We start from the raw sequence: 90,726 nt of genomic DNA on the forward strand, positions 1-90,726 counted from the left end.
AGACAGAAGAGAGACAGATTTCAGCTTGTTCAGAGATTGGTTCCAATGGTTGTGGTGACGGAGAGTCAGACAAGGGTTGGAATAAAACGGAATATGCCTGGCGGCGATAGCGCGGCGGTCCCACCTGACCCCATGCCGAACTCAGCAGTGAAACGCCGTAGCGCCGATGGTAGTGTGGGGTCTCCCCATGTGAGAGTAGGACACTGCCAGGCTTTACTTTTAGTGTTGTGTTGCGATGAAACGCAGCATAAAGCACAAATAGCAGTGAGTAGGACAAATCTGTTGCAGATGGATTTGAGCGTCGCGAGGAGTGACGGTCCGAAGGGTGAATGGCAAGCAAGCTATTCGGTAAACTGCCAAAGTTGATATATAAGTTTTATATCGTATCAAGCGATATAAATCACAGAGAATTCGGTGGTGCGGTAGTTCAGTTGGTTAGAATACCGGCCTGTCACGCCGGGGGTCGCGGGTTCGAGCCCCGTCCGCACCGCCACCTTAATTTAGGGGCGTAGTTCAATTGGTAGAGCACCGGTCTCCAAAACCGGGTGTTGGGAGTTCGAGTCTCTCCGCCCCTGCCAGTTATAAGCTCAGCGGCAACTAAGATAGTTCATAGTAGTGGTTACCCATATATGCTGCTTAGATAAGATTATTGATAAGGCGCTGGCTTTTGGTCAGCGCCTTTTTCTATGAAGCTTTGTAAGAAAAACGGATTTGCTATTACACTAAAAATCCTTTTATGCGAACTTTTTCCCCAGAAATGGTATCACTTGGAGAATTCATTTCCAAATATCGTCTGGTTCGTAAAGCCAATGTTGCCATCGATTTGAATTCATTATAGATGCTGTTAAACGCTTTCAGTTGAATAGTCTTTCCTCAATATTATTCGATCTTGTAGCAATAAAACCTTTCTTTCTAATTATCTATTATCGAAGTGAATTCTTATAGGTAACCTTTTAGATTTTCTGGCAATTTCCATACTAGTAAAAGCTCTTCTGAACTAAGTGCCTGGAGGATATATGCGAAAGAATTTTATCTAATATTTTGATTACGAAGTTTTTTTCTTAAGAAAGGCTTGAATTGAAGGAAAGGATACCTAAAACGATAAGGTAGGAACACTATGTCTGATTCAAGTCATAATTTCAAACTATACGTAAGGATTATTTGGTAAATAAGGAGCTATATGTGGGAAGATAAAAAAGTAATCCCACTTTATGCTCTATCTGAAACTTCTTTCTCCCTTACTATTTTCATTCCTGTTTTCGTATAGTATTGCTATCCATAAGTTTTGCAGAACACATACTTACTGATTGAATGATTTATATGAAAACTTCTTAACCTCTTGCAGAAGTATGTATGATAGGTATTTTTAATAGCTGTTGAATGAATGCTTGCTGATCATTTTTTTGTAGCCATATAGCATATAATGGACGTTCAATTAGTTCAGTGTTTGGATAAGAAACCAGTTCTGGATGTTCATTTTGCCAGTGTATTGGTAAGAAGGCGGCTCCTCTTACGCTATTGAGTAGTTGGCGGGCTATATGTGCTGAGGTGGTTGTGATGATGGGTAGCTGCTCACTTTTTAAGATCCGTTGTTCCTGATGATGGAAATCAGCTCCCCATTCTAGTTTGATGTAATTTTTAATTTGGCATTTCAGATTTTCTTCTGTTGTTAATAATTTCAAGCAAATATTCCCTAATAATAGGCTTTGGAACTCATCCATTTTAGGTGGTTCGGTAGTGATTAACAGATCTAATTCACGAGAATGAAGTTGTTTAACAAGGGATTGTCGTGTAGAAACCCGAGATTCTAATCTTAATTCCTGATGTTTTTTATAGAAATCTTGTAACCAGGGGGTTAAATATGCTTCCCATAGTGATGCGGTGGCACCAATTGTTAATTCAGTATGTTGAGAAGCGTGCATGATCTCCTTTTTAGCCAACTGCCAAGTACTCATCAGTGATTCAGCATAGGGAACAAGGCGCTCTCCTGCCGCTGTAAGACGGATGTTATTGCGGTGCCGTGTGAAAAGATGGGTACCTAATTGATTTTCTAGCTGGCGTATGCGAAAGCTAACTGCTGATTGCGTCAGGTACAATGATTCGGCTGCTCTCCCAAAGTGACGAGTTTTACTGACTTCCAAGAAGGTTTTCAGTAATTCAGTGTCCACATATATCTCCAATAATATTTATCGTTAAGATTTAAATTTTTTGTTTTACAGAACGCCAGGCCTATCTAATACTCCGCGCCATAATTGGCATGATAGTAACAGTACTAGAATTAGGAGTGTGTCAGATGGCCGAAAGCTTCATCACGACTAATCGTTTTTTTGATAACAAAAATTACCCTCGAGGGTTCTCCCGTCATGGGGATTTCACCATTAAAGAGGCGCAATTGCTAGAGCGCCACGGTTATGCGTTCAATGAGTTAGATCTTGGTAAACGCGAGCCTCAAACAGAAATAGAAGAGCTGTTTGTTGCTGTTTGCCGGGGTGAACGGCAGCCTGTGACAATGGAAGAAAAAGTATGGACCAAATATCTTGCAAGGATTAGTCGTCCAAAACGTTTTCATACTCTTTCAGGCGGTAAGCCTCAGATCGATGCTTCTGATGACTATACCGACACTGATGATTAATATCATCACAAATTGTGAATATAGGGGCTTCGCCCCTTTTTCATTTCTAACCCGATTGTTTTTGTAATTGTATTAATAGCCTGTCCATACTGCGGTAGCTTAAGGCTTCCATGATATGTGGTTTTTCTATCTCTTTTTTTTCTTCTAAGTCGGCAAGTGTCCGGGATGTTCTCAGAATTCGGTGCCATGCTCGGATTGAAAGCCCTAATTTCATTAGCGTTTGTTCTAGAAATACAGCATCGTTAGGTTTGAGCTTACAAAATGCCTCGGTCTCTTTACTATTCAGATGAGCATTAATCTTTCCACAGCGTTTCAATTGTATTTCTCGCGCTGCCAGCACTCTTAATCTTACATCTTTACTGCTTTCGCTTGATCTAAGAGGGCTACTCAATGTTCCAATGGGTAACAGAGGAACTTCAATTGAGAGATCAAAACGATCCAAAAAAGGTCCAGAAAGTTTTGCCAGGTATCGCAGTATTTGCTGAGGATTACTTCGATTGTGAATTCCCTGATGGTAGCCTGTCGGGCTAGGATTCATTGCTGCGATCAACTGAACTTGAGCAGGAAAACAAACTTTTGCTCTGGCCCGGGAGATAATTATTTCCCCTGATTCCAGTGGTTCTCTGAGAGCATCAAGGACTCTGCGTTCAAATTCAGGTAGTTCATCTAGAAATAGCACCCCATTGTGAGCAAGTGAAATTTCACCGGGTTTTGGCAGCCCGCCACCGCCAACCAGTGCTGCCATTGAAGAGCTGTGATGAGGCGCTCTGAATGGGCGTGTATGCCATTGTTCAGGTGGAAGGTAGGTATCCACTAGGCTATTGATAGCGGCTACCTCAAGGGCTTCTTTGTTTGTTAATGGCGGTAATAAACTACATAGACGGCTTGCCAACATTGTTTTCCCTGTCCCTGGTGGGCCAAGTAGTAAAAGATTATGTCCGCCTGCTGCTGTGATTTCCAGTGCGCGTTTTGCTTGTTCCTGGCCAATAATATCCTGAAGATCTGGCTGTGATGGCTCTGTTAAGGGGCTATGTTGGATCGTTGTTGTCAGTAGTTGTTTTTCTCCCTGAAGGAAGTGGCAGATATGCAAGAGGTGTTCTGCCATTAACGTCTCATTCTGAGATAAGATTGCCAGCTCTATTGCGTTTTCTGTTGGTAGAATAAGTTGCCTTCCCGCTTCTCCTGCGCTGAGAGCGGCTGAAATTGCGCCGTTAACTTTTCGTAGACCACCGGATAGAGCGAGTTCACCAAGAAACTCATAATGATTTAGTGTATTGGTAGGTATTTGTTCTGAAGCGGCCAGAATAGCGATAGCGATCGGCAAATCATAACGACCACCTTCCTTGGGAAGATCTGCGGGAGCAAGATTGATGGTGATTCTTTTAGACGGATAGGTAAACCCACTGTTGATCAACGCACTTCTGACACGATCTCTTGCTTCTTTTACGGCTGTTTCAGGCAAACCAACCAAAGTTAATCCAGGTAAGCCATTACTAATATGCGCTTCAACAGTAACAATTGGGGCATGAATACCTATAGTCGCTCTGGTATAAATAACAGCGAGGGCCATCCTATTCTCCTTTGTAAGAAAGGGCATATGATGGACTGAAATTAGATAATAAATAGTTTTCTATTATTTTTTTGCGAAGCGGCTCTAATAAATATTTTGTGAAGCAACGCTAAAGATTTTTTTGAAATCATTATTAAATGATTTTTATTTTATTTTATTTTATTTGATTGATTTTTATGATTTTATCTTTTTTAACTTAGATTATAAAATTGATTATTTTTATATTCATATTATGAGGTTTTATTTAAGTCGTGTTTTTAGATTGGTTTTATTGAAATAGTTTATTTGAAATTAAAATTTATATATTTTTCACAGTGAATAAATTTAGCGTGTTATATCATTCTGATTTATTTTTAATGAGGAGTTTTTATCACCTGGGTGATTAATAATAAGATCTTTACTTTTGGTTATAGTTGAATGATTTGTTTTTTATGTTACCGCTTTGTGTGTTGTTTTGTTTATATCTAATCAGTTGGTTTTTATCACTTAAATTGGATTATTTAATAGATAAATAATCTAAATGACAAGTATTTAATTGAAAATAAACAGTATTTTTTCATATCGAATAATAAAACAAAATAAATGTTGTCAAGCTATGAAGAACGTGATAACTCTTAAATATAGATTAAACAAACGAATTAAACGACCAAGATTATGAACACATTTGTCCTAGTGATTAGCCTAATTATTGTCAGCGTGGTGGTGATTATTATCCCACCGTGCGGGGCAGCACTTGGACGAAGAAAGGCTTAGAAAAACAGCCAGATCTCTCGAAGACCCCCGCACCGAAAGGCGCGGGGGTTTTTTTTCGACAAGCAAAATCAGATAGAGACGGAAACATACAACAGAACAAAATCTTGTCTCACAGGGTAAACACAGGGGATATGAAAAATGAACGGGGCGCAGTGGGTTGTAAAAGCATTACGAACGCAGGGGATTGATAAGGTTTTCGGCTACCCTGGTGGTGCGATCATGCCGGTTTATGATGCTTTGTACGATGGTGGTGTGGAGCATTTGCTTTGTCGGCATGAGCAGGGTGCGGTTATGGCTGCAATCGGTTATGCGAGAGCCAGTGGTAAGCCGGGAGTTTGTATCGCTACATCGGGACCGGGAGCAACAAATTTAATCACTGGATTAGCCGATGCGTTGTTAGATTCTGTTCCTGTTGTTGCTATCACTGGTCAGGTTGGTTCTGAATTGATTGGAACTGATGCCTTTCAAGAAGTCGATGTTTTAGGTCTCTCCCTTGCTTGTACCAAACACAGTTTCTTAGTGGATTCACTGGAAAATTTACCTCAAATTATGGCGGAAGCCTTTTCTATTGCCACTAGTGGTCGACCTGGCCCAGTTTTGGTTGATATTCCTAAAGATATTCAGCTGAAAGAGGGGAATTTGGTTCCACATTTGGTACCCGTTGAGCAAAAAGCGCCCTGCTCGGAAAGTGAATTAGAACAAGCCCGGAAGATGATTGCGGCGGTGGCAAAGCCAGTATTGTATGTCGGTGGTGGAGTAGGAATGTCTCAAGCGGTTTCTGTTCTGCGAGATTTTGTTGTGGAAACAGGTATGCCGGTTGTTTCTACGTTGAAAGGTTTGGGAGCTGCTGATTCAGAACATCCATGTTATCTGGGCATGCTTGGGATGCATGGTTCGAAAGCGGCCAATCTTGCCGTTCAGTCATGTGATTTGTTGATTGCTGTGGGGGCTCGTTTTGATGATCGTGTGACTGGCAAACTTAATACTTTTGCTCCACGTGCAAAAGTTATTCATCTGGATATCGATCCGGCAGAGTTGGGTAAATTACGTCAGGCTCATGTGTCGTTACTGGGGGATGTGAAGGCATTATTGCCCCGTTTGCAACAACCATTGTCAATTATGCCCTGGCAGCAGGAAGTGAAATCTCTGAAAGCTGAATATCCTTGGTGTTATGACCATCAGGGGGAGAGTATCTATGCGCCTTGGTTATTGAAGCAGGTTTCAGATCGTAAAGCATGTAATACGGTTATTACTACCGATGTTGGACAGCATCAAATGTGGACAGCTCAGCATATGACTTTTGATGGACCTGAAAATTTTATTACATCTAGTGGGTTGGGCTCGATGGGATTTGGTATCCCTGCTGCGATTGGTGCTCAGATTGCTCGACCGGAAGACATGGTGATATGTGTATCTGGTGATGGTTCTTTCATGATGAATGTTCAGGAATTGGGGACAATTAAACGCAAACAATTACCAGTAAAAATTTTATTGTTGGATAACCAGCGGTTGGGAATGGTGCGGCAATGGCAGGAGCTGTTTTTTGATAAGCGATATAGCGAAACGACATTAACAGATAACCCTGATTTTGTCACATTAGCGAAAGCCTTTGATATTCCGGGGCAACATATCACGGATAAATCACAGATTAATGAAGCGCTGAATGCATTATTTGCCAGTAAGGGTCCCTATTTATTACAGGTATCTATTGAGGAATTAGAGAACGTTTGGCCGTTGGTCCCTCCCGGTGCAAGCAATGAAACTATGTTGGAGAAATCATTATGATGCAGCATCAACTTGCAATCCATGCTCGTTTCCGTCCTGAAATATTAGAGCGTATCTTACGGGTAACGCGTCATCGTGGATTTCAGATCTGTTCCATGAATATGGATCAAACAATGGATGGCGATAATGTTAATATCGAATTAATTGTCGCCAGCCAAAAACCGGTTAATTTGTTGTCTTCACAACTGGCTAAATTAGTGGATGTCGCTGGCGTCAAGATCCTGCAACAAAAATCACAACTCATACGTGCGTAACGTAGAAATAAAGGAATAAGAGAATGACGAAGCAATCCGATTACATTTGGTTCAATGGTGAGATGGTTCCTTGGGCAGATGCTAAAGTTCACGTCATGTCCCATGCTTTACATTACGGCACCTCTGTTTTTGAGGGAATTCGCTGCTATGACTCTCATAAAGGGCCCGTGGTTTTCCGTCATCGTGAGCATATGCAGCGTTTACATGATTCTGCAAAGATTTATCGCATGCCGTTGAGCCACAGTGTTGATGAATTAATGGAAGCATGTCGGGCAACTCTGCGTAAAAATAATTTAGTCAGTGCTTATATACGTCCACTAGTCTTTATCGGTGATGTTGGCATGGGAGTTAATCCACCAGCTGGCTATAAAACGGATGTTATTATCGCTGCTTTTCCTTGGGGGGCTTACCTAGGAGAAGAAGCTCTGGATCAAGGGATTGATGCGATGGTTTCTTCATGGAATCGTGCGGCGCCAAATACAATACCAACCGCGGCCAAAGCAGGTGGTAACTACCTGTCTTCACTTTTGGTAGGCAGTGAAGCCCGTCGTCGTGGATATCAAGAAGGTATTGCACTAGATGTTTATGGTTATATCTCCGAAGGTGCGGGTGAAAATCTGTTTGAGGTAAAAGATGGCATATTGTTCACGCCACCATTTACTTCATCTGCATTACCAGGAATTACCCGTGATGCCATTATCAAATTAGCCAAAGATTTGGGGCTGGAAGTGCGTGAGCAGGTATTGTCGCGCGAATCTCTGTACCTGGCTGATGAAGTTTTTATGTCAGGTACAGCGGCTGAAATCACACCTGTTCGCAGTGTTGATGATATTCAGGTTGGTATCGGTAAGTGCGGGCCTGTTACTAAGAAAATTCAACAAGCTTTCTTTGGTTTGTTTGATGGCACGACAGACGATAAATGGGGCTGGTTAGATTCGGTCAATCCTTAATAGAACTATACCTTTAATAGAACTATAAATAATTTAACGGGCGGTTCGTTCCCCGCCTGTTTTGATAACACGGGAGTGAAGATAATGCCTAAGTACCGTTCTGCCACTACGACTCATGGTCGCAATATGGCTGGAGCTCGCGCTTTATGGCGCGCGACAGGGATGACCGATGCAGATTTTGGTAAACCGATTATTGCAGTAGTTAACTCATTTACTCAGTTTGTTCCCGGGCATGTTCATTTGCGGGACTTAGGTAAACTGGTTGCTGAACAGATTGAGGCATCAGGCGGTGTTGCAAAAGAGTTCAATACCATAGCGGTGGATGACGGTATCGCAATGGGGCATGGTGGTATGCTCTATTCTCTGCCGTCACGTGAATTAATTGCTGATTCTGTTGAATATATGGTGAATGCACATTGTGCGGACGCGATGGTGTGTATTTCCAATTGTGACAAAATTACCCCAGGTATGCTGATGGCGGCATTGCGTCTGAACATTCCGGTGATTTTTGTTTCCGGTGGTCCTATGGAGGCGGGTAAAACTAAATTGTCAGATCAGATTATCAAATTGGATCTGATCGATGCCATGATCCAAGGTGCGAACCCGAATGTCAGTGATGAGGATAGTAGCCAGATTGAGCGCTCAGCTTGCCCAACCTGTGGCTCCTGCTCAGGCATGTTTACAGCTAACTCTATGAATTGTTTGACAGAAGCGTTGGGCTTGTCTCAACCGGGGAACGGTTCATTACTGGCTACTCATGCAGATCGCAAAGTGTTGTTTCTGAATGCGGGCAAACGCATTGTTGAGCTGACTAAGCGCTATTATGAACAAAATGATGATAGTGTTCTACCGCGTAGTATTGCAACGAAAGCCGCATTTGAAAATGCGATGATGTTGGATATTGCAATGGGTGGCTCAACTAATACTGTGCTTCACTTACTGGCTGCGGCGCAGGAAGGGGAAGTGGATTTCACTATGGCGGATATTGATCGTTTGTCTCGTCAGATCCCTCATCTCTGTAAGGTTGCACCAAGTACACAAAAATACCATATGGAAGATGTTCATCGTGCTGGTGGTGTGATCGGTATTTTAGGTGAGCTGGATAGAGCTGGTCTGTTGAATCGTCAGGTTAAAAATGTTTTGGGTCTGGATTTGTTACAAACGCTTAATCAGTACGATGTGATGCAGACGGCGGATGAGCCAGTAAAGGAGATGTATTCGGCAGGCCCTGCGGGTATCCGTACTACTCAGGCATTTTCGCAAGATTGTCGTTGGCCTTCATTGGATACCGACCGTGCAGAAGGGTGTATTCGCGACATTGAACATGCCTATAGTCGGGATGGTGGTCTTGCAGTTCTATTTGGTAATTTGGCTATAGATGGCTGTATTGTAAAAACTGCGGGGGTGGATAAGGACAGTCTGACGTTCCGTGGGCCAGCCAAAGTTTACGAAAGTCAGGAAGATGCGGTTGATGCGATCCTGGGTGGAAAAGTTGTTGCGGGTGATGTGGTGGTCATTCGTTATGAAGGGCCAAAAGGTGGGCCCGGCATGCAGGAAATGTTGTATCCGACGACTTATCTAAAATCTATGGGGTTAGGTAAAAGCTGTGCATTGATTACAGATGGGCGTTTTTCTGGTGGTACCTCGGGTTTGTCGATCGGCCATGTTTCTCCAGAAGCGGCTAATGGAGGGCTAATCGGTTTGGTTCAAGATGGCGATATTATTGATATTGATATTCCATTGCGGAAAATGCGACTTAATGTAGATGAAAAGGTACTTGCTACCCGTCAAGACGCTGAATTTGCCCGCGGTGATAAAGCGTGGACGCCGAAAGCTCGTGAACGTCAGGTCTCGTTTGCCTTGAGAGCCTATGCTTCATTGGCGACCAGTGCGGATAAAGGCGCTGTCCGTGATAAATCTAAGTTAGGGGGATAATCGCATGGCTGCATTTCTTCCCTTAACTTCCGCACCAAATGGTGCAGAGTATTTGAAAGCGGCATTAAGCGCACCGGTTTATGAAGTTGCTCAGGTGACTCCTTTGCAGGAAATGGAGAAAATTTCTGCCCGCTTGGGAAATACTATTTTGGTAAAGCGGGAAGATCGACAACCTGTTCACAGTTTTAAGCTCCGTGGTGCGTATGCCATGATTGCAGGTTTGACTGAGGAACAGAAAAACCGAGGAGTGATTACTGCGTCAGCCGGTAATCATGCTCAGGGGGTGGCGCTTTCCGCTAATCGTTTGGGAATTAAATCTCTGATTGTTATGCCGGTTACTACCGCGGATATTAAAGTTGATGCAGTCCGTCGTTTCGGTGGTAAGGCTCTGTTGTATGGCGCTAATTTTGATGAGGCTAAAGCTAAAGCAATAGAAATGGCACAACAGGAGGGTTATACCTTTATTCCTCCGTTTGATCATCCCGCTGTAATCGCAGGTCAGGCAACACTGGCGATGGAACTTTTACAACAGGATGTGCGCTTGGATCGCATCTTTGTACCTGTTGGTGGTGGTGGTTTGATTGCTGGCGTGGCAGTGTTGATTAAGCAACTGATGCCAGAGATTAAAGTCATTGGGGTGGAAGCGGAAGATTCAGCTTGCCTGAAAGCGGCAATGGAAGCTGGACATCCGGTAGATTTACCACGAGTTGGCTTATTTGCTGAAGGTGTTGCTGTTAAGCGTATCGGTGATGAAACATTTCGTTTGTGTCAGCAATATGTCGATGCGGTTATCACAGTGGACAGTGACGCTATTTGTGCAGCGGTAAAAGATCTGTTTGAAGATGTACGTGCGATTGCTGAGCCATCCGGCGCATTGGCACTAGCTGGATTGAAAAAGTATGTTCAGCAGTATCAGCTTAAAGGTGAACGACTGGCACATATTCTTTCTGGTGCTAATGTGAGTTTTCACGGATTGCGTTATGTCTCTGAGCGTTGTGAATTGGGCGAGCAGCGGGAAGCATTGCTGGCAGTGACTATTCCTGAACATAAAGGGAGTTTCCTGAGTTTTTGCCAGAAGTTGGGCGATCGGGTGGTAACAGAATTTAATTATCGTTATACGGATGCTGATCCTGATCAGGCTTGTCTTTTCGTTGGTGTTCGCCTGAGTCGTGGTGAGATGGAACGACGGGAAATTATCGCGGAATTGCGTACCGCAGGGTATCAGGTTGCTGATCTTTCAGATGATGAAATGGCGAAATTACATGTTCGCTATATGATCGGCGGTCGTCCATCTAAGCCATTGAAAGAGTGCTTGTTTAGTTTTGAATTTCCTGAATCGCCGGGGGCTTTATTAAAGTTCCTACAAACTTTGGGAACTTACTGGAATATTACATTATTCCATTATCGCAATTATGGTACAGATTATGGCCGGGTGTTAGCCGCATTTGAATTGTCAGGCACGGAAGTGCGTTTTAAGCGTCACCTTGATGCATTAGGTTATGCGTATCACGATGAGACGGATACCCCCGCGTTTAAATTCTTTTTAATGTGCCAGGCGTCTGAAACAACCGGAGGTTGAGCGGTGTCTTGGTAATGAAAAAACATGTTCTATGGAATGACAAAATAGCGCCTGATAAGGTGCTATTTTGACAAGATTTAATATTCACCAAGGTCTTACTGGAAAGCGCTCTATAATAAGTTCTTTGATCATTGTGCTATTTCTTTTCTCCAACCGTGGGTTTGGCCAACCAGATAAGAAGCAACAAGATTAGGAAAACAAAGCCAAATAGCCAATAAATCTCGTTAGCGGCAATAATCAATCCTTGATTGGTGACTTCACGCGCCAGAGAACTGCTAGCTTGAGCCTGTGACATCCCTAACTGTTCCATTTTCTCATAGGCTTGCTGAGCAATAGGATTATGGGGAGTTATCGATTCAGTTAACTGAACGTGGTGGACAGCTTCACGGCGGGACCACATAGTAGTGGTAATTGAAGTACCTACGGATGTTGCCAGAGTGCGTAAGAAGTTGAACAAGCTACCCGCAGAGGCAACTTTAGCGGGTTCGATATCGGATAATATAATGGCCGCTAATGGCATGATTAAACAGGCAATAGCAAAGCCTTGGATAAATTGCGGCCAGGCAGCAGTAGAAAAATCCATTGATAGTTCGAAGGTATAAGCCCGCCAAAAAAAACAGAGTGCAAAAACGATAAAGCTGAATATGACTAGATAACGCATATCGATTTTTGAACTAAAACGACCAATGATTGGTGCAAGTATTATCGGCACTATTCCCAATGGGGCCATTACCGACCCTGCCCAAGTGGCAGTATAGCCAAAGACCATTTGTAATAGTTGAGGTTGTAGAACCAGCGTGCCAATATGGAGTAAGAAGGCCAAACTAATACATAAAGTACCGATAGTAAAATTACGTGATTTAAATAGCGATAAATCAATGATCGGATCATCATCGGTCAATTCCCAAATGATCAGGAAAGTAATGGCAATAACCGCAATAATCGCTAATACAATAATCTCTGTCGAGTTGAACCAGTCAAGTTCCTTTCCTCTATCAAGCAGTAACTGAAAACAACCAACACCGGTAACCAATAAAATTAGTCCTATGCCATCAATGGGGCTGATCTTGGTTTCAGTTTCCCGATTTTTTAATAGCATCCAGGTGATAGCGATGACAGCACAGCCGACCGGGACATTGATGAGGAAAATCCACCCCCAATGATAGTTGTCACTGATCCAACCACCAAGAATGGGACCACAAACCGGAGCGACAACGATAGTCATTGACCACATTGCCAGAGCCATATTGCGTTTTAGCGGAGGATAGTTGTTGAGTAGTAAACTTTGCGAAAGGGGCATAATTGGCCCGGCTGAGATACCTTGTAGAACGCGGGAAATGATCAACATTTCTAAGCTATTGGCAATACCACACAACCAGGAAGTGATCACAAACAAGATCATTGAAACTAAGAAAACCCGGACTTCCCCAAACCGTTTTGCCAACCAGCCAGTTAATGGGATGGAGATCGCGTTAGCAACGGCGAATGAAGTAATTACCCAAGTACCTTGTGATACTGATGAGCCTAAGTCTCCAGCTATCGTTGATATTGCAACGTTGGCGATGGTCAGATCTAATATTTGTAAAAAGGCGGCTAATGCTAAAGCCAGAGTTAGCCAGCCAAGTTTGGCTCCTGATAATGGCTCTTTTAGCATGTTAACCTCACTTATTTTGACTGGTATTAACTTGAATGATTTCGTTAATTAGCTGATCAATTTCTCCAGTGTTGTAAGTCAAGACGTTGGTTTCATAAACAATGCTGTTGCGAGGTGTATTGGCAAGCACCAGACCATCTCGATTTCGGGTATCAACTGTGGCATGCATGGATAAACCAATGCGTAAAGGATGATCAATAAGCTGCTGTGCTTCCAATTCAACACGAACAGGCAAACGTTGAACCACTTTGATCCAGTTGCCGGTGGCGTTTTGTGCCGGTAGTAAAGAAAATGCGCTGCCAGTACCCATATCAAGACCTACAATTCGGCCCTGATAAGTGACATCACTACCATAGAAATCACTCACCAGTGTTACAGGTTGACCGATACGGACATTGGCGAGTTGAACTTCTTTGAAGTTAGCTTCGACCCAAAGTTGATTTGCGGGTACGATAACCATCAGAGGAGCACCATTTTTTATTTGTGAGCCGACTTGAACACTGCGGCGTGAAACGTAGCCGGTTACCGGCGCTACAATTTGAGTGCGCTGTAAGGTTAACCATGCATCGCGGAGCTGGGAGGCTGCCAGTTTAATAGCAGGTTGTTGATCTAATGGGGTATCTATAACTAATGCTTTATTGGCATAATATTGTTGTCGAGCCACATTTAGCTCAGATTTTGCCATTTGCACGCTATTGCGGGAATGAATCAGATTTTCTTTGGCGATAGCACCTGTCAGCCCCAGATGTTCACGTCGTTTTAAATCATCTTGAGCCTGTTGTAGTGCCGTTTGTTTGAGCTCAATGTTAGCTAGTAGTTTTTCATTATCAATAATGGTTTGGTGAGTTTGTCTGACATGATTAGCTAATGTATTTTTCGCTCGCTCAAAAGCATGTTCCGCATCAATGGCGTCCAAACGTAGCAGAATATCGCCTTGCTGAACGAAGTCGGTATTATCGGCATAAATAGCGGTTACGCTACCGGTGATCTGGGCCATCACTTGTACCTGATTACCAACAACGTAGGCATCATCAGTCGCTTGATAATGACGTAGTGAAATAAGCCAATAGGCGAAGTAACCCAACCCGGCAAAAACAAATAAGAGAGTTGCGAGGATTAGTGCTAATTTACGCTTTGACTTTTTCTCATTAATCGGAGGTGATTGTATTTCTCCGGCCATGTGTCCTCTCCCATCGCAGTGATTAAAAGTAAATTCGTCTTAAATAATGTGCTTATATTTGATTAAACACCTTGGAGTCGACTACAAGGTCAAGCTCTTCTCATTTGATAAAATGAGAATTGCTAATATTTAGCACTTAACGCCAAAAGCATGATTTAATATTAAAATTGTTTATTATCGTTATTAACATTTATCAGATAGGCTGGATTGTCTATCTGGCAATGATTAACGGTATTTTGTGTCAGTACCCAGAACATTTATCTGGGTACAAATAATCACAGAATAGGGGTACGAAGCCATTGATGTTAATTACTTAACTGACTCAGGCCGTCATTCCTCCATCAATAACGAATGTTTGCCCGGTGATGTAGCGTCCCCCAGGGCTGAGCAGGAAATTGATTGTCAGAGCAATATCTTCCACTGAACCTAAACGGCCCAATGGGATGTTAGACAATAGTTTTTTCCTATGTGATGCAGGGATATGATCCAGCATTTCAGTATCAATCAAGCCTGGCGCAACGGTATTGACCCGAACATTAAATCGGCCAACTTCAACTGCTAGTGAGCGGGTAATACCGATCATAGCGGCCTTGGTTGCAGCGTAATTAACTTGCCCTGAGTTGGCTTTAAATGCAGTGACTGAGCTCATGTGGATAATGCAGCCTTCTCCCGCAGTAATCATTTCAGGGAGAAAAGCGTGATTGACTAAATAAACAGAAGAAAGATTGGTAGAAATCACATTGTGCCACTCTTCTTCTTTCATATTTATTAGCAATGCATCTTGTGTAATTCCGGCGTTATTGATGATGGCATAGGGAGAGCCATATCGTGAGATAAGCTCTGTTGACAATATTTTCACTTCTTCTGCGTTTGAGACATCACATTGATAGCCCTCACAGCGATAACCTTGCTGTTGAATTTCCTGACACAATGTTTGAGCTTCATTTGTGCTTGATTTATAGGTAAAAACCACGTGATAGTTCTGAGCAGCCAGCATTTTTACTATGCCTTTGCCGATACCACGTGATCCTCCTGAAATAAAGACCCAAGGTGTGCTGATACTCATTAAGTTATTCCTCTAAATTTTTGCCATCCGTCTGCCAATACCGCATTCATCAAATCTTAGTTGGCAATCTGCTTTCTTTTTGTTGTTCCCATCAGGCTCATCTCAACAACTAAAGAGATTTCTCCATTCAGCCAGATCGGGATTTCTAACGTACCGTATAACGAGCCATCAACGTCGAATGTATCTTTTGGCAGGATCGTATATTCGATATTCGGCATTTCATCTGGGATTTGGCGATTGAGCAGCGCGGGAGAAAAACTCACGGTGTGCATGACATGCAAGACAATAAGGTCTTTGAGGCATGTTTCATCATGTTCTTGTTTGCCAAAATAGGTTTTAAATTCTGTTGCTAGCGCGGTTTTGGCACTTTGCTGCATGAAAAGATAAAACATCAGAGCATCGAGAAAGATCCAGAACTCATTGATTTCCGGGAAGGTATGTTTGAATTCGATGGATTTCTTTATCGTCTCTTGTATGGGAACTTGGCAACGTGGTTTTTCAGGAAAGCCAGTTTTTTGTGAAAAATCGAAACAGCTATAGTGACCAACTAAAGGTTTCAGGTTAGTTGTTTCGTCTTGCAGATTAAAGGTCGTTTTCCCATTTCGGTCAGTATGCTTAGTTTTAACACAATAGCAGGCATCCAGAGGGACGGGATTGCGCAAATTAACGTGCCACTGTCTGCCCATTTCCCTATTTGGTTGTGACAGATAATCGTATCCGCTTTTGAGCGGGATCATTGCCAGCATGCCGTGTACTGCAATACCACCCAACCCAACTTCTCTTGCGATTTTTTCATCAAAATGGATAGGATTGTAGTCGCCAGAGAATTTAGCCCATTGACTGAGATCTTCTTTGCTAAATTGAACGTTCATCTGTCGGCTTTCCTAAAAATAAGCGCACAGTTTGTACCACCGAAGCCGTAGTTAACATTTAAAGCCGTGTCAATAACTTGGTGAGTCCGATGGATATTGGGGACATAATCCAGATCGCATAGCGGATCAGGATTATTTAGGTGCATAGTTGCGGGGATCGTTGCTGTCTCTATCGCTTTAATACAAAAAATAGATTCAATTGCTCCAGCTCCGGCAATAAGATGGCCTGTATAGGATTTTGTACTGGAAATAGGAATACGATAAGCGTGTTCGCCCAGGCTCATTTTTAGAACATCGGTTTCGTTAATGTCGTTGAGTGGGGTTGATGTCCCATGAGCATTAATATAGTGAATATCTGAGGTAGAGAGTTTGGCCTGTTCCAGCGCCATCTGAATCGCCATGACCCGTCCTTTGCAATCAGGTGCCGGGGCGGTCATATCTGACGCATCAGAGTAATTGCCATAACCAATCACTTCCGCTAATATTTTGGCGCCTCTGGCAACAGCGCTGTCATAGTCTTCAAGACATAATATTGCTGCCCCTTCCGACATAACGAAACCACTACGATCTTGGCTGAATGGACAACAGGCTTTTTCGACAGATTCTTGTTCTTTACTCAATGCTCCAAGAATATCGATACTCCAGACGATGAATGGATCTCGGATGCTTTCACCGCCACCTGCCAGCATCATTTTAGTGCGTCCGCTGCGGATAAGTTCAAATGCATCACCTATCGCCATACTGCCGGTTGCACAAGCTGCAACTGGGGTATTTTGGTATCCCCGTAAATTCCAGTTCATTGAAATCGCCGCTGTCCCTACGCTGTGCATAGACATGATATTGGTCATAGGTGAGGCAATGCCTTGATCAGCATAAGAATGGCTGTTTTCAACGGTTGCATCTTCTCCACCCCAGCCAGTGCCAAAAATGACGCCGCGTTCAAAAGGGGAATAATTTTCGTCAAGAGCGGCTTTATCGTTACCGAATGCCATCTTGATTGCTTCATCTGCCGCAATTAGCCCAAGTTTGCTGAATTTGGGCAGGTTCTTTAATAACTTTTTGGAAAACCGTGATACATCAGGAGAGAAAGGGATATTGCCGAAAAATTTTGCTACAACAGAAGCGTCTGGGTGTTCTTCCTTTTTGTATCCTACACGATAATTCAGAATTGCATCCCAAATTTCTTGGGTATTTTGCCCAAGAGAACAGATAGAACCATAACCTGTGACGGCAACGCGACGATAGCCTGTTTGAATATTCATGAAACATTATCTCCAAAATTCATTTCTTGGTGACATGCTTTATTTTCTAATACAACCAAATAATAGGATTGGTAGATAAAAGCATCATAAAAATGAATGTTAGCTGTGTTGTGATGTTGTCATAGACAGCTAACATCCCAGTGTATTAGTGATGATTATTTTGCTAATTCACTGACATAATTGACAAAATCACCGATTGTCGTCGTGTTGTCTCGCTGGAACTTATCGAAATTCAGTTGAATGCCCATTTCTCTTTTTAGAGCAACCTGAATAGAAACAAAATCCAGACTCACTAAATGAATATCATCAAGTAGAGTGTCAAGAGTAATATCTTCTGGTTCGATATCAGTTAATTCAGTAATTTGAGATTGAAGTAATTCAAACAGTTTCATATTAATGTCCCCTAAAAATTTAAATAAGATTGGCGGAGTTTCGGCACAGGAATATAAGTATCATTAATAAAAGCGTTATTCCTGCCACACCGTCTTTTCACTGTCATTTTGCTATTATTCCTGGGTGATTAAATATTGCCCTGAAATTTTAAGTAAGTTATACGTTTCTTGTTTGATGGCGTTAGCCAATATCTCAATATCATCTTGACTTGTGGTATATCCGAAGCTGATGCGTACCGCACTATCAATACGATCATCGGGCAACCCCATAGCAGCCAGAACGTGAGAACGTTGGGTTGATTTGTTATTGCTACAGGCTGATCCTAGAGATAAAGAGATGCCGTGACGTAAATCTAGCCTGCTGGCTAATGATTCAGCACGAATACCCGGGAAACTTAAATTGAGTGTCCAAGGTGCCTGAAACTCTGGATTGGTATTGCCATTAATCAGGTAGTTAACACGATGTTGTTCTAACAGAGAGAGTAAGGCTTCTCTGAGCGTTTTGTAAGTATTGAAACGTTCTTGCAATCCGTTCAGTGATTCTTTAGCTGCCGCCGTGAGTCCTGCGAGGCCCAAGGTATTCTCAGTGCCGCTACGTACTCCTTGTTCCTGCCCTCCGCCATGCAGCAAGGGATTTAATTGAATCCCCGGTGCATGGTAGAGCCCGCCAATGCCTTTCGGACCGTTAAACTTATGGCCGGAGAAAGATATGGTCGTTACGCCAGAAAGTGTGTCACAGCTAAAAGGAAGCTTACCAATAGCCTGTACTGCATCGATATGCAGATAAACACCGGCCTCTTTTGCTAAAGAGGCGACAGCTTCATAGGGCTGGATCACGCCGGTTTCGTTGTTAATCGCCATCAATGTGATCAGGCGAGTTTGTGGCCGTAGGTTTTCCCGGATACTTTGTGCACTTATCCGCCCTTGATTATCGGGATTGATCAACGTTAGCTGAAGCCCGCGTTGCTGATACCAGAGCAATGGCGCCAGAACAGACGGATGCTCAATGGAAGAGCTAATAACATGATGGGCAGACAGATCCGAACCGGGAAGCGTTGCTAACAAGCTGGATAAGGCTTGGTTATTACTTTCGGTTCCTCCTGATGTAAACAGGATCTGCTCTGGGATTGTGCCCATTAATGAAGCCATCGATCTTCTAGCGTCAGTGAGCAACTTTTTAGCCATGCCGCTTAAGCTGTAGTGGCTGGACGGATTAGCAAAAATAGACATTGCATCTTTAATCGCCAACTGCGCTTTAACACTTAGCGGTGTTGTGGCGTTGTAGTCGAAGTATAGGCTTGTCATATTTTTCCCTTTAGCTGCTCAAATAGCTTATGCAGCATATCAAGGCAGTGTTGCTGTGCTGGTTCTAACTCGCCTAATAACGCATCAATACCCTCAGGCGATAATGCGTTCAATTCTTCGAGAGTCTTACCTTTAGCATGGCGACAAAATTGGTTAGACATTGCCAGGGAGGCGGTACATCCCCATGCACGAAAACAGGCATTATCTACTCGCCCTTGGTTATCCAGTGTCAGATCGATATCAACCTTGTCACCGCATACAGGGTTACCTAATGCCAGTTTAATGGTGGGGGCGGATAACGTCCCTTGGCAGTCAGGATTGCAAAAGTTGTCAATAATGATGTTGTTAAACATAATTCACCTTGCTATTTAACAGCGGGTGTAGCTGAGGTACCTTCATCGTCTGACATTTTTCTCTCAAGGTTGACTGCGCAGCAACCAAACTCTTTAGCGGCAGCTGTACGCATAACAAACTGAATTCGCTGAGAGTTACGCCAGGATTTGTTAGGATCGGTACGCAAGTAGACCAAATCTTCTGTCAGTAACATGCCGGGAGTGGAAACAGAAAGTGGATCTAAGATCACTAATTGTCCAGTTTCACCATCAGGTAACTCTCGTGTTAAATCATTAGGATCACGAACGGAGAAATGAATATAAGGAGGAACATGTTTATGGTTATATTCATCTTCGATGGCAAGAAGGTTTGCTTCAACCAGACCATACATATCACGTGTCCGGGAAGCTGGAATGCCCAGCCATTCTTCAATATCTGCATTCAATTCGCTGCGGGAGATCATATCCCCGGTAAAACGTTTCCAGCCGCCCATAGTAATTACCATGCTATCGCGATCTAAAGTGAGCTTGGTATTATTCTCTTTTAGGAACGTAATAAAACGATGGATCATGAATGGAGGGCCAATTAAATGCCGGGTAAATTTGCCTTTCCACTGGATTAATTGATTCAGGGAGTCTTCTGGAGAAAAGCGGTCCTGATTAATCATATAGCGTCGAGTATCTAACAGACCTGTCAGGAAATTAAAAATTTTAACCAGCGCCATTTCTGGAATATCTTCTGTTGACGGGCATAAACATAGGCCAGCACCGCCGGATACTTTGAACATACTGCGATAATTAGAATAGACAGCTAATACTGTATGATCCATCGTATCGTGGCAACGACGATAAACACTAGGAATTCCGCTTGTGCCCGTTGAGCGCATTTCATGTTCGATTTCAGATAATGGCTTGCTTAATAAACGGTGACTTTCGGCTGATTTATAAGTTGCAACGGGTATCAATGGGATGCGAACTAAGTCATTATAATTCTGGATCTCTTCTGGCTTAATACCTTGTTTTTCACAAATATCTCTATAGTAAGGGTTATTATGATAATGGAAATGAAAAGCGTCCTTAAGCAAACAGGTTTTTAATTCTTGTTGCTCTTCTTTAGACAGCTTATAGAGTAAGTCGACATCGGCTATTAACCACTTTAGCGGATTTCCGCCACGAGATTTTATACCGTCATATATATTTTTGATATTTTCCATTTTTTTCATCTCCGGTAGGGTAAAGAGTAGATAAATTAATCTTTGTTTATTATAAGTTATAGCAATAAAGCATAAGTTACGTAGGCAAAAAGGATAGTCATTAATAATTTATTTTTATTGAATAAATTGGCTATATTATTGCTTGGATTATTATATGGATTTGTCAATATTGTTAAAATTATGATAAAAATAGCTGGTTTATTCAAAATATTCACTTTAGTACGAATATGACCAGTTAATTCAAGTAAATTTTTTAATTGTCTTTTATATTTTTGTGAAGTTCGTTGTTTTTTGATCTATTGAGTGTTCTTTTGGCAAGTTTTTCATTGTCCTAAGATTTCGATAATGATAAAAATAAAATATAGATAAATACCAAATTAGAAAATGAGTACGCATGATGAAAATGGATTGCTTAATTGTGGGTGCCGGTCAAGCCGGACTAAGTTTAGCGGCTATTCTTGCGGCTAAGAATATTAATGTCTGCATATTAGAGCGAGAAGCGCGTATTGGTGATGTGTGGCGCAGGCGTCCTGATAATATGCTGTTATTCACTTCACGCGGTATGACTCAGCTTCATGGCTTACCATTTCCTGGAATTAAAGAGGGTTATCCAGATAAAAATGAAGTTGCTGATTATCTTGAACGTTATGCTTCACATCATAACCTTGCTATACATACTCAAACTGAAGTGGTTGAGGTGAAGCATGATAAAAATGGCTATCGTGTTGAAACAAAAGATGGAAAAGTATTTCATGCGCCTTGTTTGGTTAATGCAACAGGCGCTAATCAGTTAGCCGATATTCCAGCGCTTGCTGAGCAACTTTCTACTGATATACAGCAAATCGGAGCAGATCAATATCGGGAGCCAAAACAAATTAAAGCAGGCAGCCGAGTCGCTGTCGTTGGTGATGGCGCGAGTGGCCGCCAGATTGCTAAAGATTTGGCTGCAACGATGAAGGTGACGTTATTTTGCGGCTCTTCCCGTCCTCTCTTACCTAATAGAATACTGGGCAAAGATATTTTTTGGTGGTTAAGTAAAAGTGGCTTGTTATTTGCCAATTATTACAGTTTGGTCGGGAAAATTATGCGGCGGCGTAATCCCATCCCTTGTGGCGATCTGAAAAACCATCGATTAGCAGCTTTGGATATAAAAATAGCGAATAGGTTAGTTGATGTAAAAGACAATAAATTATGTGATTTGTCCGGCAATCAATATGAAGTAGATACGGTTATCTGGTGTTTGGGGTATAAAGATAATACAGCATGGTTAACACTTCCCGGTGCTGCGGATTCTAATGGATTCATTTGCAAAAATGGCCATGCGGAAGGCGGGAAAACCCCTTATCCAGGGTTATTTATTATTGGGCGGAAATGGTTGAGTAGCCGTGGTTCTGAACTGATGTTAGGGGCTTATAAAGATACTCGGCGGGTCGCTAAATGGGTGGAAAATTATCTGAAAGAGCATGTACCATTAAAATGAATGATTAATTCAGAATAGTGATATTTTACTCTGTATGTTTTATTGGGCGTGGATTGATGGTTTATTAGGTAATGTTGTTATGGTGTTTTTCTGAATTCTGTATCATTACTAAGTGTGCATAATATAAATGTGCTATTAGGAATAAAATGATACAGAATCTCTAACATATCGGCTTTGATAATAACGGTTATAAATAGAAATTATTTATTTTAGGTAATACATCAAAAATATTATTTATTCATAACACAGATGTTTTGCGTTGTAAAATTTAGACCTGCTAATGTTGATGATAAATTGAAATATTTTTGTTGTGCTTGTTGCATTTTGTTCTTACTGGCATGTTTTAATTCAGAAGGTCTTAATCCATATAGCGTCATGCAGGTACGGCTGAAATGTGCTCCATCGGAAAATCCGCTATTACAAGCTAGTAAAGTCAGTGAATCTGATGAATGTATCTCATCAATAGCATGATGCAGACGCTTCCATAGTAGATAACTACGGAAATTAGTTCCCATTTTTTCTCTAAATAGGTGCAAGAATCGACTCTCGGATAAATAGAGCTGATTTGATATTTCACGAGAAGATATACATTTAACCGGTAATTCAGTAATAAGAGAGGCCGCTTTCATGATTCGTTTATCCTGATAACAATGGCAATCTTCTATTTTACCTAAAAGGTTGTTTAAGATGAAAATATCTGGAGAGGTTTCTGATTGTAAACAATTAATAAAATAATTTGCTATTAAACTGGATGATTCTTGATTTAAATATATGATATCTGAACCTCTCATTTGATGTAGTAATAAATGACATAGTGGATTGGCTAGGTCTATCAATAAATTAAAACAGAGTTGCCCTTCCGAGTGTAATTTGTGTTTAATATTAGAAGAAATAATGAATCCATGTGCTTGTCTCGATTCATTTTCGGTATCAATCCTCATCAGTGAATTATGTGGTGATACACTCAATTGGATACAAGGATGATGATGCCATTCTGTTTGCATATTATAAGAGAAAACCAGATCTTGTAGATGGAATTTATAGAATTTAATAAAATACGGTGATTTGTCTATTTTGTGTAACATGATGGTGTCCTTTATTAAATTATTGTGTGTGTTTGAATTAATTATTCAATATAATTATTATAAATCCTAGGTGTTATTTTTTAATTAGATTATATTAACTCGTTAAATAATTATTATTAGTTACTATGTCATCACAAAACTATTAAGTGGTTATTATTAGGTTGCCTCCTCTGGTATCTAGGTGAAAATAATTTCACTATTGTAAAATATCGTTATGACATGGTGTAAAGAATTATCCTCCACCTGTTTTTCGCGGGTGGAATATTTAATTTTTGCTAGCCAATCTTAACAATATCTGAATTACTCAACGTTAAATAGCTATTATCTGCTTGATATAATTAAAAGTATTTTCTTTCGTAACATAATTAATGACCAAAAATTTAATGCGGAGCCAATATTTTTATATGATTATTTTAATTGGTTATAACTTATATTAAACATATTATCATGAGAACAATATGGTTATATTTTTATGTTCTTTGTGAATTAGGCCGCATAAACTATAAGTATATTGGCATAATACCAAAAATAAGTTGCATTAGGCTTGTAATAAATAAAAAGACCTGTTAGGGCAGTTTGTTATAACAATCCCCAAAACGCTTTAATTAAGGGTTCATTAAGCCGTTTTTTCTGTACACACATACCCAACTCAAACGGCTCTACTAGAGAAATATTGTCCAATAAAGATATGCGATTACGTACCGGTTCAGGACTGTTTTCTACAACGACATTGGGAATTAATGCCACTCCACAACCCAATGCAACCATAGAAACAATGGCTTCATGACCGGACACGGTAGCGTAAATCAACGGATTGTTAATTTTATGGTGGCGGAACCAGTGCTCAATGCGCTTACGTGAAGGGCCGTGTTCCGGCAAAATAAAGGGAATGTTATTCCAGTCAGGGTACTCTTGTATGACGAGTGTGCGTACAGAGCAGGGAAGGGAAGGCGAGATCAGTACCAATGGGATTTCACCGATTTTGGTGAAGCTAACATTATCTGGTAGTTTTTCCGGCTTACCAGCGATACCTAAATCGGCATCATTAGACTGTATCTTATTGACCGCATCTGCGGCATCACCTGTGGTGAGTTTGATTTCAACCATAGGATGTTCAGCACGAAAACGGTCTAAGATCTGCGGTAAGTGACTGTAGGCCGCGGTGACTGAACAAAACAGACGTAACTCGCCACTTAGAGATGGGCTTTGTTGATTCAGTGAGTGTTTTAATTGCTGGTATTGTAGCAGTGTCTGTTGGGCGAATTGTCTAAATTGTTCGCCGGCAAAGGTCAATTTTACGGTGCGATTATCCCGTAAAAATAGTGGATGCCCCAAAATATCTTCAATACGCTGAATCTGGCGAGATAATGTGGATGGACTGACATGCATTGCTTTTGCTGTACGGCCGAAATGACAGCTCTCAGCCAGATGTAGAAACAGTTTGAGATCGCGTATATCCATAGCCTATTCTCCTTTTCCTGTCCAATAATCTGTATTGCATAAAGTGCAATGTAGTATTGTTAATATATCAATTTAAGCAATGGCTTTCATGTCATATATTAAAAATATATAAACACCTCACAGGGTGAGGAAATCTAAAAAACAGTCGCAGCACTTCATTGCTGAGCACAACATGATACGGAGTCACTAATGGCTAATTATTTTAATACGCTGAATTTGCGTCAGCAGTTGGCGCAGTTAGGTAAATGTCGTTTTATGGCGCGGGAAGAGTTTGTTGATGAGGCAGGATATTTAAAAGGCAAAAAAGTGGTTATCGTCGGTTGCGGAGCGCAAGGGCTGAATCAGGGCCTGAATATGCGTGACTCCGGTCTGGATATCGCTTATGCCCTGCGTAAAGAGGCCATTGAAGAAAAACGTGCTTCATGGCGTAAAGCGACGGAAAGTGGTTTTCAAGTCGGTACTTATGAGGAGTTGATACCGCAGGCTGATTTGGTCATTAACCTGACGCCAGATAAGCAACACTCTTCTGTTGTTCGCGCAGTTCAACCGTTGATGAAAGAGGGGGCTGCACTGGGTTATTCCCACGGTTTAAACATTGTTGAAGTCGGTGAACAAATCCGTAAAGACATCACTGTGGTGATGGTCGCGCCTAAGTGTCCTGGTACTGAAGTGCGTGAAGAATACAAACGGGGTTTTGGTGTGCCTACTTTGATCGCAGTTCACCCGGAAAACGATCCTAAAGGCGAAGGCATGGCAATCGCTAAGGCATGGGCCGCGGCAACAGGAGCGCATCGCGCCGGCGTTTTGGAATCTTCTTTCGTGGCAGAAGTGAAATCTGACCTGATGGGTGAGCAAACTATTCTGTGCGGTATGTTACAGGCTGGTTCACTGCTGTGTTATGACAAACTGGTGGCAGATGGCTCTGAACCAGGTTATGCAGGAAAATTGATCCAGTTTGGTTGGGAAACCATCACAGAAGCACTGAAACAAGGCGGCATCACCCTGATGATGGATCGTCTGTCTAATCCAGCAAAACTGCGAGCGTATGCATTGTCTGAACAGTTAAAAGAAATGATGACGCCGCTGTTCCAGAAACATATGGATGATATCATTTCTGGTGAATTTTCTTCCGGTATGATGGCTGACTGGGCCAATGATGATAAGAAACTGTTAGGTTGGCGTGAGGAAACGGGTAACACTCCGTTTGAGAATTCACCTGAATGTGATGGCAAAATCAGTGAGCAGGAATACTTTGATCATGGCGTTTTAATGGTTGCTATGGTGAAAGCCGGGGTTGAACTGGCATTCGAAGTTATGGTTGATACCGGTATTATTGCTGAGTCTGCCTATTATGAATCTCTGCATGAATTACCGCTGATTGCGAATACTATCTCTCGTAAACGCTTGTACGAAATGAATGTCGTTATTTCTGATACAGCGGAATATGGTAACTATTTGTTCTCTCATGTTGCGGTTCCTTTGCTGAAAGAGAAGCTTATGGGTTCGCTACAGGCGGGTGATTTAGGTAAGCCGGTTGTAGATAACGGTATCGATAACGCCCAGTTACGCGATGTAAACGAAGCTATCCGTAACCACCCAATTGAAGTTGTTGGCCGCGTATTACGTGGTTACATGACAGATATGAAACGTATTGCTGTTGGCGGTTGATTAAAGATAAGGGGGGAGAAATTCTCCCTCTTTGCATTTAATATTTATCAACCAGTAGAGTCCTTTTCCTTCACAAAGAAAACCGAGTTTCCTTTCCCCCCTTTCTGCTACAATTCTATCCCCTAAGATACTGTCCTGATATAACTTATTAAACATCATGCGATTAAATCCTAGCCAACAACAAGCTGTCGAATTTGTTACTGGTCCTTGTCTGGTCCTGGCGGGAGCGGGTTCTGGCAAAACTAGAGTGATCACCAATAAAATTGCTCATCTTATCCGTACTTGTGGCTATCAGCCTCGTCATATCGCCGCTGTGACGTTTACTAATAAAGCTGCGCGGGAAATGAAAGAGCGTGTAGCACAAACTCTGGGGCGCAAAGAGGCTAAGGGGCTGATGATTTCTACTTTCCACACATTAGGATTGGAAATTATTAAGCGCGAATACAAAGCGTTAGGAATGAAAAGCAATTTCTCGTTGTTTGATGATCAGGACCAGATGGCTCTGTTGAAAGATTTAACAGCCGATTTACTGGAAGAAGATAAAGATCTATTACAAAAATTGATATCTGCCATTTCAAACTGGAAAAATGATCTGCTTTCTCCACAGCAAGTTTTGGCATTGGCCCGTTCAGCTCAGGAGCAGCAGTTTGCTGAATGTTATCGTCGTTATGATTTACATCTAGCGAGCTGTAATGTATTGGATTTTGACGATTTGATTACCAAACCGACTTTGCTAATGCAGCGTGATGAAGAAGTCAGGGAGCGTTGGCAGAACCGTATCCGTTATCTGTTGGTAGATGAATATCAGGACACCAATACCAGTCAATATCAACTGGTGAAATTGTTGGTGGGACAAAGGGCTCGTTTTACGGTGGTGGTGTGATGATGACCAGTCTATTTATTCATGGCGCGGCGCAAGACCTCAAAATTTGGTGCTCCTGAAAGAGGATTTCCCGAAGCTTAATGTGATCAAACTGGAACAGAACTATCGTTCCTCTGGCTGTATTCTGAAAGCGGCTAATATTTTAATCGCTAATAACCCCCATGTGTTTGAAAAACGGCTTTTTTCTGAACTGGGGTATGGTGATCCGTTAAAAGTGATTACCGCTAATAATGAAGAGCATGAAGCGGAAAGGGTTATTGGGGAGCTGATGGCGCATCACTTTATCAATAAGACCGAATATAAAGATTACGCCATTCTCTACCGAGGAAATCATCAATCCCGCGTGTTTGAAAAGATGTTGATGCAAAACCGCATTCCTTATCGGATTTCTGGTGGCACTTCTTTCTTTGCCCGCCCTGAAATTAAGGACTTGCTAGCTTATCTGAGGGTGCTGACTAATCCTGAGGATGACAGCGCATTCCTAAGAATTGTCAATACACCAAGACGTGAAATTGGTGCGGTTACCATTCAAAAACTGGGTGAATGGGCGAATCAGCGCGATAAAAGTCTCTATCAGGCTAGTTTTGATCTTGGTTTGGCCCAAAATCTAACCGGCCGCGGTTTGGCGGCACTACAGCGTTTTACTCACTGGATGGATGAGATAACTCGCCAGGTTGAACGAGATCCTTTGCTAGCTGTACGTGATCTACTACACGGTATGGATTATGAAAGTTGGCTGTACGAAACATCACCGAGTCCAAAAGCAGCTGAGATGCGGATGAAAAATATTAATCAGTTGTTCACTTGGATGAGTGAAATGCTGGAAGGTGATGAACTGAACGAACCAATGACTTTATCTCAGGTGGTCGCGCGTTTCACATTACGGGATATGTTGGAGCGAGACGAGGATGGTGAGGAGTTTGATCAGGTGCAATTGATGACTCTACATGCTTCCAAAGGGTTGGAGTTTCCCTATGTATTTCTGGTTGGCATGGAAGAAGGGCTGTTGCCTCATCAGAGCAGTATTGATGAAGAAAATATTGATGAAGAGCGACGGTTGGCTTATGTCGGGATCACCCGAGCTCAACGGGAGTTATTCTTTACTTTATGTAAAGAGCGTCGTCAATATGGCGAGTTAATCCGCCCAGAACCAAGTCGTTTTTTGTACGAGTTGCCACAGGATGACTTACATTGGCCGCAAGATAAAAAGATAGTGACTGCCGAAGAAAGAATGCAAAAAGGGCAATCGCGTATCGCGGATATCAAATCGCGTTTAGGGCTTGGGCAAAGAAATAAGTCGTAAATATGTTGGAAATTCCCTGTATCACAGAGATACAGGGAAAACGGCTTTATTCAGGTTTGAGTATCCTGCCCGTCTAAAGCAAGCGGCCATTGAGCATGGTTTTGCCACTGAATTTCCTGCTGTAAAGACTCTGCCCTCAGAGGGTGTTGCATTAGCCAGCCATGAGGTAACGTTATTGTTAACGCTTCACCACTCACTTTTAAACGTAGAGCAGGGAGTGTGTCATCTTGACGACGGTTGGCGAAGATGATAGCTAACCGCAACAGGCGACATAAACGTTGAGCTTGTATCGGAGGTAAGGCGTTTTGTTGATTGAAGGAAAACAAATCAATGGGGCCGCTTTGGTTCTTTAGTAATGTGGCTAAGAGTTTTTTCTGTGCGGGCGTATAGCCGGGGAGAGTGAGATAATTGATAAGATAGGCTGCATGTGATGGAGCTTGGTGGAAATCAATACTCAGGCCAATTTCATGTATCAGACAGGCACTTTGTAATAATTCATGACATCGGCTATCCAGCTCCCAAGATTTTGCAATTTGTGGTAGGAAGTGTTCAGTCAATTGTTTGACTCGTTGAGACTGTTCAACGTCTAACTGAAAACGGCGCTGTATATTACGTAGTGTTCTAGTACGAATATCTGGCTCTATTGGTAAATCCAGCATGCCATAAACAAGACCTTCCCGTAAGGCACCGCCCGCAAGGATCATACTTTCAATATTTAATGCCTGGAAAATCGCTATCAGGATAGCCAGACCACTTGGGAAAACCAAAGCCCGTTCCAGCGTCAACCCTTCTATTTCCAGCTCTTCCAGTTTACCGCATTCAATCGCTTTATGTTTGAGCTCTTGAAGTTTCGGCAAAGTGATCAGCTCATCCATACCCTGAGCAATCATGATTTCTTGCAGAGCTTGAACGGTGCCGGAAGCGCCTACACAAATCTGCCAGCCTTGTTCGGTAAGCTTTGGCACAATGGGTTTCAACGTTTCATGTGCGGCAGCTTCGGCTTTGGCGAAATTCTCTTCCGTCAGGCTACGGTCATTAAAGTAGCCTTCAAGCCAGGTAACACAACCCATACTTAGGCTGGATAACTGAGAGGCTTTTGCCCCATTCCCCGTAACCAGCTCTGTACTTGCACCGCCAATATCGACAACCAGACGTTTTTCAGGGCCGCCAGTTGTATGGGCAACGCCTTGATAAATAAGCCGAGCTTCATCTTCGCCACTGATTACTTTAACCGGACAATTAAGGATTTCTGCTGCTTTTTTCACAAATTCGTCTGAATTTTCAGCGATGCGTAAAGTTGCCGTAGCAACAACACGGATTTGTGATGGTGGTATATCCTGTAAGCGTTCAGAAAAAACCCTGAGACATTGCCAGCCTCTCTCCATCGCCTGTTGAGATAAACGGTTATTTTTATCTAATCCGGCGGCCAGCCTGACTTTACGTTTGATTCGTGCCAGTATCTGCATACTGCCAGATACTTCGCGCACAACCAGCATATGAAAACTGTTTGAACCCAGGTCGATAGCCGCATAGAGCGAAGAAGAACTCAGCATCATTATTCAGCCTGAACGTTTACGGTTATTACGTGGTGTATTATTACGATGCGACAAATTGTTACGGCGCTGATGGTTTCCTGAACGCGAACGGTAGCGGCGTTTAGGAGCCGGTAAGTCTTGCAGCAAGGCTTGGCTGTTATATTTGCTGACCGGGATAGCGTGCTGAATATAACTTTCAATCGCTGGCAGGTTTAGAGCGTATTCTTCACAGGCCAGGCTGATCGAGTGTCCGCTTTCACCTGCTCGGCCAGTACGGCCAATGCGGTGAACATAATCCTCACAATCATCGGGTAAGTCATAATTAAATACGTGAGTGACTGACGGAATATGTAATCCACGGGCTGCGACATCAGTGGCAACTAGAACATCAATATGGCCGTTGCTGAATTCTTCTAGAATGCGTAACCGTTTTTTTTTGTGCTACATCACCGGTTAGTAACCCAACTCGATGTCCGTCAGCAGCCAGATGCGCCCAGATATCTTCACAACGATGTTTTGTATTGGCGAAAATGATGCAGCGATCAGGCCATTCTTCTTCCAATAACGTTTGAAGCAGGCGCATCTTTTCTTCATTAGAAGGATAAAACAGCTCTTCGCGGATACGGTGTCCCGTTTTCTGTAGCGGTTCCACCTCGACATACTCTGCATGATTCATTTGCTCAAATGCCAATTCTCGGACTCGGTAAGAGAGCGTGGCAGAAAACAGTAGGTTCATACGTTCGTTTGCTGGTGGCATCCGGCGGAATAACCAGCGGATATCTTTGATAAAACCGAGATCGTACATGCGATCAGCTTCATCAAGAATCACAACTTGAACCGCATTCAGATTAATGTGCCCCTGTTTGGTATAGTCGATCAGACGTCCGGTAGTGCCGATAACAATGTCAACACCAGATTCCAGCACTTTTAGCTGCTTGTCGTAACCATCGCCGCCGTAGGCAAGACCCATCTTTAAACCCGTTACCTGTGCCAGATTTTCTGCATCTGAGTAAATCTGTACAGCAAGTTCGCGGGTAGGAGCCATAATCAGCGCTCTTGGCTGATTGGTTTGACGCTCCTCCGCTGCGGGATGAGTCAGTAAATAATGAAAAGCAGACGCTAAAAATGCTAGCGTCTTCCCCGTACCGGTTTGCGCTTGCCCCGCGACATCACGACCTTCGACAGTGAAAGGCAATGTCAATGCTTGTATCGGTGTACAATTAGAAAAACCCTTATTATCAAGAGCTTCTATAACCTTGGGGTGCAAGGCGAAGTCGGAAAACTTCTTTTCTGTCAAGTGTGTTTTACTCATAGTGTGGTAGAATATCAGTTAACCATTGTCTTACGAAAGTGTATCCACTGAAATAAAGGCAACCTTATATCAGTAATGTTACACTAGCATGGTAAAAAATTATTCTTTGGAGTAAAAAATGAGCGAAAAAATTATTCATTTGAGTGATACTAGCTTTGATACTGATGTTCTTAACGCAGAAGGTCCAGTTCTTGTCGATTTTTGGGCTGCCTGGTGTGGGCCATGTAAAATGATTGCACCTATCTTGGATGAAATTGCCCCAGAATATTCAGGCAAACTGACTATTGCTAAATTGAACATTGATGACAACCCGGCAACGGCTCCTAAGTATGGTATCCGTGGTATTCCTACACTGTTGCTGTTCAAAGATGGTCAGGTTGCTGCTACTAAAGTGGGAGCATTGTCAAAGACTCAATTGAAAGAATTTTTGGATACTAATCTCTGATTGAAGTGAGCTCACATTAATACCGGGCGTTTAGCGTATATTATTATTTCTTTCATTGACCGCTAGACGTCCGTAAAGAAGCGTGATAAGTTAGCGCCACTGCTTGTATCACATACATCATGTTAGAAGTATGTTGCATACTGAATAATCTGTAGTGTCTGATAAGTCTGTTATCTCTGGATAGTCTAAAATATCCAATGGGTTATACGGGAATAATCTGGCGTATAGCTCGTTACGTTGAGATAGTTTTTATCGAAATCAGTAATGTTTCAGCATTATCTCAACAGCGTTTTTGACAGCCTGTCAGTCTTATTTGAGCTCAATCTTAGTACTTCAAATTATTACCTTTTTATATGAATAACGTATTAAAGGTCTGATTTGTTTTTTGTACAAAATAAACAGGCACCGATCGATGACGCTGCCATACTATTCACGTTCATAGTTCGAGATATACCCCGAGTTTAAGAACCCACCATTATGAATCTTACCGAATTAAAGAATACGCCGGTATCTGAACTGATTACACTCGGCGAAAATATGGGGCTGGAAAATCTAGCCCGTATGCGTAAACAAGATATTATCTTCTCTATCCTTAAGCAGCATGCGAAAAGCGGAGAAGATATCTTCGGTGATGGCGTGCTGGAGATATTGCAGGATGGATTTGGATTCCTCCGTTCAGCAGATAGTTCCTACCTTGCCGGCCCCGATGATATCTACGTTTCTCCTAGCCAAATCCGTCGTTTTAACCTCCGTACTGGTGACACAATTTCAGGTAAAATCCGTCCACCTAAAGAAGGTGAACGCTATTTTGCCCTGTTGAAGGTTAACGAAGTTAATTTTGACAAACCAGAAAATGCCCGCAGTAAAATTCTTTTTGAAAACTTAACCCCTCTGCATGCTAATAGCCGTTTGCGTATGGAGCGTGGTAATGGTTCCACTGAGGACTTGACTGCTCGTGTTCTGGATCTGGCGGCGCCGATTGGCCGTGGACAACGTGGTCTAATCGTCGCGCCACCAAAAGCGGGTAAGACGATGTTGCTGCAAAATATTGCTGCTAATATTGCTCACAATCATCCAGATTGTGTATTGATGGTACTTCTGATTGATGAACGTCCAGAAGAAGTTACTGAAATGCAACGTCTGGTAAAAGGTGAGGTTATTGCTTCTACTTTTGATGAGCCAGCTTCTCGCCATGTTCAGGTGGCGGAGATGGTTATTGAGAAAGCAAAACGTCTGGTTGAACACAAAAAAGACGTGATTATCCTGCTTGACTCTATTACTCGCTTAGCACGTGCTTATAACACTGTTGTCCCTGCATCCGGTAAGGTATTGACTGGTGGTGTGGATGCTAATGCGTTACATCGTCCGAAACGTTTCTTCGGTGCGGCGCGTAATGTGGAAGAGGGCGGAAGCCTGACCATTATTGCGACTGCGTTGGTGGATACGGGCTCCAAGATGGATGAAGTGATTTACGAAGAGTTCAAAGGTACAGGTAACATGGAACTGCATCTCTCCCGTAAAATTGCTGAAAAACGCGTTTTCCCAGCTATCGATTACAACCGTTCTGGTACACGTAAAGAAGAGCTACTCACCACCTCTGAAGAGCTACAAAAAATGTGGATTCTGCGCAAAATTATTCATCCGATGGGAGAAATTGATGCGATGGAATTCCTTATCAACAAACTGGCTATGAGTAAAACGAATGACGATTTCTTTGACATGATGAAACGTTCATAGTTTTTAACTCAGTTCATGATCATTTTAATCAGCGCCACAGTTTCGTGGCGTTTTTTGTATCCGCCATACTGTTATAACACTATATATGGCATGTATTTTGCATAATTATTGCTTCCCAATAGTGTCATACATAGATGTAAAGGTTATTAATTTTTCTACAGTGAATAAATCAAAGAAGAATACCCTCACGAAGCGAAGAATTTATGAAGTTGGTTCCTGGCCAGAAAAACCATGTACCTGTGGATAATAAATAACCAGGCTATATTTGTTTTTCACGGAGAGTTTTTATCGTGAATATTCCCAGTATGAGTATCGAAGTTTTTTGCATTTTCCTGTTTTCGTTTGCGTTTTTATTTATGGCGCGTATTGTAGGAAAGAAGATTGGCCTCGTTGATAGACCTAATTATCGTAAGCATCATCAGGGATTAGTACCTCTGGTGGGTGGGATTTCGGTATTTGCTGGGATCTGTTTTACTTTTGTTATAACAAACGAGTTTATACCTCATAAGTGGCTGTATTTAATTTGTGCCACTTTACTGGTATTTGTCGGCGCATTGGATGACCGTTTTGATATCAGCGTTAAGGTCCGAGCAACCATCCAAGCTCTGGTTGGTATTGCGATGATGTATTTTGCTGGCCTGAAATTAGATAGTCTTGGTTATGCTTTCGGCCCTTGGGACATGACACTTGGACCGTTTAGTTATGTTGTGACACTATTTGCTGTCTGGGCTGCTATCAATGCATTCAATATGGTTGATGGGATAGATGGATTATTAGGCGGATTATCCTGTGTCTCCTTCGGTGCTTTGGGGATCTTGCTGTATCAAAGTGGTAATACGGCACTAGCATTATGGTGTTTTGCATTTATTGCTGCCATTCTCCCTTATGTTGTTCTTAATCTTGGTTTATTAAGCCAACGCTTCAAAGTGTTTATGGGGGATGCGGGCAGTACACTGATTGGTTTTACCATTATCTGGTTGCTCATTGAATCTACTCAGGGAAATGAACATCCTGTTAATCCAGTTACTGCGTTGTGGGTTGTTGCCGTTCCATTAATGGATATGGTTGCGATTATGTACCGTCGGCTACGGAAAGGGATGAGCCCATTTTCTCCTGACAGGCAACATATTCACCACCTAATTATGCGGTCTGGATTCTCATCTCGTCAGGCTTTTATTTTAATCACTGTTGCTGCCGCTTTATTAGCCGCTATCGGAATTACCGGAGAATGGCTGGAATTTGTTCCTGATTGGGTAATGTTGGCACTGTTCTTGCTTGCATTTGTGTTGTATGGCTATTGCCTCAAGCGTGTATGGAAGGTAGCTCGTTTTATTAAACGGCAAAAGCGTCGTATGCGCCGTTCAGCTAACCATTAAACATCTATTATCAGCAGAGGTTCTGTGCAGTGATAAAATCAGAAACGAAATCTATTCAGGATGAACAAGCTCTGGAGCATGAGCTGGATATTAGAGCCTTGTGCAGTGCGCTATGGCGTGGAAAGATATGGATTGTTGTACTGGCAATAATTTTCGCAACCGCGGCGCTAGGAGCATCTTATTTGATGCAGCAAAAATGGAGTGCCACAGCAATCACGGATCTGCCTACGACTAATCAGTTGGGGAGTTATTACTCCCAGCAGCAATTTTTGCGCAATCTGGATACTCACATTAACATTTCACCGGAAACTCAGTTACCGTCTATTTCAGAAGAAGCCTATAAGGAGTTCATCACCCAGATTGCAGCATATGATACTCGCCGTGAATTCTGGTTGAAATCTGATTATTACAAGCAGCAGCAGGAGGGCGATGCCAGAGCTGATGCGGCTTTATTAGATGAATTAGTCAATAATATTCAGTTTATTCCCCATGATGATAAAAAAGTGCTGAATGACAGCATTAAATTGACCGCTGAGTCTTCTGGACAAGCAAATCAACTCCTGCGCCAGTACATTGCTTTTGCCAATAGTCGTGCCAGTACTCATTTAAATGATGAAGTAAAAGGTGCATGGGTTACCCGTGCCCAATCTGTGGATGCACTGGTTAAGCGCCAGAAAATGGTCGCTAAAGCGCTTTATGACCGCGAAATGAATGTATTACAGCAATCCTTGAAAATTGCGGAAAAACAAGGGATTCGGCGCAATCAAACGGATATGCCGGTGGATCAGTTGCCCGATTCAAAAATGTTTATGTTAGGGGCGCCGTTGTTACAGGCTCAACTTGAGACTTTAGGAGCAATAGGGCCTAAGTATAATGTGGACTATGACCAGAATATTGCAATGTTAGCAGCATTGGATGTTCTTCCGACGCAGGATCAATTCCAGGCTTACCGCTATTTGAGAACACCAGAGGAGCCGATTACCAGAGATAGTCCTCGTAGAATGTTCTTGATGATCATGTGGGGGGCAGTTGGTGCTTTAGTGGGTGCCGGCGTGGCGTTGGTTAAATGTTCGCGTAAATAATCAGATAATTATTAGAAATAACTATTTCTGAAGGGATATCTTCTGCAACTCCAGCAGCAGGAGTAAATAGCATTAAGAGTATTGTTTGCAGGAAAATCTGCAAGTTACTGACTATAAGAGAGTCACTGTGAAAGTGTTGACTGTGTTTGGTACTCGGCCGGAGGCCATTAAGATGGCTCCGCTAGTACACGCATTGGCAAAGGATGAAGCCTTCGAAGCGAAAGTATGTGTCACCGCCCAACATCGGGAAATGTTGGATCAGGTGTTACACCTTTTTGAGATCACTCCCGATTTTGATCTCAATATTATGAAATCAGGGCAAGATCTAACGGATATTACTTGTCGTATTTTGGCAGGATTAAAGCCTGTTTTAGCAGAATTTAAGCCTGATGTTGTATTGGTTCACGGAGATACGACAACAACGATGGCAACCAGTTTGGCTGCGTTCTACCAACGTATCCCTGTTGGTCACATTGAAGCTGGATTAAGAACGGGTGATCTTTATTCCCCTTGGCCGGAAGAGGCGAACCGTAAGATTGCTGGACATCTGGCAATGTATCATTTTGCTCCGACGGAAAACTCTCGTAAGAATTTACAGAAAGAATCAATTACAGATAATCGAGTTTTTGTTACCGGAAATACAGTGATTGATGCATTGCTGTGGGTACGTGATCGAATAATGAATGATGAGGCAATGCGAAGTAAGCTAGCGAAGCACTACCCATTTATTGATACTAATAAAAAAATGATCCTAGTGACGGGGCATCGTCGTGAGAGTTTTGGTGGCGGATTTGAGCGAATTTGTGAAGCTTTGGCACAGATAGCCCGCGCTCATCCAGATGTGCAAGTCGTCTATCCGGTTCATTTAAACCCGAATGTCAGTGAGCCAGTAAAACGCATTTTGCATGATGTTGATAACATTATTCTCATCGAACCGCAGGATTATTTGCCATTTGTTTATCTAATGAACCATGCCTATATGATCCTGACAGATTCCGGTGGTATTCAGGAAGAAGCCCCTTCTTTAGGAAAACCGGTGTTAGTGATGCGTAACACGACTGAACGGCCAGAGGCGGTTGATGCTGGAACGGTACGTTTGGTAGGAACAGAAACAAAAACTATCGTGGAAGAGGTGACTCGATTGTTGACAGACGATGCTGCCTATCAGCAAATGAGCCGCGCTCATAATCCTTATGGGGATGGCGATGCCTGTCGACGTATTCTCGACGCTTTGAAAAAAATCAGGTGACACTATGAGCTTTGAAACTATTTCTGTTATTGGTCTTGGTTATATTGGTTTGCCAACGGCGGCAGCGTTTGCATCCCGCAATAAGAAAGTCATTGGCGTGGATGTTAATCAGCATACAGTAGAAACCATCAACCGTGGTGCAATTCATATTGTAGAACCGGATCTAGACAAAGTGGTGAAAGTTGCCGTAGAAGGCGGTTACCTGAAAGCCGTGATTGCTCCGTTACCCGCAGATGCTTTTCTGATAGCTGTTCCGACGCCTTTTAAAGGCGATCATGAGCCGGATATGACGTATGTACGTTCCGCAGCCGAATCTGTAGCTCCGGTGCTGAAAAAAGGTGATCTGGTTATTCTGGAATCTACCTCACCAGTAGGCGCGACGGAGCAGATGGCGGAATGGCTGGCAGCAGCGCGTCCTGATTTAACTTTCCCACAACAGGTTGGAGAGGAGTCTGATATTGATATCGCTTACTGTCCTGAACGTGTGTTACCAGGACAAGTTATGGTTGAATTAATTAAGAATGACCGCGTTGTTGGCGGTATGACGTCAAAATCTTCGGCCAGAGCCAGCGAGCTGTATAAAATTTTCCTTGAAGGTGAATGTGTTGTCACTAATTCAAGAACGGCAGAAATGTGTAAGCTGACAGAAAACAGTTTCCGAGATGTAAACATTGCATTCGCCAACGAACTTTCCCTGATTTGTGCTGATCAAGGGATCAACGTGTGGGAACTGATCAGCTTGGCAAATCGTCACCCGCGTGTAAATATTCTCCAACCAGGTCCTGGCGTGGGTGGTCATTGTATTGCAGTTGATCCGTGGTTTATTGTTTCTCAAAACCCGAAACAATCACGTCTTATTCATACAGCACGTATGGTTAATGATGACAAACCATTGTGGGTTGTGGATCAAGTGAAAGCGGCTGTTGCGGATTGTTTAGCTGAAAGTGGAAAACGCGCAAGCGAAGTGAAAATTGCCTGTTTTGGTTTGGCGTTTAAACCAAATATTGACGATTTGCGTGAGAGCCCAGCGGTGCATATCACCGATATGATTGCGCAATGGCATGCAGGTGAAACGCTGGCTGTAGAACCTCATGTTCATGAATTACCTGCTTCCTTGAAGGAAATAACTCGATTAGTTAATCTGGAAAAGGCGCTGGAAGAAGCAGATATCCTGTTGATGCTGGTGGATCATAATCAGTTTAAAGCTGTAAACAGTCATGAAATTAAACAGAAGTGGATTGTGGATACAAAAGGAGTCTGGCGTTGAGACGTATTCTAATCACAGGTGGTGCGGGTTTTATTGGTTCCGCGGTTGTGCGGCATATCATTGATAATACAGAAGACAGCGTGGTTGTGGTTGATAGTCTGACTTACGCCGGTAATCTGGCGTCTCTTGCCCCAGTTGCAGATAGCTCTCGTTATGCGTTTGAACAGGTTGATATTTGTCAACGTGGAGCGCTGGATCGAGTTTTTGAGCAATATCAGCCGGATTGTGTGATGCATCTGGCGGCAGAAAGCCATGTGGATCGCTCTATTGATGGCCCGGCGGCATTTATCGAAACCAACATTGTGGGTACTTATACTTTGTTGGAAGCTGCGCGTGCTTTCTGGCAGAAACTCAGTGAAGAGAAACAGGCTGTTTTCCGTTTTCACCACATTTCAACAGATGAAGTGTATGGTGATTTACATGATGAAGAGGGCTTTTTTACCGAAACAACACCTTATGCGCCAAGTAGTCCATATTCGGCGTCCAAAGCGTCCAGCGATCATCTGGTAAAAGCATGGCACCGGACTTATGGTTTACCGGTCATTATCACCAATTGTTCTAATAACTATGGTCCTTATCATTTCCCGGAAAAATTGATCCCACTGATGATCTTAAATGCATTAGCAGGAAAATCTTTACCGGTATATGGTGAAGGGAAACAAATTCGCGATTGGTTGTATGTGGAAGACCATGCCAGAGCACTCTATTTGGTTGTGACAGAAGCTGAACCGGGTAAAACCTACAATATTGGTGGTCATAATGAACGCAAAAATATTGATGTGGTTTGTGCGATTTGTGAGCTGTTGGAAGAATTTTGTCCTGAGAAACCAGCGGGCATTGCTTATTATCGAGACTTGATTACTTATGTTGCGGATCGTCCAGGCCATGATATGCGTTATGCCATTGATGCGGCAAAAGTTGAGCGTGAGCTAGGCTGGAGGCCACAAGAGACATTTGAATCAGGTATTCGCAAAACAGTTCAATGGTATTTAGAAAATGAAAACTGGTGGCGTAAAGTTCAAGACGGCTCTTATGCTGGTGAACGCCTTGGATTAGGTAAAAACTGAATGACGATGGGGGCAGTAAATATGAAAGGGATCATTCTGGCAGGTGGATCAGGAACCCGGTTGCATCCGATAACACAGGGTGTTTCCAAACAATTACTGCCAATTTATGATAAGCCGATGATTTACTATCCTTTGTCAGTACTCATGCTAGCAGGGATACGTGATATTTTGATTATCTCTACGCCAGAAGATTTACCTTCTTTCCGCCGACTATTAGGTGATGGCGACAGATTTGGTATTCACTTAAGCTATAAAGAACAGCCATCACCGGATGGTTTAGCTCAGGCATTTTTGATTGGTGAGGAGTTCATCAACGGCGGGCCTTGCTGCTTGGTATTGGGAGACAATATCTACTTTGGACAAGGGTTCAGCCCAAAATTGAGGAAGGTTGTGTCTCGTGGAAAAGGGGCGACTGTTTTTGGTTATCAAGTGATGGATCCTGAGCGATTTGGGGTGGTGGAATTTGATGACGCGTTCCGCGTTCTTTCTATTGAGGAAAAACCAGAAAAGCCAAAATCCAACTGGGCGGTAACGGGGCTCTATTTCTACGATAATCAAGTAGTAGATTTTGCTAAGCAGGTCAAGCCTTCTGCCAGAGGTGAACTAGAGATTACCAGTATTAACCAGATGTATTTGGAACGTGGCGAACTAAACATTGAGTTGTTAGGGCGTGGTTTTGCCTGGTTGGATACTGGCACTCATGACAGCCTGATTGAGGCCAGCACTTTTGTACAGACCGTTGAGAAACGTCAGGGCTTTAAGATCGCCTGTCTTGAAGAGATCGCTTGGCGTAATGGTTGGCTGGATGATGTACAGTTAAGAGAAACAGTAAAATCCTTGTCAAAAACTGGCTATGGTCAATATCTGCTGGATCTGCTCCATGTCCGTGCGCGCCAATATTGAACCATTAGAGTGGGATAGCCACTATTTTGGGTTGTCCACCGCTCGCCTTGATTTCACACCTGATGCCGGTCTGCTAACCTCATCTCAGTTAGATCAGTATACTTTAGTGCAAGCTAAAGTACCTGCACAGCGATTGGATCTTATTGATGGCTTATCCGCGTTGGGCTTTTCGCTAGTGGAAGGGGAAGTAGACTTTTCCTTAATGATTGGCATAGAAAATGCTAAAGACAACTCTGAAAGTAATCTACTTTCGGCTGAGCGGCGAGATATCCCGATGTTGAAAGAGGTGGCGTCCAACGTATTTCCTTTAAGTCGTTTCCGAACCCCGTGGTATCAACCACAGGATAGTGGTCGTTTCTACGCGACTTGGGTTGAAAAAGCGGTATTGGGGACATTTGATCATCAATGTTTGCTGGTAAACGGAGATAATGGGCAACCCGCAGGATTTGTTACTTTACGGGATATTGGGGCAGGAGAGGCTCGTATGGGTTTACTGGCTGTATTCCCAGGAAATATTGGCCGTGGGATTGGCTCAAAATTGATGTTGGCGGCGCAGCAGTGGTGTCAACGCCACCAAATACGGCAGTTAAGGATTGCGACACAAACCAGCAACATTGCTGCTTTGCGCCTTTATACACGCAGTGGTGCGTTTGTTGAAAGCACCGCGTATTGGTTATATAGGGGATGAAATGATTCCATTTAACAAACCACCAGTAGTTGGCACTGAATTAGATTACATGAAGCAAGCAATGGAGAGCGGTAAGCTTTGCGGGGATGGTGGTTTCACCAAACGTTGTGAAGAGTGGATGGAACAACATTTCAATTGTCCGAAAGTTCTATTAACACCATCTTGTACCGCTGCACTGGAAATGGCGGCTATTTTGCTGAATATCCAACCCGGTGATGAAGTTATTATGCCGAGTTTCACTTTCGTTTCCAGTTCTAACGCGTTTGTACTGCGTGGGGCAACCATTGTATTTGTGGATATCCGCCCGGATACCATGAATATTGATGAAACCAAAATCGAAGCAGCAATTACAGCTAGAACACGCGTGATTGTTCCAGTGCATTACGCCGGTGTGGCCTGTGAAATGGATACCATTATGGCTCTGGCAGAGAAATATAATCTGTTTGTCGTGGAAGATGCTGCGCAGGGGGTAATGTCTACTTATAAAGGGCGTGCACTGGGAACTATCGGACACATTGGTTGCTATAGTTTCCACGAAACAAAAAACTACTCTTCTGGTGGTGAAGGTGGTGCTGCGCTTATCAATGATCAATCACTGATTTCCCGTGCAGAAATTGTTCGCGAAAAAGGGACTAATCGTAGCCAGTTTTTCCGTGGCCAAGTTGATAAATATACCTGGCGCGATATCGGTTCGAGTTATCTGATGTCGGAGCTTCAGGCTGCTTATTTGTGGGCGCAATTAGAGAAAGTTGAGACAATCAATGAACGTCGCCTTGCCTTGTGGGATACCTATTATCAAGCATTAAAACCGCTGGCTGATGCTGGTCTCCTGACGTTGCCTGTAATACCGGAAGGGTTGGAGCATAATGCCCATATGTTCTATATCAAGCTGAAAGATGTTGAAGAACGCTCAGCATTCAATAGCTATATGAAAGACGCGGGTGTACTAACGGTATTCCATTATGTTTCTCTGCATACCAGCCCCGGTGGTGAAAAATTTGGCCGCTTCCACGGGGAAGATCGTTTTACTACCTGCGAAAGTGATCGTCTGGTGCGTTTACCGATGTTTTACAACATAACAGACGCTGAACAGCAGATTGTCATCAAACATATTCGGGAATACTTCGCCTGATATGTCGTTAGCTAAAGCATCAATATGGACTGCGGGCTCCACGCTGATAAAAATCGGTGTGGGGCTTTTGATCGTTAAATTACTGGCGGTTGCTTTTGGCCCCAGTGGGGTTGGGCAGGCGGGTAATTTCCGCCAGCTTATCACTGTGCTTGGGGTGTTGGCTGGTGCCGGTATTTTTAATGGTGTGACTAAATATGTTGCTGAATATCAGCAGCAGCCGGAAAGATTGCGCACGGTACTGGGAACATCTTCAACCATTATTCTTGGGTTTTCCACGCTGTTGGCGGTGATTTTTTTGCTGTTTAGCGGTGCTATCAGTATTGGGTTGTTTGGTCATCAAGATTATGAGCCCGTTGTGCAGGCACTTGCCTTTATTCAAATGGGGATTGCTTTTGCCAACTATTTCTTGGCTATTTTGAAAGGATACAGAGATGCTCAGAGGAATGCGCTGGCAATTATTTTAGGTAGTGTGATTGGCGTGATGGCCTATTATCTCTGTTTTGTCCTTGGTGGGTATGAAGGTGCCTTGGCGGGTTTGGCTTTAGTGCCTGCATTAATTATATTTCCTGCGGGATTGATGGTTTGGCGTCTCAAAGCGGTATCGATTTCAAGTTTTAAACCCATGTGGGATAAAGTATTGGCTGGTCAGCTTGGCAAATTTACCCTTATGGCTCTGTTGACTTCTATTACTTTACCGGTTGCCTACATTATGATGCGAAATCTGCTGGCAGAGCATTATAGTTGGCACGATGTAGGGATCTGGCAAGGTGTAAGCAGTATTTCCGATGCTTACCTGCAATTTATCACAGCATCTTTTACTGTTTATCTGTTGCCGACGCTTTCACGATTGCAGGGTAAGAGCGAAATATCAAATGAGATAATTAAGGCGCTGAAATTTGTTTTGCCTGCTGTGGCGGTTGCAAGTTTTACTGTATGGCTGTTGCGTGATTTTGCCATTTGGTTACTGTTTTCTGACAAATTTACTGCTATGCGTGATCTCTTTGCCTGGCAGTTGGTGGGTGATGTTCTGAAAGTGGGCGCTTATGTTTTTGGCTATCTGGTGATTGCCAAGGCTGCATTGCGTTTTTATGTGTTGACAGAAGTGAGTCAGTTTTTACTGCTTACTGGTTTTGCCCATTGGCTCATTCCTGTAAACGGAGCATTAGGTGCAGCACAAGCCTATATGGCAACTTACATTATTTATTTCACCCTTTGTTGTGGTGCATTTCTTATTTATCGTAGGCGAGCATGACAACCCTAATTCACGTTTTGGGATCTGATATTCCACATCACAATCGAACAGTATTGCGCTTTTTTAATGACGTCTTAGCACAAGAAATTGGTTTTTTAGCCAAACCGAAGTTTATGGTGGTGACCAGGAATCGTGCTTTATTGGATGATTGCCCGGCATTGGATATGGCATTCTTCGACAGTAAAAAATCTCTGGCACAAGCTGTTATTGCTCAAGCCCGTTCAGATAGAGATTGCCGGTTTTTTTTTTCATGGCCAATTTAATGTGAGCTTGTGGTTGGCGCTGTTGTCAGGAAAAATCAAACATAATCAGTTTTGGTGGCATGCTTGGGGTGCGGATCTGTATGAAGACTCCAGTCAGTTAAAATTCCGTCTATTCTATTTCTTGCGTCGTCTGGCACAGCGCCGGGTAGGGCATGTATTTGCGGTTCGTGGAGATCTCGATTTTTATTCTCAGCATCATCCAAACGTACCGACATCATTGCTCTATTTTCCAACCAGAATGGAACCTGCTTTGACAATTGCAGAAAGAATACCTGTTGAAGATGGCAAAATGACCATTTTGTTGGGGAATTCCGGTGATCGATCGAACCGCCATATTACGGCATTGAAAACTATTCATAAACAGTTTGGCGATAAGGTACGAATCATTATCCCAATGGGTTATCCCGAAAACAATCAGGTTTATATTAATCAGGTTGAACAGGCTGCTTTATCGCTGTTTCGGCCAGAAAATTTGAACATTATTAAGCAAAATATGGCGTTTGATGATTATCTGGCATTACTGCGCCGTTGTGATTTAGGGTATTTCATGTTTAATCGCCAGCAGGGAATTGGAACAATTTGTCTGTTGATACAATTTGGTGTGCCGTTTGTACTTAGTCGCCAGAATCTTTTTTGGCAAGATTTGACAGAACAGCAAGTGCCGGTGTTTTTCGCTGGTGATCCTTTAGATAACCAACTGATTGCGGAAGCGCAACGGCAGATGCTCTCTTTAGACAGAAACGCGATAGCTTTCTTTAGCCCGAACTTTATTGATGGTTGGCGGCAGGCGCTAGCGAAAGCGGCGGGAGAGCAGCAATGACTTTAACGCAGTTTGGCGGATTATTTGTTGTTTACTTGATATCACTGGTTTTCATCCTGACGTTGACTTATCAGGAATTCCGGCGTGTACGTTTTAATTTTAATATATTCTTCTCATTGCTTTATTTGCTGACATTCTATTTTGGCTTCCCGCTGACGTGTCTGTTAGTTTTCCAATTTGATGTTGCAGTGGTGCCTGTCGATGCCTTACTACATGCTCTACTGGCTTCGACCTGTTTTTATGGTATTTATTACGTCAGTTATAAAACACGGCTAAGAAAGCCGTCTATACAGCCTAAAGCACCGGTATTTACCATGAACCGGGTAGAAACTAACTTTACATGGTTACTACTGGCATCAGTTGCGGTGGTGACAGTGGGGCTGTTCTTTATGCAAAATGGTTTTCTACTGTTTAAGTTACAGTCGTACAGTCAAATTTTTTCCAGTCAGGTTTCCGGTGTTGCCCTAAAACGGTTCTTTTACTTCTTTATTCCTGCCATGTTGGTGGTCTATTTCTTGAAGCCGACACAGTTACGTTGGCTGTTCTTTCTGATGAGCACAGTTGCTTTTGGGATACTAACTTATGTCATTGTTGGCGGAACACGGGCTAATATTATTATTGCGTTCGCGTTGTTTCTGTTTATTGGTATTGTGCGTGGCTGGATAACCTTGTGGATGTTGGTAACGGCGGGCGCAATAGGGATTGTTGGCATGTTTTGGTTGGCGCTCAAACGTTATAGTTTGGATGTCAGTGGTGCAGAAGCATTTTATACTTTCCTCTACCTGACAAGGGATACTTTCTCACCGTGGGAAAATTTTGCGTTACTGCTGAATAACTACGACAAAATTGATTTTCAGGGGTTAGCGCCTATTATCCGTGATTTCTATGTCTTTATTCCAAGTTGGCTTTGGCCAGGACGACCTGATGCTGTGTTGAATTCTGCGAATTATTTTACTTGGGAAGTACTGGATAACCACTCTGGTCTGGCAATCTCCCCGACTCTGATAGGCTCTCTGGTTGTGATGGGGGGCGTGTTGTTTATTCCGGTTGGTGCGATTGTTGTTGGATTGATAATTAAGTGGTTTGACTGGATTTATGAATTAGGAAAACAGGAGACTAATCGTTATAAGGCCGCTATCTTGCAGGCATTTTGCTTTGGCGCGATCTTCAACATGATTGTGTTAGCTCGCGAAGGAGTGGATTCATTTGTTTCCCGTGTGGTGTTTTTCTGTATTATTTTTGGCTTATGTCTGGTAATTGCTAAGTTGTTGTACTGGTTATTTGAGAGTGCGGGGCTGATTAAAAAGTATCTGACTAGCAACTTGGTTGTATCACAAAAACGTCCGCTGCAATGTGAGGAAAGAAAATGGAGCTAAACAATATTCCTAAATACAGTATTCGTGGTTTGAATATTTGGGGCTTCCGCGATATGGCGCACTTTCTTGACCATATTTTTCAACGCGGACAGGTAAAAACGGGTACTTTAGTTGCGATTAATGCGGAAAAAGTTCTGACGGCAGAGGAAGATCAATCTTTAAGTACACTGCTGAGTGACGCAGAATATCTGTATGCTGATGGTATCAGTATTGTACGTGCTATTCGCCGTAAATACCCGGGTGCTGAAATTTCTCGTGTAGCGGGCGCTGATTTATGGGAAGCCATCATGGAGCGTGCCGGCAAAGAAGGCACGCCTATTTTTCTGGTTGGAGGTAAACCAGAGATATTGGAACAGACGGAAAGTAAACTGCGAGCACAGTGGAACGTCAATATTGTTGGCAGTCAGAACGGTTATTTCACGCCAGAAGAACGTAATGCTGTTTTTGAACGGATTCATGCCAGCGGTGCGGCGATTGTGACAGTTGCAATGGGATCGCCTAAACAGGAAGTTTTTATGCGTGACTGTCGAAAAATTCATTCGGATGCGTTGTATATGGGAGTTGGCGGTACTTATGACGTATTTACCGGCCATGTAAAACGTGCGCCAAAAGCATGGCAGAATTTGGGGCTTGAATGGCTTTATCGTCTGTTATCACAACCGAGCCGTATTCGTCGCCAGTTTAAATTACTGAAATTTCTTGGGTATTATTACAGTGGTCGTCTGTAAATCCGCTTCTTGCCTGTTGTGTGAATTTTCGACAGGTGATGCTTTCGTCAGTCGATACAATGAATTTATTCCACAATATTTATCTAACAGTTTGATCCTGCCGGGTTTTCACTATTTGTAGTTAATTATTGGATAATTTTTTATTCCACTCAGTGGAAAAACATGTTTTGATCCCTGACCTTTTTATGGCTGATTAACATCAGTCTTGTGCGTTTTTATTTACACATTACAACATATAACAATGGACAGGGAATTTATGGCAGATCAACAACATAGCTTGCAACGGGGCTTAGAAGCCCGTCATATAGAGCTGATCGCATTAGGCGGCACAATTGGTGTCGGTCTGTTTATGGGCTCGGCCAGTACACTGAAATGGGCTGGCCCTTCCGTTTTGCTGGCTTATATTATTGCCGGAATTTTTGTTTTTTTCATTATGCGATCGATGGGAGAAATGCTGTTTCTTGAACCTGTCACGGGTTCTTTCGCTTCTTTTGGTCATAAATATCTCAGCCCATATTGGGGATGCCTCACCGCTTGGGGCTATTGGTTTATGTGGGTGGCGGTAGGAATATCAGAAATAACGGCTATCGGGGTTTATGCCGAGTTCTGGTTCCCTGAACTTCCTCAGTGGGTATCAGCATTGGTTGCAGTGGCATTAGTCGCTTTGGCTAACCTCGCGGCGGTACGTCTTTATGGCGAGCTGGAATTTTGGTTTGCGATGATTAAGGTGACCACAATTATCGTCATGATCCTGATTGGTTTGGGATTGATATTTTTCGGTATTGGTAATCAATGGCAGCCTATTGGGTTAGATAATCTGACTGCGCATGGCGGTTTCTTTGCGGGTGATTGGCAAGGGTTTTTGTTTGCGCTCTGTATTGTGGTTGCCTCTTATCAGGGGGTGGAGTTGGTTGGTATCACTGCGGGGGAAGCGAAGAACCCTCAGGTGACATTGAAGAAAGCGATTAACAATATTCTCTGGCGTATCCTGATTTTCTACGTGGGCGCGATCTTTATTGTCGTTACATTATTTCCGTGGACAGAAGTGGGTTCACAGGGCAGCCCGTTTGTAATGACATTTACCAAAGTCGGGATCACCTCAGCGGCAGCCGTGATTAACTTTGTTGTATTGACGGCTGCGCTTTCCGGCTGTAACAGCGGCATGTACAGTGGTGGACGGATGCTCTATGCGTTGGCGCAAAACCGTCAGTTGCCTTCATCATTGACTAAATTGTCAAAGAATGGGGTGCCGGTAATTTGTATTGCTATTACTATCTTATGTTTGATTGTGGGCTCTAGTTTGAATTACTTGATCCCAAATCCGCAGGCGGTTTTTGTTTATGTGTACAGTGCCAGTGTGTTACCGGGAATGGTGCCGTGGTTTGTTATTCTGATGAGCCAATTGCGTTTTCGTCAGCATCATCAACAAGCACTGAAGCAACATGGTTTTAAATCTATCCTGTTCCCCTATGTTAATTATCTGACATTGGCATTTTTATGTTGTGTGTTGATCGGTATGGCAATTAACCCGGATACCCGTTTCTCATTGCTGGTAGGTGGGGGATTTTTGTTGATAGTGTCGCTGATTTATTGGCTGGTGAAGCTTTTTAACGGTAAAAAACTCAAGGTCTGATCGACTGATTTACTGTCACGGTGGTAGTGAGTAGGGAAATTAAGGGCTGGCTTTATCTACGAAATGAACAAGGTGTAATCAAACGCATCATTTCTTTAAAAAAGCACTGGACAGTAGATCATTAAATCCGTACTATCCCCATCCGCAACGGCGTTAAGCGCCCGTAGCTCAGCTGGATAGAGCGCTGCCCTCCGGAGGCAGAGGTCTCAGGTTCGAATCCTGTCGGGCGCGCCATTATTTGCGTGCAAGAGCTGCGGTGATGTATTACGCTGTTGGTAGTTTAGGTATTTAAGCAGTAAATAGCTGTTATGGTGGCTATAGCTCAGTTGGTAGAGCCCTGGATTGTGATTCCAGTTGTCGTGGGTTCGAGTCCCATTAGCCACCCCATCTTTTTTATGACACGCGAGGGTGGCGGAATTGGTAGACGCGCTAGCTTCAGGTGTTAGTGTCCTTACGGACGTGGGGGTTCAAGTCCCCCCTTTCGCACCATAAAAAAGAGAAAAAGAAGAATAGAAAATACAGAAAATTTCGGCGAGTAGCGCAGCTTGGTAGCGCAACTGGTTTGGGACCAGTGGGTCGGAGGTTCGAATCCTCTCTCGCCGACCAAATTCTAAAAGAACCCTGCACAACGCAGGGTTTTTTGCGTTTTATCCCTTTTTGTCCCTCTGACTTTTTGTTTCCTTATCCTATCCATGTACCTTCAAGTTGTTCTCTGCTGATGAAAATTTAGTGGATTATTTTTTTGAAAATAACTATTTGTTTTATATGGAAATTTCTTATTTTTTGTATTTTGACGACAATTGATATATTAGCTGTCTCAAATAAGAGACTTATAACGAATTGAATTATAATGAAAATAATAAATACCTTATGTTTTGTCTCAAATAAGAGACAGTGCATAAAATGGATTTTGTGGTGATTCGATTTCTTGTTGTAATAAATAGAGAAATAGCTGATGAAGCGAGGCAGCTTTCATTTGAATAAAAGTTGGCACGCTAAATGCATTATTATAGGAGTAGATGCTCATCCTATTTCTTATGATTGCATATGCTTCATAAACCCAGGGATGATGCAGAGCCGATTATCGGTGCCTATTGTCCATGTCACAGATGAGTAAGATATAACCTTCTTTTCATCGCCGGCCGGACTCAACGTTGAGTGAGGCACTATCCGTCTGTAGACCTGATTGTATTTGTACACCTATCTTTGTTTTTAAGGTAGGTGTTTTTTTTATTTCTAAAAGATATATTTGGTAGGTTTATATACTGTTTAGGTATTACTATCTAATATAAACACAACTGAAAATATGATGGTTAGTTTTTTGCTATAAAATTAATTCGGTTACTTCGTTCCTAAACTTATCTTAAGGGAAATACTGATGTCAAAAATGATTGGATGCTTTGGTTGTGGTCGAATGTTGCATGAGTCTGCACAATCATGCCCACATTGTGGCGCAATGATAAAGGCTTATTCTTCTGGTAGTAAAAACCGAATTGTTGCTGCACTGTTGGCGTTTTTTCTTGGTTACATTGGCGCTCATAAATTTTATCTGGGCAAAATCGGTATGGGGGTTTTATATCTGCTATTTTGCTGGACATTTATCCCTGTATTTATCGCATTTATTGAATTTATTATTTATCTTTGCACTTCCGATGAAGATTTTGCCAAAAAATATGGTTAGAAAAATGCCCCGTGCGGGGCATTTTTAATCATCGGCATGAAGACTTGCTAATAGTGGATGAGAGATCACGACGTTACAGTGTTAGTTAACACTATTGCTATTAACTAGATCACTCTTCACTACATTACTCTCACGCTTCAAAGTGAGCATTAATCCTTCGCGACGAACTTGTGCGGCTTCTTCTGGTTTACGCAGTTTATCCAATGCATCTGCTAACCAGGCATAATCATGTGCATCAGGACGTTGGGCTAATGCGGTTTTAAAATCTTTTACCGCTTTTTCCCATTCTCCGTGGCGCAAAGCAACTTGTCCAAGCGTACTGTTTAGCAGGGGAGTTGAACCATGTTGTTTTAACTGATGATCCAACGCATTTTGTATCGGCTTTGGATCTTCGCTTTTTAAGCGTGGGATCAATAAAAGTAAACGTTCGTCGTATTGACGTTTTAAACTTTCCAAAATGATCTTTTGTGCAGTTTCATGGTCATCACATTCAATTAAATGTTCAGATATTGCAACTTGTAAAGCCACATCATGGCGAATTTTTCGGCTTTGATCATGCCACCAACGTTTTAAGCCTTCGCTGCCTTGTTCTGCCATGTACTGATTCATCAGGCCGATATAGGCTTGCTGGCGCAATTTGTGAATTTGTAACTCATCATGTAGATGAATTTTTTCCATTACCGGTAGTATATCAATCAGTGACTGGTAAGCTCCTGATTTCATATAAGCCTGTTCAGCCAGGCGTAAGACTTCTGGATGGCGCGAAGCCTGATTTAATAGCTTGTCTACACCATGACGGGCTGCATGAATTTCACCTTGCGCAAGTTGAATGCGTACACGAGTAATGTCCACCGGTAACTGATTATTGTCTGCGACTTCTGCCGCCCGTTGCAGATATTGATTGGTACGGAATTCATCCCCGCGTTGTTGAGCGGCTTCAGCCGCCAGTAAGTAGTTGACCACAGGTTGTTCTGCATGATCAGCGTTACGGGTCAGTAATTGCTCAACTTGTTTGAAATCGCCTTCTGCCAGTTTGATCAGCGCTTCTTTTGTTTGGGCATGGGCACGGCTGCGTTTGCGTCCAAGGAACCAGCCACGGGTACGTGAGCTTGTGCGTATAACTCTACGGTAGCACCAGCCAATGAGGCAAAGTGCCAGTTGTAAAAGAACAAATATAATGAACAGGCCGGTAACACTGGTTTCAATGTTGTAATTGTCGGTTTGAATCAGAACATATCCCTGATGGCCGGCAACGATTGGGCCAAGCACAATACCAACAATGAGTACCACAAACAGTAATAGAACTTTCAGCATAACTTAGCCCTCCTGATTAGTTTCAGAAGATTGGGAAAGTAAGCTGCGAACCCGGGTTTGCATCAATTTTTCCAGTAAAGGCTGGCTTGAAAGTTGGTCTGGCGCAGTGATGGAAACAGGTTGCTGGCTTAATGAATCAATTTCTTCCAGGAATGCTTTGGTGTTGGGATCGTTGATATCAAAGTAAGCTCTAACCCAAGTTGAGACCGTTTCTAATGACTGTTTAAAAACTTCACCTTGATGACGCGGTATTGCTTGGGCGGCAATTAACAGACGGGCTCGGATATTCTCGCGTAGATAGATATCTTGATTTGGCGCCAGTAATGGCTCTGCTGTGGTATCCCGGCGACGGATGGTAATGAAATTATCCATGAAACTCTTCCAGCTTTTGCTCAGATTCTGGCGCCATTCAGATAATGTACCGGTTAATTCATCATTATCTTCGTCCATTGGAGAACCATCGGTTGTATTGTCAGCCAGGCGCAGGTTATCTATTTGGTTAGAAAGCTGATTAACTCGCAGGATAATGCCGTCAAAATCAATCTGACTAATGGCAGATAATGTACTGATATCTTGTGTAATTGTCCGACGGATTTCAATCAGGCTTGGATCATTCATTTCAGCGAGACTGGCATCTGCATTTTTCAACAGCGCTGCGGCGGTGACTATATCTTGATCATTCCATAATTTCCGGCCTGCCATTTTGACCAGAAAATCAGCTTGTGCCAGTAGCCAGCTTTTTACATCAGAGCTGGATAACGCAGAGATTTTGGCCTGTAACTCTTGCAGGCTATTACCCAGTTGACCATTTTGTGCGGCGAAATGGCTTAAAGTCTGTGATTGTTCTTTAAACAGCGCTTCAATATGCTGTTTATCTTGTGATTGCTGTTGTTTCAGTGATTCCAGTTGTTGGCGTAGCTCATGGTTCTCCGCACTCAGTAAATGGCTTTGTTGCTGTCCGTAATAATAAAGACCGCCGCCGATTGCCAGCATGATTGCAATAGCAATAAGATTTTTTAGCGTGCCAGAACGTTTTTGCTTTTGAGGCTCGGTTTCGGGCTGTTGCGAGTTTTCAACCATAGTTTTTGTTTGTTCAACTGTCTCGGCGGACTGTTTTTGCTCCGTCATAGTGGGCATCCCATGTCAGTTTATTCTAGTGCCTGAATTAAGGCGTCGTTATCTGCACTTTTTGCAACTTTAACATCCTGCCAGCCCAAGTTCCGGGCGGTATGTGCAAGACGCTCGCTTACCACAATCAGGCGGCAATGCAATAACCACCTGTTTCGATCACTTTCGGGTATTAAGTTATATAACAGTTGCAGTATTTCGCCACTGGTTACAACTAAAGTTTGTACTCCATACTTTTGCCAGTGGGCACTGAATTCTGCTGCCGGGTAGTCTACTGGCTGGCGGAAATAACATTCACAATAATTAACTGTGGCGCCTCTTTCTGTCAGCGTCCGGGCAATAAGTTCACGTCCGCCATTTCCTCTGAGCAGCAAAGCTTGTTTATTTTCAACCTGATGTAGTGATGGTAGTTTTAGCAGGATTTCGCTGGTCTCACCCTCTGATGACCAGATAGCATTTATACCCGTTAGTTGATGAAAATCCAGAGCGGTTGATCTACCAATAGCATAATAAATCAGCTTGTCGGGCCATGATAGATTAATTTTATTTAACTGTGAGTTTGCATAATAAACTGCATTTTTTGACAATAGAAATACCATATCACAGGTATTTAGATGGTTAAGCTTCTCAGCTAGCTGTGGCAGCTCTGAACCTGGGTGAATATTGATTAAGGGTGCGCTGACGGCTGTTTTTCCCGCAGCCTGTAACTTTCTGACTAGTTCCTCTCCGGCAGGAGCAGGGCGAGTCACCAGAATGCTCATGTGGGGGGATTTCCTCGATAAATTTCGGTTAGAATTTCCCGCGCGCCCCGCTCTAACAACTCTTCTGCCAATTCAATTCCTGCCTGGCAAGCATCTTTTGGTAAAACCGTTCTCTCACCGCGAATCATAACGCTACCATCAGGAGCGCCAACCAATGCCCGTAACCAGATTTTCCCATCCTGCCAAATGGCATAGCTACCTATTGGTACTTGGCAGCCCCCTTCTAGCCGGGTATTCATCGCCCGTTCGGCAAGAACACAGATTTCTGTATCATAGTGATTTAATGGTGCTAACAGAGTTTGTGTTTGCTGGTCGTCAAGGCGGCATTCAATTCCTACCGCTCCTTGACCAACGGCAGGTAATGATTGTTCTGCCGTCAATGGCGTACGGATACGCTCATGCAGTTTTAACCTTTTCAATCCTGCGACGGCGAGGATGATTGCATCATAGTGGCCATTATCCAACTTGCTCAGGCGGGTTCCAACATTGCCCCGAAGGTCGCGGATAATCAGATCAGGACGTAATTCACGGAGTTGACACTGACGGCGTAAACTTGATGTGCCGACAATGCTGCCTGTTGGCAATTCATCAAGAGAATGATATTTGGCAGAGACGAAAGCATCATGAGGATCATCACGTTCACAAATAGTGACCAGACCTAACCCTTCTGGAAAAGAGACAGGGACATCTTTCATTGAATGGACCGCGATATCGGCTCGGCCTTCAAGCAGAGCTAATTCTAACTCTTTGACAAACAGCCCTTTTCCTCCGATTTTTGCCAGAGGCGTGTCCAGAATGACATCGCCCTTGGTTACCATTGGGACCAGTTGAACTTCCAGATCTGGATGATATTGTTGTAGTTTTTGCTGAACATACAGCGCTTGCCACATAGCCAGAGGGCTTTGCCGGGTTGCGATACGGATGGTTTTAGTTGACATAGATGTTTGTATTTCTCAGGCATTTTCAGCCGTCATATAAATGAAAAACATAGTACTCGTTTTAACACTTCAGCCGTTTTTTTTCCAGCCAGGGGCTAAGAAGAAGATATGTCGGTTATGTTAAAGTGTAAAATAAATTTTAATTTTTAAATTATTTTTATGGCAATGAAAAGTAGATTGATTTAATTATGAATTAACTTTTTCAGTAAACTATTTCTGTAATTAAGGAATCCTGAATGAAAAGAATCATTAATTAAAATATAGTGAACGGAGTCATTTTTATCGGGTTGATGATAACAAGGTATTATGCGTATTAGTTTGAAAAAATGGACGGAGAAAATTTCTTTCGTATAAGAAAGTATAAACGGTATGGTTTTTTTGATTATTTCCATATATAACAATGTATTATTTGATTTTTCGTACGATAGGACATCGCAATTCAATTGCTTTACTGACTTTACGGTTTATCGACAAGGTGTTAAATTGATCACGTTTCCGGTAATAAATTGGTAAAAATCATTCTAAATAATTCCATCAAGCTATAACAACCGGAAACGGGGGATTTATCTGGGCACTGGAACTCAATTGGGCGAGACGTCTTGTACCTTTATATCGAAACACTGAAGCAGAGACTGGATGCGATAAACCAACTCAGGTTAGAACGCGCCTCTACCGCCATGAGTGCGGAATTTAAGCAGGTATACAGTTTACTGCCAGTATTACTGCATTATCATCATCCGATGATGCCAGGCTACATTAACGGTAATGTTCCCTATGGCGTATGTTTTTTCGTGCATGATGAAGCACAAAAATCTTATCTTAATGATTTAGAAAGTAAATTAGATCACTTCATAGAACAGCCTGCCAATGGTGAACTGCCTATTACCGGTATTTACTCAATGGGCAGTACCTCATCAATCGGGCAGAGCGGTTGTTCTGATTTAGATATCTGGGTATGTCATCAGTCATGGCTGGATAATGATGAGCGCCTTTTGCTGCAACGTAAGTGTACGCTTATTGAACAGTGGGCGGCAGCGCTTGGTATTGAAGTTAACTTTTTTCTTATTGATGAAAACCGCTTTCGCCATAATGCGAGTGGTAGTCTCGGCGGTGAGGACTGCGGTTCTACTCAGCATATTCTATTACTTGATGAATTTTACCGTACCGCTGTACGTATGGCGGGTAAGCGTTTGTTATGGGAAATGGTGCCCGTAGAAGAAGAACGTCATTATGATGAATATGTTTTATCCCTTTATGCGCAAGGTGTTTTGACGCCAAATGAGTGGCTTGATCTCGGTGGATTGGGTGAACTATCCGCTGAAGAGTATTTTGGCGCTAGCTTATGGCAACTCTACAAAAGTATCGATTCCCCTTATAAAGCCGTATTAAAAAGCTTATTACTGGAAGCCTATTCTTGGGAATATCCCAATGGTAAGTTACTGGCAATGGATATGAAACAGCGCTTGCATGCTGGTGAAATAGTCTCCTTTGGCCTTGATGCATACAGTATGATGCTTGAGCGTGTTACCCGTTATCTGACGGAAATTAACGATACGACCCGTTTAGATCTAATACGTCGATGTTTTTATTTAAAAGTCTGTGAAAAGCTCTCTCTTAATCAGGATGATAAAGGTTGCATTGGATGGCGACGCCAGGTTCTGACTCAACTGGTCTATGAGTGGAAGTGGGAACCAGAGCGGTTGAATGTTTTGGATAACCGCAACTCATGGAAAATTGAACAAGTTCGTGATGCGCATAATGAACTGCTTGATACCATGATGCAGAGCTATCGTAATCTTATCCGTTTTGCCCGCCGTAATAATCTGAGTGTCAGTGCCAGTCCACAGGATATTGGTGTGCTGACGCGTAAACTTTATGCTGCATTTGAAGCATTGCCAGGAAAAGTAACGCTGGTTAATCCGCAAATTTCGCCAGACCTGTCAGAGACAAATTTAACATTTATCTATGTTCCTCAAGGACGTGCGAACCGCAGCGGTTGGTATCTTTACAATCAGGCGCCGACGATTGGATCGATTATTGGTCATCAACCTCTGGAATATAACCGTTATCTTAATAAATTGGTGTCGTGGACCTACTTTAATGGTTTGTTAACAGAGAAATCGTGTGTCCATATTCATCATGGCGACACCCAATGTGATGAACTGAAACTGCATGAATTGATTAATGATATTTCCGCTCATTTCCCCATCCGTTTGCCAGCGCCGACACCGAAAGCACTTTATAGTCCGTGTGAAATTCGCCATTTGGCAATTATTGTCAATTTGGAGAAAGATCCGACGGCTGAGTTCTCTAATCAGGTTGTACATTTTGATTTCCGTAAGCTTGATGTATTCAGTTTTGGTGAATCGCAACAGTGCTTGGTGGAAAGTATTGACTTACTTTACCGTAATTCATGGAATGAAGTTCGGACCTTACACTTTAGTGGTGAACAATCTGTACTGGAAGCGTTGAAGACCATATTGGGCAAGATGCATCAAGATGCTGCGCCGCCAGCGGCGGTTGAAGTGTTCTGTTACAGCGAACATTTACGAGGGCTTATCCGAACTCGTATCCAGCAACTGGTATCTGAATGTATTGAATTACGTTTATCCAGCAATCGTCAGGACCCTGGTCGTTTTAAAGCGTTACGTATTGCCGGCCAGACTTGGGGGTTGTTCTTTGAGCGTCTAAATGTATCTGTACAGAAATTGGAAAATGCCGTGGAATTCTATGGAGCGATTTCTAATAACAAATTGCATGGGTTGCCGGTGAAAATTAATACCAAAGAGACACATTTGCCCGCGGTAGTTGATGGTTTTGCCAGCGAGGGCATTATTCAATTTTTTTTCGAAAATACGCAAGATAGTAAAAGTTTTAATATCTATATTCTGGATGAAACCAACCGGGTAGAAATCTATTCTCACTGTGAAGGAAGTAAGGAAGAATTGGTACGAGATGTCAGTCGGTTTTATTCTTCATCTCATGATCGGTTTACCTACGGATCAAGTTTTATCAACTTTAACTTGCCGCAGTTTTATCAGATCGTCCAAATGGAAGGGCAGATTCAGGTTATTCCGTTTAGTGGATCATCCCTTTCACATTTGTGTGTGACTCATGATGGGGAAAATGGTAGAGAAGAGCGATCAGAATTTTATCGTTCTGTGTCTCATTACTGATTTACCCCGCGATGCGCTGAAGGATACCCACAAACTCAGTGCTGATAAATCAAAACCCTATTTCGATAAATTTTGGCGAGATGGTTTAATACATTGTCAAGTGCTATCACTAGCAAAATCGATGGAGAGTATCGTAAGACATTCCCGAAGCACTCACTTTATCTGTATTCGGCGACTGTATAACTTCATGATTTCACGAGGCTTAAATTCGTCTGTATTGCTGAAGATGAGCTACGGCTCTTTTGCGACAGTGCGACCACCATTACCTGTGATTGACGCAAGATACGACAACGGGTGTGTTTATTTTTTCGTCCTCTGAGCGTGTTTTTATGAAGATAAAAATGCCCGTGACACTGGGTATACTCTGCGCGGACAAGTGTTCCAGACCAGACCCCAGATATTCAGCCAGGAATTGCCTATTTTTTGTAACCAGAACTGTACACGTCCCCGGATATGACCAATAAAGTCCCATCCTAGTGATTAAGTCAGGCACTCTGAAAGTCGGCATCGATGACAAGGATTTCGGATTGACCGCTTCGGCCAGAGTGTTCAAAAATGCCTTCTGTATCTGTGAATCTTGCTGTTTATGTGACGGGCCAATTTGGCTTAATAAAGGGATATAATGTCTGTCATAGATGAGACTGGCGCGAAACACATGATATTGCTAAGAGGGATATCCACTCCAGTCAACGGCAATCACGCACAAGGAGAGTTGTCGGGTTAACATCCAGATAATACGGTTAAAAATCAGGGGAATATCATCATGAAGTGACACATTCCCCAACAGACGGCTTACGCGTTTAATTTTGTTTTTAACCTAGGCCCGGGCGGGCAGAAAATGCCCGATACTGGTCAGTGTTAGCGTTGCTCCGTTGAGCAGCGCGACGGTGGCATCTATCAGGGTGTTCTGCCGGTATTGATGAAACGGCGCTAAGTCATCCCGGAAGAAATTATGGCATACTTGACGAACAGGCATAGCAGTGATCTTGTTGAAATTGTTAGCGCAGTCAGTAGATCGCATAATGTTATGCCTGTCTCATTTTTTTGGGATTCCTCAGCGCGGCGCGGGGTAGGTTCAATTACGAAAAACTGAACTGTTCGCCACTTTGCTCGGTGATGGCGTGTGCTAGCATGGTTAAAAAATTGTCGCCGCTGCGGTCACAAATCCACTGGCCTTCTTTGTAGTCAAAATGATAACCCCCGCTTTTGGTTGCCAGCCAGATTTGATGAAACGGTTCCTGACGATTGATAATAATTTTGCTGTCATTATCAAAGCTGAGGGTCATGACACCGCCATTGGTTTCACAGTCGATATCAGCATTGCCATCGTAATTATCCAACTGCCCTTCGATATAAAACATTAGTTGGTCAGCTAACTGGTGAAATTCACTGTCGTTCATCTTCATTTCCTATTTGCTTTTCGAGGTCTAACTGCGATTATAGAGAATATTGACGTATGAATTACAGGCATTAATGCAATGAAGAAAAAATTACGCGGATTTCTGGCTATCATAACCTTATTGATACTTTCCGGCTGTGGACTAAAAGGCCCTCTCTATTTTCCTCCAGAACAACCATCAACCGAGAAGGCGACAACTGCGTCTCAGATTCCCGCGAATACTGAGCAGCAAGGGCAGAAAGTGGATAGCACCTCTCAGAAATAAGCGAGATAAGCCGATAGTCAATGACTACGGCTTACGTGGAGCATGATATGCAGTTCTCCAAAATGCATGGTCTGGGTAATGACTTTATGGTCGTTGATGCTGTGACCCAAAATGTTTATTTCTCACCAGAGCTAATCTGCCGTTTGGCAGATAGACATACTGGTGTGGGCTTCGATCAGTTGTTAATTGTTGAAGCGCCTTATGATCCAGATATGGATTTTCACTATCGTATTTTTAATGCTGACGGTAGTGAAGTTGCACAGTGTGGCAATGGAGCGCGTTGTTTTGCCCGTTTTGTCCGTCTTAAAGGTTTAATTAATAAGCGTGATATTAAAGTCAGCACGCAATCGGGACGGATGGTGTTGAGCATCACTAATGATGATCAGGTTTGCGTTAATATGGGGGAACCTGAATTTGAGCCGCATCATGTGCCATTTCGTGCGTTAAAGGCAGAAAAAACCTATATTTTACGGGTAGTAGAGAGAACCGTGCTTTGTGGTGTTGTCTCTATGGGGAATCCTCATTGTGTGATTCAAGTGCCGGACGTGGAAACGGCCGAAGTAGAAATTTTGGGGCCAGCGTTGGAAAGCCACGAAAGATTTCCTGAACGGGCGAATATTGGTTTCATGCAAATTTTAAACCGTGGTCATATCCGCTTGCGGGTTTATGAACGTGGTGTTGGGGAAACCCAAGCTTGTGGCAGTGGTGCTTGCGCAGCGGTAGCAGTCGGCATTCAGCAGCAATTGCTCGACAATCATGTTCGGGTAGATTTGCCGGGAGGTTCACTGTTGATCTGTTGGGACGGGCCGGGAAAACCGCTCTATATGACGGGGCCGGCGACGCATGTTTATGATGGCGCAATTCATCTGTAATTGATTCTGAGCTGCGGAGCATCGGAGATGGAGAAAAAAGAAGAGCAGTTGAACATCAATGAGATACTTGATGATCAGACTGTCGTGGATTATTTGCTGGAAAACCCCAATTTCTTTATCCGTAATGCATGTGTCGTTGAACAGATGCGGGTTCCTCACCCGGTACGAGAAACGGTTTCTTTGGTTGAATGGTATATGAACCGCCAGAGAGCGCGGATTGCTTATCTGGAAGAAGATATAACTCGGCTCATGGAACAGGCTAGAGTGAATGAACAACTGTTTGAGCAGTTGCTTAAGTTACTGATTGATTTGGTTGCGGCAGAGAGTTTGCAAGACATGCTTAGTCGGTTAAGTGCATGGGCTAAGAATATGGGGTTAAATAGTGCCAGCATCCGTCTTTTCAATGATAAATGGTATATTGGCGCACCACTTGACGCACCTAATTTAGCGCTTTCTCGCAATGCTTTTGAACCAATCCGTATTCAGCGTTTTGGTAATAAAAACCACTATCTCGGTATGCTAAATGGGCCGGAAATTTTATTGTTGTTGCCGCAAGTTCGGCAGGTAGGTTCGGTTGCTGTCTCTCTACTGGGAATGAGGGGCGAACTGGGTATGGTGATATTTAACAGCCGGAACCATCAACATTATCAAGAAGGCATGGGAACTGACATGCTTGAGCATCTGGCTAAGTTATTGCCGGATATACTATCTCGTTGGATTAAACGCATATGATGCAGAAAATTGACCGGTTACTGGAGCCGATTGAGGCATTTTTGCGCTACCTCAGGGTAGAGCGTCGGTTAAGTCCAGTGACTATCATCAATTACCGTCGCCATCTTGTCACATTGGCTGAGATGGTTTTAGAAATGGGCGTCAGCCAATGGAAAGATCTTGATCCCGCGAAAGTGAGAATGTTGGTAACGCGTAGTCGTCGGGCTGGTTTACAGTCAGCGAGCTTGGCGTTGCGTTTATCTTCCTTGCGCAGCTTCCTTGATTGGCAGGTGATTCAAGGCGAAATTTCCGTTAACCCGAGTAAAACCGTCAGCACGCCGGGAACTAAGCGTCATTTGCCGAAAAATATCGATGTGGATGAAGTGAACCAACTGCTGAATATCGATTTTAATGATCCATTATCGGTGCGTGACCGGACGATGTTAGAAGTGATGTATGGTGCTGGATTACGTTTGTCGGAGTTGGTGGGCCTTGATTGCCAGCATCTGGATCTTGAAAGTGGAGAAGTATGGGTTTCAGGTAAAGGCAGTAAAGAGCGGAAGGTGCCTTTGGGACGTACCGCGGTTGAATGGCTTAATCGGTGGTTGGCGATGCGGGAACTCTTCGAGCCGGAGGATAATGCTGTTTTTGTTTCAAAGAGTGGGCGGCGGATATCAGCCCGTAATGTACAAAAACGATTTGCGCAGTGGGGAATACGCCAGGGAATGAGCAGCCATATTCATCCTCATAAATTGCGCCACTCTTTTGCCACTCATATTCTGGAATCCAGCGGTGATTTACGCGCAGTTCAGGAATTGCTGGGCCATGCAAGCTTATCCTCCACACAAATCTATACTCATTTGGATTTCCAGCATTTGACAAAAGTGTATGATGTAGCCCATCCCAGAGCCAAACGGGGGAAATCGTAATGCGTTTTTACCGGCCTCTTGCGCCAGTGTTAGCGATGACATTTGATTTAGATGATACTCTGTATGATAATCACCCAGTCATGGATAAGGCAGAAGAGGAAGTACTGAATTTTGTACGGCAATATGATCCTAGGTTTAGTCATCTTAATTATCAGGATCTATATGCTTTCCGTGAATTGACATTGGAGCAATATCCTGAAATTTATCATGACATGACTTTATGGCGTTGGCACTGTTCAAGGTTGATGTTTTGTCATTACGGTTTTAGTGGTGAAGACGCTGATCGAGGGGCCGATGATGTCATGGCGCATTTCACACTCTGGCGTAATCGGATTGATATTCCTGAATCAACACATAAAACTCTGGCGGCACTTGCTGAACAGATGCCGCTAGTCGCCATTACTAATGGTAATGCGGAACCTGCCGCCTGTGGTTTGGCTCCTTATTTTAAATTTGTGCTGAAAGCTGGCCCTGACGGGCGCTCAAAACCTTGCAGCGATATGTACCGTTTGGCTGCGGATCGCCTGGATTTACCGCTTGGGCAGATCTTACATGTCGGTGATGATTTGAATACTGATGTGGCAGGGGCACTGCGTAGTGGTATGCAGGCTTGTTGGATAAATACTAAGAACAAAAAGCTATTGCAGACAACGGAAAGCCGCCTGCTGCCTCACATTGAGATTTACAATTTGGCTTCTTTGACAGCATTGATATAATCAAGAAATTATTCTGTATAAAAACACAGCAACCTCGGGTCGCTGTCTAATCAATTGATGGTAACTATGGACGTCTCCTATCTGCTCGAAAGTCTGAATGACAAACAACGGGAAGCTGTAGCTGCTCCGCGGACCAATATGTTGGTATTAGCTGGCGCGGGGAGTGGTAAAACCCGAGTGCTGGTACACCGAATTGCTTGGTTGTTGTCGGTGGAGAAAGCTTCGCCATTTTCCATTATGGCCGTGACCTTCACCAATAAAGCGGCTGCGGAGATGCGCCATCGGATTGAAAATTTGATCGGCACCAGTCAAGGCGGCATGTGGATTGGTACGTTCCACGGTTTGGCCCATCGTTTGTTACGAGCGCATCATTTGGATGCCAATTTGCCACAGGATTTTCAGATTCTTGACAGCGAAGATCAGCATCGTTTGCTTAAACGCATTATCAAAGCGATGAATTTGGATGATAAACAATGGCCGGCTCGTCAAGGCATGTGGTACATCAATGGTAAAAAAGATGAAGGATTGCGACCACAGCATATTGAAAGTTATGGTAATCCTGTTGAGGCGACATGGCAGAAAATTTATCAAGCTTACCAAGAGGCTTGTGATCGGGCCGGGTTAGTGGATTTTGCCGAGCTTTTACTGCGAGCGCATGAGTTGTGGCTGAATAAACCTCAGATCCTGCAACATTACCGTGGCCGTTTTACTAATATTCTGGTGGATGAGTTTCAGGACACTAACAGTATTCAATATGCCTGGATTCATCTGTTGGCAGGGGAAACAGGCAAAGTGATGATTGTCGGGGATGATGATCAATCTATTTATGGTTGGCGCGGTGCGCAAGTTGAGAATATTCAGCGTTTCCTGAAAGATTTTTCTGGTGCGGAAACTATCCGTTTGGAGCAAAATTACCGTTCCACTAGTAATATTTTGAAAGTTGCCAATACATTGATTGCCAATAACAGTGATCGCTTGGGTAAAAATCTGTGGACTGATGGCGTAGAGGGTGAACCAATCTCCCTTTATTGTGCATTCAATGAACTGGATGAATCCCGCTATGTGGTTAGCCGGATAAAAAACTGGCTTGAAAATGGGGGCGCTCTGAAAAATTGCGCCATACTTTACCGCAGCAACGCTCAATCTCGTGTATTGGAAGAGGCGCTGTTACAGGCATCAATGCCGTACCGTATTTATGGTGGTCAACGATTCTTTGAACGTCAGGAAATTAAAGATGCACTGGCTTACTTGCGTCTGATCGCCAATCGTCATGACGACGCGGCGTTTGAACGTGTAGTGAATACGCCCACTCGTGGTATTGGTGACAGAACGTTAGATATTGTGCGTCAGGCGGCGCGAGAGCGACAGCAAACTTTGTGGGATTGTTGCCAGATATTGCTGCAAGAGAAAGTGCTGGCCGGGCGAGCCGCTGCTTCCTTGCAACGTTTTATTGAACTGATTGACGCGTTATCGACAGAAACTGAAGAGATGCCATTGCATGTTCAGACTGACAGGGTTATCCGTGATTCTGGCCTGCGAGCGATGTATCAGCAGGAAAAAGGTGAAAAAGCGCAGGCGCGTATTGAAAACCTTGAAGAACTTGTCACCGCGACTCGCCAGTTTAGCTATCAGGAAGAGGATGAAGATTTGACGCCATTGCAGGCGTTTCTTTCCCATGCCGCGCTGGAATCGGGAGAAGGTCAGGCTGATGCCTATCAGGATTCAGTGCAACTAATGACATTGCATTCGGCTAAGGGACTGGAGTTCCCACAAGTATTTATTGTTGGCATGGAAGAAGGCATGTTCCCAAGCCAGATGTCGATTGAAGAGGGTGGACGTCTGGAAGAGGAACGTCGCTTGGCTTATGTGGGTCTGACACGAGCAATGGAAAAGCTGACCATCACTTATGCTGAAAGTCGCCGTTTATATGGTAAAGAGGTTTATCATCGGCCATCTCGTTTTATTGGGGAACTGCCGTCAGAATGTATTGAAGAAGTTCGGTTACGAGCGACAGTATCTCGTCCAGTTAGCCATAGTCGGTTGGGCACGCCTATCAGTGCCAATGATAGCGGTTATGCCCTTGGACAACGTGTTCGTCACCCTAAATTTGGTGAAGGAACCATTGTCAATATGGAGGGGAGTGGTGAACATAGCCGATTGCAAATCGCGTTTCAAGGGGAAGGGATTAAGTGGCTGGTTGCTGCTTATGCCAGACTTGAAATGGTCTAGAAATAATATCCAGGTTGAATGTTGACAGGCTTTTTCTTCTAAGCGTAACATTCGCGCCTTACGATCACGTAGGGAGTAAAGGAGACTTATGATACATGCTGAGCGCATTTAAGTTAGAGAATAATCGCCTGCTCCGTCTTGAATTTGAAGAGGGAGAAAAGTTATCTGATTCCTTATGGGTAGATTTGGTTGAACCGGCAGAGCAAGATAGGCTGCAAGTTCAAAACGAATTAGGCCAAATTCTGGCAACCCGACCGGAACTGGATGACATTGAGGCGTCGGCGCGTTTTTTTGAAGATGAAGACGGGATACACGTTCACTCGTTTTTCTACTTTGAAGACGCGGAAGACCATGCTGGCAACGCAACAGTTGCATTTACTATTCGTGATGGTCGTCTCTATACATTGCGAGAGCGGGAGCTCCCTGCGTTCCGATTGTATCGTATGCGTGCTCGTAATCAGACATTAGTTGATGGCAATGCTTATGAAGTGCTGATGGATCTGTTTGAAACCAAGATCGAACAGTTGGCTGATGTTATCGAAAATATTTACAGTGTGCTGGAATCCCTGAGCCGGGTCATTATGGAAGGGAAACAGGGTGATGAGTTTGATATTGCCTTATCCAGTCTTGCTGAACAGGAAGATATCGGCTGGAAAGTTCGCTTGTGTCTTATGGACACTCAGCGCGCGCTTAACTTCTTGGTGAGGCGAGCACGTTTGCCGGGTGATCAACTGGAGCAGGCCCGTGAAATATTGCGGGATATTGAATCGCTATTGCCACATAATGAATCCCTGTTTCAGAAAGTTAATTTCTTGATGCAGGCGGCAATGGGTTTTATCAATATTGAGCAGAGCCGGATTATCAAAATCTTCTCGGTTGTCTCTGTGGTATTCCTGCCGCCAACGCTGGTGGCGTCCAGTTATGGTATGAACTTTGAATTTATGCCGGAGTTACATTGGACATTTGGTTATCCGGGCGCAATTGGTTTAATGATTGCTGCCGGTCTTGCACCGTATCTCTATTTTAAGCGCAAGAATTGGCTTTAATATATAGCCGCTGTAATAATTGTATTATAGCGGCTATAACAGAGATAATACGATAATGATTTAATAATGTTTTTGTGAAGTATTGGGTTTTATTTTAAAAAATTGATTATTGAGTGGAAACAATCTTAACATTAATGCTAAGATGCTTTTCTATATGGTTTATATAATCTCTGATTGGCTATATAAATTGGATTGCTTTTTGTTTTAAAATAAGATTTTATTATTGTTTTCTATCTTTAATGTAGTCTGGGTTTTAATTTCTTTAATTGAAATATTATTAACCTTAATCCTACAATTTTATATTAAATGTGAAAACAGGATGAATTAAGTCAAAATATTTTTTTGAAAAAAAGTATTTGATTATTAAAGATAAAATAGATGTGACGATAAAAGGCATTAATTTACAAAATAAAATTAGTTTATCTCATCGTATGTATTTAATCATACGAATTGCTGTTCCTAATTGAGTATATTCTTTTCCCAAGTGTTTAAATCCAAGGGCAATATAAAACCCTTCTGCTTGCGGATTAGCCATCACCTGTAATGATGCTTTGCCTTTTATATGAAGATCATTCAATGCGATTTGCACCAATTGCTCGCCAATGCCTTGATACCAAAAGGTCGGTTCAACAAATAATCCATCAAGTTCAGCATTTCCATCAGATTGAGGCAATACAACACTGAACCCTAGAATTACGCTAGCTTGTTCTGCAACATAAACATACCCTGCTTCAATATGCTCTATAGGCAGTTCTATCATGTGGGGATTTGCTAGTAATAATTCTCTATCTTCTTCCCACATAAGAGACGCCCGTAATTGCAGAGCTTCAAGTGCGATCTGTTCGGTGGTATTGGCTAATCTGATGGTTATTTTCATTAATTTACTATCTCTGCGATCTACGCTGTGTATACACTGCATCCAGTGTAAACAGCACCAATGCAGCCCAGATAAAGCCGAAAGTAATCAGACGGTCAGTGCCTATGTGTTCACCATAAACCAAGGTTGCTAGCAAGAACATCAGCGTTGGGCCGACATACTGAAAGAATCCGAGTGTGGAGAGACGCAGGTGGGCAGCGGCTTCCGTGTATAACAGTAATGGCACAGTAGTAATAATGCCTGCGGCAATCAGAAATAAATTGAGAGTTGCTGAGTTATTACTCAAATCGCTAGTTGGGGTGTTGGCAAAACCAAATAGGTAAATGGCGGCAATCGGCAGTAACCACAGTGTTTCAATCGTCATGCCCGTTTGAGCGTCAACATTCATCTTCTTACGCAGCAGGGCATATAGGGCAAAAGTGACGGCCAAACTTAATCCAATGACCGGTATAGAACCAAATTGCCATAACTGGATTAACACGCCGGTGAAGGCCAGAATAACAGCAGCCCATTGCATGCGTCGGAAACGCTCACTGAGAAACAGCATACCGAATAAAACGTTAACCAATGGGCTAATAAAATAACCCAGGCTAGCTTCCAGCATATGACCGTGGTTCACCGCCCAGATGTAGATCAGCCAGTTACAGGCGACGACAGTGGCCGTTACGGCCAGAAATAATACTTTTTTAGGTTGACGGAAAACCTTGGCTACCTGTGACCAGTGACGAGTTAATGTTAGCAATAGCAACATAAAGAAAAATGACCAAATAATACGATGGGTCAGGATTTCGTCAGCAGGTACTTGCTGGATATGTTTAAAATAAACTGGCGCGATTCCCCAGATAAAACAGGCACTGAAAGCGTACAGTACTCCTTTGGTAGTTTGTGGCTTATTCATATCGTCCTGATGCTAATAAAGGTGGAAAGAGTGTCATGGGTTTTTAGCCCGTTAACATGAAAATAATATGTCACCGGGCTGAATATTACGCAAGCGATTAAAATTATATTGTCATCCTACCAGATAGGTCGCCGTTACACTGGCAATATGGGCTCTCTGCTCATTATGTAGTTCTGCTCTGGCGACAGAAACTTTGTTGCCATTACGGATAATGCTACTGGTGGCGGTAAATAGTTCACCGCGGCCGGGCCGTAGGTAATCCACGCGTAAATCAATTGTTCCCATTATTGATAATCGTTTTTCTAATTCTTCTAGTGATGCTGGTACCAGACGGGTCAAGGCGTTACCGATACAGACCAATCCACCACATACATCCAGCACTGAGGCAATGACACCGCCATGTAAAATTTTTTGTGCGATATTACCTACTAGTTTACTTTGGTTACGGAATTGTATTTCTACGTAATCTTGTTCAAACCGGATTAGTTCAAGTCCTAATAATTGGTTAAAAGGCATATCGTGAACAAAAGCATGACCAATCACTTGCCGGGCTTCTTCCAGGGTTAGTAGTGTTGTAGACATTTAATTTTATTCCTAAATAAAGATATATGTTACCAATGTGACTTTATATGGTTAATGGCTTGTTAATATTATGCTTTTATTGCTAACCTTGCCAGTTCATAAGGAATGTCTGGTAATAATCTGAATAAACATAATTGAATACAACTATAGGTAAGCTGAAACGGATCTGTGCTTTTTTTTCGTCACGCTTGGTTTTGGGACTCGAATCAGGACAAACACTGTCGGATAAGATACCAACATCCGAGCATATCCCTGGCTCTATGCATCAAGCACATCTAATGCCGTTCGGCGGAAACAGGTACAGGCTTCTTCCCATGAGACCAGACGTTCATCAAACACCATTGGCACGACGAATTGTTGATAGCGCTCTTTATAAACAGGATTATTCACTAACTCTTCCAGCCCCATTTTTAGTTCTTCAATGGGAGATTCGCAGAACTGTGGGTACTGGTTACCGTAACGTTCAATATCCTGCTTAATGCATTCCTGTACAAAGCGCTTTAATACAGGGATATCAGATCCTTTTTCTCTGACAATACAAAAATTGTCGTAGATATGGCGTACCAGTGACTCATCCACTCCACGCTCCAGATGCCGCACACTTGCAGCTGTTCTGCGTATCATAGAAATCAGCTTTTCAGCCTGTGTACTGGCGATGGTGGCACATGGAAAAGCGCCCACCACTTCGCCCTTGTTCGTCAAATCTGTTATCAGTGAACGAATATCACGAGCTTCCGGCGCTTCAAGCAACTCCGTTTCCATCAATTCCAGTTTGATAAATGGTCGTAAGCAGGGAGCTTGTGCGTATACTTGCGGGTAGCGCACTGGAATCTCATTGTAACGATATTCATCCCGAGTGACTTTAGGATGCTCTTCATCAAAACGAAAAGTACCCGAAGCCATAATCGTTTCAGTAATTACCTGAATAATATCTTTACGGATATTTTTACGCTGATTCCTGGAGTATTGTTGTGAGAAATCAGCGACAGGAACCAACTTGATATCCACATCTTCTGACATCCTGTTCAAGGATATTCCCGCTTTCGACAGCGCAGTTCCTCCGGAAAAAACCAGTTGATGGGTATAAAAGGTCAAAGGCCCGAGTAGACGCAACAATTCAACGATGTAATGATCTTTCTCTACAATTGCGACAGATTCAATCCCCAACGCATCCGCAACATCAGGGAATAATTTTGTTAAATCATCCATTTAATTTGCTGTTCCCTACTGACAAGATTCTCTTAAAACGCGGTGAAGTTTTGATTTCCAGCGAAGCGGGGATCTGAGTGGATTTACCGTTATTGTAGGCACTGCTGGCCCCTACCAGGCGATAATCCACTTTCAGAAGTTCCAGTGCTTCAATCACCACCGCAGCGGAACCACCGGGTGCCGCAGGCATTAACTTCCCGGTAATCGCGTTTTGCCGCGCTTTGGTATAGATCCCATAACCCACTTTCAGTAATTGCCCTTCTTTCACCAGTTCGCGAAGTGCTCTACCAACCTGATCGTAGCCTGAGAGATCTTTGAAATCGTCACGAGTGAAAACATAACGCTTTGAGCGTTTCAGTCGTGACTGAATACGAGTTTTTGTAGTCATGCCGTCCTCCTTTGGCTATTTTTTCATCATAGCAAGCATACGACATTTTTAACAGCAAACATTTGTCAGCGGTCTGAGGCAGTACTGTAGGTACTGCCTTAATAGAATAGTGAGCATGTTACGGATGAGGCACTGTTTTCCATGCTCATTGATAGCTCTATTTTACGAATGACCAAATTTGGCAATTGGGTTAATCAGATTATCAGCAAACTGTAAACTTTGAGCCGGATCAGCTAAATCAAGCATCTGGCGGTTATTCGCGATTTGCAGGCGGTTTAGACAGCAGCGTTTAATCTCCGGTGTAAACAGATCGTAACGCACAAATTGTTCACGCAATTCGGGATGGTTGTGCTGATAGCTTAAAATACAATCTGCTACAGCTTGCCAGAAAAGATCTTGTGAATAGTCACCCTGTTCATCCAGTATTGCAGCCAGATAGCGGAATATACCATCAAACACATCAGATAAGATGGTCAGTGTTTTCATATCTTCTGGCATGTCCACTTTGACTCGACTCGCTTTTTCCGGTAAATCAGCGTCGGGATTCATGACCAAAATTTCTTCAGCCAAATCTTTCATGAAGATGTGCTGTGGAATATGGTTTTCCAATACCATGATGATGTTTTCGCCGTGTGGCATAAACATCAGATCATAAGCGTACAAACAGTGTAACAGCGGCGCAAGATAACTCTCTAAATAGCGGCGCAACCATTCTTGAGTGGACAGGTCGGATGCTGAAATTAACGCAGGCAACAGGGCATTCCCTTGCTGATCACTGTGCAGTAATGCAGCCATCGTCATCACTTGTTGCCCAGGTTCAATTAATTGCAATGGGTTTTCTCGCCACAGTGCCGCCATCATTTTTTTGTAAGGCGTATCACTACTGATTGCTTGCTCGTAATAGCTGTTTTTGAATCCAACACTGGCGACTTCTCGTAAAATTTTAAAACGATAACGTTGCAAGATGGGATCTTGTGTTACCAAATCGAATAGCCAGTCATTAATGCCCGGTGTCGTCGCCATGTAATAAGGTGATAAACCGCGCATAAATCCCATGTTCAGAATGGATAACGCCATTTTCACATAATATCGCTGAGGATGAGTGCGATTGAATAAGGTACGGATTGACTGTTGTGCCTGATAGGCATCAGTACCAATACCAAGATAGACCAATTTCTGATTAGCGATATCGGGCGCAAATATTGATGCCAACTTGTTCTGCCATTGCCAAGGGTGAACTGGCATCAGGAAATAGTCTTTTGGATTAAGGTTAAGCGCGATTAACCGCTGGTCAAAGTCAGCTACCGTGGTTGTGCCTAGCTCTTGTTCCAGCAACTGTTGATAGTTGAGTTGCTCTATACAAGCAAAATGAGCTTGGCTCTTATGTGCGGCCAGCCATACTAAATGCATAACAGAGGCGGCTTCGGGACTAAAGTTCTGAAAATCACCGATATCAAAACCAATCCGGCCATTATTGGCGACGAAAGAGGGGTGCCCTTCCATCATCTCCCCTTCCAACTCCTGAAAATCAGTGTTCACGAGATCCATTGCACTGATACCGATTCTATTATGCTTAAAAGCGCTGCTATAGAGAGTACTGGTAATTTCTTCCAGATAGGTGGGCATGACAACATCGCTAATGCCAAGTTGTTGTTTAAACTCAATAATGAATAGCAAGGAGTCGAGTTCTACAGCTTCCCCGTTGGCATGTTTCTGTAACGAATTGGCATCAATCAGCCAGTGATCCAGTGCCATACGCCGCGCCCGGAAAGTATAGCTTACCAAGAGGTCAGCACTATTCAAACGGTAACTATCCAAACGGTAATGGTGATATCCGTCACTGTCTGCTTTTTCAGTTAACTGTTGAGGCGCGAGTAAACATTCATGTGAAAATTCAGAAATAGCTTTACACAAGTGCAGACGATTAACTTTTTGCCAGACGGCGGGTTGCAAATGTGTGGCATTTGTCACCAATGAGCCCGGGGGAGTTGATGTTGTCGCTTGGTATTCCCGCTGTAACGCAATCTGGTGCTGTTCTCTGGTACAAAAGGCCAATTTGGCTGTTTTATGAGGTAATACCAATGCCTTCTGATAAACAAAACCCGCCCGTAGATTAAGTTTATGAATTTTCTCATTATGTATATTAGGCTCAACGACAATTCGAACCACGGCAGGATCGCTGAAAATAAAGGCTATGATGGTTTGGAAAATTCCCCAAGTGAAATGCCTGATTTTTTCTTGCGGCGGGGCAACCAGAATGTGCATTCCCATATCATCTGGATGTGCTGGATAATATTTTCCAATCAGATCATCTTGTGCGCGATAACACTCTAATAGAAAAGCAGGTTGTTCCTGATAGATGCCAATAAATACACTGCCCGGATGGCGGGATTCTAAATCCTGATAAAATTCCCGTACTTGTTGTTCGGTATTATCTTGCATTCCCCAATAATGAGCATAATCCCGGTTAACCCAATCAGTTAATATGGGAATATCCCGTTCCAGATCCAGTGAACGTAATGCAAAACTGCCTATTTCAGGCAAGGATTTTTCAAATAGCGTAGGATTAAAGACGGACATTAGCATGCTCCTTCGGTGTCGACGCTGAACTGCTGGAAAGCGATACTTTTCTCAATCGGGTAATGTTCAATACCGGTGATTTCATAAATCAGGCAGGAGTTGCGATAACAGGCCATTCCCAGATCCGGTGTGACGAAACCGTGGGTATGTAACTCCACATTCTGTATGAAAATGGTATTGCTGCGATCAATGCTGTAATTACGTTGTACAGCATAACGTCCTTTTTCATCCCAACGGATAAGATGACGTATACCTTCAATAAAAGTTGGAGTCTGGTATTGATAGCCGGTTGCCAGAACGATCCCTTCGGTGTCGAGAGAAAATGCTTTCTCCTGCTCATGTTGGAATAATGCTAATGTTAGGTCACGGCCATTGTTAGCATGGCTAACTTGTTGTAATTCACTATTAGTATATAAATTAACGTTTAATTCACCGTTTAATCGTTTGGTGTACATTAAATCGAAAATATCATTGATTAATGAACTGTTGATACCTTTATAAAGCTGCTTGTGGGACAGATTTAATGCATCACGCTTTTCGCCCGGGAGGCTATAGAAATAATCTACATATTCTGGTGAAGTCATTTCCAGAGTCAGTTTGGTATATTCCAGCGGGAAAAAACGTGGTGAACGGGTAAGCCAATTAAGCTGGTAATTAAATTTATCAATATCGCTGAGTAAATCGTAAAAAATTTCCGCTGCACTTTGTCCACTACCCAGAACGGTAATAGATTGTTTTTGTTGTAAGGCTGCTTTGCTCTTCAAGTAATTACCTGATGTCACCATCTGATCAGAGAAGGGTTGGCAGCACTTTGGAATATAGGGTGAAGGCCCGGTACCCAATACCAATTTTTTACAAATAAATTGGTGTTGTTGCCCAGTTAACGTATCTGAACAATGTAGTGTATATAGCGAAGCGTCTTCATCATAACTGATGCTATCAACGCGAGTGTTAAAGCGTAAATTGGATAACTGTTCTGCTGCCCATTGGCAATATTGGTTGTATTCTTTACGCATCAGGAAAAAACTTTCCCGGATATAAAAGGAATATATTCTTCCTTTCTGCTTAATATAATTAAGGAAGCTAAGTGGGTGAGTGGGTGATGCCAAGGTCACTAGATCTGACATAAACGGGGTTTGCATGGTGGAGTTTTCCATCATCATTCCCGGATGCCAGTCAAAGCCCGGTTTTTGATCGATGAACAGGCTATGAACATCTTTTAGCGGCCGAGTTAAACAAGCCAGTCCGAGATTAAAAGGGCCGATGCCAATGGCGATAAAATCATAAAGGCGAGTTGTCATAATTTCTCCTGGTGAACAGTATTAATCTTCGCTTAGTTGTTATTATGGGTTGCCAGAAAATCATTTCCGTGCATTACGATGCTGTGCACAATTTCTTGTAAATGTTGCTGGTTTGTTGCTGGGTTAAGGAAAGTAAATTTCAGATATTGTTTGCCATTGACTTTGGTACCCGCAATGACGGTATTGCCTTCACGGAATAGCGCCTTACGAATGGCCGCATTGACGGCATCAATATCTGTAGTGGGTAATTTTTGTTTAGGAATAAAACGGAAAACCAAAGTACTTAACTCTGGATAATGAATAAGTTCAAAATAGGGATTCTGCGCCATTAATCGATAGGCATCCTGAGCCGTATCGACAACTTTATCAAAAGCTTGTCCAAGTCGTTTTGCACCCATAATTCGTAATGTCAGCCACATTTTCAATGCATCAAAACGACGAGTTGTCTGGATACTTTTATTGACCAGATTGGGTGTGCCTTCTTGTAACGCACTTAGCGGATTCAAATATTCGGCATGATAAGTCAGATGGGATAAGTGTTTCTTATTTTTGACGAAGAAAGCACTGCAACTGACTGGCTGGAAGAATGACTTGTGGTAATCCACCGTGACAGAATCCGCTAAATTGATGCCTTCCAGTAGATGAGCGCGACGAGGCGAAACCAGTAAACCGCATCCGTATGCCGCATCCACATGTAGCCAGATACCATACTGCTTGGCGATAGCTGCGATAGGGTGAAGTGGATCAATACTGCCGAAATCCGTGGTGCCGGTTGTAGCGACAATGGCGAGAGGAATGTTGCCTTGTGCGATACATTGGTTAATGTTTTGTTCCAATGCTTGAGGGTCCATACGGAACTCACTGTCATGAGGAACAGAGACCACGGCGTTGTACCCCAAACCAAGGATAGCGGCTGCCTTTTGTGTACTGAAATGGCTGACTGTCGAGGTAAAAATACGCAGTTTATGGAAATCCGCCGGCAGACCATGTAGCTGATTTTTATGTTCAGGATCGCGTTGATGACAAAAATGGTCCCGTGCTAGTAGCATTGCCATCAGATTTGATTGGGTGCCGCCACTAGTAAAGATACCATCGGCATTTGTACCTAATGCCATTTTATCTCGTGTCCAGTCGAGAACTTTTTGCTCTATTAGTGTCCCGCCAGCGCTTTGATCCCAGGTATCCAATGAGGAATTAATCGCGCCAATAATGGTTTCAGCCAGAACGGCGGGTAATACCAATGGACAATTAAGATGGGCGACATACTTTGGATGATGAAAATAAACAGCATCTTTAATATAAAGTTGCTGCAACTCATCTAAAGCCTGGTTTAAAGAGGTAAGGGGGAGATCTAAATTCACTTTAGAAAATAGTGGAGATAACTCATTGGGTAATATCCCACTGAAAGGCTTATCCACCTGCTGTAATATTATCTTTATTCTGGTAATGACATTATAAGCGTCATCAAGATAGTCTCCAGCACTATGCATATTTAAGAAATATCTGGAAAAATCTTCGTCCGTTATATGACTATCTTTTGTGGGTGAATGGTCTAATAGCAGAGCGTCTCCGTACATTATATGTCCTTATTATTTCATATATAGGTTATTATTTGGTTATTGCCCAACATAGTTGATTTTATTATGTGTAGTATTTGGTTAGATTAAATAACTGTTGAATAGTAGCGCGATTAAATCATAATAATCTCTTTCTGCCGGAACAGATAAGAATTAAAAATTATAGAATAGAATGTTAGTGTCTACTTTCTACCTTGGATTCCAAAGGGCAATCATGGCAATTACCGACGCCAGGCAGTTTATTTCTTTGGCAACAAGTGCGACGCTGCATATTGTTGTGCCGTAAGATAACAGTACGATAAAGTGGATTATCTCTACCATCGGGTAGTTGTGGTTCCATGAAAAGACCATTTATAATCTCTTGATATAACTTGCTATTTATTCTTGTGCTGAATTCAGCAAGATACCAATGCATAATATAACCGATATTATTCCATAGGAGCCGTCCATTTATCCCTTGATATGATTCGATCTTTTCACATACCGGAATAATATGGCGATCCAAGAGAGAATAATGACGATGGAGTAACGATGAAGGTGTTTCATTCAACCAAGTTAAATGATAGTAAACAATATCTGGCCTGCCACTGTCATGGAATTCAACCCGAAAAAGATTGTAATGAGTATCCACTGCTTGTGGATATTCCAGCAACATTAACATCATCGGGGGAATAACCAAACCAAAATACCATTGCGCCCATAAAGAATACAGCGCTTTTTGGTTAGGTTTTATATTGTTGTCACCGTAGTATTCATCCTGATAGCGCTGAATTAATACCGGAAATTCTCTTGTATCTGACCATTGGGGGAAACTCATGCTGGCAACAGGGATATTATCTGCATTTACTCTCATGGTGGCAGTAAAATGGCTAAACGTTTGTTCAAATAACTGGATAATATCTTCAATTACCACTGTGGTTAAAGGGGTAATTGAATCGTTTGTATTTGACACCACCAACTCCCTGTTTACATGTTCATACTGCCTGATTGTAGTATCTTACATATGACTAATCATTGTAAATATAATTATGATAATTATTATTATTATCATTGTCATTATCAAGTAGTAAATCTTTTGGGCGCCTATATTGCTTGTTAATACAGCAAAACTATAGGCAGCTCACTCCCGGCTCAGATGGGATTATATTTTGGAATAATCAGTGGCTTACCTGATTCTGGATCACAAATAATACGGCAAGGGAGACCAAACACATCGGCGATACTCTGTTCGTTGATAATCTCTTCTGGTACCCCTTCGGCATAAATTTTACCATCCTTCATCATAATTAAATGTGAAGCGTAACGTAGTGCCAGGTTGATATCGTGCAGTACCAGCACCAACGTTTTTCCCTGTAAATGTAAACGCTGACAGAGATCGAGCATTTCAATCTGATGAGTGATATCCAGATAAGTGGTCGGTTCATCTAACAGTACGATCGGTGTTTGCTGTGCCAAGGTCATCGCAAACCAGGCGCGTTGACGCTGGCCGCCGGAAAGTTCACTCACTAACCGATGTGACATATCCTGTAGTTCGACTGCATGTAAAGCTTCATTAACGATTTGTTCATCTTCTGCTGACCACTGTCGTAAAAAGGATTGATGAGCGTAACGCCCACGTGAAACCAAATCGTATACAGTCAACGCTTCGGTGATAACTGCCCCTTGTGTTAGCAGAGATAGCTCACGTGCTACCGCTTTGGGTTTGTAATGTCGAATATTGCGCTCATCGAGCAGGATTTCACCGTGCTGTGGCGTGATACCTCGGCTAATGGCGCGTAGCAGGGTCGATTTTCCACAACCATTCGGGCCAATGATGACGCTGAATTCACCATCACGAATAGCAATATTCAAGCACTCAACAATCGTCTTTTTTCCGTATGCCAGCGAAAGATCTTGGGTGGTCAATCGTGAAGCGCTAGTTGGGGAATTCATATCAAGTGACATTACTTTGTTCTCCTTAATTCAGCGTACAGCAAATACATCAAATAGACACCGCCTACCCCTGCGGTGATAATGCCTACTGGCAGACGTGCCGAAGTAGGAAGCAGCAAAGTAATTAAGTCAGAAGCGAGCAGTAGTAATGCTCCCATCAATGCTGAACAAAAAAGAGCGGCACCTTTTGCCCGTACCAAACGGCGGGCAATTTGCGGCGCAGAAAGTGCGATAAACGCCACGGGTCCGACAACCAGTACCGCCATAGAGGCCAGTAGTACCGCTAGTAACAAACTCATAAGCTGAATTGTACGGACTGGTACACCGAGCGTGTTGGCAACTTCATAGCCGAGATTGACGTAGTTTAATTGCCGTCCTAACCAAAGGAGAAAAGGGACGAACAGTATCGTTCCATAAATTAACCCAACATCTTGCCAGCCTCGGTTGGCGAGGCTGCCGTGCAGCAGCGAAGCGAGTTGCTGTGCTTGCTCAAGGCGTACATTCGAGATAGCGAAATTAACAAATGCCATGCAGAGAGCGGCGATAGCAATCCCGGAGATGACAATCTTGGTTGTTTGCATTTGTCCAGAGCGACTAATGTTCCCGGCGTAGACCAATAATACTGCAAAGCTGGCCCCTAGCAGCGCACCTAAAGGAATCGGCAATACTCCCGGCCAGATGATCAATGTGGCGACTATGCCAGCAGCAGCGCCGGCATTAACGCCGATAATATCTGGACTACCGAGTGCGTTGCGGGTTGTCAGTTGGAAAAGTGAACCTGAGAGTGCCAGAGTTGCACCCGCACCGATAGCCACTAATGCGCGGGGTAAGCGTAGCTGTGTGAGAATAAATTCCTGATAAGGAGTTGAGGTTGCTAGCCACGGGTTATCGATACCTTGCTTACCCAATGCCAGAGAGAGATAAAACAGCACTGCAAGCAGTAACAATATCAATAAGATGGCTCTTTGAGTCCGTTGTGGAGGTACAAGAAAAACAGCGGTTCCCAACATAAAGGTTCGAGTTTTTGCCGGTCTAGATAGGTTAATCTGCGACATAATTAACTCCACGATGGCTTTTAATCACCAGATAGAGCAACGGCCCACCGATTCCCGCAGTGATAATTCCCACCATGATCTCGCCAGGTGCGATCACTAACCGTGCCAGTATATCGGAAGTGAGTAAGAGGCAAGGCCCGGCGAACAGGCAATAGGGCAGTAGCCAGCGGAAATCGCTGCCAACTAAAGCCCGCATCAAGTGAGGTGCAGCCAAGCCAATAAAGGCAATAGGGCCAGCCATCGCGGTAGCCACCGCCGCCAGCATGGTGGCGGAAATAAGTGACAATACGCGGGTGCGGGCAACATTAGCGCCAAGTGAGCTGGCGATACCTTCACCAAACACCATCACATTCAGGGAAGAGCTGAGTGAAAGGGTCAATATCAAGGCAAATAACAGATAAGGTATCAGCGAACTCGCTTCTGCCAGAGACATTGCACTGAGCGATCCAATGGTCCAGAAGCGATAGTTATCCAATACATGGGCATTCATTAATACAATGCCTTGGACAAAAGCAAATAAGCAGGCGTTAATGGCGGCACCGGTTAATACCATGCGCACCGGATTGCTATTACGTTGTCCGCCACTGAGCAGGTAGAACAACAATGTAGCCAGACTTGCGCCAATAAATGCTGTCCAGAAGCGCGGAAGTTCATCCAGCATGGGGATGAAAGAGAAACTGACAACCACAGTAGCCGCTCCGGCGTTAACACCGAGTAAGCCCGGCTCGGCTAACGGATTACGCAGCAATCCTTGCGTTACGGCCCCGGAAAGCGCCAGTGCGGCGCCAGCCATGATGCCGATTAACGTGCGTGGTTTGCGGGCATTGATGACCAGATCGCTATAGCTGCCGCTGTCGCCTAACCAATAGTGATGCCATATGGTTGAGAGTGGCAACGTTTTGGCGCCCAGATTCAGACTGGCAATAATACAAATGAAGGTCAGCAGTATCATGAGACCTAAGCCAAGCAGCAGTAGGAATCGGCGTTTAGGATTTGTCATGATGATTTAATTGCCTCTGCCAGAATCGGCATAAATTGTGGTAAACCCCAGCGCAAACTAAGCGGTGTGCCGTAAGACATAGCAACAACCAGTGATTGGTCGGTTAGCGGAATATAACCTCCCTGATGTACAGCTCGGATGGATTGAAATAACGGCTGTGCTTCCACTGCTTTACGTTCTTGTTCATTATTGAACCAAGTTACTAAGATATCAGCGCCATTAAGATAATCCGCATTTTCCAGTCCTATATTGGCGGCGAAACTACCGAAGGGATCGGCCAGTGTGCTAACCGATGGCAGTAGCGTTAAACCAAGATGGACTAAGGTATCGACGCGTGGATCGCCTTTGACATATACCGATAGCATATTACTGCTGATACCCGCCTTGATGTAGGCGAAAGTATAGCGATTGATATGTGGGATGGTATCGCTTGCCTCACGTAATGTGGCATTCAGCTCGGTGGTGAGTTTTTCTCCCTGCAACTGCTTATCTAGCGCACGAGCAATTAATTCAATTTGTTGTTGTGGTGTCGTAAGCCAGGGATGAGAAGGATAAGCGATCACTGGGGCGAAATGTGATAAATGGTTATAAACCTCTTGGGTGATGCCTGATTGGGTTGCCACAATCAGATCAGGCTTAAGGTTAATGACCTTCTCAATGTCCAACTCAGGATACATGTCTATTACGGTGGGTAAAGTTCCGCCACGCTGTTGCACCGCTTGTTTAAACCACGGCAGATAGCCTTGTTCATCTCCGCCCCAACGATGGGATTCAATACCGATCGGCACGATACCGAGATCCAGTACGATATCTTCCGCTCCCGCGCCGAGGGCGACAACACGCTGAGGTTGATGTGTAATCACCGCCGTACCCAATGCGGTAGTAATTTGTTTGGGATAGCCGGGCTTATCTGGCGGTGTATTGTTTGTGCTGGCTGACTTATCACAGCCAGCCAGCAGACTGAGCAGCATCATCAGTGGTACGGCAAACCCTTTGCAACGCTTCAATTTCATTGTTTGCCTTCCTTCAAATAAATAGAAACATAAGGTTTGCCGTCCGCAGTGTCATTATGACTTTAAACTCAGAACTTATAACGCAAGATCGCTTCAATGTTGCGAGGTGCGCCATAGTAATACTGAGAATATTGGCCGAACTGAGTATAGTAGGTCTTATCAAAGACGTTATTCAGGTTAACCGTCAAAGAGAGATCCGGCGTGAATTGATAACGGCTCATGAGGTTAACCACCGCGAAACTGTCTTGTTTCGCTTGCATTGAGGTCTTTTCAGGCCCTTTTACTGTTGACCAGGTTTTATCCTGCCAAGTGACACCACCACCGATGGTCAGATTGCTCATCGCACCTGGCAGGGTGTAGGTGGTAAACAGTTTAAACAGCCTGTTTGGCGTATTGGTATTGATTCGTACACCATTAGGATCTGTTGCCCGGAATTGCGTATAACCAGTATAAAGACGCCAGTTATCTGTCAGTTGACCACTGATTTCTGCTTCGAACCCGCGGGTTTTGGTGCCGTCTATCGCATAGTAAGCGATGGAATTATCCGGCAACTTCACGGTATCTGCCTCTGGCAGATTATCCTGACGGATTTCAAACAGTGCTAGCGAGTAATCGAGACTATTATCGAAAGCGACACCTTTTAGACCCGCTTCATAGTTTTGTCCTGATACTGGGGCAAGTAACTTATTATTGCGGTCGCGGCGGTTTTCTGGATTGAATATTTCGGTGTAACTGGTGTAAACCGATAAATCTTGAGTGATGTTGTAGATTAGCCCGCCATAAGGAACAAATTCGTCACTATAGCTGGCATTCTGTGGAGTATTGAAATTATCACCGCGAGTCTGCCAACTGGTTACTCGACCACCGAGGATCAAAGTCAGTGGATCTGCCAGAGAAATCTGAGTAACGGCATAACCTGCGGTCTGTTCATTACGCCCTTTTGAACCAGAAGTTCGCGTATTACTCCACTCTGGTTCAGGATATTGCCAGCCAGGGGAGGTGAAGTCACCCATCCCTGGACAGCTATTTGGACGTGTAAGCATACAAGTTGCGCTGAAGTAATCGTTCTGGAAATCCTGTTGCTGGTGGTTTAAGCCGAAACTGACATGATGAGTACGGCTAAATAATCGGTAGTCACCATTCACCTGTAGATCGTAATTCTGCTGACGGCGACTGCCATCAATAAGTGTCATACTACCTGGTTTCATACCCATATTGGTGATGCGGTTAGGAAAATCAGTTTGATTTGCCCACAGAACCTTCTCGTCGAGTGTATTATTATCGTAAGTAAAGGTGCCCTTTATACTCCAGCCATTGTCAAAGTTATGTTGCAGGCTGGTAAAGGTAGAGAAAGACCGAATCTTTGAGAAAGCCCAATCTGGTGCGTAGCTGTTGCTGCGTTTATAATCGGTTTTGCTGCCATCTGCAAAGTAGATCGGTAAGCCACCAAACATACCGCCACGGGTGTGATTACGTTGATAATCCACGCCTATAGTCAGCAAGGTATTTTCTGTCAAATCCGCTTCAAGAATGCCATAGAACGGGTATCTTTCGTTGTTATTGCGATCAATAAAGGAGTTGGCCGCTTGATAGGCTGTAACGAAACGCCCGCGCAGGTTGCCACTGTCATTTAACGGACCAGAGAGATCAAGGCCAGTGCGCCATTTATCCCAAGAACCCGCTCCGGCAGAGAATTCGCCACGGAAATCGCGGGTCGGACGTTTACGAATCAGGTTAACGGCTGCCGAAGGATTGCCTGGGCCGACCATCAAACCGGCTGCTCCACGTACCACTTCGATACGATCAAACAGGTCTGCATCCAAAAGATTGTCACCATAGTTAAAGCGAGTATCGTAGTAGGTTGCAACTCCATCACGCAGGATGTTATTGATGCTCATGCCACGAGAAGTAAACCCGAAACGATCGCTATCAAACTGGCGTACACTCATACCGGTTGTGCTATCGATGACGCTATTAACACTGTCCAGATTTTCGTCAAGCATACGTTGTTTGGTCACGACACTGACGGTCTGTGGCGTTTCACGCGCTGAAAGATTCAGTCCGGTGGCGGTGACCATCGACGTGGTATTGTACATCCCGGTGTCTTCGGTCACGCCTTCATGTTCTGCTCGTGAAGCAGTGACGAGTATCTTGTCATTTTGGGCAGTGGTTTTATCGCTTGTATTTTGCGCACTTTCCGTGATGGCATAACTATTTCCCATCAGTACTAACTGTATAGTCATTGCAAGAGTTGTTTTTTTAATCATAAAATCCTTTTGCAAAAACGGATACATCACTTTCTTACTATTCATTCCATCCCCAAATTAAGTCTTTTGGTATTTATCTATGTTGATATTTTTATTTATTGCTGTTCGGTCTGATGAAGAGTAACCGAGTATTCATGGCGTAAAGCGTATAGCGGATTAACTAAGGTTCCGGCAAATTTGAGATTCTTTTCACGATCGTCGAGATCGATCATCTGTTGATTATTCGCCATTTGCAGACGATTCAGACAGGTACGAACAAATTCCCGCTTAAACAGATCGAACTTACGGAATTTCTCAATCTGATGCAGATGTTGTGATTGATAATTATGGACACAGCGTGCAACCAGTGACCAGAAATGCTCTTCTGGTAGATTGAGATCTTTTTGCAACAGTGGAATCAGATAGCGGAAGAAACAATCGAAAATATCAAGGAAGATATAGTTAATCTTCATGTCGTCTTCGATAGTGACATGTAGGAAATTAATCTCTTTAGGCAGTTGAAGATCGCCATTCAAAATAGCAATTTCTTCACCAATATCTTTCATCAACATTTTTGTCGGGCTGTTATTATCCAGTACCAACATTAGGTTTTCGCCATGTGGCATAAACACCAGATCATAGGTGAAGAAAGAGCGCAATAATGGAGAAAGGTAAGCATCGAGATAACGTGACACCCACTCTTCTGTTTTTAAACCTGAATCCTTTACTAAAGCGGCAATGACGGAATTACCTTGATGATCAACATGCAGCAACGAAGCCATTGTCATCAAGCGTTGGTTATCTTTCAACAGCGTCATTGGGCTTTCGCGCCACAGCGCTGACAACATTTTCTTATGTGGACTGTCTTTTTTAATAGCTGATTCAAAGTAGTTATTGAAATAACCGAGAGCAGCACGTTCCCGTAGTACGGTAAAACCTTTCTGTTGGAAGAAACTGTCATTATGGACTAAGTTACTGAGCCATTCGTTGACTGATGGGGTTGTGACCATGCTGTGTGGGTCGAGCCCGCGCATAAAGCCCATGTTCAACACCGAGAGGGCGGTCTTAACGTAGTTCTTCTTCGGTTGAGTAATATTGAAGAAAGTACGGATAGATTGCTGTGCGAGGTAGCGATCATGACCTTCGCCAAGATAAACAATATTATTATTGGCAATATCTGCCGCAAAGCTGATGGTAATACGGTGCTGCCACTGCCAGGGATGAAGAGGCATCAGATAATAATCTGATGGACATAATCCCAACGTATTAAGATGACGTTCAAATTGCGCCGGCAGGTATTTCCCTAGCTCTTCTTCTATTAATTGTTGGTATGAGAGATCGGATAGCGCGGAGAAAATAGCTTTATTCCTGTGTACCGCAATCCAGATTAAAGTCACCGGGCTGGCGCTTTCAGGCGCATAGCGCTGATAATCATCGGCATCGAAACCAATGCGGCCATTATTCGCAATAAAGACCGGATGGCCTTCACTCATTGCCGTTTCAACAACTTGATAATCAGCATGAGCTAAATCTTGGGCTGTCAGTCGGTTGTACTGATATTTAAAAGCGTGACCGTAGAGGGTGCTAGATATCTCATCGAGATAAATCGGCAGCATTTTTTCCGGGATTTCCAGTAGCGAATACAACTCAATAATCAGTTGAATGGCATCAAGCGGCTGAGATTGCTTCTCCTTGAATTTGGTTACGGATGCGGCATCAATATCAATATGATCGAGCTGATAAGCCTCCGCTTGAAAATGGTATTGGTAGTCACCTATTGCCAGAGAATACTGTTGCTGTCCATGATAGGTAGGATTAATCAATTTTTCGTGATACAGCTCACGTAATATTTTTGTCACCAGGTGGCGATTGGCATGGAGCCAGTTCTCTGCGTTGAGGTGCAGAGTGTGATTATCAGAGTTAATATGTAGTGAACTCATGGTGATAACAATCCCTATTCATAATCAAAAATCCTATCCAACATAGTCGCTATACACTGGAAACAAATCGGTACGCTTAATTCTGAAACTTTCGAATATAAGCATTCTTTTTCCTGGTATTCATTCCGATTCTCTTAGACAGGTGACTTTTGGGGTATTCAATTTTGATAACATTAATACAAATTATTATCATTAACAACTGTGTAAGTGTAAGGATTTACTCTATTTTTGCCTAAATAGCAGTCAAAAATGCGGCGTTATGGCGCTGCATTGGGATGAGTAAGATGAATTGGGGGAGAATTTTTGATCGGCTGTAACCTTTAATTAAACCTGCTTTTATACCGAGATGATGTTCAATGACATGCTGTAATTATTTCGAGAGTGAGATAGCATAATGCCCAGACGTTTTGAAAAGCGTCTGTGATTTTTTAATATGGTTGAGGAAAAGCGTGTCTACCGCAGAGGTCATTAATACAATATCACTGACAGAGCAGGTATTGCGGAAAACCTTTGGTTATTTGCAATTCCGGCCTGGCCAGCAACAAGTTATCAATACCATTCTTGAAGGGCGTGACTGTTTGGTCATTATGCCGACTGGTGGCGGTAAATCATTGTGTTACCAAATTCCGGCGCTGGTACAGGAAGGGGTAACTTTGGTTGTTTCGCCGTTGATCTCTTTAATGAAAGATCAGGTGGATCAACTGCGGGCAAATGGCGTTGCGGCGGATTGCTTGAATTCAACTCAGGCCCGTGAACAGCAAATTGATGTAATCCGGCGTTGCCGTCAGGGAATGGTTAAATTGCTGTATATCGCCCCTGAGCGCTTGATGATGGATAACTTCCTTGAGCAACTTCTGGAATGGCAACCCGCAATGCTGGCTGTGGATGAAGCTCACTGTATTTCACAGTGGGGCCATGATTTCCGGCCGGAATATCGGGCGTTGGGACAGCTAAGGCAACGCTTTCCGACATTACCTGTCATTGCGTTGACGGCCACCGCTGATGAAACTACCCGTAATGATATTGTCCGACTACTGAATCTTAATAATCCACTTATCCATATCAGCAGTTTTGACCGTCCCAATATCCGTTATACCTTGATAGAAAAATACAAACCATTAGATCAACTGTGGCTATTTATTCGCGGTCAAAAAGGTAAAAGCGGCATTGTTTACTGTAATAGCCGTAGCAAAGTTGAAGAGATATCAGAGCGTTTACAAAAACGTGGCTTGAGTGTTGCGCCATACCATGCCGGGTTGGATAACAGCCAGCGTGCGTGGGTGCAGGATGCATTTCAACGTGATGATTTGCAGGTGGTGGTGGCAACCGTGGCATTTGGTATGGGAATTAATAAACCTAATGTTCGGTTTGTGGTGCATTTCAATATTCCACGTAATATCGAATCCTATTATCAGGAAACGGGACGTGCTGGACGTGATGGTCTGCCGGCGGAAGCGGTGCTGTTTTATGATCCTGCGGATATGGTATGGCTTCGCCGTTGTCTGGAAGAGAAAGAGGCGGGTACACAGCAGGATATTGAGCGGCATAAGCTCAATGCGATGGGGGCTTTTGCCGAAGCGCAAACTTGCCGCCGTCTGGTGTTATTGAACTACTTTGGTGAAAGTAAGCAAACCCCTTGTGGTAACTGTGACATCTGCCTTGATCCGCCGAAAAATTATGATGGTTTAGTGGATGCCCAAAAAGCGCTTTCTTGTATTTACCGGGTTGGACAGCGCTTTGGTATCGTCTATATTGTTGAAGTACTTAGAGGCGCGAATAATCAGCGTATCCGTGATATGCGACATGATAATTTACCGGTTTATGGTATCGGTAAAGAGCAGAGTCAGGAACACTGGATTAGTGTATTGCGGCAGCTTATTCATTTAGGCTTTATCAGTCAAAACATCGCCAACTATTCTGCATTACAATTAACGGAAGCTGCGCGTCCGATATTGCGTGGTGAAGTTTCACTAAAACTGGCTGTTCCACGAATACAGAATCTGAAAGGGCGTAATCAGCAAAGTAAATCATATAGTGGTAATTATGATCGCAAACTATTTGCCAAGTTACGTAGATTACGGAAATCTATTGCTGACGAAGAAAATATCCCGCCTTTTGTTGTGTTTAATGATGTCACGTTGATTGAAATGGCAGAACAATGCCCGGTTACGGCTGATGAAATGTTATTAATCAACGGCGTAGGGCAACGTAAACTGGAGCGTTTTGGTAACGTCTTTATGGCCTTAATTTGTGAACATCTAGAGGAGCTTGAATAGTCTGAGGATAATTGATGACGCCAGAAATGTTAAAAGAAAGCTGGCTCAATCGTGAGGCACAGTTCTCTGCTTTTGCCAACGGGCCGTTATTAGACTTTTGGCAGGTCAGGGAAGAGTGTGAGTTTATCGGTATAGATAATATACTGATACGTTATGTCCGTTTTTGTGCAACAATAAAAAATTATAGATCGGTTGTTATCTTTCCAGGTCGTAGTGAAAGTTATATCAAATACTCGGAATTGGCATTTGATTTTTATCACCTTGGCTATGACGTATTTATTATTGATCATCGTGGGCAGGGGCGATCCAGCAGGATGCTTGCAGATCCACAAAAAGGGCATGTAGAAAAATTTGATGACTATATTAATGACGTTGAAATATTTATCGAAAAAGAAATTCTTCCTCGTCATTATTCTCACTGTTATGCGTTAGCCCATTCAATGGGGGCGGCAATATTAGGGGGATTTTTATTACGTCACAGCCAGATATTTGATGCAGCAGCCCTTTGTGCTCCTATGTTTGGTATTAACTTTCCCATGCCACGTTGGTTGGCGACTTTCCTGGTTAACCGGGCTGAAAAGCGGCCGGATATGCGTAACCATTATGCGGTGCTAACTGGGAAATGGCGTCCGTTGCCTTATTCGATAAACCTTCTGACACACAGTTACGAACGTTATAGCCGTTACCTCCGTTATTACGCGGATTATCCGGAATTACGTATAGGTGGTCCGACATATCACTGGATACGGGAAAGTATCTGGATTGGCGATATGCTGATAGAAAAAGCCGGAGAAATTGAGACACCATTGATAATTTTAAAAGCCAGTGAAGATAAGGTCGTTAACAATTGGAAATTACGGGCTTTTTGTGAATCACGTAACAAAGTGAAGGATTTCATCGAAGGACAATCACCTTTGATTATTCGAGGGTCGCGTCATGAGATCCTGTTTGAAAAAGATAAATTACGTAGCCAGGCACTTAATGCCATTTGTGATTTTTTTGACCGGAATTGATTCAATTATAGGAACTATAACTATGTATCATATTGTTGCTTCAGATTTAGATGGCACTTTGCTATCCCCTGATCACAAATTAACTTCTTACACCAAGGAAACCCTTAATTTACTGACCAATAAAGGCATTCATTTTATTTTTGCCACTGGTCGTCATCATGTGGACGTTGCGCAAATCCGAGATGTTCTTGGTATTGATGCCTATATGATCACTTCCAATGGCGCTCGGGTACACAACGCTATGGGTGAACTGGTTTTCAGTCACAATGTTGATCCTGAGATTGTGCATGAATTGTGTCTAATGGAATTTGATAACGCTGATATTCTGACGAATTATTACTGCCATGATCACTGGTATATGAATCGTGAATGCCCTGAGCAGAAAGAGTTTTTTCAGGAATCCGTGTTTCATTACCAACTTTTTGAGCGTGACAACTTCAAAACCGATGATGTATGCAAAGTTTATTTCACCTGCGAAGATCATGATCTATTGGTTGTGTTGGAAGAGAAAATCAAAACGCGTTGGGGCGATAGAGTCAATGTGAGTTTCTCGTTGCGCAATTGCCTGGAAGTGATGGCGGGTGGGGTGTCGAAAGGTCATGCACTTGAGCGGGTAGCCCAATCTATGGGCTATAAACTGAGTGATTGTATTGCTTTTGGTGATGGCATGAATGACTTTGAAATGCTGACGGTAGCAGGTAAGGGCTGCATTATGCAGGATGCTCACCAGCGTTTGAAAGATATCTTGCCAGATATGGAAGTGATTGGCTCAAACGCTGATGATGCGGTTTCCCATTATTTGTGCAAAATGTATCAGGTTTAATTTATTATCCACTGTAATCACAGCGCTGTTGGCGCTGTTTTTTATTAATTTTCTTCCTCATCAGGGGGACCTAAACGATCCAATTCGGCCAGAATCAACGGAATTTGAGCTTCTAAATCGGCGGGTCTTTTATCTCTACTCCACCAAATAAGCGGCTCATGGCGTTTATAGTCCACTTTACTGACTGCCTCTTTGCCGTTTAATAAGAATTTCACCATAAAGGCGACTGCCAGCGCTTTATCATTGCCACTACTTAAGAAAGCAAAAGTATAACTGCTGACATTAGGGATAAAACCACGTCCGACAAGGTTATTATTTTCGTCCAGTCCATACACTTTGAGATAAAAAATATTAGTTTTTTCCCCCATGCCTACTTGTGGATAGCGGGCGGCATAGGCTTTACCTTTGTACCAGGTGTAAAAAATTTGCCGTTCACGGTCGATAATTAATGGTGCTTGTCGGAGAGAAAAAAACACACCCCAAACAAAAGGTGGAATAATCAGTAGGTAAAGTAGCAAAAATGCCATATCAGTTAAAAAAATATCATTACTATATTTATAATAATGATAGCGATAATGCAGATATTTTCTCAGAGAGATTTCTTTATCGTTACCAATATAACGGGCATCTTCCATATAATTGGGCAAATCATTGCGCAAATAAAACTCTTCGCCATATTTTCCCTTTACCAACTCTATCCAATCATGAAGATTAGATTCAGCACTTTTTCGCTCTTCTATAAAATCATTCACTGTTAATAACAGGCTAGTAATTAATCCTAGTGTTACCGGAATTAAGGTAATACTTCGGAAGCGACGCTGGGGATTTCTAACCCAGCATTCCTTATCGTTAAGGCGATCCAGTATTTCCACGTGCTTAATGGTTTCTTCACTCTTGATATCCGGTGGTGCCGCCAGAATTTCTTTTTCCCAGCGTGCCAGCCGTCGGGCTGGCAATGGATGAATAGTGGGAAACCATTTTTTGAGTAAGTTTTTTAATCGTTGTTTCATTCGGAAAGATCTTCATCAGGGGGACCTAAGCGATCTAATTCGGCCAAAATCAACGGAATTTGAGCTTCTAAATCAGCAGGTCTTTTATCTTTACTCCACCAGATAAGCGGCTCACGGCGTTTATAGTCCACCTTACTGACTGCCTCTTTGCCGTTTAATAAAAATTTCACCATAAAAGCCAGCGCCAAACCTTTATCATTACCACTGCTTAAAAAAGCAAAAGAATAACTGCTGACGTTAGGGATAAAACCACGCCCGATAAGTTGATTGTTCTCGTCTAAGCCGTAGACTTTGAGGAACATAATATTAGTTTTTTCTGCCATACCTACTTGTGGATAGCGGGCAGCATAAGCTTTGCCTTTATACCAGGTATAAAAGATCTGCTGTTCGCGATCGATAATTAATGGTGCTTGTCGCCGTGAAAAAAACACTCCCCAGACAAAAGGAGGGATAATTAGCAGATAGAGCAGCAAGAAACTTATATCAATTTTGAGAAGTCTGGAACTACTTGGATAAAAGGTATATCGATAATATAAATATTTTCTTAGTGAAATTTCTTTATCATTGCCAATATAGCGTGTATCTTTCAGATAACCCGGTAAATCATCGCGTAAGTAAAATTTCTCACCATATTCCTTTTTAGCTATATTAACCCACCGATAAATTTCTGATTCATTACTCTTTCGTTCTTCGATAAAATTGTTAACGTTTAATACCAAGCTGCTAATAATCCCCAGTGTTACTGGAATCAAGTTTATGCTCCTAAAACGGCGCTGAGGATTTCTAATCCAGCATTCTTTATCATTAAGGCGATCCAGTATTTCCACATGTTTGATGGTTTCTGCATCCTTAATATCTGGCGGTACTGCCAGAATTTCTTTTTCCCAGCGGGCCAGCCGTTGGGCTGGCAAAGGATGAATAGTGGGAAACCATTTTTTAAGTAAGTTTTTTAATCGTTGTTTCATTCGGAAAGATCTTCATCAGGGGGACCTAAGCGATCCAATTCGGCCAAAATCAATGGAATTTGTGCCTCTAAATCAGCGGGTCTTTTATCTTTACTCCACCAAATAAGCGGCTCACGGCGTTTATAATCCACTTTACTGACCGCCTCTTTACCGTTTAATAAGAATTTCACCATAAAGGCGACTGCCAGAGCTTTATCATTGCCACTACTTAAAAAAGCAAAAGAATAACTGCTGACGTTAGGGATAAAACCACGCCCGACAAGGTTATTATTTTCGTCTAGGCCATAAACTTTGAGGAACAGAATATTAGTTTTTTCTGCCATGCCTACTTGGGGATAGCGGGCGGCATAAGCTTTGCCTTTATACCAAGTATAAAAGATCTGCCGTTCGCGATCG

The 90,726-nt window shown here is 43.1% G+C and carries 71 protein-coding genes, 6 tRNA genes, 1 rRNA gene and 5 pseudogenes; 44 read left to right on the forward strand and 39 right to left on the reverse strand.

The window, feature by feature from the left end; all coding sequences use genetic code 11:
• The first annotated feature begins 96 nt into the window (after nucleotides 1-96).
• From rrf to C6H66_RS04515, 3 genes are all read left to right on the forward strand, one after another.
• Nucleotides 97-212 (forward strand): 5S ribosomal RNA (gene rrf / locus C6H66_RS04505).
• Between the two features lie 204 nt (nucleotides 213-416).
• A tRNA-Asp gene (locus tag C6H66_RS04510) sits at nucleotides 417-493 on the forward strand.
• A 9-nt stretch (nucleotides 494-502) separates the two neighbouring features.
• Nucleotides 503-578: transfer RNA gene (locus C6H66_RS04515), tRNA-Trp, on the forward strand.
• 753 nt (nucleotides 579-1,331) lie between these two features.
• Here C6H66_RS04515 and hdfR read toward each other — a convergent pair.
• A complete protein-coding gene (hdfR, locus tag C6H66_RS04520) occupies nucleotides 1,332-2,168 on the reverse strand; it encodes an HTH-type transcriptional regulator HdfR (protein ID WP_036779608.1) in 837 nt (278 codons plus the stop codon).
• A 125-nt stretch (nucleotides 2,169-2,293) separates the two neighbouring features.
• Here hdfR and C6H66_RS04525 point away from each other — a divergent pair, with 125 nt between their 5' ends.
• Nucleotides 2,294-2,632 (forward strand): MaoP family protein, encoded by a 339-nt coding sequence (locus C6H66_RS04525; protein ID WP_046395390.1) that lies wholly within the window; start codon nucleotides 2,294-2,296, stop codon nucleotides 2,630-2,632.
• A 46-nt stretch (nucleotides 2,633-2,678) separates the two neighbouring features.
• Here the strand turns inward: C6H66_RS04525 and C6H66_RS04530 are convergent, their stop codons facing one another.
• Entirely contained in the window at nucleotides 2,679-4,202 is a 1,524-nt protein-coding gene (locus C6H66_RS04530) for a YifB family Mg chelatase-like AAA ATPase (RefSeq protein ID WP_046395389.1), read from the reverse strand.
• 654 nt (nucleotides 4,203-4,856) lie between these two features.
• Here C6H66_RS04530 and ilvL point away from each other — a divergent pair.
• The 6 genes from ilvL to ilvA all read left to right on the forward strand — a co-directional run bounded on the left by ilvL (nucleotide 4,857) and on the right by ilvA (nucleotide 11,458).
• On the forward strand, nucleotides 4,857-4,955 hold the full coding sequence (ilvL, locus tag C6H66_RS04535; RefSeq protein WP_071647081.1) for an ilv operon leader peptide: 99 nt from the start codon (nucleotides 4,857-4,859) through the stop codon (nucleotides 4,953-4,955).
• 138 nt (nucleotides 4,956-5,093) lie between these two features.
• Entirely contained in the window at nucleotides 5,094-6,740 is a 1,647-nt protein-coding gene (ilvG, locus tag C6H66_RS04540) for an acetolactate synthase 2 catalytic subunit (RefSeq protein ID WP_105394906.1), read from the forward strand.
• Nucleotides 6,737-6,994, forward strand: a complete 258-nt coding sequence (ilvM, locus tag C6H66_RS04545; protein WP_036779619.1) for an acetolactate synthase 2 small subunit — start codon at nucleotides 6,737-6,739, stop codon at nucleotides 6,992-6,994. The genes ilvG and ilvM overlap by 4 nt, the downstream gene beginning before the upstream one ends.
• A gap of 23 nt (nucleotides 6,995-7,017) precedes the next feature.
• Nucleotides 7,018-7,944: a branched-chain amino acid transaminase gene (locus tag C6H66_RS04550; RefSeq protein ID WP_046395386.1), complete on the forward strand. Its 927-nt coding sequence runs from the start codon at nucleotides 7,018-7,020 to the stop codon at nucleotides 7,942-7,944.
• An 84-nt stretch (nucleotides 7,945-8,028) separates the two neighbouring features.
• Nucleotides 8,029-9,879, forward strand: coding sequence for a dihydroxy-acid dehydratase (ilvD, locus tag C6H66_RS04555; RefSeq protein ID WP_105394907.1), 1,851 nt, complete (start codon nucleotides 8,029-8,031; stop codon nucleotides 9,877-9,879).
• A gap of 4 nt (nucleotides 9,880-9,883) precedes the next feature.
• Nucleotides 9,884-11,458, forward strand: coding sequence for a threonine ammonia-lyase, biosynthetic (gene ilvA, locus C6H66_RS04560; RefSeq protein WP_105394908.1), 1,575 nt, complete (start codon nucleotides 9,884-9,886; stop codon nucleotides 11,456-11,458).
• A 136-nt stretch (nucleotides 11,459-11,594) separates the two neighbouring features.
• On the opposite strand, the gene C6H66_RS04565 is transcribed toward ilvA, so the two are convergent.
• The 9 genes from C6H66_RS04565 to C6H66_RS04605 all read right to left on the reverse strand — a co-directional run bounded on the left by C6H66_RS04565 (nucleotide 11,595) and on the right by C6H66_RS04605 (nucleotide 20,735).
• Nucleotides 11,595-13,112 carry a DHA2 family efflux MFS transporter permease subunit gene (locus tag C6H66_RS04565; protein ID WP_105394909.1) on the reverse strand — a complete coding sequence of 506 codons (1,518 nt, stop codon included), beginning with the start codon at nucleotides 13,110-13,112 and terminating at the stop codon, nucleotides 11,595-11,597.
• A gap of 7 nt (nucleotides 13,113-13,119) precedes the next feature.
• Entirely contained in the window at nucleotides 13,120-14,292 is a 1,173-nt protein-coding gene (emrA, locus tag C6H66_RS04570; RefSeq protein ID WP_105394910.1) for a multidrug efflux MFS transporter periplasmic adaptor subunit EmrA, read from the reverse strand.
• A gap of 322 nt (nucleotides 14,293-14,614) precedes the next feature.
• Nucleotides 14,615-15,358: a 3-oxoacyl-ACP reductase FabG gene (gene fabG / locus C6H66_RS04575; protein WP_105394911.1), complete on the reverse strand. Its 744-nt coding sequence runs from the start codon at nucleotides 15,356-15,358 to the stop codon at nucleotides 14,615-14,617.
• A 56-nt stretch (nucleotides 15,359-15,414) separates the two neighbouring features.
• A complete protein-coding gene (locus C6H66_RS04580; protein ID WP_046395380.1) occupies nucleotides 15,415-16,230 on the reverse strand; it encodes a MaoC/PaaZ C-terminal domain-containing protein in 816 nt (271 codons plus the stop codon).
• The gene (locus C6H66_RS04585; protein WP_040150229.1) at nucleotides 16,227-17,492 is read right to left on the reverse strand and encodes a beta-ketoacyl-[acyl-carrier-protein] synthase family protein; all 1,266 of its coding nucleotides are present in this window, start codon (nucleotides 17,490-17,492) and stop codon (nucleotides 16,227-16,229) included. The genes C6H66_RS04580 and C6H66_RS04585 overlap by 4 nt, the downstream gene beginning before the upstream one ends.
• 155 nt (nucleotides 17,493-17,647) lie before the next feature.
• Complete coding sequence (locus tag C6H66_RS04590) at nucleotides 17,648-17,884, reverse strand: acyl carrier protein (protein ID WP_011148745.1); 237 nt, start codon at nucleotides 17,882-17,884, stop codon at nucleotides 17,648-17,650.
• Nucleotides 17,885-17,998: 114 nt separating this feature from the next.
• Complete coding sequence (locus C6H66_RS04595) at nucleotides 17,999-19,189, reverse strand: cysteine desulfurase family protein (protein ID WP_105394912.1); 1,191 nt, start codon at nucleotides 19,187-19,189, stop codon at nucleotides 17,999-18,001.
• The gene (locus C6H66_RS04600; RefSeq protein ID WP_046395377.1) at nucleotides 19,186-19,542 is read right to left on the reverse strand and encodes an iron-sulfur cluster assembly scaffold protein; all 357 of its coding nucleotides are present in this window, start codon (nucleotides 19,540-19,542) and stop codon (nucleotides 19,186-19,188) included. Before C6H66_RS04600 ends, C6H66_RS04595 begins: the two co-directional genes overlap by 4 nt.
• An 11-nt stretch (nucleotides 19,543-19,553) precedes the next feature.
• Nucleotides 19,554-20,735, reverse strand: coding sequence for a LuxE/PaaK family acyltransferase (locus C6H66_RS04605; protein ID WP_105394913.1), 1,182 nt, complete (start codon nucleotides 20,733-20,735; stop codon nucleotides 19,554-19,556).
• A gap of 394 nt (nucleotides 20,736-21,129) precedes the next feature.
• Here C6H66_RS04605 and C6H66_RS04610 point away from each other — a divergent pair, with 394 nt between their 5' ends.
• The gene (locus C6H66_RS04610) at nucleotides 21,130-22,215 is read left to right on the forward strand and encodes a flavin-containing monooxygenase (protein ID WP_105394914.1); all 1,086 of its coding nucleotides are present in this window, start codon (nucleotides 21,130-21,132) and stop codon (nucleotides 22,213-22,215) included.
• A gap of 230 nt (nucleotides 22,216-22,445) precedes the next feature.
• On the opposite strand, the gene C6H66_RS04615 is transcribed toward C6H66_RS04610, so the two are convergent.
• Both C6H66_RS04615 and ilvY read right to left on the reverse strand, forming a co-directional pair.
• Nucleotides 22,446-23,300 (reverse strand): AraC family transcriptional regulator, encoded by an 855-nt coding sequence (locus tag C6H66_RS04615; protein ID WP_105394915.1) that lies wholly within the window; start codon nucleotides 23,298-23,300, stop codon nucleotides 22,446-22,448.
• Between the two features lie 579 nt (nucleotides 23,301-23,879).
• Nucleotides 23,880-24,761, reverse strand: a complete 882-nt coding sequence (gene ilvY, locus C6H66_RS04620) for an HTH-type transcriptional activator IlvY (RefSeq protein ID WP_105394916.1) — start codon at nucleotides 24,759-24,761, stop codon at nucleotides 23,880-23,882.
• A 189-nt stretch (nucleotides 24,762-24,950) separates the two neighbouring features.
• Here ilvY and ilvC point away from each other — a divergent pair, with 189 nt between their 5' ends.
• Both ilvC and rep read left to right on the forward strand, forming a co-directional pair.
• Nucleotides 24,951-26,429, forward strand: coding sequence for a ketol-acid reductoisomerase (gene ilvC / locus C6H66_RS04625; protein ID WP_105394917.1), 1,479 nt, complete (start codon nucleotides 24,951-24,953; stop codon nucleotides 26,427-26,429).
• A 157-nt stretch (nucleotides 26,430-26,586) separates the two neighbouring features.
• Nucleotides 26,587-28,615: pseudogene (rep, locus tag C6H66_RS04630) on the forward strand (DNA helicase Rep).
• 50 nt (nucleotides 28,616-28,665) lie between these two features.
• Here rep and gppA read toward each other — a convergent pair.
• Nucleotides 28,666-30,168 carry a guanosine-5'-triphosphate,3'-diphosphate diphosphatase gene (gene gppA, locus C6H66_RS04635; RefSeq protein ID WP_105394954.1) on the reverse strand — a complete coding sequence of 501 codons (1,503 nt, stop codon included), beginning with the start codon at nucleotides 30,166-30,168 and terminating at the stop codon, nucleotides 28,666-28,668.
• A gap of 6 nt (nucleotides 30,169-30,174) precedes the next feature.
• A pseudogene (gene rhlB, locus C6H66_RS04640) lies at nucleotides 30,175-31,462 on the reverse strand (ATP-dependent RNA helicase RhlB).
• Between the two features lie 118 nt (nucleotides 31,463-31,580).
• Here rhlB and trxA point away from each other — a divergent pair.
• The 20 genes and pseudogenes from trxA (at nucleotide 31,581) to C6H66_RS04740 (ending at nucleotide 50,161) form a co-directional block, all read left to right on the forward strand.
• Nucleotides 31,581-31,907 (forward strand): thioredoxin TrxA, encoded by a 327-nt coding sequence (gene trxA, locus C6H66_RS04645; protein ID WP_105394918.1) that lies wholly within the window; start codon nucleotides 31,581-31,583, stop codon nucleotides 31,905-31,907.
• Nucleotides 31,908-32,384: 477 nt separating this feature from the next.
• Nucleotides 32,385-33,644 (forward strand): transcription termination factor Rho, encoded by a 1,260-nt coding sequence (gene rho, locus C6H66_RS04650; RefSeq protein ID WP_011148733.1) that lies wholly within the window; start codon nucleotides 32,385-32,387, stop codon nucleotides 33,642-33,644.
• Nucleotides 33,645-33,934: 290 nt separating this feature from the next.
• Nucleotides 33,935-35,020 (forward strand): UDP-N-acetylglucosamine--undecaprenyl-phosphate N-acetylglucosaminephosphotransferase, encoded by a 1,086-nt coding sequence (gene wecA, locus C6H66_RS04655; RefSeq protein WP_105394919.1) that lies wholly within the window; start codon nucleotides 33,935-33,937, stop codon nucleotides 35,018-35,020.
• A gap of 29 nt (nucleotides 35,021-35,049) precedes the next feature.
• A complete protein-coding gene (gene wzzE, locus C6H66_RS04660; protein ID WP_105394920.1) occupies nucleotides 35,050-36,102 on the forward strand; it encodes an ECA polysaccharide chain length modulation protein in 1,053 nt (350 codons plus the stop codon).
• Between the two features lie 127 nt (nucleotides 36,103-36,229).
• Nucleotides 36,230-37,351: a non-hydrolyzing UDP-N-acetylglucosamine 2-epimerase gene (gene wecB, locus C6H66_RS04665; RefSeq protein ID WP_105394921.1), complete on the forward strand. Its 1,122-nt coding sequence runs from the start codon at nucleotides 36,230-36,232 to the stop codon at nucleotides 37,349-37,351.
• Nucleotides 37,352-37,355: 4 nt separating this feature from the next.
• Nucleotides 37,356-38,618 carry a UDP-N-acetyl-D-mannosamine dehydrogenase gene (gene wecC, locus C6H66_RS04670; protein ID WP_105394922.1) on the forward strand — a complete coding sequence of 421 codons (1,263 nt, stop codon included), beginning with the start codon at nucleotides 37,356-37,358 and terminating at the stop codon, nucleotides 38,616-38,618.
• A complete protein-coding gene (rffG, locus tag C6H66_RS04675) occupies nucleotides 38,615-39,685 on the forward strand; it encodes a dTDP-glucose 4,6-dehydratase (RefSeq protein WP_105394923.1) in 1,071 nt (356 codons plus the stop codon). Before wecC ends, rffG begins: the two co-directional genes overlap by 4 nt.
• A 21-nt stretch (nucleotides 39,686-39,706) precedes the next feature.
• A complete protein-coding gene (rfbA, locus tag C6H66_RS04680) occupies nucleotides 39,707-40,588 on the forward strand; it encodes a glucose-1-phosphate thymidylyltransferase RfbA (RefSeq protein ID WP_105394955.1) in 882 nt (293 codons plus the stop codon).
• A complete protein-coding gene (gene rffC / locus C6H66_RS04685) occupies nucleotides 40,566-41,276 on the forward strand; it encodes a dTDP-4-amino-4,6-dideoxy-D-galactose acyltransferase (RefSeq protein ID WP_105394924.1) in 711 nt (236 codons plus the stop codon). The genes rfbA and rffC overlap by 23 nt, the downstream gene beginning before the upstream one ends.
• 1 nt (nucleotide 41,277) lies before the next feature.
• The gene (rffA, locus tag C6H66_RS04690) at nucleotides 41,278-42,408 is read left to right on the forward strand and encodes a dTDP-4-amino-4,6-dideoxygalactose transaminase (protein WP_105394925.1); all 1,131 of its coding nucleotides are present in this window, start codon (nucleotides 41,278-41,280) and stop codon (nucleotides 42,406-42,408) included.
• A gap of 1 nt (nucleotide 42,409) precedes the next feature.
• Nucleotides 42,410-43,660 carry a lipid III flippase WzxE gene (gene wzxE / locus C6H66_RS04695; RefSeq protein ID WP_046395363.1) on the forward strand — a complete coding sequence of 417 codons (1,251 nt, stop codon included), beginning with the start codon at nucleotides 42,410-42,412 and terminating at the stop codon, nucleotides 43,658-43,660.
• A pseudogene (locus C6H66_RS04700) lies at nucleotides 43,657-44,743 on the forward strand (TDP-N-acetylfucosamine:lipid II N-acetylfucosaminyltransferase). The gene wzxE and the pseudogene C6H66_RS04700 overlap by 4 nt, the downstream one beginning before the upstream one ends.
• Nucleotides 44,740-46,119 (forward strand): ECA oligosaccharide polymerase, encoded by a 1,380-nt coding sequence (gene wzyE / locus C6H66_RS04705; protein ID WP_105394926.1) that lies wholly within the window; start codon nucleotides 44,740-44,742, stop codon nucleotides 46,117-46,119. The pseudogene C6H66_RS04700 and the gene wzyE overlap by 4 nt, the downstream one beginning before the upstream one ends.
• On the forward strand, nucleotides 46,110-46,847 hold the full coding sequence (gene wecG, locus C6H66_RS04710) for a lipopolysaccharide N-acetylmannosaminouronosyltransferase (RefSeq protein WP_105394927.1): 738 nt from the start codon (nucleotides 46,110-46,112) through the stop codon (nucleotides 46,845-46,847). The genes wzyE and wecG overlap by 10 nt, the downstream gene beginning before the upstream one ends.
• Nucleotides 46,848-47,103: 256 nt before the next feature.
• A complete protein-coding gene (thrP, locus tag C6H66_RS04715) occupies nucleotides 47,104-48,480 on the forward strand; it encodes a bifunctional threonine/serine APC transporter ThrP (RefSeq protein ID WP_046395360.1) in 1,377 nt (458 codons plus the stop codon).
• A gap of 157 nt (nucleotides 48,481-48,637) precedes the next feature.
• Nucleotides 48,638-48,714, forward strand: a tRNA-Arg gene (locus tag C6H66_RS04720).
• 77 nt (nucleotides 48,715-48,791) lie between these two features.
• Nucleotides 48,792-48,867, forward strand: a tRNA-His gene (locus tag C6H66_RS04725).
• A gap of 15 nt (nucleotides 48,868-48,882) precedes the next feature.
• Nucleotides 48,883-48,969 (forward strand) — tRNA-Leu (locus C6H66_RS04730).
• A 40-nt stretch (nucleotides 48,970-49,009) separates the two neighbouring features.
• Nucleotides 49,010-49,086: transfer RNA gene (locus C6H66_RS04735), tRNA-Pro, on the forward strand.
• 772 nt (nucleotides 49,087-49,858) lie between these two features.
• The gene (locus C6H66_RS04740; protein WP_105394928.1) at nucleotides 49,859-50,161 is read left to right on the forward strand and encodes an NINE protein; all 303 of its coding nucleotides are present in this window, start codon (nucleotides 49,859-49,861) and stop codon (nucleotides 50,159-50,161) included.
• A gap of 81 nt (nucleotides 50,162-50,242) precedes the next feature.
• Here C6H66_RS04740 and hemY read toward each other — a convergent pair whose 3' ends face one another.
• The 4 genes from hemY to hemC are packed head-to-tail and all read right to left on the reverse strand — an operon-like array spanning nucleotide 50,243 to nucleotide 54,302.
• On the reverse strand, nucleotides 50,243-51,475 hold the full coding sequence (gene hemY / locus C6H66_RS04745; protein ID WP_105394929.1) for a protoheme IX biogenesis protein HemY: 1,233 nt from the start codon (nucleotides 51,473-51,475) through the stop codon (nucleotides 50,243-50,245).
• Between the two features lie 3 nt (nucleotides 51,476-51,478).
• Nucleotides 51,479-52,603, reverse strand: coding sequence for a uroporphyrinogen-III C-methyltransferase (gene hemX, locus C6H66_RS04750; protein ID WP_105394930.1), 1,125 nt, complete (start codon nucleotides 52,601-52,603; stop codon nucleotides 51,479-51,481).
• Nucleotides 52,604-52,623: 20 nt separating this feature from the next.
• On the reverse strand, nucleotides 52,624-53,364 hold the full coding sequence (gene hemD / locus C6H66_RS04755; RefSeq protein ID WP_046395907.1) for a uroporphyrinogen-III synthase: 741 nt from the start codon (nucleotides 53,362-53,364) through the stop codon (nucleotides 52,624-52,626).
• Entirely contained in the window at nucleotides 53,361-54,302 is a 942-nt protein-coding gene (gene hemC / locus C6H66_RS04760) for a hydroxymethylbilane synthase (RefSeq protein ID WP_046395908.1), read from the reverse strand. Before hemC ends, hemD begins: the two co-directional genes overlap by 4 nt.
• Before the next feature lie 599 nt (nucleotides 54,303-54,901).
• On the opposite strand from hemC, the gene C6H66_RS04765 reads away from it, so the two are divergent.
• Complete coding sequence (locus C6H66_RS04765) at nucleotides 54,902-57,478, forward strand: class I adenylate cyclase (RefSeq protein ID WP_105394931.1); 2,577 nt, start codon at nucleotides 54,902-54,904, stop codon at nucleotides 57,476-57,478.
• Between the two features lie 35 nt (nucleotides 57,479-57,513).
• Here C6H66_RS04765 and C6H66_RS04770 read toward each other — a convergent pair.
• Nucleotides 57,514-58,454, reverse strand: a pseudogene (locus tag C6H66_RS04770) (transposase).
• A gap of 103 nt (nucleotides 58,455-58,557) precedes the next feature.
• On the reverse strand, nucleotides 58,558-58,878 hold the full coding sequence (gene cyaY, locus C6H66_RS04775) for an iron donor protein CyaY (protein WP_105394932.1): 321 nt from the start codon (nucleotides 58,876-58,878) through the stop codon (nucleotides 58,558-58,560).
• A gap of 78 nt (nucleotides 58,879-58,956) precedes the next feature.
• On the opposite strand from cyaY, the gene lptM reads away from it, so the two are divergent.
• The 7 genes from lptM to corA all read left to right on the forward strand — a co-directional run bounded on the left by lptM (nucleotide 58,957) and on the right by corA (nucleotide 65,645).
• The gene (gene lptM, locus C6H66_RS04780) at nucleotides 58,957-59,142 is read left to right on the forward strand and encodes an LPS translocon maturation chaperone LptM (RefSeq protein ID WP_065388992.1); all 186 of its coding nucleotides are present in this window, start codon (nucleotides 58,957-58,959) and stop codon (nucleotides 59,140-59,142) included.
• A gap of 47 nt (nucleotides 59,143-59,189) precedes the next feature.
• Nucleotides 59,190-60,014 (forward strand): diaminopimelate epimerase, encoded by an 825-nt coding sequence (gene dapF, locus C6H66_RS04785; protein WP_105394933.1) that lies wholly within the window; start codon nucleotides 59,190-59,192, stop codon nucleotides 60,012-60,014.
• A 27-nt stretch (nucleotides 60,015-60,041) separates the two neighbouring features.
• Nucleotides 60,042-60,746 carry a DUF484 domain-containing protein gene (locus tag C6H66_RS04790; protein WP_105394934.1) on the forward strand — a complete coding sequence of 235 codons (705 nt, stop codon included), beginning with the start codon at nucleotides 60,042-60,044 and terminating at the stop codon, nucleotides 60,744-60,746.
• Nucleotides 60,743-61,654, forward strand: a complete 912-nt coding sequence (xerC, locus tag C6H66_RS04795) for a tyrosine recombinase XerC (protein ID WP_105394935.1) — start codon at nucleotides 60,743-60,745, stop codon at nucleotides 61,652-61,654. Before C6H66_RS04790 ends, xerC begins: the two co-directional genes overlap by 4 nt.
• Nucleotides 61,654-62,370, forward strand: a complete 717-nt coding sequence (gene yigB / locus C6H66_RS04800) for a 5-amino-6-(5-phospho-D-ribitylamino)uracil phosphatase YigB (protein WP_046395914.1) — start codon at nucleotides 61,654-61,656, stop codon at nucleotides 62,368-62,370. The genes xerC and yigB overlap by 1 nt, the downstream gene beginning before the upstream one ends.
• Nucleotides 62,371-62,436: 66 nt before the next feature.
• Nucleotides 62,437-64,599, forward strand: a complete 2,163-nt coding sequence (gene uvrD / locus C6H66_RS04805; protein ID WP_479687608.1) for a DNA helicase II — start codon at nucleotides 62,437-62,439, stop codon at nucleotides 64,597-64,599.
• Between the two features lie 95 nt (nucleotides 64,600-64,694).
• The gene (gene corA / locus C6H66_RS04810; protein ID WP_065388998.1) at nucleotides 64,695-65,645 is read left to right on the forward strand and encodes a magnesium/cobalt transporter CorA; all 951 of its coding nucleotides are present in this window, start codon (nucleotides 64,695-64,697) and stop codon (nucleotides 65,643-65,645) included.
• Nucleotides 65,646-66,069: 424 nt separating this feature from the next.
• On the opposite strand, the gene C6H66_RS04815 is transcribed toward corA, so the two are convergent.
• From C6H66_RS04815 to C6H66_RS04885, 15 genes are all read right to left on the reverse strand, one after another.
• Nucleotides 66,070-66,522, reverse strand: coding sequence for a GNAT family N-acetyltransferase (locus C6H66_RS04815; RefSeq protein ID WP_181150144.1), 453 nt, complete (start codon nucleotides 66,520-66,522; stop codon nucleotides 66,070-66,072).
• 7 nt (nucleotides 66,523-66,529) lie between these two features.
• Nucleotides 66,530-67,420, reverse strand: a complete 891-nt coding sequence (gene rarD / locus C6H66_RS04820; RefSeq protein ID WP_105394938.1) for an EamA family transporter RarD — start codon at nucleotides 67,418-67,420, stop codon at nucleotides 66,530-66,532.
• A 111-nt stretch (nucleotides 67,421-67,531) separates the two neighbouring features.
• A complete protein-coding gene (locus C6H66_RS04825) occupies nucleotides 67,532-68,002 on the reverse strand; it encodes a thioesterase family protein (protein ID WP_036782681.1) in 471 nt (156 codons plus the stop codon).
• A gap of 258 nt (nucleotides 68,003-68,260) precedes the next feature.
• Nucleotides 68,261-69,211, reverse strand: coding sequence for a nucleotidyl transferase AbiEii/AbiGii toxin family protein (locus C6H66_RS04830; RefSeq protein WP_105394939.1), 951 nt, complete (start codon nucleotides 69,209-69,211; stop codon nucleotides 68,261-68,263).
• Nucleotides 69,204-69,599 (reverse strand): DUF6088 family protein, encoded by a 396-nt coding sequence (locus C6H66_RS04835; RefSeq protein WP_036809950.1) that lies wholly within the window; start codon nucleotides 69,597-69,599, stop codon nucleotides 69,204-69,206. Before C6H66_RS04835 ends, C6H66_RS04830 begins: the two co-directional genes overlap by 8 nt.
• Nucleotides 69,600-69,761: 162 nt before the next feature.
• On the reverse strand, nucleotides 69,762-72,179 hold the full coding sequence (locus tag C6H66_RS04840; RefSeq protein ID WP_105394940.1) for a GNAT family N-acetyltransferase: 2,418 nt from the start codon (nucleotides 72,177-72,179) through the stop codon (nucleotides 69,762-69,764).
• Nucleotides 72,179-73,480, reverse strand: coding sequence for a lysine N(6)-hydroxylase/L-ornithine N(5)-oxygenase family protein (locus tag C6H66_RS04845; protein WP_105394941.1), 1,302 nt, complete (start codon nucleotides 73,478-73,480; stop codon nucleotides 72,179-72,181). Before C6H66_RS04845 ends, C6H66_RS04840 begins: the two co-directional genes overlap by 1 nt.
• 32 nt (nucleotides 73,481-73,512) lie before the next feature.
• Entirely contained in the window at nucleotides 73,513-75,057 is a 1,545-nt protein-coding gene (locus C6H66_RS04850; RefSeq protein ID WP_046395007.1) for a pyridoxal phosphate-dependent decarboxylase family protein, read from the reverse strand.
• A gap of 175 nt (nucleotides 75,058-75,232) precedes the next feature.
• Complete coding sequence (gene fhuF, locus C6H66_RS04855; RefSeq protein WP_046395008.1) at nucleotides 75,233-76,009, reverse strand: siderophore-iron reductase FhuF; 777 nt, start codon at nucleotides 76,007-76,009, stop codon at nucleotides 75,233-75,235.
• A 179-nt stretch (nucleotides 76,010-76,188) separates the two neighbouring features.
• Nucleotides 76,189-77,001 carry an ABC transporter ATP-binding protein gene (locus C6H66_RS04860; RefSeq protein ID WP_105394943.1) on the reverse strand — a complete coding sequence of 271 codons (813 nt, stop codon included), beginning with the start codon at nucleotides 76,999-77,001 and terminating at the stop codon, nucleotides 76,189-76,191.
• A complete protein-coding gene (locus tag C6H66_RS04865) occupies nucleotides 77,001-78,044 on the reverse strand; it encodes a FecCD family ABC transporter permease (RefSeq protein ID WP_105394944.1) in 1,044 nt (347 codons plus the stop codon). The genes C6H66_RS04860 and C6H66_RS04865 overlap by 1 nt, the downstream gene beginning before the upstream one ends.
• Nucleotides 78,031-79,044 (reverse strand): FecCD family ABC transporter permease, encoded by a 1,014-nt coding sequence (locus C6H66_RS04870; RefSeq protein ID WP_105394945.1) that lies wholly within the window; start codon nucleotides 79,042-79,044, stop codon nucleotides 78,031-78,033. The genes C6H66_RS04865 and C6H66_RS04870 overlap by 14 nt, the downstream gene beginning before the upstream one ends.
• A complete protein-coding gene (locus tag C6H66_RS04875; RefSeq protein ID WP_105394946.1) occupies nucleotides 79,041-80,057 on the reverse strand; it encodes an iron-siderophore ABC transporter substrate-binding protein in 1,017 nt (338 codons plus the stop codon). The genes C6H66_RS04870 and C6H66_RS04875 overlap by 4 nt, the downstream gene beginning before the upstream one ends.
• Nucleotides 80,058-80,125: 68 nt before the next feature.
• The gene (locus tag C6H66_RS04880; protein ID WP_105394947.1) at nucleotides 80,126-82,369 is read right to left on the reverse strand and encodes a TonB-dependent siderophore receptor; all 2,244 of its coding nucleotides are present in this window, start codon (nucleotides 82,367-82,369) and stop codon (nucleotides 80,126-80,128) included.
• A 50-nt stretch (nucleotides 82,370-82,419) separates the two neighbouring features.
• Nucleotides 82,420-84,243 carry an IucA/IucC family protein gene (locus C6H66_RS04885; RefSeq protein ID WP_105394948.1) on the reverse strand — a complete coding sequence of 608 codons (1,824 nt, stop codon included), beginning with the start codon at nucleotides 84,241-84,243 and terminating at the stop codon, nucleotides 82,420-82,422.
• Nucleotides 84,244-84,692: 449 nt separating this feature from the next.
• Between C6H66_RS04885 and recQ the strand changes: the two genes are divergently transcribed.
• The 3 genes from recQ to yigL are packed head-to-tail and all read left to right on the forward strand — an operon-like array spanning nucleotide 84,693 to nucleotide 88,355.
• Complete coding sequence (gene recQ / locus C6H66_RS04890) at nucleotides 84,693-86,519, forward strand: ATP-dependent DNA helicase RecQ (protein WP_105394949.1); 1,827 nt, start codon at nucleotides 84,693-84,695, stop codon at nucleotides 86,517-86,519.
• Between the two features lie 14 nt (nucleotides 86,520-86,533).
• A complete protein-coding gene (gene pldB, locus C6H66_RS04895; protein WP_105394950.1) occupies nucleotides 86,534-87,532 on the forward strand; it encodes a lysophospholipase L2 in 999 nt (332 codons plus the stop codon).
• 22 nt (nucleotides 87,533-87,554) lie between these two features.
• Nucleotides 87,555-88,355: a sugar/pyridoxal phosphate phosphatase YigL gene (yigL, locus tag C6H66_RS04900; protein WP_105394951.1), complete on the forward strand. Its 801-nt coding sequence runs from the start codon at nucleotides 87,555-87,557 to the stop codon at nucleotides 88,353-88,355.
• A gap of 44 nt (nucleotides 88,356-88,399) precedes the next feature.
• Here yigL and C6H66_RS04905 read toward each other — a convergent pair whose 3' ends face one another.
• The 3 genes and pseudogenes from C6H66_RS04905 to C6H66_RS25795 form a co-directional block, all read right to left on the reverse strand.
• Nucleotides 88,400-89,365 carry a hypothetical protein gene (locus C6H66_RS04905; protein WP_105394952.1) on the reverse strand — a complete coding sequence of 322 codons (966 nt, stop codon included), beginning with the start codon at nucleotides 89,363-89,365 and terminating at the stop codon, nucleotides 88,400-88,402.
• Nucleotides 89,362-90,330 (reverse strand): hypothetical protein, encoded by a 969-nt coding sequence (locus C6H66_RS04910; RefSeq protein ID WP_105394953.1) that lies wholly within the window; start codon nucleotides 90,328-90,330, stop codon nucleotides 89,362-89,364. Before C6H66_RS04910 ends, C6H66_RS04905 begins: the two co-directional genes overlap by 4 nt.
• A pseudogene (locus C6H66_RS25795) lies at nucleotides 90,327-90,726 on the reverse strand (hypothetical protein); the annotation flags it as partial. The pseudogene C6H66_RS25795 and the gene C6H66_RS04910, both read right to left, overlap by 4 nt.

The sequence above is a fragment of the Photorhabdus hindustanensis genome, from assembly GCF_002968995.1.
GTDB classification, from domain to species: domain Bacteria; phylum Pseudomonadota; class Gammaproteobacteria; order Enterobacterales; family Enterobacteriaceae; genus Photorhabdus; species Photorhabdus akhurstii.

What these genes read in the sequence shown, in the direction of transcription:
- C6H66_RS04525 (WP_046395390.1), top strand. Translation starts at nt 2,294, where the DNA reads ATGGCCGAAAGCTTCATCACGACTAATCGTTTTTTTGATAACAAAAAT.
- C6H66_RS04530 (WP_046395389.1), bottom strand. Translation starts at nt 4,202, where the DNA reads ATGGCCCTCGCTGTTATTTATACCAGAGCGACTATAGGTATTCATGCC.
- ilvL (WP_071647081.1), top strand. Translation starts at nt 4,857, where the DNA reads ATGAACACATTTGTCCTAGTGATTAGCCTAATTATTGTCAGCGTGGTG.
- ilvG (WP_105394906.1), top strand. Translation starts at nt 5,094, where the DNA reads ATGAACGGGGCGCAGTGGGTTGTAAAAGCATTACGAACGCAGGGGATT.
- ilvM (WP_036779619.1), top strand. Translation starts at nt 6,737, where the DNA reads ATGATGCAGCATCAACTTGCAATCCATGCTCGTTTCCGTCCTGAAATA.
- C6H66_RS04550 (WP_046395386.1), top strand. Translation starts at nt 7,018, where the DNA reads ATGACGAAGCAATCCGATTACATTTGGTTCAATGGTGAGATGGTTCCT.
- ilvD (WP_105394907.1), top strand. Translation starts at nt 8,029, where the DNA reads ATGCCTAAGTACCGTTCTGCCACTACGACTCATGGTCGCAATATGGCT.
- ilvA (WP_105394908.1), top strand. Translation starts at nt 9,884, where the DNA reads ATGGCTGCATTTCTTCCCTTAACTTCCGCACCAAATGGTGCAGAGTAT.
- C6H66_RS04565 (WP_105394909.1), bottom strand. Translation starts at nt 13,112, where the DNA reads ATGCTAAAAGAGCCATTATCAGGAGCCAAACTTGGCTGGCTAACTCTG.
- emrA (WP_105394910.1), bottom strand. Translation starts at nt 14,292, where the DNA reads ATGGCCGGAGAAATACAATCACCTCCGATTAATGAGAAAAAGTCAAAG.
- fabG (WP_105394911.1), bottom strand. Translation starts at nt 15,358, where the DNA reads ATGAGTATCAGCACACCTTGGGTCTTTATTTCAGGAGGATCACGTGGT.
- C6H66_RS04580 (WP_046395380.1), bottom strand. Translation starts at nt 16,230, where the DNA reads ATGAACGTTCAATTTAGCAAAGAAGATCTCAGTCAATGGGCTAAATTC.
- C6H66_RS04585 (WP_040150229.1), bottom strand. Translation starts at nt 17,492, where the DNA reads ATGAATATTCAAACAGGCTATCGTCGCGTTGCCGTCACAGGTTATGGT.
- C6H66_RS04590 (WP_011148745.1), bottom strand. Translation starts at nt 17,884, where the DNA reads ATGAAACTGTTTGAATTACTTCAATCTCAAATTACTGAATTAACTGAT.
- C6H66_RS04595 (WP_105394912.1), bottom strand. Translation starts at nt 19,189, where the DNA reads ATGACAAGCCTATACTTCGACTACAACGCCACAACACCGCTAAGTGTT.
- C6H66_RS04600 (WP_046395377.1), bottom strand. Translation starts at nt 19,542, where the DNA reads ATGTTTAACAACATCATTATTGACAACTTTTGCAATCCTGACTGCCAA.
- C6H66_RS04605 (WP_105394913.1), bottom strand. Translation starts at nt 20,735, where the DNA reads ATGGAAAATATCAAAAATATATATGACGGTATAAAATCTCGTGGCGGA.
- C6H66_RS04610 (WP_105394914.1), top strand. Translation starts at nt 21,130, where the DNA reads ATGATGAAAATGGATTGCTTAATTGTGGGTGCCGGTCAAGCCGGACTA.
- C6H66_RS04615 (WP_105394915.1), bottom strand. Translation starts at nt 23,300, where the DNA reads ATGTTACACAAAATAGACAAATCACCGTATTTTATTAAATTCTATAAA.
- ilvY (WP_105394916.1), bottom strand. Translation starts at nt 24,761, where the DNA reads ATGGATATACGCGATCTCAAACTGTTTCTACATCTGGCTGAGAGCTGT.
- ilvC (WP_105394917.1), top strand. Translation starts at nt 24,951, where the DNA reads ATGGCTAATTATTTTAATACGCTGAATTTGCGTCAGCAGTTGGCGCAG.
- gppA (WP_105394954.1), bottom strand. Translation starts at nt 30,168, where the DNA reads ATGCTGAGTTCTTCTTCGCTCTATGCGGCTATCGACCTGGGTTCAAAC.
- trxA (WP_105394918.1), top strand. Translation starts at nt 31,581, where the DNA reads ATGAGCGAAAAAATTATTCATTTGAGTGATACTAGCTTTGATACTGAT.
- rho (WP_011148733.1), top strand. Translation starts at nt 32,385, where the DNA reads ATGAATCTTACCGAATTAAAGAATACGCCGGTATCTGAACTGATTACA.
- wecC (WP_105394922.1), top strand. Translation starts at nt 37,356, where the DNA reads ATGAGCTTTGAAACTATTTCTGTTATTGGTCTTGGTTATATTGGTTTG.
- rfbA (WP_105394955.1), top strand. Translation starts at nt 39,707, where the DNA reads ATGAAAGGGATCATTCTGGCAGGTGGATCAGGAACCCGGTTGCATCCG.
- rffC (WP_105394924.1), top strand. Translation starts at nt 40,566, where the DNA reads ATGTCCGTGCGCGCCAATATTGAACCATTAGAGTGGGATAGCCACTAT.
- rffA (WP_105394925.1), top strand. Translation starts at nt 41,278, where the DNA reads ATGATTCCATTTAACAAACCACCAGTAGTTGGCACTGAATTAGATTAC.
- wzxE (WP_046395363.1), top strand. Translation starts at nt 42,410, where the DNA reads ATGTCGTTAGCTAAAGCATCAATATGGACTGCGGGCTCCACGCTGATA.
- wzyE (WP_105394926.1), top strand. Translation starts at nt 44,740, where the DNA reads ATGACTTTAACGCAGTTTGGCGGATTATTTGTTGTTTACTTGATATCA.
- wecG (WP_105394927.1), top strand. Translation starts at nt 46,110, where the DNA reads ATGGAGCTAAACAATATTCCTAAATACAGTATTCGTGGTTTGAATATT.
- thrP (WP_046395360.1), top strand. Translation starts at nt 47,104, where the DNA reads ATGGCAGATCAACAACATAGCTTGCAACGGGGCTTAGAAGCCCGTCAT.
- C6H66_RS04740 (WP_105394928.1), top strand. Translation starts at nt 49,859, where the DNA reads ATGTCAAAAATGATTGGATGCTTTGGTTGTGGTCGAATGTTGCATGAG.
- hemY (WP_105394929.1), bottom strand. Translation starts at nt 51,475, where the DNA reads ATGCTGAAAGTTCTATTACTGTTTGTGGTACTCATTGTTGGTATTGTG.
- hemX (WP_105394930.1), bottom strand. Translation starts at nt 52,603, where the DNA reads ATGACGGAGCAAAAACAGTCCGCCGAGACAGTTGAACAAACAAAAACT.
- hemD (WP_046395907.1), bottom strand. Translation starts at nt 53,364, where the DNA reads ATGAGCATTCTGGTGACTCGCCCTGCTCCTGCCGGAGAGGAACTAGTC.
- hemC (WP_046395908.1), bottom strand. Translation starts at nt 54,302, where the DNA reads ATGTCAACTAAAACCATCCGTATCGCAACCCGGCAAAGCCCTCTGGCT.
- cyaY (WP_105394932.1), bottom strand. Translation starts at nt 58,878, where the DNA reads ATGAACGACAGTGAATTTCACCAGTTAGCTGACCAACTAATGTTTTAT.
- lptM (WP_065388992.1), top strand. Translation starts at nt 58,957, where the DNA reads ATGAAGAAAAAATTACGCGGATTTCTGGCTATCATAACCTTATTGATA.
- dapF (WP_105394933.1), top strand. Translation starts at nt 59,190, where the DNA reads ATGCAGTTCTCCAAAATGCATGGTCTGGGTAATGACTTTATGGTCGTT.
- C6H66_RS04790 (WP_105394934.1), top strand. Translation starts at nt 60,042, where the DNA reads ATGGAGAAAAAAGAAGAGCAGTTGAACATCAATGAGATACTTGATGAT.
- xerC (WP_105394935.1), top strand. Translation starts at nt 60,743, where the DNA reads ATGATGCAGAAAATTGACCGGTTACTGGAGCCGATTGAGGCATTTTTG.
- yigB (WP_046395914.1), top strand. Translation starts at nt 61,654, where the DNA reads ATGCGTTTTTACCGGCCTCTTGCGCCAGTGTTAGCGATGACATTTGAT.
- uvrD (WP_479687608.1), top strand. Translation starts at nt 62,437, where the DNA reads ATGGACGTCTCCTATCTGCTCGAAAGTCTGAATGACAAACAACGGGAA.
- corA (WP_065388998.1), top strand. Translation starts at nt 64,695, where the DNA reads ATGCTGAGCGCATTTAAGTTAGAGAATAATCGCCTGCTCCGTCTTGAA.
- C6H66_RS04815 (WP_181150144.1), bottom strand. Translation starts at nt 66,522, where the DNA reads ATGAAAATAACCATCAGATTAGCCAATACCACCGAACAGATCGCACTT.
- rarD (WP_105394938.1), bottom strand. Translation starts at nt 67,420, where the DNA reads ATGAATAAGCCACAAACTACCAAAGGAGTACTGTACGCTTTCAGTGCC.
- C6H66_RS04825 (WP_036782681.1), bottom strand. Translation starts at nt 68,002, where the DNA reads ATGTCTACAACACTACTAACCCTGGAAGAAGCCCGGCAAGTGATTGGT.
- C6H66_RS04830 (WP_105394939.1), bottom strand. Translation starts at nt 69,211, where the DNA reads ATGGATGATTTAACAAAATTATTCCCTGATGTTGCGGATGCGTTGGGG.
- C6H66_RS04835 (WP_036809950.1), bottom strand. Translation starts at nt 69,599, where the DNA reads ATGACTACAAAAACTCGTATTCAGTCACGACTGAAACGCTCAAAGCGT.
- C6H66_RS04840 (WP_105394940.1), bottom strand. Translation starts at nt 72,179, where the DNA reads ATGTCCGTCTTTAATCCTACGCTATTTGAAAAATCCTTGCCTGAAATA.
- C6H66_RS04845 (WP_105394941.1), bottom strand. Translation starts at nt 73,480, where the DNA reads ATGACAACTCGCCTTTATGATTTTATCGCCATTGGCATCGGCCCTTTT.
- C6H66_RS04850 (WP_046395007.1), bottom strand. Translation starts at nt 75,057, where the DNA reads ATGTACGGAGACGCTCTGCTATTAGACCATTCACCCACAAAAGATAGT.
- C6H66_RS04860 (WP_105394943.1), bottom strand. Translation starts at nt 77,001, where the DNA reads ATGTCACTTGATATGAATTCCCCAACTAGCGCTTCACGATTGACCACC.
- C6H66_RS04865 (WP_105394944.1), bottom strand. Translation starts at nt 78,044, where the DNA reads ATGTCGCAGATTAACCTATCTAGACCGGCAAAAACTCGAACCTTTATG.
- C6H66_RS04870 (WP_105394945.1), bottom strand. Translation starts at nt 79,044, where the DNA reads ATGACAAATCCTAAACGCCGATTCCTACTGCTGCTTGGCTTAGGTCTC.
- C6H66_RS04875 (WP_105394946.1), bottom strand. Translation starts at nt 80,057, where the DNA reads ATGAAATTGAAGCGTTGCAAAGGGTTTGCCGTACCACTGATGATGCTG.
- C6H66_RS04880 (WP_105394947.1), bottom strand. Translation starts at nt 82,369, where the DNA reads ATGAATAGTAAGAAAGTGATGTATCCGTTTTTGCAAAAGGATTTTATG.
- C6H66_RS04885 (WP_105394948.1), bottom strand. Translation starts at nt 84,243, where the DNA reads ATGAGTTCACTACATATTAACTCTGATAATCACACTCTGCACCTCAAC.
- pldB (WP_105394950.1), top strand. Translation starts at nt 86,534, where the DNA reads ATGACGCCAGAAATGTTAAAAGAAAGCTGGCTCAATCGTGAGGCACAG.
- yigL (WP_105394951.1), top strand. Translation starts at nt 87,555, where the DNA reads ATGTATCATATTGTTGCTTCAGATTTAGATGGCACTTTGCTATCCCCT.
- C6H66_RS04905 (WP_105394952.1), bottom strand. Translation starts at nt 89,365, where the DNA reads ATGAAACAACGATTAAAAAACTTACTCAAAAAATGGTTTCCCACTATT.
- C6H66_RS04910 (WP_105394953.1), bottom strand. Translation starts at nt 90,330, where the DNA reads ATGAAACAACGATTAAAAAACTTACTTAAAAAATGGTTTCCCACTATT.